This is a genomic window from Sphaerotilus sulfidivorans, from assembly GCF_013426975.1.
GTDB lineage: Bacteria > Pseudomonadota > Gammaproteobacteria > Burkholderiales > Burkholderiaceae_C > Sphaerotilus > Sphaerotilus sulfidivorans.
The window spans coordinates 55,574-166,073 of sequence record NZ_JACCPY010000003.1 but is presented as its reverse complement, the minus strand read 5'-3'; the positions used below and the strand labels follow the sequence as shown (position 1 = coordinate 166,073).

Annotated in this window: 99 protein-coding genes, 11 tRNA genes and 1 other RNA gene (1 of these 111 only partly in view); 66 read left to right on the top strand and 45 right to left on the bottom strand. The window is 69.5% G+C overall.

Going from position 1 to position 110,500, the window contains the following annotated elements; genetic code table 11:
• The 6 genes in view from HZU84_RS02995 to HZU84_RS02970 are tightly spaced (at most 45 nt apart) and all read left to right on the top strand, a layout consistent with a single transcriptional unit that may run on beyond the window.
• Positions 1-442 carry the 3' portion of a 4Fe-4S dicluster domain-containing protein gene (locus HZU84_RS02995; RefSeq protein ID WP_037479503.1) on the top strand. 32 nt of this gene lie to the left of the window's left edge, so only the last 442 of its 474 coding nucleotides appear in the window; the start codon falls outside the window, past its left edge; the stop codon is at positions 440-442.
• 45 nt (positions 443-487) lie between these two features.
• Positions 488-2,335 (top strand): aldehyde ferredoxin oxidoreductase family protein, encoded by a 1,848-nt coding sequence (locus HZU84_RS02990; RefSeq protein WP_149503034.1) that lies wholly within the window; start codon positions 488-490, stop codon positions 2,333-2,335.
• A gap of 19 nt (positions 2,336-2,354) precedes the next feature.
• Positions 2,355-3,683: an NAD(P)/FAD-dependent oxidoreductase gene (locus HZU84_RS02985; protein ID WP_149503035.1), complete on the top strand. Its 1,329-nt coding sequence runs from the start codon at positions 2,355-2,357 to the stop codon at positions 3,681-3,683.
• Positions 3,684-3,702: 19 nt separating this feature from the next.
• Positions 3,703-3,957: a sulfur carrier protein ThiS gene (thiS, locus tag HZU84_RS02980; RefSeq protein WP_149503036.1), complete on the top strand. Its 255-nt coding sequence runs from the start codon at positions 3,703-3,705 to the stop codon at positions 3,955-3,957.
• Positions 3,958-3,985: 28 nt separating this feature from the next.
• Positions 3,986-4,288, top strand: a complete 303-nt coding sequence (locus HZU84_RS02975) for a hypothetical protein (protein WP_149503037.1) — start codon at positions 3,986-3,988, stop codon at positions 4,286-4,288.
• Positions 4,289-4,328: 40 nt separating this feature from the next.
• Positions 4,329-5,438, top strand: coding sequence for a substrate-binding domain-containing protein (locus tag HZU84_RS02970; RefSeq protein ID WP_149503038.1), 1,110 nt, complete (start codon positions 4,329-4,331; stop codon positions 5,436-5,438).
• On the opposite strand, the gene HZU84_RS02965 is transcribed toward HZU84_RS02970, so the two are convergent.
• From HZU84_RS02965 to HZU84_RS02955, 3 genes are read right to left on the bottom strand one after another with little or no spacing between them, the layout of a single operon-like run.
• Complete coding sequence (locus HZU84_RS02965; RefSeq protein WP_149503039.1) at positions 5,417-6,466, bottom strand: quinoprotein relay system zinc metallohydrolase 1; 1,050 nt, start codon at positions 6,464-6,466, stop codon at positions 5,417-5,419. The two genes, HZU84_RS02970 and HZU84_RS02965, sit on opposite strands and share 22 nt — an antisense overlap.
• Before the next feature lie 10 nt (positions 6,467-6,476).
• Complete coding sequence (locus HZU84_RS02960; protein WP_149503040.1) at positions 6,477-7,298, bottom strand: quinoprotein dehydrogenase-associated SoxYZ-like carrier; 822 nt, start codon at positions 7,296-7,298, stop codon at positions 6,477-6,479.
• A 39-nt stretch (positions 7,299-7,337) separates the two neighbouring features.
• The gene (locus HZU84_RS02955) at positions 7,338-9,527 is read right to left on the bottom strand and encodes a TonB-dependent receptor family protein (RefSeq protein WP_244954440.1); all 2,190 of its coding nucleotides are present in this window, start codon (positions 9,525-9,527) and stop codon (positions 7,338-7,340) included.
• A gap of 259 nt (positions 9,528-9,786) precedes the next feature.
• On the opposite strand from HZU84_RS02955, the gene HZU84_RS02950 reads away from it, so the two are divergent.
• Genes HZU84_RS02950 through HZU84_RS02940 form a run of 3 tightly spaced genes read left to right on the top strand, consistent with a single transcriptional unit; the run spans position 9,787 to position 14,506 of the window.
• Entirely contained in the window at positions 9,787-11,877 is a 2,091-nt protein-coding gene (locus tag HZU84_RS02950) for a TonB-dependent receptor plug domain-containing protein (RefSeq protein ID WP_149503041.1), read from the top strand.
• A 29-nt stretch (positions 11,878-11,906) separates the two neighbouring features.
• Entirely contained in the window at positions 11,907-12,458 is a 552-nt protein-coding gene (locus HZU84_RS02945) for a YfiR family protein (RefSeq protein ID WP_180692768.1), read from the top strand.
• A complete protein-coding gene (locus HZU84_RS02940) occupies positions 12,455-14,506 on the top strand; it encodes a putative bifunctional diguanylate cyclase/phosphodiesterase (RefSeq protein ID WP_149503043.1) in 2,052 nt (683 codons plus the stop codon). The genes HZU84_RS02945 and HZU84_RS02940 overlap by 4 nt, the downstream gene beginning before the upstream one ends.
• Here the strand turns inward: HZU84_RS02940 and HZU84_RS02935 are convergent.
• The 3 genes from HZU84_RS02935 to folE all read right to left on the bottom strand — a co-directional run bounded on the left by HZU84_RS02935 (position 14,479) and on the right by folE (position 16,551).
• The gene (locus HZU84_RS02935; protein WP_149503044.1) at positions 14,479-15,348 is read right to left on the bottom strand and encodes a DUF429 domain-containing protein; all 870 of its coding nucleotides are present in this window, start codon (positions 15,346-15,348) and stop codon (positions 14,479-14,481) included. The genes HZU84_RS02940 and HZU84_RS02935 overlap by 28 nt on opposite strands.
• On the bottom strand, positions 15,335-15,763 hold the full coding sequence (locus HZU84_RS02930; RefSeq protein WP_149503045.1) for a BLUF domain-containing protein: 429 nt from the start codon (positions 15,761-15,763) through the stop codon (positions 15,335-15,337). Before HZU84_RS02930 ends, HZU84_RS02935 begins: the two co-directional genes overlap by 14 nt.
• A 65-nt stretch (positions 15,764-15,828) precedes the next feature.
• Entirely contained in the window at positions 15,829-16,551 is a 723-nt protein-coding gene (gene folE / locus HZU84_RS02925) for a GTP cyclohydrolase I (RefSeq protein WP_149503046.1), read from the bottom strand.
• Between the two features lie 175 nt (positions 16,552-16,726).
• Between folE and HZU84_RS02920 the strand changes: the two genes are divergently transcribed.
• On the top strand, positions 16,727-17,524 hold the full coding sequence (locus HZU84_RS02920; RefSeq protein WP_149503047.1) for a gamma-glutamyl-gamma-aminobutyrate hydrolase family protein: 798 nt from the start codon (positions 16,727-16,729) through the stop codon (positions 17,522-17,524).
• On the opposite strand, the gene HZU84_RS02915 is transcribed toward HZU84_RS02920, so the two are convergent.
• Both HZU84_RS02915 and HZU84_RS02910 read right to left on the bottom strand, forming a co-directional pair.
• Positions 17,508-20,048 (bottom strand): two-component system response regulator, encoded by a 2,541-nt coding sequence (locus HZU84_RS02915; RefSeq protein ID WP_149503048.1) that lies wholly within the window; start codon positions 20,046-20,048, stop codon positions 17,508-17,510. The genes HZU84_RS02920 and HZU84_RS02915 overlap by 17 nt on opposite strands.
• Positions 20,045-21,988, bottom strand: coding sequence for a PAS domain-containing sensor histidine kinase (locus HZU84_RS02910; RefSeq protein WP_149503049.1), 1,944 nt, complete (start codon positions 21,986-21,988; stop codon positions 20,045-20,047). The genes HZU84_RS02915 and HZU84_RS02910 overlap by 4 nt, the downstream gene beginning before the upstream one ends.
• A 427-nt stretch (positions 21,989-22,415) precedes the next feature.
• Here HZU84_RS02910 and HZU84_RS02905 point away from each other — a divergent pair, with 427 nt between their 5' ends.
• Entirely contained in the window at positions 22,416-23,132 is a 717-nt protein-coding gene (locus HZU84_RS02905; protein WP_149503050.1) for a hypothetical protein, read from the top strand.
• 38 nt (positions 23,133-23,170) lie between these two features.
• Positions 23,171-24,916, top strand: a complete 1,746-nt coding sequence (locus HZU84_RS02900; RefSeq protein WP_244954441.1) for an MFS transporter — start codon at positions 23,171-23,173, stop codon at positions 24,914-24,916.
• A gap of 26 nt (positions 24,917-24,942) precedes the next feature.
• Here HZU84_RS02900 and HZU84_RS02895 read toward each other — a convergent pair whose 3' ends face one another.
• Both HZU84_RS02895 and ffs read right to left on the bottom strand, forming a co-directional pair.
• Entirely contained in the window at positions 24,943-25,434 is a 492-nt protein-coding gene (locus HZU84_RS02895; protein WP_180692767.1) for a universal stress protein, read from the bottom strand.
• Between the two features lie 132 nt (positions 25,435-25,566).
• An RNA gene (gene ffs / locus HZU84_RS02890) (signal recognition particle sRNA small type) lies at positions 25,567-25,665 on the bottom strand.
• Positions 25,666-25,769: 104 nt separating this feature from the next.
• Here ffs and HZU84_RS02885 point away from each other — a divergent pair.
• Positions 25,770-26,081, top strand: coding sequence for an H-NS family nucleoid-associated regulatory protein (locus HZU84_RS02885; RefSeq protein ID WP_149503052.1), 312 nt, complete (start codon positions 25,770-25,772; stop codon positions 26,079-26,081).
• A gap of 159 nt (positions 26,082-26,240) precedes the next feature.
• On the opposite strand, the gene HZU84_RS02880 is transcribed toward HZU84_RS02885, so the two are convergent.
• From HZU84_RS02880 to HZU84_RS02815, 14 genes are all read right to left on the bottom strand, one after another.
• Positions 26,241-26,316 (bottom strand) — tRNA-Asn (locus HZU84_RS02880).
• 35 nt (positions 26,317-26,351) lie between these two features.
• A tRNA-Asn gene (locus HZU84_RS02875) sits at positions 26,352-26,427 on the bottom strand.
• Between the two features lie 67 nt (positions 26,428-26,494).
• Positions 26,495-28,672, bottom strand: a complete 2,178-nt coding sequence (locus HZU84_RS02870) for an ATP-binding protein (protein WP_149503053.1) — start codon at positions 28,670-28,672, stop codon at positions 26,495-26,497.
• On the bottom strand, positions 28,669-29,478 hold the full coding sequence (locus HZU84_RS02865; protein ID WP_149503054.1) for an ABC transporter substrate-binding protein: 810 nt from the start codon (positions 29,476-29,478) through the stop codon (positions 28,669-28,671). Before HZU84_RS02865 ends, HZU84_RS02870 begins: the two co-directional genes overlap by 4 nt.
• Before the next feature lie 205 nt (positions 29,479-29,683).
• Positions 29,684-30,724, bottom strand: a complete 1,041-nt coding sequence (locus HZU84_RS02860) for an NAD(P)/FAD-dependent oxidoreductase (RefSeq protein WP_310734031.1) — start codon at positions 30,722-30,724, stop codon at positions 29,684-29,686.
• A gap of 17 nt (positions 30,725-30,741) precedes the next feature.
• Positions 30,742-31,065, bottom strand: coding sequence for a ferredoxin FdxA (gene fdxA, locus HZU84_RS02855; protein WP_149503056.1), 324 nt, complete (start codon positions 31,063-31,065; stop codon positions 30,742-30,744).
• 45 nt (positions 31,066-31,110) lie between these two features.
• On the bottom strand, positions 31,111-31,875 hold the full coding sequence (cobA, locus tag HZU84_RS02850) for a uroporphyrinogen-III C-methyltransferase (RefSeq protein ID WP_149503057.1): 765 nt from the start codon (positions 31,873-31,875) through the stop codon (positions 31,111-31,113).
• Between the two features lie 17 nt (positions 31,876-31,892).
• Positions 31,893-33,194 (bottom strand): sulfate adenylyltransferase subunit 1, encoded by a 1,302-nt coding sequence (locus HZU84_RS02845; RefSeq protein ID WP_149503058.1) that lies wholly within the window; start codon positions 33,192-33,194, stop codon positions 31,893-31,895.
• The gene (cysD, locus tag HZU84_RS02840) at positions 33,194-34,147 is read right to left on the bottom strand and encodes a sulfate adenylyltransferase subunit CysD (RefSeq protein ID WP_149503059.1); all 954 of its coding nucleotides are present in this window, start codon (positions 34,145-34,147) and stop codon (positions 33,194-33,196) included. The genes HZU84_RS02845 and cysD overlap by 1 nt, the downstream gene beginning before the upstream one ends.
• A 57-nt stretch (positions 34,148-34,204) precedes the next feature.
• The gene (locus HZU84_RS02835) at positions 34,205-34,930 is read right to left on the bottom strand and encodes a phosphoadenylyl-sulfate reductase (RefSeq protein ID WP_149503060.1); all 726 of its coding nucleotides are present in this window, start codon (positions 34,928-34,930) and stop codon (positions 34,205-34,207) included.
• Complete coding sequence (locus HZU84_RS02830; protein WP_149503061.1) at positions 34,927-35,454, bottom strand: DUF934 domain-containing protein; 528 nt, start codon at positions 35,452-35,454, stop codon at positions 34,927-34,929. Before HZU84_RS02830 ends, HZU84_RS02835 begins: the two co-directional genes overlap by 4 nt.
• 35 nt (positions 35,455-35,489) lie before the next feature.
• A complete protein-coding gene (locus tag HZU84_RS02825) occupies positions 35,490-37,178 on the bottom strand; it encodes a nitrite/sulfite reductase (protein ID WP_149503062.1) in 1,689 nt (562 codons plus the stop codon).
• A 35-nt stretch (positions 37,179-37,213) separates the two neighbouring features.
• The gene (locus tag HZU84_RS02820) at positions 37,214-38,002 is read right to left on the bottom strand and encodes a sulfite exporter TauE/SafE family protein (RefSeq protein ID WP_149503063.1); all 789 of its coding nucleotides are present in this window, start codon (positions 38,000-38,002) and stop codon (positions 37,214-37,216) included.
• Positions 38,003-38,125: 123 nt separating this feature from the next.
• The gene (locus tag HZU84_RS02815; RefSeq protein WP_149503064.1) at positions 38,126-38,569 is read right to left on the bottom strand and encodes a DUF192 domain-containing protein; all 444 of its coding nucleotides are present in this window, start codon (positions 38,567-38,569) and stop codon (positions 38,126-38,128) included.
• A gap of 304 nt (positions 38,570-38,873) precedes the next feature.
• Here HZU84_RS02815 and HZU84_RS02810 point away from each other — a divergent pair, with 304 nt between their 5' ends.
• The 9 genes from HZU84_RS02810 to HZU84_RS20405 are packed head-to-tail and all read left to right on the top strand — an operon-like array spanning position 38,874 to position 46,827.
• On the top strand, positions 38,874-41,216 hold the full coding sequence (locus HZU84_RS02810) for a heavy metal translocating P-type ATPase (protein ID WP_310734030.1): 2,343 nt from the start codon (positions 38,874-38,876) through the stop codon (positions 41,214-41,216).
• A gap of 3 nt (positions 41,217-41,219) precedes the next feature.
• On the top strand, positions 41,220-41,390 hold the full coding sequence (gene ccoS / locus HZU84_RS02805) for a cbb3-type cytochrome oxidase assembly protein CcoS (RefSeq protein WP_149503066.1): 171 nt from the start codon (positions 41,220-41,222) through the stop codon (positions 41,388-41,390).
• A gap of 54 nt (positions 41,391-41,444) precedes the next feature.
• Positions 41,445-42,887, top strand: coding sequence for a cytochrome-c oxidase, cbb3-type subunit I (ccoN, locus tag HZU84_RS02800; RefSeq protein WP_149503067.1), 1,443 nt, complete (start codon positions 41,445-41,447; stop codon positions 42,885-42,887).
• 25 nt (positions 42,888-42,912) lie between these two features.
• Positions 42,913-43,569: a cytochrome-c oxidase, cbb3-type subunit II gene (gene ccoO, locus HZU84_RS02795; RefSeq protein ID WP_149503068.1), complete on the top strand. Its 657-nt coding sequence runs from the start codon at positions 42,913-42,915 to the stop codon at positions 43,567-43,569.
• Between the two features lie 16 nt (positions 43,570-43,585).
• Positions 43,586-43,774: a cbb3-type cytochrome oxidase subunit 3 gene (locus HZU84_RS02790; RefSeq protein ID WP_149503069.1), complete on the top strand. Its 189-nt coding sequence runs from the start codon at positions 43,586-43,588 to the stop codon at positions 43,772-43,774.
• The gene (ccoP, locus tag HZU84_RS02785) at positions 43,767-44,711 is read left to right on the top strand and encodes a cytochrome-c oxidase, cbb3-type subunit III (RefSeq protein WP_149503070.1); all 945 of its coding nucleotides are present in this window, start codon (positions 43,767-43,769) and stop codon (positions 44,709-44,711) included. The genes HZU84_RS02790 and ccoP overlap by 8 nt, the downstream gene beginning before the upstream one ends.
• 32 nt (positions 44,712-44,743) lie before the next feature.
• Positions 44,744-46,234 carry a cytochrome c oxidase accessory protein CcoG gene (gene ccoG / locus HZU84_RS02780; protein WP_149503071.1) on the top strand — a complete coding sequence of 497 codons (1,491 nt, stop codon included), beginning with the start codon at positions 44,744-44,746 and terminating at the stop codon, positions 46,232-46,234.
• A gap of 12 nt (positions 46,235-46,246) precedes the next feature.
• Positions 46,247-46,498, top strand: a complete 252-nt coding sequence (locus HZU84_RS02775) for a hypothetical protein (RefSeq protein ID WP_149503072.1) — start codon at positions 46,247-46,249, stop codon at positions 46,496-46,498.
• A complete protein-coding gene (locus HZU84_RS20405) occupies positions 46,495-46,827 on the top strand; it encodes a hypothetical protein (protein ID WP_244954443.1) in 333 nt (110 codons plus the stop codon). The genes HZU84_RS02775 and HZU84_RS20405 overlap by 4 nt, the downstream gene beginning before the upstream one ends.
• 43 nt (positions 46,828-46,870) lie before the next feature.
• On the opposite strand, the gene fnr is transcribed toward HZU84_RS20405, so the two are convergent.
• Positions 46,871-47,608 carry a fumarate/nitrate reduction transcriptional regulator Fnr gene (gene fnr, locus HZU84_RS02765; RefSeq protein WP_149503073.1) on the bottom strand — a complete coding sequence of 246 codons (738 nt, stop codon included), beginning with the start codon at positions 47,606-47,608 and terminating at the stop codon, positions 46,871-46,873.
• A gap of 163 nt (positions 47,609-47,771) precedes the next feature.
• Here fnr and hemN point away from each other — a divergent pair, with 163 nt between their 5' ends.
• From hemN to icd, 3 genes are all read left to right on the top strand, one after another.
• Complete coding sequence (gene hemN, locus HZU84_RS02760; protein WP_149503074.1) at positions 47,772-49,208, top strand: oxygen-independent coproporphyrinogen III oxidase; 1,437 nt, start codon at positions 47,772-47,774, stop codon at positions 49,206-49,208.
• Positions 49,209-49,946 (top strand): urease accessory protein UreH domain-containing protein, encoded by a 738-nt coding sequence (locus HZU84_RS02755; RefSeq protein ID WP_149503075.1) that lies wholly within the window; start codon positions 49,209-49,211, stop codon positions 49,944-49,946.
• A 123-nt stretch (positions 49,947-50,069) separates the two neighbouring features.
• Entirely contained in the window at positions 50,070-51,326 is a 1,257-nt protein-coding gene (gene icd, locus HZU84_RS02750) for an NADP-dependent isocitrate dehydrogenase (RefSeq protein ID WP_149503076.1), read from the top strand.
• A gap of 76 nt (positions 51,327-51,402) precedes the next feature.
• Here the strand turns inward: icd and HZU84_RS02745 are convergent, their stop codons facing one another.
• Entirely contained in the window at positions 51,403-51,681 is a 279-nt protein-coding gene (locus HZU84_RS02745; protein WP_149503077.1) for a cold-shock protein, read from the bottom strand.
• A 264-nt stretch (positions 51,682-51,945) separates the two neighbouring features.
• On the opposite strand from HZU84_RS02745, the gene clpS reads away from it, so the two are divergent.
• Positions 51,946-52,308: an ATP-dependent Clp protease adapter ClpS gene (gene clpS / locus HZU84_RS02740; protein WP_180692766.1), complete on the top strand. Its 363-nt coding sequence runs from the start codon at positions 51,946-51,948 to the stop codon at positions 52,306-52,308.
• Complete coding sequence (gene clpA / locus HZU84_RS02735; RefSeq protein WP_149503079.1) at positions 52,305-54,620, top strand: ATP-dependent Clp protease ATP-binding subunit ClpA; 2,316 nt, start codon at positions 52,305-52,307, stop codon at positions 54,618-54,620. Before clpS ends, clpA begins: the two co-directional genes overlap by 4 nt.
• An 84-nt stretch (positions 54,621-54,704) precedes the next feature.
• Here clpA and HZU84_RS02730 read toward each other — a convergent pair whose 3' ends face one another.
• The 6 genes from HZU84_RS02730 to HZU84_RS02705 all read right to left on the bottom strand — a co-directional run bounded on the left by HZU84_RS02730 (position 54,705) and on the right by HZU84_RS02705 (position 59,624).
• Complete coding sequence (locus HZU84_RS02730; RefSeq protein ID WP_149503080.1) at positions 54,705-54,887, bottom strand: rubredoxin; 183 nt, start codon at positions 54,885-54,887, stop codon at positions 54,705-54,707.
• A gap of 143 nt (positions 54,888-55,030) precedes the next feature.
• On the bottom strand, positions 55,031-55,840 hold the full coding sequence (locus HZU84_RS02725) for a M90 family metallopeptidase (protein WP_149503081.1): 810 nt from the start codon (positions 55,838-55,840) through the stop codon (positions 55,031-55,033).
• Positions 55,834-56,661 carry a UDP-2,3-diacylglucosamine diphosphatase gene (locus HZU84_RS02720; protein ID WP_244954444.1) on the bottom strand — a complete coding sequence of 276 codons (828 nt, stop codon included), beginning with the start codon at positions 56,659-56,661 and terminating at the stop codon, positions 55,834-55,836. Before HZU84_RS02720 ends, HZU84_RS02725 begins: the two co-directional genes overlap by 7 nt.
• Positions 56,658-57,164: a peptidylprolyl isomerase gene (locus HZU84_RS02715; protein ID WP_037484231.1), complete on the bottom strand. Its 507-nt coding sequence runs from the start codon at positions 57,162-57,164 to the stop codon at positions 56,658-56,660. Before HZU84_RS02715 ends, HZU84_RS02720 begins: the two co-directional genes overlap by 4 nt.
• A 5-nt stretch (positions 57,165-57,169) precedes the next feature.
• Complete coding sequence (locus HZU84_RS02710) at positions 57,170-57,739, bottom strand: peptidylprolyl isomerase (protein ID WP_037484178.1); 570 nt, start codon at positions 57,737-57,739, stop codon at positions 57,170-57,172.
• Between the two features lie 13 nt (positions 57,740-57,752).
• A complete protein-coding gene (locus HZU84_RS02705; protein WP_180692765.1) occupies positions 57,753-59,624 on the bottom strand; it encodes a tetratricopeptide repeat protein in 1,872 nt (623 codons plus the stop codon).
• Positions 59,625-59,789: 165 nt separating this feature from the next.
• Between HZU84_RS02705 and cysS the strand changes: the two genes are divergently transcribed.
• The 35 genes from cysS (at position 59,790) to HZU84_RS02530 (ending at position 92,652) form a co-directional block, all read left to right on the top strand.
• Positions 59,790-61,178: a cysteine--tRNA ligase gene (gene cysS, locus HZU84_RS02700; RefSeq protein ID WP_149503083.1), complete on the top strand. Its 1,389-nt coding sequence runs from the start codon at positions 59,790-59,792 to the stop codon at positions 61,176-61,178.
• Between the two features lie 32 nt (positions 61,179-61,210).
• The gene (locus HZU84_RS02695) at positions 61,211-61,888 is read left to right on the top strand and encodes a DNA-3-methyladenine glycosylase family protein (RefSeq protein WP_244954445.1); all 678 of its coding nucleotides are present in this window, start codon (positions 61,211-61,213) and stop codon (positions 61,886-61,888) included.
• A gap of 84 nt (positions 61,889-61,972) precedes the next feature.
• Positions 61,973-62,941: an acetyl-CoA carboxylase carboxyltransferase subunit alpha gene (locus tag HZU84_RS02690; RefSeq protein ID WP_037484171.1), complete on the top strand. Its 969-nt coding sequence runs from the start codon at positions 61,973-61,975 to the stop codon at positions 62,939-62,941.
• Between the two features lie 80 nt (positions 62,942-63,021).
• Positions 63,022-64,326 carry a tRNA lysidine(34) synthetase TilS gene (tilS, locus tag HZU84_RS02685; RefSeq protein ID WP_149503084.1) on the top strand — a complete coding sequence of 435 codons (1,305 nt, stop codon included), beginning with the start codon at positions 63,022-63,024 and terminating at the stop codon, positions 64,324-64,326.
• A 154-nt stretch (positions 64,327-64,480) separates the two neighbouring features.
• A complete protein-coding gene (locus HZU84_RS02680; protein WP_149503085.1) occupies positions 64,481-65,743 on the top strand; it encodes an aspartate kinase in 1,263 nt (420 codons plus the stop codon).
• Between the two features lie 85 nt (positions 65,744-65,828).
• Positions 65,829-65,919: transfer RNA gene (locus HZU84_RS02675), tRNA-Ser, on the top strand.
• A gap of 196 nt (positions 65,920-66,115) precedes the next feature.
• Positions 66,116-67,237, top strand: coding sequence for an acyltransferase family protein (locus tag HZU84_RS02670; protein ID WP_180692764.1), 1,122 nt, complete (start codon positions 66,116-66,118; stop codon positions 67,235-67,237).
• A gap of 63 nt (positions 67,238-67,300) precedes the next feature.
• Entirely contained in the window at positions 67,301-68,266 is a 966-nt protein-coding gene (locus HZU84_RS02665; protein ID WP_149503087.1) for a LysR family transcriptional regulator, read from the top strand.
• Complete coding sequence (leuC, locus tag HZU84_RS02660; protein ID WP_149503088.1) at positions 68,263-69,687, top strand: 3-isopropylmalate dehydratase large subunit; 1,425 nt, start codon at positions 68,263-68,265, stop codon at positions 69,685-69,687. Before HZU84_RS02665 ends, leuC begins: the two co-directional genes overlap by 4 nt.
• A gap of 28 nt (positions 69,688-69,715) precedes the next feature.
• The gene (leuD, locus tag HZU84_RS02655; RefSeq protein WP_149503089.1) at positions 69,716-70,369 is read left to right on the top strand and encodes a 3-isopropylmalate dehydratase small subunit; all 654 of its coding nucleotides are present in this window, start codon (positions 69,716-69,718) and stop codon (positions 70,367-70,369) included.
• Positions 70,370-70,423: 54 nt separating this feature from the next.
• The gene (gene leuB / locus HZU84_RS02650; protein ID WP_149503090.1) at positions 70,424-71,521 is read left to right on the top strand and encodes a 3-isopropylmalate dehydrogenase; all 1,098 of its coding nucleotides are present in this window, start codon (positions 70,424-70,426) and stop codon (positions 71,519-71,521) included.
• A gap of 114 nt (positions 71,522-71,635) precedes the next feature.
• Positions 71,636-72,763, top strand: coding sequence for an aspartate-semialdehyde dehydrogenase (gene asd / locus HZU84_RS02645; protein ID WP_149503091.1), 1,128 nt, complete (start codon positions 71,636-71,638; stop codon positions 72,761-72,763).
• A gap of 306 nt (positions 72,764-73,069) precedes the next feature.
• The gene (locus tag HZU84_RS02640) at positions 73,070-75,733 is read left to right on the top strand and encodes a FimV/HubP family polar landmark protein (RefSeq protein ID WP_149503092.1); all 2,664 of its coding nucleotides are present in this window, start codon (positions 73,070-73,072) and stop codon (positions 75,731-75,733) included.
• A 46-nt stretch (positions 75,734-75,779) separates the two neighbouring features.
• Entirely contained in the window at positions 75,780-76,592 is an 813-nt protein-coding gene (gene truA, locus HZU84_RS02635; protein ID WP_149503093.1) for a tRNA pseudouridine(38-40) synthase TruA, read from the top strand.
• Positions 76,593-76,675: 83 nt separating this feature from the next.
• Positions 76,676-77,356 carry a phosphoribosylanthranilate isomerase gene (locus HZU84_RS02630; RefSeq protein WP_149503094.1) on the top strand — a complete coding sequence of 227 codons (681 nt, stop codon included), beginning with the start codon at positions 76,676-76,678 and terminating at the stop codon, positions 77,354-77,356.
• Between the two features lie 46 nt (positions 77,357-77,402).
• Positions 77,403-78,683 carry a tryptophan synthase subunit beta gene (gene trpB, locus HZU84_RS02625; protein WP_149503095.1) on the top strand — a complete coding sequence of 427 codons (1,281 nt, stop codon included), beginning with the start codon at positions 77,403-77,405 and terminating at the stop codon, positions 78,681-78,683.
• Positions 78,680-79,513 (top strand): tryptophan synthase subunit alpha, encoded by an 834-nt coding sequence (trpA, locus tag HZU84_RS02620; protein WP_149503096.1) that lies wholly within the window; start codon positions 78,680-78,682, stop codon positions 79,511-79,513. Before trpB ends, trpA begins: the two co-directional genes overlap by 4 nt.
• Positions 79,510-80,382 (top strand): acetyl-CoA carboxylase, carboxyltransferase subunit beta, encoded by an 873-nt coding sequence (gene accD / locus HZU84_RS02615; protein WP_149503097.1) that lies wholly within the window; start codon positions 79,510-79,512, stop codon positions 80,380-80,382. The genes trpA and accD overlap by 4 nt, the downstream gene beginning before the upstream one ends.
• A 97-nt stretch (positions 80,383-80,479) precedes the next feature.
• Entirely contained in the window at positions 80,480-81,826 is a 1,347-nt protein-coding gene (gene folC / locus HZU84_RS02610; protein ID WP_149503098.1) for a bifunctional tetrahydrofolate synthase/dihydrofolate synthase, read from the top strand.
• Positions 81,827-81,838: 12 nt separating this feature from the next.
• On the top strand, positions 81,839-82,843 hold the full coding sequence (locus HZU84_RS02605) for an SPOR domain-containing protein (protein ID WP_149503099.1): 1,005 nt from the start codon (positions 81,839-81,841) through the stop codon (positions 82,841-82,843).
• Between the two features lie 28 nt (positions 82,844-82,871).
• Positions 82,872-83,408, top strand: coding sequence for a CvpA family protein (locus tag HZU84_RS02600; RefSeq protein ID WP_180692763.1), 537 nt, complete (start codon positions 82,872-82,874; stop codon positions 83,406-83,408).
• A gap of 86 nt (positions 83,409-83,494) precedes the next feature.
• On the top strand, positions 83,495-85,012 hold the full coding sequence (gene purF, locus HZU84_RS02595) for an amidophosphoribosyltransferase (RefSeq protein ID WP_149503101.1): 1,518 nt from the start codon (positions 83,495-83,497) through the stop codon (positions 85,010-85,012).
• A 32-nt stretch (positions 85,013-85,044) separates the two neighbouring features.
• Positions 85,045-86,274 (top strand): O-succinylhomoserine sulfhydrylase, encoded by a 1,230-nt coding sequence (locus HZU84_RS02590; RefSeq protein ID WP_149503102.1) that lies wholly within the window; start codon positions 85,045-85,047, stop codon positions 86,272-86,274.
• Between the two features lie 7 nt (positions 86,275-86,281).
• Positions 86,282-87,676, top strand: coding sequence for a glutamate--tRNA ligase (gene gltX, locus HZU84_RS02585; RefSeq protein WP_149503103.1), 1,395 nt, complete (start codon positions 86,282-86,284; stop codon positions 87,674-87,676).
• Positions 87,677-87,773: 97 nt separating this feature from the next.
• A tRNA-Ala gene (locus HZU84_RS02580) sits at positions 87,774-87,849 on the top strand.
• 38 nt (positions 87,850-87,887) lie between these two features.
• Positions 87,888-87,963, top strand: a tRNA-Glu gene (locus HZU84_RS02575).
• 50 nt (positions 87,964-88,013) lie between these two features.
• A tRNA-Asp gene (locus HZU84_RS02570) sits at positions 88,014-88,090 on the top strand.
• A 28-nt stretch (positions 88,091-88,118) separates the two neighbouring features.
• A tRNA-Glu gene (locus HZU84_RS02565) sits at positions 88,119-88,194 on the top strand.
• A 102-nt stretch (positions 88,195-88,296) separates the two neighbouring features.
• A tRNA-Asp gene (locus tag HZU84_RS02560) sits at positions 88,297-88,373 on the top strand.
• A gap of 6 nt (positions 88,374-88,379) precedes the next feature.
• Positions 88,380-88,455: transfer RNA gene (locus HZU84_RS02555), tRNA-Ala, on the top strand.
• A gap of 10 nt (positions 88,456-88,465) precedes the next feature.
• Positions 88,466-88,541 (top strand) — tRNA-Glu (locus HZU84_RS02550).
• 50 nt (positions 88,542-88,591) lie between these two features.
• Positions 88,592-88,668: transfer RNA gene (locus HZU84_RS02545), tRNA-Asp, on the top strand.
• 178 nt (positions 88,669-88,846) lie between these two features.
• Complete coding sequence (locus tag HZU84_RS02540; protein ID WP_149503104.1) at positions 88,847-90,241, top strand: phosphomannomutase/phosphoglucomutase; 1,395 nt, start codon at positions 88,847-88,849, stop codon at positions 90,239-90,241.
• A 36-nt stretch (positions 90,242-90,277) separates the two neighbouring features.
• The gene (gene waaC / locus HZU84_RS02535; RefSeq protein ID WP_149503105.1) at positions 90,278-91,285 is read left to right on the top strand and encodes a lipopolysaccharide heptosyltransferase I; all 1,008 of its coding nucleotides are present in this window, start codon (positions 90,278-90,280) and stop codon (positions 91,283-91,285) included.
• Entirely contained in the window at positions 91,282-92,652 is a 1,371-nt protein-coding gene (locus HZU84_RS02530) for a 3-deoxy-D-manno-octulosonic acid transferase (RefSeq protein WP_310734029.1), read from the top strand. Before waaC ends, HZU84_RS02530 begins: the two co-directional genes overlap by 4 nt.
• Here HZU84_RS02530 and HZU84_RS02525 read toward each other — a convergent pair.
• Genes HZU84_RS02525 through HZU84_RS02500 form a run of 6 tightly spaced genes read right to left on the bottom strand, consistent with a single transcriptional unit; the run spans position 92,624 to position 100,166 of the window.
• Positions 92,624-93,976, bottom strand: coding sequence for a TolC family outer membrane protein (locus HZU84_RS02525; RefSeq protein ID WP_149503106.1), 1,353 nt, complete (start codon positions 93,974-93,976; stop codon positions 92,624-92,626). The two genes, HZU84_RS02530 and HZU84_RS02525, sit on opposite strands and share 29 nt — an antisense overlap.
• 26 nt (positions 93,977-94,002) lie before the next feature.
• A complete protein-coding gene (locus tag HZU84_RS02520) occupies positions 94,003-94,344 on the bottom strand; it encodes a rhodanese-like domain-containing protein (RefSeq protein WP_149503107.1) in 342 nt (113 codons plus the stop codon).
• 40 nt (positions 94,345-94,384) lie between these two features.
• Positions 94,385-95,038 (bottom strand): protein-L-isoaspartate O-methyltransferase family protein, encoded by a 654-nt coding sequence (locus HZU84_RS02515; RefSeq protein WP_149503108.1) that lies wholly within the window; start codon positions 95,036-95,038, stop codon positions 94,385-94,387.
• A 46-nt stretch (positions 95,039-95,084) separates the two neighbouring features.
• Positions 95,085-98,318, bottom strand: a complete 3,234-nt coding sequence (locus tag HZU84_RS02510; RefSeq protein WP_149503109.1) for an efflux RND transporter permease subunit — start codon at positions 98,316-98,318, stop codon at positions 95,085-95,087.
• Positions 98,319-98,340: 22 nt separating this feature from the next.
• Complete coding sequence (locus HZU84_RS02505; protein WP_149503110.1) at positions 98,341-99,471, bottom strand: efflux RND transporter periplasmic adaptor subunit; 1,131 nt, start codon at positions 99,469-99,471, stop codon at positions 98,341-98,343.
• Between the two features lie 5 nt (positions 99,472-99,476).
• Positions 99,477-100,166: a TetR/AcrR family transcriptional regulator gene (locus HZU84_RS02500; RefSeq protein ID WP_244954446.1), complete on the bottom strand. Its 690-nt coding sequence runs from the start codon at positions 100,164-100,166 to the stop codon at positions 99,477-99,479.
• A gap of 139 nt (positions 100,167-100,305) precedes the next feature.
• On the opposite strand from HZU84_RS02500, the gene HZU84_RS02495 reads away from it, so the two are divergent.
• Together HZU84_RS02495 and HZU84_RS02490 are read left to right on the top strand one after the other, a co-directional pair.
• Positions 100,306-100,860 carry a YceB family lipoprotein gene (locus HZU84_RS02495; protein WP_180692762.1) on the top strand — a complete coding sequence of 185 codons (555 nt, stop codon included), beginning with the start codon at positions 100,306-100,308 and terminating at the stop codon, positions 100,858-100,860.
• A gap of 91 nt (positions 100,861-100,951) precedes the next feature.
• Positions 100,952-101,197, top strand: coding sequence for a hypothetical protein (locus tag HZU84_RS02490; RefSeq protein WP_149503113.1), 246 nt, complete (start codon positions 100,952-100,954; stop codon positions 101,195-101,197).
• A gap of 5 nt (positions 101,198-101,202) precedes the next feature.
• On the opposite strand, the gene HZU84_RS02485 is transcribed toward HZU84_RS02490, so the two are convergent.
• Complete coding sequence (locus HZU84_RS02485) at positions 101,203-102,798, bottom strand: DEAD/DEAH box helicase (RefSeq protein WP_149503114.1); 1,596 nt, start codon at positions 102,796-102,798, stop codon at positions 101,203-101,205.
• 463 nt (positions 102,799-103,261) lie between these two features.
• Between HZU84_RS02485 and HZU84_RS02480 the strand changes: the two genes are divergently transcribed.
• Positions 103,262-103,678, top strand: a complete 417-nt coding sequence (locus tag HZU84_RS02480; RefSeq protein ID WP_149503115.1) for a methylglyoxal synthase — start codon at positions 103,262-103,264, stop codon at positions 103,676-103,678.
• Here HZU84_RS02480 and HZU84_RS02475 read toward each other — a convergent pair whose 3' ends face one another.
• A complete protein-coding gene (locus tag HZU84_RS02475) occupies positions 103,679-104,485 on the bottom strand; it encodes a mechanosensitive ion channel family protein (RefSeq protein ID WP_149503116.1) in 807 nt (268 codons plus the stop codon).
• A gap of 78 nt (positions 104,486-104,563) precedes the next feature.
• Positions 104,564-105,073: a HugZ family pyridoxamine 5'-phosphate oxidase gene (locus HZU84_RS02470; protein ID WP_180692761.1), complete on the bottom strand. Its 510-nt coding sequence runs from the start codon at positions 105,071-105,073 to the stop codon at positions 104,564-104,566.
• A gap of 177 nt (positions 105,074-105,250) precedes the next feature.
• Between HZU84_RS02470 and HZU84_RS02465 the strand changes: the two genes are divergently transcribed.
• The gene (locus HZU84_RS02465) at positions 105,251-106,441 is read left to right on the top strand and encodes a GGDEF domain-containing protein (RefSeq protein WP_149503118.1); all 1,191 of its coding nucleotides are present in this window, start codon (positions 105,251-105,253) and stop codon (positions 106,439-106,441) included.
• A gap of 19 nt (positions 106,442-106,460) precedes the next feature.
• Here the strand turns inward: HZU84_RS02465 and HZU84_RS20890 are convergent, their stop codons facing one another.
• The 4 genes from HZU84_RS20890 to HZU84_RS02445 all read right to left on the bottom strand — a co-directional run bounded on the left by HZU84_RS20890 (position 106,461) and on the right by HZU84_RS02445 (position 110,482).
• A complete protein-coding gene (locus tag HZU84_RS20890) occupies positions 106,461-107,438 on the bottom strand; it encodes a Tim44 domain-containing protein (protein ID WP_149503119.1) in 978 nt (325 codons plus the stop codon).
• Positions 107,439-107,546: 108 nt separating this feature from the next.
• The gene (locus HZU84_RS02455) at positions 107,547-107,777 is read right to left on the bottom strand and encodes an RNA-binding S4 domain-containing protein (RefSeq protein WP_149503120.1); all 231 of its coding nucleotides are present in this window, start codon (positions 107,775-107,777) and stop codon (positions 107,547-107,549) included.
• Between the two features lie 35 nt (positions 107,778-107,812).
• Entirely contained in the window at positions 107,813-108,145 is a 333-nt protein-coding gene (locus HZU84_RS02450; RefSeq protein ID WP_149503121.1) for a YkvA family protein, read from the bottom strand.
• Between the two features lie 126 nt (positions 108,146-108,271).
• Entirely contained in the window at positions 108,272-110,482 is a 2,211-nt protein-coding gene (locus HZU84_RS02445; protein WP_149503122.1) for a polysaccharide deacetylase family protein, read from the bottom strand.
• Positions 110,483-110,500 lie beyond the last annotated feature (18 nt).

Sequence of the window (110,500 nt, the reverse complement as noted above, 5' to 3'; positions counted from 1 at the left end):
GTGCACAGGGTGCCTGCAGTGCGAGATGGCCTGCTCGTACGAGAACTACGGCGTGTTTGCGCCGGCGAAGTCCCGCATCAAGGTCTTCGACTTCCACGAGACCGGCCGCAAGGTGCCCTACACCTGCACCCAGTGCGACGAGGCCTGGTGCCTGCACGCCTGTCCGGTGGAGGCGATCACCATCGACAAGACCACCGGCGCGAAGGTCGTCGCCGAGACCACCTGCGTGGGCTGCAAGGTCTGCACGATTTCCTGCCCCTTCGGCACCATCAACTATGTCCAGGAAACCGGCAAGGTCCAGAAGTGCGACCTCTGCGGCGGCGAGCCCGCCTGCGCCGAGGCCTGCCCGACCGGTGCCATCACCTTCATCGACGCGAACTGGACCGGCATCGACAAGATGAAGGCCTGGGCCGACAAGCTCGGCAACCAGGCCTCCGCCTGATCCTGTCCAGAAACATCCGCCTCACCCGGCACTAGGAGCACACACATGTCTTGGGCAGGAAAGATCCTCCGCGTCAACCTCACGAACGGCACCGTCGCCAGCGAACCGCTGCGCATGGACTGGGCCAGGCAGTACCTGGGCTCGCGCGGCCTGGGCACCAAGTATCTGGTCGAGGAGATGGATGCCACCGTCGACCCGCTGTCGCCCGACAACAAGATGATCTGGTGCACCGGTCCGCTGACCGGCACCATGGCCTCCACCGGCGGGCGCTACACCGTCATCACCAAGGGCCCGCTGACCGGCGCCATCGCCTGCTCGAACTCGGGCGGCTACTGGGGCTCGGAGCTGAAGGCTGCCGGCTGGGACATGGTGATCGTCGAAGGCGCCTCGGCCAGGCCGGTCTACCTCTACATCAACGACGATGTCGCCGAGCTGCGCGATGCCTCCCACCTGTGGGGCAAGAGCGTCTGGGAGACCGAGGAGTCGCTGAAGAAGTCGCATCAGGATCCGCTGCTGCGCATCTCCACCATCGGTCTGGCCGGCGAGAACAAGGTGCTGTTCTCGGCCATCGTCAACGATCTGCACCGCGCGGCCGGCCGCTCGGGCGTGGGCGCGGTGATGGGCTCGAAGAACCTGAAGGCGGTCGCGGTGCGCGGCACCAAGGGCGTCGGCAACATCGCCAACCCCAAGGAGTTCATGAAGGTCACCTTCGAGAAGAAGAAGATCCTGCATGACAACGCCGTCACCGGCGCGGGCCTGCCGACCTACGGCACCCAGGTGCTGATGAGCGTCATCAACGAGATCGGCGCGCTGCCGACCCGCAACCACCGCGACGTGCAGTTCGAGGGCGCCAAGGACATCGGCGCCGAGGCGATGGCCACCCCGCGCGCGACCGACGGCAAGAAGCACCTGGTGACCAACCAGGCCTGCTTCGGCTGCACCATCGCGTGCGGCCGCATCTCCAAGATCGACAAGACCCACTTCACGGTCGAGAACAAGCCGAAGTACTGGGGCGCCTCGGGCGGCCTGGAGTACGAGGCGGCCTGGGCGCTGGGTGCGGCCAACGGCGTCAACGACCTGGAGGCGCTGCAGTACGCCAACGTGCTGTGCAACGAGCAGGGCATGGACCCGATCTCCTTCGGCGCGACCATCGGCGCGGTGATGGAGCTCTACGAGATGGGCGTGCTGACGAAGGAGCAGCTGGGCATCGACGCCAAGTTCGGCGATGCACGCGCGCTGGCCCACTTCGCCGAGATCACCGCCCGGGGCGAGGGCTTCGGCGTCGAGATCGGCCAGGGCTCGGCCCGCCTGTGCAGGAAGTACGGCCACCCGGAGCTGTCGATGAGCGTCAAGGGCCAGGAATTCCCGGCCTACGACTCGCGCGGCGTGCAGGGCATGGGCCTGACCTACGCGACCTCGAACCGCGGTGCCTGCCACCTGCGCTCCTACACCATCGCCTCCGAAGTGCTGGGCATTCCGGTCAAGACCGATCCGCTGACCGCCGACGGCAAGCCGGAACTGGTCATGGCCTTCCAGGACGCGACCGCCGCCTTCGACGCCGCCGGCATCTGCATCTTCACCAGCTTCGCCTGGACGCTGGCCGACGTGCAGCCGCAGGTGGCCGCCGCCTGCGGCGAGGAGTTCACGCTCGAGAACCTGAACCAGATCGGCGAGCGGATCTGGAACATGGAGCGCGACTTCAACAACCGCGCCGGCTTCACCGCCAAGGACGACACGCTGCCCAAGCGCCTGCTGGAAGAGCCTGCGCAGACCGGTCCGGCCAAGGGCCTGGTCAACAAGCTGCCGGAAATGCTGCCCAAGTACTACGAGATCCGTGGCTGGGACACCGAAGGCCGCCTGAAGCCCGAGACGCGCGAGCGCCTGGGTCTCTGAGCACAAGAGGCACAACACGATGAGGCACGTGATCCTGGGGGCCGGTCCGTCCGGCGTCATCGCGGCCGAGACGATCCGAAAGCACGCGCCGCATGACGAGGTCATCGTCATCGGCGACGAGCCGGAGGCGCCGTACTCGCGCATGGCGATTCCCTACCTGCTGATCGGCAAGGTCGGCGAGGAGGGCACGCACCTGCGCCACGGCGAGGGCCACTACGAGCGGCAGGGCATCTCGCTGCGTCGCGGTCGCGCCAAGCGCGTCGACGTGCAGGCGCGCAGCGTCGAGCTCGACGACGGCAGTACGCTGGCCTTCGACCGGCTGCTGATTGCCACCGGCTCGTCGCCGGCCTCGCCGCCGATTCCCGGCATTCACGGCCGCGGCGTGCATCCGTGCTGGACGCTGAAGGACGCCCGCGCGATCGCCGCGCTGGCGCGCCCGGGCGCCAAGGTCATCCAGATGGGCGCCGGCTTCATCGGCTGCATCATCATGGAGGCGCTGCAGCAGCGCGGCGTCGAGCTGACCGTGGTCGAGATGGGCGACCGGATGGTGCCGCGCATGATGGGGCCGACCGCCGGCACCATGATCCGCGAGTGGTGCGAGAAGAAGGGCGTGCGGGTGTTCACCAGCACCCGCGTCGAGGCGATCGAGCGCCGCGCGCCGGACCTGATGGACCGCCTGGCCGAGGCCGGCGGCATCGAGGACCATGTGCCGGCCACGCCGATGACGGTGCGCCTGTCGAGCGGCGAGCATCTGCCCGCCGACCTGGTCATCAGCGCCACCGGCGTGCGCCCGAACATCGGCTTTCTCGAGAACTCCGGCATCACCTGCCTGGTCGGCGTGCTGACCGACGAGCGGCTGCAGACCAATGTCGAGGGCATCTACGCCGCAGGCGACTGCGCCGAGGCCTTCGACAAGGTCAGCGGCCGGACCATCGTCAGCGCGATCCAGCCCAACGCGGCCGAGCAGGCGCGCGTGGCCGCGATGAACATGATCGGGCGCGACGCCACGCTCAAGGGCGTCACGCAGATCAACGTGCTCGACACGCTGGGCATGATCTCGGCGTCCTTCGGCAAGTGGGACGGCGTGCCCGGCGGCCAGCATGTGGAGCTGACCGACCGCGACGAAGGTCGGCACCTGAGCCTGCAGTTCGACGGTGACATCCTGGTCGGCTGCAACTCGATCGGCTGGACCGAGCATGTCGGCGTGATGCGCGGCCTGGTCGAGGGGCAGGTCCGTCTGGGCGACTGGAAGGACCGGCTGCTCGAGGATCCGACGCTGCTGATGGAGGCTTATCTGGCCTGTGCGCAGGCCCAGGGCGACTTCGGATGGGTTCGCGCCAAGGCGTGATGCAGGGCATGATGCTGGCATGAGGATCACCTTCAAGCTGTTCGCGATGCTGGCCGAGCACCTGCCGGCCGACCGCCCGCCGGGCAATGCCGTCGATCTGGAGGTGCCGGACGGCTCGACGGTGGCTGCGGTCATCGACCGCTTCCAGCTGCCGCCCGCGCTGGTGCATCTGGTGCTGGTCAACGGCAGCTATGTCGCGGCCGACCAGCGCGCCGCGCGCGTGCTGGCCGACGGCGACGCGCTGGCGATCTGGCCGCCGATCGCCGGTGGCTGACGCGGCCGATGCTGCAGCCCGGTCCCGGATGAACGACGTTCCCGCCACCTTCTCGCGCGAGCAGGGCTGCACCGAGGCCGAGTGGCTGGGCTGGCTGCCCGGCGCGGTCGACGGCCGCGCGCTGGCGCTGCAGTCCGGCCAGGCGCGCATCGAGCCCATCGGCTCGGGTGGTCTGACGATTCTCTGGCGTGCGCTCGAGCCACGCCGCATCGCGCTGATCAGCCTGCCCCGCCTGGCGGTGGACTTCCGCTTCGACGCGGACGTCGAGGCCTGCGAGCGCCAGCGCTTCATGCGTCGCTTCGATCTCTGGATGCAGCGCGGCGGCGGCTGAGACGCGGAGCGCGTCGCGCTTTCCGCTATCGTCGCGGCCCATGAAGACCCGCGGCATCCATCTCCAGTACACCTTCGGCCCGCCGGACCAGCGCGGCGCCGACATCGGCAATCCGCTGTTCGATCTGCTCAGCGCGGTGCACGAGTGCGGCTCGATCCAGCATGCGGCACGCTCGCTGGGCGCCTCCTACCGTCATGTCTGGGGCGCGCTGAAACAGTGGGAGGAGGCGCTGGGCGAGCCGCTGGTCACCTGGGCCCAGGGCCAGCCGGCGCGGCTGACGCCCTTCGCCGACCGACTGCTGTGGGCCGAGCGCCAGGCCCGCACCCGGCTGACCCCGCACATCGAGGCGCTGCGCGCCGAACTCGAGCATGTGCTGGCCGACGCCTTCGACGGCACCCAGCAGGTGCTGACCATTCATGCCAGCCACGACCTCGCGCTGGCGCGGCTGCGCGAGCTGGCCAGCCAGGACGAGCGGCTGCACATCGAGCTGAAGTTCTCCGGCAGCCTGGACGCGCTGCGCTCGCTGGCCGAGGGACGCTGCCAGGTCGCCGGCTTTCATGTGCCGGCGCTCGGTCAGGCGGTGCCGCTGTTCTCGCAGGCGCTCAAGCCGCTGCTCAAGCCCGGCCGTCACAAGCTGATCGGCTGCACGCGCCGGATGCAGGGCCTGATGGTCGCGCCCGGCAACCCGCGCGGCGTGCGCGAGCTGAGCGATCTGGCCGGCCGGGACCTGCGCTATGTGAACCGCCAGCCGGGATCGGCGACCCGGCTGCTGGCCGATCACCTGCTGGAGCGCGCCGGGCTGGATGCGGCCACGCTCGCCGGCTGGAACGAGGGCGCGGAGGACAGCCATCTGGCGGTGGCCGCCGCGGTGGCCTCGGGCCAGGGCGATGCGGGTCTCGGCATCGAGGCTGCGGCGCAGGCCTTCGGGCTGGACTTCGTGCCGCTGGTCGAGGAGGACTATTTTCTGGTCGGCCTGAAGGAAACGCTCGACCACCCGGCGGTGCAGCGCCTGGGCCAGGTGCTGCAGGGGCCGCGCTGGCGCGAGCAGCTCGAGCGTCTGCCCGGCTATCACGCGGCCGAGCGCATCGGCGAGGTGCTGTCGCTGACCCGCGCGCTGCCCTGGTGGCACTACCGCAGGCCGCGCGCCTGAGACCGGGCCTGATTCAGCACCTTCTGCTCGTAGATCGGGTAGAGGTGCGCGACATTGCGCACGTACTCGGTGCGGAAGGCGGCCCACTGGCGGAATTCCTCGGGCACCGGTGCACGCAGCACCTCGTTCATGTCCCAGCCCTGCGCCGCCCAGGCGCTGAAGCTGCGGTCGATCCACTGCAGGAAGCGCCGGGTCTGCGCGATGCCCTCGGCCGCGCGCTCGGGGCCGATCTGCACCGGGCCATGGCTGGGCACCAGCGTGCGCAGCCCCAGCGTCTGCAGCCGGTCCAGGCTCTGGAGCCAGCGCTCGACCCGGGCATGCGGCGTCGTCGGCACCCGCTGCACGAACACCAGCCCGCCGACGAAGGCCACGCCGCTGGCCCGGTCGATCAGCACCAGATCCGAGTCGGTGTGACCGCCCAGCTCGATCAGGTCGAAGGTGCGCCCACCGACCGTGAGCGCGCCGAGGCCGCCTGTCGGCACCGCCAGGTCGGCATCCGGCGCCAGGGTCTCGGTGCCGCGCATCCAGTCGCCGCACAGCCGGTACAGATTGGTCTCGTAGGCCGAGGCCTCGCGGGCGATGCCGGCGCGCGTGACCGGCGTGGCCAGGCGTGGCACGTCGGCGAAGGCCTGGTTGCCGAGAAAGTAGTCCGGATGCAGGTTCAGGTGAACGACCCGCGCGACGCGCTGGCCGGTGGTGCGCTCGGCCAGCGCGCGCAGCTGCTGGCCGTGCAGCCGGCTGGTGCCGGTGTTGACCACCACCGTGCCCTCGGCGGTGGCGATCAGGCCGAGATTGATGATGTTGCAGCCATTGGCGACCGAGAAGTCGTCGTTGGCGCCCTCGACCACCCAGACGCCGTCGGCCAGCGAGCGCGCCTGCAGGCCGTAGTCGAGCCGGGCGACATCGACACGAGGTGCGGGTGCCGGCGCCTGTGCCGCGACCGGCGGCGTGGCGGTGGTCAGCAGCGCCGCCACGCCCAGCAGGACCGGCCGCAGAGCAGGGCGCAGGGCAGAAAACAGCTCAGGCATCGCGCTCTCCTCACTCCAGCCGCGCATCGATGCGGTTGCCGTTGTTGTCGGTGCCGACGATGCGCAGCGTGCCGGCCGGCTTCGAGGGAAAGTCGAACGAGAACACCGGGTTCTCGCTGACCGGCTCGTAGGTCTGCAGGCGCAGCAGTTCGCGGTCGCCGCTGTCGCGCACGCTCAGCCGGTTGACATAGAAGGCCGGAATGCCGCCGACCAGGCCGGTGTCCATCGGGTGCATGATCTTCAGCCGCAGCCGGCTGCCGGTGGCGATCTCCTCGGTGCCGGGCACCGGCGTGGCCTCGAAGACCCGGCCGCTGACCAGGCCGAGCGTCTGCGACCAGCTGCCGTCCTTGCGGGTGCTGCCGGGTACGGTGCAGCCGCCGCCGGCCGAGTCGACCCAGGTGCCGCCGATGTGCCAGACGCCGTCGGCGGTGCGCACCGCGGCGCGCACCGGGCTGGCCTGCTCGAGCTTGAAGCGGAAGGACACGCTGGGCAGCGCGCTGACCGGCTGGTACTCGAGCACCTTGCGGATCGGGTTGCGGTCGACCAGCACGACGATGCGCTCGATGCCGGGCAGGTCGCGCACCGACACGGTGATCGGCACGTTCATCGGATCCTCGGCGAAGGCCGGGCCCTTGACCTGCACCCGCTCGTCGAAGACGGTGCGCGCATCGCGGCCAAGGAACTCGCGGCGCATGTCCGGCCAGGGATGCGACTGGTAGGGATCGCCCTCGAACAGGTCGGCCACGGTGGTGCCGGCCACCGCCGACAGCGCCGCCAGCGCGATGGCCAGCACCGCCGAGGCGAGCACAGGATGACGCGAGGAGAGGAACATCGAGGATCTCCGTTGCGGCTGACGAGGTGGCGAGGCGCCTCAGAACCGGCGCGAATAGCGCAGCGACACCAGCGCGCTGCGCCCGGCCGCCGGCTCGAAGTGGCGGCCGTTGGCGTCGTTGACGATCACGCTGCCGACGACGCGGCGGTCGGCCAGGTTGTCGATGCGCGCCAGCAGCTCCAGCGCACCCTCGGCATCCAGCGTCCAGCGGTGGCGGTAGCGCAGGCTGAACAGCGCATGTCCGGCGGCGAAGTCGCTGTTGAGGTCGTTCACCGCGGTGCGGCCGCGTGCCAGCGCCTCCAGGCCCCACTCGCCGTCGACGCTCCAGGGCGCGACGCCGGCCAGCTCGACGAAGCCCGAGGCCGGCTGGGTGCCGGCGATGCGATTGCCGGCCGCAACGGCAGCGGTGTTGGTGGCCGAACTCAGCGTGCAGGGCACGCCGGTGCAGGTGCGAAAGCCGTTCTGGTAGGACGCATGCAGCAGCGACAGCGCCATCTGCGCGCGCAGGCCCGGTTGCATCCGCCAGGCGCCGCCCAGCTCCAGGCCCCAGCGCCGGGTGGCGCCGACATTGCGGAAGGAGGAGCGGCCGCCCGCATTGGTCGCCACGCCGATCTCGTCGTCGGTGGCGATGTGGAACACGGTGGCGTCCAGCGAGAGCGCGCCCTCGCGCCACTTGGCGCCCAGCTCGATCTGGCGGCTGGTCTGCGCCTTCAGGTCGGTGTTGAAGCCGCTGGCCCCGTCGGGCCGGTAGGCCAGCTCGCCCAGCGTCGGCGATTCATGGCCGAGCGCGGCGGCCGCATGCAGCGTCCAGGCCGGGCTGGCCCGCCAGCGCAGGCCGGCCACCGGATTGGTGTAGCGGTAGCTCAGCTCGCCCGAATCGTCGCCATTGGCCAGGTAGCGGTCCGCCACCTGCATGCGCACCCGGCCGCTGCGCACGCCCGCGCTGGCCTGCCAGGCGTCGGCCAGGGCCCAGTCGGCCTGGGCATAGGCCTCGCGGGTGTCGGCGCGGTTGGTCTCGTCGCGGCGCAGCCGGCCCTGCACGCCCAGCACCTGGCTGGCACCGGTGCCGGTGTAGTTCTCGTGGCCCTGGCGATCGTCCTTCTGGCGCTCCAGGCTCAGGCCGGTGGTCAGGTCGACCCGGTCCCAGTGCCACAGCGCACGTGCATCGAGGCCGTCGTAATGGCGGTCGAAGTCGACCAGGCCGCCGCCGTGGCGGGCATTGGCCTGGGTGGCCGGCGCGATCGCCAGGAACTGGCTGACCCCGCGCGAGCCGGCATAGGCCGACACCCGGGTGCTCGAGAGCGCGCCGGCCGCGTCGAACTGGCGGGTCCAGCTCGCGCCGGCCTGGGTCTGGCGGATGGTCTTGCGGGTGTCGTACTGGGTGGCCACCGCGGCGGTCTGGTCCGGATCGGCCTCGAACTGGGCGCGGGTCAGGCCGAGCGGATCATCGGCGGTCTGGTTCTGGTCGCTGAGGGCCAGGGTGATGCGGTCGCGCTCGCCCTTCCAGTTCAGCCGCAGGTTGGCCAGACGGCGCTCGGCGCCGCTCTGCGGCCGGAAACCGTCGATCGACATGTCCGAGAGGTTGCCTGACAGGTCCAGACCCTCGCCCAGCGGCGCGGCGAAGCCGACCCGGCCCTGGCGCAGGCCGGCGCTGCCGGCATCCAGCCCGATCTCGAGCTGGCGCTCGCGCACCGGCTTGGAGAACAGCGCGATCACGCCGCCGGAGGCATTGCCGTACAGCGCCGAGAACGGCCCGCGCAGCACCTCGACGCGCTCGGCGCCGGCGAGGTCGAAATGCGCCACCTGGCCCTGGCCGTCGGGCATGGTGGCCGGAATGCCGTCGGCATACAGGCGCAGGCCGCGCACGCCGAAGCCGGCACGGGCGCCGAAGCCGCGGCTGCTGATCTGCAGATCCTGGGCGTGGTTGTGGCGATTGGCCACCACCAGGCCGGGCACGCGCGCCATCGACTCCGACAGGTTGATCATCGGGCCGCTGTCGCGCAGCGCGCCTTCGCCGACCGCGCTGATCGCATAGGGCAGCTCGGCGAGGCGGCGCTCGCGGGTCGTGCCGGTGACGACCACCGGCTCCAGGTCGGCGGCGGCCGTGGTCGGGACGGTGGCGGCCGGCTGGGCGGCGACCGTGCAGGGCAGGGCGCCCAGCAGGGCCAGCATCAGCGGGGACAGCCGCGCCGGCGAGGCGAGGCGGCGAAGGGGGCTCGGGCGGATCATGAGGCGGGACAGGTCATTCTGGAATCCAGGGCATGGTCCGGATCCGTGACCCGCGCGGCCAGTCGGCATTTACCCGGTGCCGTGTCGTCGCCTCCGATCTGTGCCGCGCGGGTGCGCCAGAAAGTGACAGTCGTGTTCATGGGCGTGTTCATGGGCGTGTTCACGGGCGTGTTCACGGGCGGAAGGGTCAAGACCACCGGAGGGTCTCCGATATCGACAGCACTGCCTGCACCGGACGCTGCCCTGCGCTCTTGCCACCATGAAGCCTGCTCTCCAAGACCGACTCTGCCTGCGCCCTGCTGCCCGGTCGCTGCCGAGGCCCCGGCTGCCGCTGGCGATGCTGGCGCTGCTGCTGGGGGGCGGTCTGCCGCTGCAGGCGGGTGCGCAGTCCGGCACCGGAGTCAAGGCGCTGGCCGAGCTCTCGCTCGAGGACCTGATGCGTGTCGAGGTGGTCAGCGCCGGGCGCGAGGCCGAGCGCCTGGCCGATGTGGCCGCACCGGTCTTTGTCATCACCCGCGACGACATCGCCCGCACCGGGGTGCGCTCGCTGCCGGAAATCCTGCGGCTGGCGCCCGGCGTGGATGTGGCGCGCCTGTCGGCCGGGCGCTGGGCGGTCGGGGTGCGGGGCGACACCGGCCGCTTCTCGAACAAGCTGCAGGTGCTGGTCGACGGGCGCAGCATCTATTCGCCCTTGTTCTCCGGCGTGCTGTGGGAGACGCATCAGGTGCCGCTGGGCGAGATCGAGCGCATCGAGATCATTCGCGGCCCGGCCGGTGCGGTCTGGGGGGCCAATGCGGTCAACGGCGTGATCAACATCATCACCCGGCCGGCGGACGGCGGCGGGCGTGCCGCCCGGATCGAGGCGGTCGATGACGGCTCGCTGCGGCTGGGCCTGCGTGCCGGCCAGAGGCTCGACGACGATGCCGGCGGATGGCGTGCCCATGCGCAGGTCGAGCGCCAGTCCGCCTCCGAGGCTCAGGCGGGCGGCCAGGCGCATGACGCCACCCGCGCCGCCACCGCCGGGCTGCGCCTGGAGCGCCGCATCGATGCGCGCACCCGGCTGGACCTGCAGGCCCAGGTCGAGCAGTCCCGGGTCGAGGACACCCGGCTGCGCCAGATCGTGCGTCCGCCCTACCGGCAGGAGGTCCCGACCCATCAGGACTATGACCGCGCCTACCTGAGCGGTGCGCTGGAGCACCGGCTGAACGGCGGCTCCTCGCTGAAGCTGACCGGGCTGCTGATGGCCGAGCAGGGCGGCGAGGCCGGCTTCGTGCAGATGCGCAGCCGCACCGCCGACCTGGAGGTCGAGCAGTCCTGGCGGCCCGAGGGCTCCGGCCACCAGCTCACCTGGGGCGGCGGGCTGCGACATCACCGCGACCACAACGAATCCCTGGGCGATGGCAGCTTCACGCCGGCGCGGCGCGAGATGAACGACTGGCGCCTGTTCGCGCAGGATCGCTGGACCTCCGACAGCGGGCGGCTGGTGGCGGTGGGCGGACTGCGCATCGACCACACCTTCTTCGGCGGCACCCGCACGCAGCCGAGCCTGGCGCTGTCCTGGCGGCCGAGCGACGAGAACCTGACGCTCTGGTCCTCGGTGTCGCGTGCGGTGCGGGTGCCCTCGCGCGGCGAGAACGATGCGAATGTGGCGGTGGCGGTGATTCCGCCCGGACAGATGGGCAATCCGCTGCCGGTGCGGGTGCTGGCCAGCAGCGCCAGCGGTCAGGTGGTGGAGTCGGTGCGTGCCTTGCAGCTCGGGGTACGGCGCCGCTGGGGCGAGCAGCTTGCGCTCGATGCGGTGCTTTTCCGCCACGACTACGATCCGCTGAGCTTCAACGCGGCCGGACTGACCGGGGCCGAGCTGTCGATGTTCCCGCAGCCGCACCTCGACGCCTCGCTGCGGCGGGTGCCTGGCCGGGCCCGGGTCAGCGGCCTGGAGCTGTCGCTCGACTGGCATCCGCTGCCCTCGCTGCGCCAGCAGTTCAGCGGCGCCTGGAGCCGTGGCGAGGAGTTCCCGGCTGCTGCCGGCGACAGCGCGCGGCTGCGCGAGCGTCTGCCCGCGCGCCTGCTGTCCTGGCGCACCTCGATCGATCTCACGCCGCATCTCGGCCTGGATGTCTGGGTGCGTCACACCGCCGCACGCGGCAGCGCCAGCACCGGCACCCGGGTGGATGCGCGCACCGTGCTCGACCTCAGCACCCGATGGGCGGTCAGCCGCGATGTCACGCTGAGCCTGCGGGCCTGGAACCTGGGCACCGCGAAAGCGGTGGAAATCCATCCGGATCTGGGTTACTCGCAGGCCGTCATCAGCCGTCCGGGCGTCGGCCTGCGCGCCGAGATGATCTTCTGAGCCGGGGCCGCTGCATCACGCGCACCGCGATGAGAGCTGTCCTGTTCCCGCTCGTGACCGCGCTGGCCGTCGCGGTGCTGGCGCCGCTGCGCAGCGCACAGGCCGGCTCGGACGAGGCGATGGTGCAGGCGGCCTTCGTCGCCAATTTCGCGCGCTTCACCCAGTGGCCTGCGGCCGTCTTGCCCCAGCGCCAGGGCGTGATGCAGCTGTGCCAGTACGGTCAGCGCGAGGATCTGGAGCAGGCGCTGCGTGCGCTGCAGGGCCGGCCGCTGCAGGGCGCGAGCGTGCAGTGGCGCCAGATCCAGCGGGCCGAGGAGGCGCGCGGCTGCCATCTGCTGTTCGTCTCCGAGCCCGGTCTGGCGCTGGTGGCGCTGACCGGCCAGCCGGTGCTGACCGTCAGCGACCAGCCCGGCTTCGTGCAGCGCGGCGGCATGATCGGGCTGCTGCGCCACGGCGGCCGGCTGCGCTTCGAGATCCATCTGGGTGCGGCCAGCCAGGCGGGGCTGAAGCTGTCCTCCGATCTGCTGTCGCTGGCGGTCGGCGTGATCGAGGCGCCGCTGCGGCGCGAGGGCGCGCCATGATCGGCACGCTGCCGTTCCGCATCCGCCGCCGCTTCGCGCTGCTGCCGCTGCGCAGCAAGCTCGGCCTGCTGGTGGTCGGCTCGACGCTGCTGGCCTCGCTGCTGCTGTTCGTGGTCGTCACGGTGATGGAGTACCAGACTTCGCGCCAGCGGGTCGAGGAGCGCGGCCAGGCGCTGGCCCAGGTGCTGGCGCAGAACACCCGTGCGGCGCTGGCCTTTGCCGACGCGGCCGCCGCGCAGCGGGTGCTCGAGGCGCTCGGCCAGGTGGCCGAGGTGCGCTGGGCGGTGCTGGGCGATGCGCGCGGCATCGTGGTCGCGCACTACCTGGCGCCGGGCGAGCAGATGCCGGACGCCGCCCACATGCTGGCGCTGCAGGCGGGCATCACCGACGCGGCTCGTGCCCATGCGGTGGCGTCGATCGAGCTCGACGGCGCGCCGCTGGGCCGGCTGCTGCTGTGCATCGATGCGACGCCGACCTTCAGCGCCACCGCGTTGCGCGCGCTGCTGGTGCTGCTGGGCGCGACGCTGATCGGCGGGCTGGCCGCGGCCGCGGCGATCGCCGGCCAGGACGGTGTGGTGCGGCCGATCGTGGCCCTGGCCGACGTGATGCGCACCGTCTCCCACACCCATGCCTACGCCACCCGGGTCAGCACCGACCGTGACGACGAGGTCGGTCAGCTCTACGCCGGCTTCAACCGCCTGCTCGAGGAGCTGGAGGTGCGCGAGGCGATGCTGAAGAAGCAGCAGCAGCGCCTGTTCACGCTGGCGCATGTCGATGCGGTCACCGGGCTGAGCAATCGGCACCATTTCCGGCTGCTGCTCGACGAGGCGCTGGCGGCGGTCGATGCCCGCGGGTTTGCGGTGCTGTGCCTGGACCTGGACCGCTTCAAGATGGTCAACGATGCACTGGGCCATGATGTCGGCGACCGGCTGCTGAGCTGCGTGGGCGAGCGCCTGCGCGCCCTGGCCCGCGCGGGCGACCCGGTGGCGCGGCTCGGCGGCGACGAGTTCGCGGTGGTGCTGCGCGATGTGCGCTCGCCCGAGGAGGCGGCCGGCTTCGCCGCGCGGGTGCTGGCCGCGCTGTGCCAGCCGGTCGACATCGACGGGCTCACGGTGCCGATGGGCGTGAGCGTGGGCATCGCGCTGGCGCCGGCCGACGGCCGCCTGCCCGATCAGCTGCTGAAGAACGCCGACCTGGCGCTCTATGCCTCGAAGGCCGGCGGGCGCGGGCGTGCCAGCTTCTACTCGCCCCACATGAGCACCGGCGTGGTCCGTCGCCTGCAGCTCGAGCGGGCGCTGCGCAATGCCATCGCGCTGCGCCAGCTCTCGGTGGTGTTCCAGCCGCAGCTCGATCTGGACGGGGACCGGGTGGTCGGCTTCGAGGCGCTGGTGCGCTGGCGCCATCCCGATCTGGGCCAGGTCTCGCCGGCCGAATTCATCGCGGTGGCCGAGGATGCCGGCCTGATCAACGAGATCGGCGAGTGGGTGCTGCTGCAGTCCTGCCGCATCGCCGCGCAGTGGTCACGGCCGCTGTCGGTGGCGGTCAATCTCTCGGCGGTGCAGGTGATGACCCAGGATCTGCCGGCGCTGGTGGAGCGGGCGCTGCGCCAGTCGGGCCTGCCGGCGGCGCGGCTGGAGGTCGAGATCACCGAGTCGGTGCTGCTCAACGAGACCGAGGCGACGCTGGCGCAGCTGCACGGCCTGAACCGGCTGGGCGTGCGCATCGCGCTCGACGACTTCGGCACCGGCTACTCGTCGATGGCCTATCTGCGCCGCTTCCCCTTCGACAAGCTGAAGATCGACCGCTGCTTCGTCCAGGCGCTGACCCGCGATCCTCAGGCCCGGGTGATCGTGCGCGCGATCATCGACATGGCCACCGGCCTGCGCATGGCCACCCTGGCCGAGGGCGTGGAGACGCCCGACGAGCTCGAGGCGCTGCGTGCCGAGGGCTGCACGCTGGTGCAGGGCTATCTGGTGGCGCCGCCGCTGCCGGTCGAGCAGGTCGAGCCCTTCCTGGCGCGTCACGCGGCCTCGGGCCTGGCGGTCTGAAGGTCGGGGCCGGTCGTGGCCACGCCGGTGATCCAGCCCTCGAGCGGATCGACCGCCGCCGGCAGGCCGAAGCCGGGCGCCTGGCTGGCCTGCGCGGCCTGCAGCAGGCACAGCACCGCATCCAGCCGGTCGCCACGGGCGTCCTCGAGCAGCGCGGTGCGCTGCTCGGCATCGATCTGCAGGCCTTCGTCCTGCTCCAGCGCCTGCACCAGCGTCTGGCGCGCCTGGCGCCGGCCCTCGTCCTGGCGGGCCGGGTCGTCGCTCTTGTAGCTGCGTCGGCCCAGCACCGCGCGGGCGCTGCGCCCGGGATAGCCCTCCAGCGCGATGCGGCTGCGGTCGCCCTCATGCAGGCCGGGCAGATGGCAGCCGGCATCGAGCAGGGCCGGCGCGCCCGCATGCAGCATGAAGGCCACCGGCGGGTTGACCCATTTCATCGACGGCGAGGCGCCGGCCGGCCGGTCGCAGGCCCGGTGCGCGAACTTCGCGCCCGCCGGCCGGGCGGCGCAGAAGGCGGCAAAGGCGGCGCGGATCTCCTGGCGTGACAGGCGCCGGTAATGGTCGATCAGCGCCGCCCAGCTGCCGCTTGGCCAGCCCAGCGTCTCGACCAGTTCGCGCGGCAGGCCGAAGGGCAGGTCGAAGGCGCCCAGCCAGGGGCCGGGCTCGGTCAGCAGGCAGGAGAAGTCGGCCGGATCGGACAGCTCGCGCAGCCGGTCCAGACGCAGCCGGCCCGACGCATCGCACCGGTGGCCCTCGGCCACGACGATCGGCTTGCGCCGGTCGGGCCGGCTGCTGAAGTCGACGCCCAGCAGGCGCAGGCGCGGCGAAGGCTCAGCCGCCGGCACGCCCGACGATCGAGGCGGTGGCGATCAGCTCCTCGAGCATCGCCATCGAGGCCCGGCCCGGCACGGTGAAGGGATCGAGCACCGGGCGGGCGCTGTACTTCAGCACGATCGACGGATTGACCCGCGTCAGATTGACCACGCCCATCGTCCAGCCGGAGAAGCGCCGCTCGGCGATCTCCTCGAAATGCAGCAGCGTCACGTCATGGTGGCGGCTGTCGCGCACGATCGAGCCATAGAGCCGGTTGACCGCGTCGCGCCCGCCCTCGAGCACCTGCATGAAGACATCGCCGCCGTGGCACAGGATGCCGGTGATGCCCTGCGTCGGATTGCGGGTGCGCGACTGCGCCAGGATCGCGTCGATCGTCTCGGGGCTGACCGCGGTGGCGCGGCTGGCATACAGAAGACGGACCATCATCGGGAATTCCTCTTCGCCCGGGAAGGGCAGTGGCAGGCGGTTGGGGGGCTGCGGTGCGGCCGGGCTCAGCCCTTGCGCTGGCCCAGCAGCGACAGGAACTCGCGGCGCAGGTTCGGATCCTTCAGGAAGGCGCCGCGCATCACGCTGTTGATCATCTTCGAGTCCAGATCGCGCACGCCGCGCCAGCCCATGCAGAAATGGTCGGCCTCCATGACCAGCGCCAGGCCGTCGGGCTGCATCTTGTCGGCCAGCAGGTCGGCGACCTGGATGATCGCCTCTTCCTGGATCTGCGGGCGGCTCATCACCCATTCGGCCAGGCGGGCGTACTTCGACAGGCCGATCAGCGCCGAGTGCTCGTTGGGCAGGATGCCGATCCACAGCTTGCCGATGATCGGGCACAGGTGGTGCGAGCAGGCGCTGCGCACGGTGATGGGCCCGACGATCATCAGCTCGCCCAGACGCTCGGCGTTGGGGAACTCGGTGACCGGCGGCTGCGGCTCGTAGCGGCCGCGGAAGACCTCCTTCAGGTACATCTTGGCGACGCGGCGCGCGGTGTCCTGGGTGTTGTGATCGCTCTCGGTGTCGATCACCAGGCTGCGCAGCACGCCCGACATCTGGCCCGCGACCTCGTCGAGCAGCGCATCGAGTTCGCCCGGGCGGATGAAGTCGGCGATGTTGTCGTTGGCGTGGAAGCGTCGGCCGGAGGCGCGGATGCGCTCGCGGATCACCGTCGAGATCGGCCGGCCCTCGTCATCCGGTCGGTCCTGCGGCGGGGTCGGAAGGCTCATGGCGCGGCGGGAGTCGTCGTTGTCTTGCACGTCTGTCTTTCAGGTCTCGGTCGCCATGCTAGCAGCGAGGTCATCCCCCCGCATGGCGAGCGGTCGGTCGAACACAAAACCACACTTCGGTGCGGGCAAGAGACTCCGGGTTTGCGAGAATCGACCCGCAAAGGATGTCCTGCCCATGTCTCGTCCGCCGCTGATCGGCATTTCCGCCCGCATCTATTTTCCGGCCGCGCCGGTGGCCGACATCGGCGGCGTCTTCACCCGCACGCTGCACTATCTGGAGCAGTCGGTGGCGCACTGGATCCTGGGCGGGCGGGCGCTGGCGGTGATGATTCCCGCCATCGAGAGCCAGGGCATGCTCGCGCGCAGCGAGATGAGCCTGGCCGAATACGCCAGCCAGCTCGACGGCCTGGTGCTGCAGGGCGGCAACGACATCGCGCCCGAGAGCTATGGCGAGACGCCGCTGCGCCCGGAGTGGAGCGGCGACCGGGTGCGCGACCGCTACGAGATCGACCTGTTCGACGCCTTCGTCAGCGCGGGCAAGCCGGTGGTGGGCATCTGCCGCGGCTGCCAGCTGATCAATGTGGCGCTGGGCGGCACGCTCTACCAGGACATCCCGAGCCAGCGGCCCTCCGAGGTGCAGCACCTGCATGTGCAGCAGTACGACCGCCAGTTCCATGATGCCGAGATCCTGCCCGGCTCCGGGCTGGCGCGGCTCTATCCGGGTGTGCAGCGCACGACGATCAACTCGATCCACCATCAGGCGGTGAAGGACCTGGGGCGCGATCTGGTGGTCGAGGCACGCTCGGTGCCCGACGGACTGGTCGAGGCGATCCGCTGGCGCGGCCCCAGCCTGGTCTTCGGCATGCAATGGCATCCGGAGTTCATGGCCCAGGACCAGCATCACCCGTCGCAGCTCGACGGCCGGCCGATCCTCGAGGAGTTCCTGGCCGCCTGCCTCAGGCGCCGAGGCTGAGGCCGACTCCGGCGCTGGCGCCTGCACTGGCACGGCCGCGCACCAGCAGCGCCTCCAGCTCGGTGGCGGCCATCGGCCGGCCGAGCAGATAGCCCTGCATCTCGTCGCAGCCCAGGCGGGTCAGCATCTCGTGCTGCGCGCCGGTCTCGACGCCCTCGGCGACGATGCGCAGGTTCATCTTGCGTGCCATCGCGACGATGGCCTCGACGATGGCGATGTCGTCGCTGTCGTCCGGGATGCCGTCGACGAAGGAGCGGTCGATCTTGAGCCGCTGCAGCGGGAAGCGCTTCAGGTAGGCCAGGCTGGAGTAGCCGGTGCCGAAGTCGTCGACCGAGAGCTGCACGCCGATGCCGCGCAGCGCATGCAGCAGCGTCATCGTGCCGGCCGGATCCTCCATCATGCTGGACTCGGTGATCTCCAGCTCGAGGTACGCGGCCTCCAGGCCGCTGCGGCGCAGCTCCGAGCGCACCGTCTGGTCCAGACCCCGGCGCTGCAGCTGGCGCACCGACAGGTTGACCGCCACCCGCATCTCCGGATGGCCCTGCCGCTGCCACTGCCGCACCTGCCGGCAGGCCTCGCCGAGCACCCAGTCGCCCAGCGGGTGGATCAGGCCGCTTTCCTCTGCGATCGGGATGAACTCGGCCGGGCTGATCATGCCGCGCTGCGGATGGGGCCAGCGCAGCAGCGCCTCGACGCCGACGAGCCGGCCGCAGGCATCGAACTGCGGCTGGTAGTGCAGGCACAGCTCGTTGCGGTCGATCGCATGGCGCAGGTCGTTCTCCAGGCGCAGCCGGGCATGCGCCTGCCGGTCCATTTCCGGGCTGAAGAAGCAGTAGGTGCTGCGGCCGGCCGCCTTGGCGCGGTAGAGCGCGGTGTCGGCGTACTTCAGCAGCAGATGCTCGTCATTGCCGTCGCGCGGATACAGGCTCACGCCGAGACTGGCGCTCACATGCAGATCGTGGCCATCGATCAGGAAGGCCTCTTCGAACGCGCGGACCAGTTCCTCGGCGGTCTGCGCGACCTGGGCTGCCTCGGTCAGATCCTCGATCAGCACCAGGAACTCGTCGCCGCCGAGTCGCGCCAGCGTGACCTCCGGCGGCAGCTGCTGGCGCAGCCGCAGTGCCACCTGGCACAGCAGCTCGTCGCCGACCAGATGGCCGAGCGTGTCGTTGATGTTCTTGAAGCGGTCCAGGTCGATGAAGATCACCGCGAGCATGCGGCCGCGGTGGCGCGCCATGCGCAGCCCCTGCTCGAGCCGGTCGAGCACCAGCGAGCGGTTGGGCAGGCCGGTCAGCGCATCGTGATAGGCCATGTGCTGGATGCGCAGCTCCTGCAGATGCTGCTCGGTCACGTCCTGCGCGATGCCGGCGCGGCGCACGGTGCGGCTGCGCTCGTCCTGCACCGCGAAGCTGCGCAGATGCACATAGCGCACCTCGCCGGAGGGCTTGATGACTCGGAAGCGGGTGTCGTAGTTGTCCCGGTCGGCGGCGCCGGCGCGGATCTCGCGCAGCACGCGCTCGCGGTCCTCGGGATGAATGTGCGCGGTCCATGCATGCCAGTCGTCCAGCAGGCCGGCTGCGGGCAGACCCCAGATCCGCTCGATCGCCGGGCTGATGTAAAGCAGCCGCCCCGCGACCGGGTCGCTGAGCCAGACCACATCGTCGATGGCGTCGGCCAGCTCGCGCAGCCGGCGCTCGCTTTCGGCCAGCGCGCGGCGCTCGCGCTCGAGCTGGACCTGCAGGCAGGCGGACTCCAGCGCGATGTGCAGGCGCGGCATCGCCAGGTCGCGCTTGACCAGGTAGTCGTGCGCACCGAGGCGGATGGCCTGCGCGGCGGCCTCCTCGTCGCCCTGGCCGGTGATGACGACGATCGGCAGGTCCAGGCCGCGCACCTCGCGGATCTCGCGGATCAGCTCGAGCGCGTTCATGCCCGGCAGCAGATAGTCGAGCAGCAGCGCGTCGACCGGGCCGAGCCCGTCGGGGCTGCCGTGCTCGAGCGCGGCCAGCACCGCCTCGCCGCTGCCGACCACATCGAGCAGGATGTGCGGCGCCTGCTGGCGCAGGCGGCGGCGCAGCAGGTCGACATCGCTGGCGGTGCGCTCGGCATAGAGCACATGCAGCACCTGGGCCGGCGCATGGTCGGGCCGCTCGAGCCGGCGCTGGCGGGCCGCGGCGATGGTCTGGGTCAGCGTGTCGAGATAGCGGGTGTCCTTGACGATGTAGTCGTCGGCGCCGCTGCGCAGCGCGCGCACCGCTGCCTCCTCGTCGCCGCAGCCAGTCAGCAGCAGCACCGTGGTGCCGGGCCGACTGTGACGGACCTGCGCCACCAGCTCGATGCCGTTGCCATCGGGCAGGTTCATGTCGATCAGCAGCACGTCGCAGGGGCGGGCGGCATCGGCCAGCAGCGCGCGCGCCTGCTCGAGCGTGCCGGCCAGCCGCAGCTGCATCTGCGGGGCCTGCTGCGCCAGCATCCGGCGGGTCAGGTCGGCATCGAGCGGGTTGTCCTCGACGTAGATCAGGTTCATGGGTCTTGGCCGCCGATGCTGCCGGCGGCAGGGGGAAATTCGAGCACGAAGGTGGCGCCGCGTCCGGGTTCGGCGCGGGCGTGAATGCGGCCGTTCATGCGCTCCATCGCCTTGCGCACGATCGCCAGGCCGATGCCGGTGCCGGGATAGTCCTCGACCCGATGCAGGCGCTGGAAGATCTCGAAGATGCGGTCGTGATAGCGCATGTCGAAGCCGATGCCGTTGTCGGCGATCGTCAGCTCGGTGCCGCCGCCAGGCGCCTCGAGCGGTCGCGCGGTGATCGTGATCTGGCAGGGCCGGTCCGGGCGTCGGAACTTGATCGCGTTGTCGAGCAGGTTGCGCAGCACCAGCAGCAGGCCGCGCCGCTCGCCGCGCACCGACAGCGTGCCGGTGTCGATGCGGATCTCGGACGCCTGGCGGCGCAGGTTGTCGTCCAGCTCCGCCAGCGCCTCGTCGATCAGGCCGCGCAGCGGCAGCGCCACCAGGGTCGGACGCAGCCGCTCGACACGCGAGTAGGCCAGCAGATCCTCGATCAGCTGGCTCATCTGGCGGGCCGCCTGGCGGATGTTGTCGACGAAGAGCCGGCCCTCGTCGTCGAGCTGGTCGCGCTTCTCGGCCAGCAGGAGCCGGCTGTAGCCGTCGAGCCCGCGCAGCGGCGCCTTCAGGTCATGCGAGACCGAATAGGTGAAGCGCTCCATCTCGCGGTGCTTGGCCTCGAGTTCCTCGGTGCGCTCGCGAACCCGCTGCTCCAGGCCGGCATGCATCGCCTCGAGCTGCTGTTCCGCCCGCTTGCGCGCGCTGATGTCCAGCAGATAGCCGTAGGCGCCGGGCCGCCCGGTCGCGTCGATCTCCACCGTGGCCCGGGCTTCATGCCAGACCGGGCCCCGCAAGGGGTGCAGCAGGCGGAACTCGTGATGGAAGTCGGTCAGATGAAGTGCGGCCTCGCGCATCGCCTGCGCCATGGCATCGCGATCCTGAGCGTGCACATGCGGCAGCACCCGGAAGTCCGGCGCGGCCAGCTCGTGCTCGTCGCGGCCGAAGGCCCGGCACAGGCCGGGCGAGATGATGGTGAAGCGCAGCCGCGCCGGTGCGCCGTCGAGCTCCAGCGCGAACGGCGCGCCCGGCGACAGCTGCATGAAGCGCGCCAGCAGCTGGTCGGCCTGCTGGCGCTGGCGCTCTGCGCGAACCCGCTCGCTGATGTCGACGATGGCGCAGACATGACTGGTCGTCGGCAATCCCGGCAGCAGCGCCACCGAGGTGGCCGACAGATCGAGCCAGCGCTCGAGACGGCCGTCCTGTGCTGGCAGGCAGAGTTGTCGGCTGCCTCGTGGCTGGCCTGGGGCGGGCTCGGCCGCCAGCATTTCGTGCAGCATGCCGGCGTCGAAGGCGCGCGGATGCCCGTGATCGTCGAGATGGATCCAGCCGAGCTGGTCGATGCGCCTGCCCCGCAGCGCCTGGGGGTCGAGTCCGAACAGCTCCAGCGCTGCGGCATTGCCTGCCAGCACCCGTGCCTCGTGGTCGACCACCAGCATCGCATGCGGCATCGCGTCGAAGATGCGCAGGTGCAGTGGATCGTGGCGCTCCGGGCGGCCGAGCTCCTCGAACTGCCACAGGCGCAGGCCGGCGTGGCGCAGGCCGACGCGCAGCATCGCCCGAGGCGACAGGCCGGCAGGCGCACCGGTCTCCAGGCGCAGCGGCAGCCGTCGCGTCACCGTCTGCGTCTGCTCATCCGCAGGCGGTTCGGCCAGCAGGGCCTGAAGCGCCTTCCGATGTTCCGGGCCGATCAGCGTGCACATCGCCCGCCCCGGCTGCAGCCCGGGGCCGAACAGCCGTGCCGCCGCGGTGTTGAAGCCGCGCACCAGGCCGTCGCCGTCGTCCACCAGGACGGCGGCATCGGGCACGAGCGCAGCCAGCAGGTCAGGGGGCACGGTGGCGGACATGAAAACCGGAATCGAGTCGAAAAGATGAAAGATGTCGCAGAACGCGAGTCTGGCGGCAGTCTCGCATGGATGCCCGGTGATCTTTCGCGGATTGCCCGGGGTCAGGCATGAAAAACCTTCCGGTACCTCTGTCAACACCGGGTCAGGCCGGAACGCTGCAATCGCCGAAGTGTGATCTGATCAGGGCTGGCTGATGGTTTCTTGACCATTGGCCTTGACTTCCGACTCCAAGAACAGGGTTTGCCCGCATGACGGCTGCCCACGATCCCCATGAAATCTGTTCCCCTTTTCTGCCTCGGCAGGTGCGTCGAGGTCCGTGATGCCCTCTGATCCGCGTTCTCTGCGTCGCCGCGCCGCGGCATTGGTGCTTCAGCCGCTGCTCCATGAGGCGGCCCTGCATGAAGCACTGTGGCTCCAGCACGACACCATGCGGGCCGATCAGGTCTCCGACATCATCGCCTTCGTCGATCGCCTGGCGGCGCAGCATCTCTTCGATGCGGCCACCGTCAAGCGGCTCTACAGCGACTTCTACAAGGCCCTGCGCGAACGCGAGGACCGGCTGCCGGCCGATCCCTGGCCGCAGATGCAGGCGGCCCGCGCCGCAGCCCAGCCGCCGGCGCCGGTCATGCCGCCTGCGCCGGTGGCTGCACCCATCGCGCCGGCTGCACCGGTCATCAATCCGGTCGAGCGCGCCTTGCAGGCTGCGCGCGACGAGGGCCGGGTGCCGCCGGCCCCTGCGGCCACGCCGCCCCGGGCGCCGGAGAGCGAGCCGGCCGCGGTGCTGTTCGGCGTGCTGGTCGGCTCGGTGGTGGCCGAGGTGCAGCGCTTCCATGTCGAGGCGCTCGACGAGGTGCGTCGCGACGTGCTGCGCCGTGCCGACACCGCCGCGGCGTCGCCTTCGCTGCGCCTGGCCTTCCGCGCCGCCTGGAGCCGGCCGCTCGACAGCGACTGGCGCCTGCCCGGCGCGGCTGGCGATCTGGCCGATCTGGTGCGGGTGCTGCATGTGGCGCTGGTCGATGCCTTCGGCCGCAATGGTGCCGAGCAGATCCTTGGCCGTGCGCTGCGCACCGCCGAGGCGCATCCCGAGGCGGCGCACTTCGCGCCGCGCCAGCTGCTCGAGACGATCGCGGGGCTGCGCCTGTGATGTCCGCTGTCCTGTCTTCCGTCCTGGAGTGATGATCGATGTCCCGCCTGCCGGATTCCCCTGACCTGTCCGACGAGATCGAACGCGACGAACGCCTGCCGATGACGACGCAGGAGCGTCGCCTGGTGCTGACCTCCTCGATCGGCACGATCTTCCAGTGGTACGACTTCTTCCTGTATGGCGCGATGGCCTCGGTCATCGCCCGGCAGTTCTTCACCTCGCTCGAGCCGGGTGCGGCCTTCATCCTGACACTGCTGGCCTTTGCGGCCGGCTTCGTGGTGCGTCCGATCGGCGCGGTGATCTTCGGCCATCTCGGCGACCGCATCGGCCGCAAGCAGACCTTCCTGGCCACCGTGCTGCTGATGGGCATCTCGACGGTGCTGGTGGCGCTGCTGCCGACCTACAGCACCGCCGGCGTGTTCGCGCCGATCGCGCTGGTGGCGCTGCGCATGCTGCAGGGCCTGGCGCTGGGCGGCGAGTACGGCGGCGCGGTGATCTATGTCGCCGAGCACGCGCCGCAGCACCAGCGCGGCGCCTACACCGGCTGGATCCAGACCACCGCCACCATCGGCCTGCTGCTGTCGCTGCTGGTGGTGCTGGGCGTGCGCACGCTGCTGGGCGAGGCCGCCTTCGCCGACTGGGGCTGGCGGGTGCCGTTCGGCCTGTCGGCGCTGATGCTGTCGCTGTCGCTGTGGCTGCGCCTGTCGCTGACCGAGTCGCCGGCCTTCCGGCGCATGCAGCAGGAGGGGCGTGGCTCGAAGGCGCCGCTGGCCGAGTGCTTCGGCCAGTGGAAGAACCTGCGGGTGATCGTGCTGGCGCTGTTCGGCCTGGTCGCCGGACAGGCGGTGATCTGGTACACCGGCCAGTTCTACGCGCTGTTCTTCCTGACCGGCGTGCTGAAGGTGGAGGCGAGCACCGCGACCTGGCTGATGACGGTGGCGCTGCTGATCACGCTGCCGCTGTTCGTCGGCTTCGGGATGCTGTCGGACCGCATCGGCCGCAAGCCGGTCATCATGACCGGGCTGCTGCTGGCCTGCCTGGGACTGCAGCCGCTCTACCATGCGCTGACCCACTTCGCCAATCCGGCGCTGGCCGAGGCGCAGCAGAAGGTGCGCATCGTGGTGCGCGCCGACCCGGCGACCTGCTCCTTCCAGGCCAATCCGCTGGCGACCGATCTCAGCTTCTCGTCGGCCTGCGACATCGCCAAGCGCACGCTGGCCCAGCTGTCGGCCAGCTATCACAACGAGGCGGTGGCGCCGGGCACGCCCACCGAGGTGCGCATCGGCGAGACGGTGCTGCAGCCGCCCGAGGGCGTGCTGACCGACGACGGCAGCCGCTTCGACCAGGACAGCCTGCTGGAGGTCTCGCACTTCCGCAAGGAGGTGCTGCCGGATGCGCTGGCCGCGGCCGGCTATCCGGTCAAGGCGGATCCGGACCGGATGAACCGGGTCGGCGTGGTGCTGGTGCTGGCGGCGCTGATGGTGCTGGTCGCGATGGTCTACGGCCCGCTGGGCGCGGCCTTGGTCGAGATGTTCCCGACCCGCATCCGCTACACCGCGATGTCGCTGCCCTACCACCTGGGCAATGGCTGGTTCGGCGGTCTGCTGCCGTCGATCGCCTTCGGCATGTCGGCTCAGGACGGCAGCATGTACCACGGTCTGTGGTTCCCGATCGCGGTGGCCGGTCTGACCTTCGCGGTCGGCCTGGCCTTCATCCGGGAGACCAAGGACGTCGACATCTACGCCAAGTTCCTGTATTGGCACCCGAACCGGCTGGGGCGCTGAGGCCCCCGGCGCGGGTGCGGGGGCGGTCAGGAGGTGCCGTCGTCCTCGGCACCCAGCGCGGCGAGGTCGTCGGCCTCGACCTCGCGCAGCGGCGGCGGCACCAGCGTGACCGGCACCCGGGCACGGCGCACCACCTCGTGCGAGACGGCGTCCTGCAGCCGCCCGAGCAGTGCGCCGTGGCTCAGCGTGGTCATGACGATCTGATCGCAGCCCAGCAGCAGCGCCTGCTCGGCGATCTCATGGGCGGCGTCGCCGGTGACGACCGCCGTCTCGAACGCGAGGTCCGCGGTCTGCAGCAGCGCCGCGGCCGGGGCGAGCACATGCTCTCCGGCCTCATGGCTGGCACTGTCGATCAGGTCGGCATCGGGCGCGAGAACCACCTCGTAAAGGTGCGGCGGATCCTGCACGTTCAGCAGCACCGCCTCGATCTCGAGGCCCGCCTGCCTCATCCCGATCACGTGACGCACGGCGTCGAGCGCATGTTCGCTTCCATCAAAGGGCAGCAGGATGCGGATCATCAGAGGTTCTCCTTGGGGACGATGGACAGGGCTCATCGTAGTCCCGCTCGCCTGCGCATGCAGGTCGAATGGCACAAGGAATCTCGAGAAAGACGGTAGGGAGGAGTGGAGAGATCGCGCGGAGCGGGGGAGGGTGACGAGCCTTGACCCTGGCACTGAGTGCTAACGGTTAGGGCTGCTTCGTTCCCGACCTGACCCGGTTGGCCGCGCCCCCATGCAGGGAGGCCCGTCAACCAAGATTGTAGCTGATATTTTCCACACGCTTCCCGCCCTGCCGCGTCATGCGGCCTGTGCCACCATGCGCATGATCCCCACGCACCCGAGACAATCGACGGATGAAGAAGAACATCGAATCGCGGTCTGACACGGATGGCGCCGCAGAGGGCGCGAATGAAGGTCAGGCAGAACGGCAGATCGCCCTGCGCAAGATCCACCGCCTGATGGCGTTCTGGCGCATCGAGCCCCATGAGCTGCGCGGACCGCTCACGCGTGCCGCACCGGCGGCGCCGGCCGAGGTGCGCTATCGCCATCCGGTGTCCGGTGCCACCTGGGACGGCCTGGGTCCTCAGCCTGCCTGGCTGCGCGAGGCCCTGATCCGCGAGGGCTACACCGTCGACGAGCTGCGCCGCGCGGTCGGGGAGGGATGATCGGCGCCTGAAATGCAAAGCGCCGCAGGCCTGCGGACCGTGCGGCGCGATGGAAAGCGCGGAGCTGACGGACAGACGGACAAAAGCGTCAACGCGGCAGCCGACAAGGAAAAACGCCCCAGCGCTTGCGGCGCGAGGGCGTTGATCTGATTGAATTTTTGGCTCCCCGACCTGGACTCGAACCAGGGACCTGCGGATTAACAGTCCGTCGCTCTACCGACTGAGCTATCAGGGAACAGTCTGGCTGATGATGCGGATGAATCTGATGCTTGGCTCCCCGACCTGGACTCGAACCAGGGACCTGCGGATTAACAGTCCGTCGCTCTACCGACTGAGCTATCAGGGATCAGATTTGTCTGCGTCAGCTGACAAGAATTGAATTCTATTGTGAAACTTTGATGGTCTGCAAGAGGTCAGGCCGCTTTTTTTTGCGATGCCTCGAATGGACGTGGATCCGAGCGTTCCGGGGTGGTGTGCGGCAGCCAGAAGTCGAAGACCCCGCCGCCTTGCGGGTGCGGCTGGTAGATCAGGTCACCGCCGAGCTCTCGCATGATCTGGCGGCAGATGGCCAGCTCGAGGCCGCTGCCCTGGCTGGCATTCGGGGCGGCGCCGTTGCGGCGGGACTGGAAGAAGGCGTCGAACACCGTCTCGTGCTCGTTGTCGGGCAGCGCTGCACCGGTCTCGCGAACGCGCCAGTGCAGCCGCTCCTGCAAGTCGATCTCGGCGCTGAGCGTGACCGGCTCGGAGGTGGGCGTCAGCGCCAGCGCACGCTCGACCAGCAGCCGCACCACCTGCTGGAAGCGCAGCGGATCGACGCAGGCCCAGGCGGCAAGATCGCTGGCGTGCTCGATCCGGATCGAGCGGCCCAGGCCCGCGGGGGCCTCGCGCGCATGTCCGACCACCTCGCGCACCAGCGCCAGGGTGTCGTTGGGCGTGCAGTGCAGCGTGCCGGCCGAGCTCTTGAGCCGCGACAGATCCAGCAGGTCATCGACCACGCCGAGCATGCGCAGACCGGCCTGATGCACATGGCCGAACAGTTCCTGCAGCGCCGCATCGCGCCGGGTGCGCAGTCGGCCCAGCTCGGAGAAGCCGATGATCGACTGCAGCGGCGTGCGCAGCGCATGGCTGAGGTTGCCGATGAATTCCGACTCGGCTCGGTAGGCAGCCTCGATGGTCTGGCGGGCCTCGGCCGCGCGCTGCTCGGCCTCGTGGAAGCTGGTGACGTCGGTCAGGCTGCCGATGATGCCGCCGGCGCGCTCGCCCGGGCGGCGCAGCGTGACCTTGGTGACCAGCATCTGCCGGCGCTCGCCGCCCTGGAGCACGAACTCCTCGACATAGTGGCTGCGCCCGCTGCCGCTGCTGCTCCAGAGGGCATGGTCGAGCGCCTGGTGGTAGGCGAGCTGGCGCAGCCGCTCATGGCTTTCACCGCGCTGGCCCAGCAGCTGCTCGCGGCGCACGTCGAGCAGATCCTCGAAGGCCTGGTTGACCATCGCGTAGCGTCCGAGCGGATCGAGCACGAACATCGCGGCCGGCGCGGCCTCGATCAGGGTGCGCAGATGGCCCTCGCTGTCGACGAGCTGGCTGCGGGTCTGCTGCAGCGTGAGCATCAGCTGCTCCTGCGTTCTCAGGGCCCGCCAGGCCAGCAGCGTGCCCAGGCCGATCAGTCCCATCGAGGCGCACATCATCATCACCGACCACAGCAGCTTGTCGCGCACGATGGTCTCGACCGCGTCGACCGGCTGCTCCAGCAGCGTGAACACCGGCCAGCGCCCGCTGGCATCGAAGCTGCTGAGCGTCTGCGTGCCGTCGATGCCAGGGCTGTCGTAGTGGCCGTGCTCGCGCTCCGGCAGGAAGTCCTGCAGCGCGGGCAGGGTCGGGCGGGATTCTCCCGGACTGGCGACGAGCTGATCGGTGCCGCCGAGAATCTGGCCCTGGAAGTCCAGCAGCGCGGCCGACAGCGTGCCGTGTCCCAGCAGGCGCTGCTGCTGCGAGGCCAGCGCGTCGGGGTTGAGGGTGGCGATCAGATGGCGCACGGGTGGGCGTGCCGGACCGGCCTCAGCCGCCGCGATCCGGGTCGACAGGGTCATCACGCCCACGCCAGCGGGCGGCACGCCGCTCTGGCGCAGATCTCGACCGGGCAGCCAGCCGCCCAGCCGGATCTCCCCGGCCTCGCTGGCCAGCGTCAGCCGGCCGGTGTCGAGCGGGCGCAAATCCTGCGGCGCGTGGGTGGCCGCCAGGATCCGGCCTTCGGTGTCGATCAGCCACAGGCTGCGCATCTGCGGTGCGATGCGCAGGGTCGCGAGCATGCTCTCGCGCAACGCGTCGGTCTCGCCCGCAGGCTGACGGTCGATCCGGCTGGCCAGGGTCTGCAGCATCAGCGCGCTGGTGTCGAGCAGGCGCTGCGTCTCGCCCTGCAGCACCCGCACCAGCGTGTCCATGCGCCGTGTCTCGTCGGCGATGACCGTCTGGCGCTGCCGTGCGGCATAGGCGGCGGTCAGCAGCGCCACCCCGACCAGCAGAGTCATGCCGAGCCAGAGCAGCCGGCTGCTGTCGATCAGCGTGCGGGCTTGCGGGGCCTCGGCCGGCTTCATGGCTTGTTCCCGGTGCGCTGGACGATCTCGGACAGGCCGTGCCGGCGCGCGGCGGCCGCGAGCCGGCCGTCCTGGCGGATGTGCGCGACGAACTGGTCCACCCGGGCCAGCCAGGCCGCGTCGCCCTGCCGCAGCGCATAGGCGTAGGGCAGCACATGCAGCGGCTGCGGCGGGCTCAGCAGCCGCGCCCAGTCGGCGCTGTCGAGCAGGCGACGGCTGTAGGGATAGTCGGTCATGAAGACATCGATGCGACCGGACTCGAGCTCCTGTTCGCGGGTGTCGGGCGCCTTGACCACCACCAGCGTGGCATGGCGCAGCTCGTCGCGCATGACGGTCGCCATGAAGGTGCCGGCCTGCACGCCGACCAGCACGCCCGGCCGGTCGATGTCCTCCCAGCGGCGCACCACCCGGTTGCTGCGGGTGGTGATCGCATGAATGCCGCTGCTCAGGTAGGGCTGGCTGAAGGCCAGGTGCTGGCGGCGCTGCGGCAGTGCGGCGACCGCGAACATCGCGATGTCGCAGCGGACCTCGCGCAGGTCATCGATCAGGGTCGCGAACGAGGAGTCGACATGCTGCAGCCGCACGCCCAGCTCGCGCGCCAGCTCGGCCGACAGGTCGATGTCGAGCCCGCTGAGCTGGCGGGTCTTGGGATTGCGGTAGCTGATGCCGTAGTAGTCCGGCCAGATGCACACCCGCAGCTCGCCCCGGCGCTGGATCTGCTTGAGCGTGTCGGCACCAGTGCCAGCGGCCTGCGCCGTCGGCAGCAGCAGCAGGGCGCCGGACAGGCAGAGCAGCAGCGGCCTCATCATCCGCAGCAGGCGCGTGCTTAGAACCTTCTTCTTCATCCTGTTCGAGGTGTCCGCCACCGATGCGACGAATCAGAAGTGTGACGGCAGGGGTCCGGGTTCGGACAAGAGAGGGATGCGCTGCGGAGCTTTTGCCGATATTGCGCGTGCCGGATTTTACGGAAATAAGCAGCGCGAGCGCGAGGCGATGTCTCGCGCTCAAGCCTCATCCGTGTCGGCCGAGGCGCTGCTGCAGCAGCGTGCTGCTGCTGGTGTAGAGCAGCGGGCCGCGCTCGTGCGGGCGCAGGCGCTCGTGCGCGGCATGTGCGGCCAGCGTGGCCTCATGGAAGCCGCACAGGATCAGCTTCTTCTTGCCGGGATAGCTGACGATGTCGCCGGCGGCATGAATGCCGGGCGCGCTGGTCTCGAAGGTGGCCGGGTCCGCCACCAGCAGCTTGCGGTCCATCGCCAGGCCCCAGTCGGCGATCGGGCCCAGGCGCGGGCTCAGGCCCTGGCAGACGATCAGCGTGTCGAGATCCAGCGTGCGCAGGCCGCCGTCGGACAGCGTGATGTCGACCTGCAGCAGCCGGCCGGCCTCGTCCTGGCGTGCTGAGGCGAGCTGCGCCGCATGGAAGACAAGGTGCCCGGCCTGGCGCAGCGCGTCGATGCGCGTCAGCAGGGTCGCGTCGGCCTGCAGCACGTCGCGGCGGTGCATCAGCTGCACGGGCGGCTGACCGGGCCGCTCGGCCAGCGCGGCGGCGCGGACCAGCGCCGCCTCGTCGCCGCCGATGACCAGCACGCGCTGGCCTGCAAAGCAGTCCAGCGCGGCCGGATCGGTCGCGGGGTGGTAGTGGAGATGGCGGCCCTCGAGACCTTCCAGGCCCGGCGCCTTGAGGCGACGCGGCTGGAAGGCGCCGACGCCGGCGCAGATGAAGACGGCACCGGCGTCGAAGGCGGTGCCATCGGCGCAGGCCGCATCGAAGCGGCCATCGTCACGGCGGGCCAGCCGCGTGACTTCATGGCCGAGGTGCCAGCCTGGCGCCAGGGGTGCGAGCTGCGCCAGCAGACGCTCGGTCAGCTCGCGGCCGCTGCACTCCAGGATGCCGGGAATGTCGAGGATCGGCTTGTCGGCATAGAGCTCGATGCATTGACCGCCGGCCTGCGGCAGCGCGTCGACGATCTGCACCGACAGGCCGAGCAGGCCGAGCTGGAAGGCCTGGAACAGGCCGACCGGGCCCGCGCCGATCACCAGCGCATCGGTCTGCACGATCGGTGCGGCCGGGATCAGCGGATCAGCTGGTCGAGCTTGCCGGTCACGTCCTTCCAGTCGGCGTGATCGGGCAGCGGGTCCTTGCGCTTGGTGATGCTGGGCCATTTCGGCGACAGCTCGGCGTTGAGCTTGATGTAGACCTGCTGGTCGGCCGGCACGTCCTCCTCGGGGAGGATGGCGCTGACCGGGCACTCGGGAATGCAGACCGCGCAGTCGATGCATTCGTCCGGATCGATCACCAGGAAGTTCGGGCCTTCGCGGAAGCAGTCGACGGGGCAGACATCGACGCAGTCGGTGTACTTGCAGCGGATGCAGGCTTCGGTGACGACGTGGGTCATGACGGGGGAATTCGGTTCAGGGTTGAAGGGCGGGATTCTACGGGCTCAGGCCACGGAGGCCGGGGCAGGGGCTTGATCGGGGTCATGCGCGCCGTGCGCATCGTCCGGCAGCACCGGACGGGCGCCGGCGCCGACGGTGACCAGGGTCGGGCGGCCGTGATGCAGCGCGTCGGCCTCGGCCAGCGTCGCCACCGTGTGGCGGCTGAAGCGCTCGTCGGGCCAGCCAGCGCGCGAGATCGCCACCACCGGCGTGTCCGCCGGCCAGCCGACCTCGGCCAGGCGCTCGGCCAGCGAGGGCAGCTGGCGCCCGGCCATGTAGAAGACCTCGGTGTCGGCGCTGCGCCGGGCCTCGAGGTCGCCGGTGCGGGTCATCGCGGTGCTGAAGGCGACGCTGCGGCCGATGCCGCGACGCGTCAGCGGCTGCTGCGTGGCGGCGGCCGCGGCCAGCGCCGAGGTGATGCCGGGCACCACCTCGCTGGCGATGCCGGCCTGGCCGAGCGCGTGCAGCTCCTCCTCGAGGCGGCCGAACATGCTCGGGTCGCCGCCTTTCAGGCGCACCACCCGCGCCGAGCGGCGTGCCGACTCGACCAGCAGCAGGTTGATGCGTGCCTGGCCGGTGCTCTCGGCGCTGAAGCCGCGCTTGCCGACGTCGATCCACTCGGCGTCGGGCGCTTCCTGGCGCAGTGCCGGGTCGGTCAGCGCGTCGGCCAGCACGATCTCGGCCTGACGCAGGCGCTGCAGCCCGCGCAGCGTGATCAGGTCGGCCGAGCCGGGGCCGGCGCCGACGAAGACGACACGCACCTCGCTCATGGCTCGGCCGTCCTGGCTCAGGCGCCGACCAGCAGCGCGCCGCTGGTGCGGTTGGTGGTCGGATCGACCACGATCAGCGCGCCGCCGACGCGGTTGTCGGCATAGGCCTCGACGGGGAGCGCCTGCTGGGTCTGGATCTGCACGCGGCCGATCTCGTTGACCGAGAGCTGCTCGGCCTCGACCTGCTCCAGCGTGTTGATGTCCAGGCGGTGCTCGATGGCGGTGATGCGCGCCTGCACCCAGCGGTTGCCGTGACGCACCCAGTACTTGCGGCCCAGCACCGCCGGCTCGGTGTCGAGCCAGGCCAGCGTGCCGCCGAAGTTCTGCTGCACCGGCGCGCTGCCGGGCGTGAAGATCCAGTCGCCGCGCGAGACGTCGACCTGGCGGTCCAGCACGATGCCGGCGGACTGGCCGGCCTCGCAGCCGTCGACCACCAGACCGGCGTGGCGCACCTCGGCCACCACCGCGGTCTCGCCGCTGGGGTAGATCTGCACCGTGTCGCCGGCCTTCACGCCGCCGTGGGCGATGCGGCCCCACATCACGCGGTGCTGGTGGCCGGTGCCCTGGCCCTCGTCGCGGGCCACGTACTGCACCGGCACCAGCAGGTGGCCGTCATGCGCCTCGTCGGTGACCGGCAGCGTCTCGAGCAGCTGCAGCAGCGTCGGGCCGGTGTACCAGTCCCAGTTCGCCGACGGGGTGGCGACGTTGTCGCCGCGCAGCGCGGAGACCGGCACGATGCCGCGCACGGCGATGCCGGCTTCTTCGGCGAACTTGGTCAGCGCCTTGGCCACGGCGTCAAAGGCGGCTTGCGTGCCGACCTCGATCGCGTCGAGCTTGTTGATCGCGAAGACGATGCTGGGCACGCGCAGCAGACGCGCCAGCAGGCTGTGGCGGCGGGTCTGCGGCAGCAGCACCACCTCAGGCACCGAGGTGTCGAGCTTGGTGATGTCCACCAGCACCACCGCGGCATCGCTGCCGGCGGCGGCCGTCACCATGTTGCGGGTGTACTGCTCGTGGCCGGGCGCGTCGGCGATGATGAACTTGCGGCTCTTGGTCGCGAAGTACTGGTAGGCGACGTCGATGGTGATGCCCTGCTCGCGCTCGGCCTCCAGGCCGTCGGTCAGCAGCGACAGGTCGATCGGGGCGCCGGCGGCGCGCTTCTCCAGCGCGTCGAGCTTGTCGGCCAGGATGCCGCGGCTGTCGAACAGCAGGCGGCCGATCAGGGTGCTCTTGCCGTCATCCACGCTGCCCGCGGTCAGGAAGCGCAGGGCCTTGTGCGCCAGTTCCTCGCCGGCGTCGATGTGTTCCACGGTGCTCATCAGAAATAGCCTTCCTTCTTGCGGCGCTCCATCGAGGCCTCGGAGGTGCGGTCGTCCATGCGGGTGGCACCGCGCTCGGAGACGGTCACCTGCAGCGTCTCGGCGACGATGTCGGCGGTGGTGGCGGCGTCCGACTCCACCGGGCAGGTGCAGGTCATGTCGCCGACGGTGCGGAAGCGCACGTCGACCGTCTCGACGGTGTCCTCAGCCGAGGGTGGCGTCACGTCGGTCACCGGCACCAGCAGGCCCTTGCGGCGGTAGATCTCGCGCTTGTGCGTGTAGTAGATGCTCGGCAGCGGGATGTTCTCGCGGGCGATGTAGAGCCAGACGTCGAGTTCGGTCCAGTTGCTGATCGGGAAGGCGCGGAAGTGCTCGCCCGGCTTGATGCGGGTGTTGAACAGGTTCCACAGCTCCGGACGCTGCTCCTTGGGCTGCCACTGGCCGAAGGCGTCGCGGTGGCTGAAGATGCGCTCCTTGGCGCGCGCCTTCTCTTCATCCCGGCGGGCGCCGCCGATCATGCAGTCGAAGCGGTGCTCCTCGATGGTCTCGAGCAGCGTCACCGTCTGGTGGCCGTTGCGCGACTCCAGCGGGTGGGCCAGACGGATCGTGCCCTTCTTCATCGAGTCTTCCAGATGCCCGACGATCAGGCGCTCGCCCATCTCCTTGATGCGCTCATCGCGGAACTGGATGACTTCGGGGAAGTTGTGGCCGGTGTCGACATGCACCAGCGGGAAGGGCAGGCGGCCGCTGAAGGTCGGGCGCTCGCCGGGCCGGGAGGTCTTCTGCTTGAAGGCCTTCTCGGCGAGGTGCAGCACCACGCAGGAATCCTTGCCGCTGGAGAACAGCAGGCCGGGACGCTCGAAGGCGCCGGCGACCTCGCGCAGGATGAAGATCGCCTCTTCCTCCAGCGCGTCGAGGTGGCGGTGGTCCACGTCGGGAAGCGTTTGGGTCATGGTCTCGGGGACAGTCGTCGTGTGTTCGGGGGGGGCAGGGCGGCGCGACTCTCGCGCTCAGGCCGCCGGCTTCTGGGAGACGTGCAGGCCGCATTCCTTGGCCGATTCGTCTTCCCACCACCAGCGACCGGCGCGGAATTCCTGACCCACCGCGATCGCGCGGGTGCAGGGAGCGCAGCCGATGCTCGGCATGAACTGGTCGTGCAGCGGGTTGTAGGGCACCTCGTTGGCGGCGATGTAGTGCCACACGTCGTTCCAGGACCAGTCCACCAGAGGATTGATTTTCGCACGACCCTGGTCGTCGGCCTCGACGGTGCGGACCTCGCCGCGTGCGTTGGACTGCTCGCGGCGCAGGCCGGTGACCCAGGCGGTGCGCCCGGCCAGCATGCGCGAGAGCGGCTCCATCTTGCGCACGCCGCAGCAGGCCTTGCGCAGCGCGATGCTCTCGTACATCGCCTTCTCGCCGTTCTTCTGCACGAACTCGATCACGGCCTCCTGCACCGGGCGGTAGACCTCGACCTTCAGGCCGTAGTGCGCCTCGATCCGCGGGATCAGCGCGACCGTCTCGGCATGCAGCGCGCCGGTCTCCAGCGTCGCCAGCGTGATCGGCAGCTGATGGCGCGCGATCAGGTCGGTGACGACCATGTCCTCGGCGCCGAGGCTGGTCGACTGGATGATGCTGCCGGGGTGGGCGGCGGCGGCATCCTTCAGCGCCTGCAGGGCCGCTTCCAGGCGGTCCTCGAAGCCCGGCTTCCTGCGGCCGTACAGGGCGATCGCGCTCATATCGCGGCTCCGGCGTTGAGGAAGTCGGCGCCGCCGGTCGCGGCCGGACGGGCGAAGACCGGGCGGGCCTCGCCGACCGCGCCCTGGTAGTGGCCGGCGAAGAAGCCCAGCGCGCGCTCGGCGGCCTCGCGCGACTGGTCGCGGCGCAGCGCCACCGCGTCGAAGCCGGTGCGCTGCATCAGCGGCAGCATGTCGACCAGCGCCTCGCCGGTGGCGCGGATCTGGCCCTGGAACTGGTAGCGCACCCGCAGCAGCCGGGCCTGGGTGTAGGCACGGCCGTCCACCCACTTCGGGAACTGCAGCGCGACGAGCGACAGGCGCGGCAGGTCGGCGGCCAGCGTCTCGACGTCGACGCTGTTGGGCAGGATCACCCCGACGGCCAGGCCGGCCGGCCAGGTCTCGCGCACCGCGTGCCACTGCTCCAGCGTCAGCAGCAGATGGTCCTTGGGCTGCGGGTGCGGGATCGGGCCGTCCTCGCCGCCGACGGTGTGCCACGGGTCATGGGCGATGTCGATGAACTTCATGGTGTGTCGTGTTCCGGATGTCGGTCGGCCGCGGCTCAGGCGCGGGCGGTGGCGGTGCGCTGGGCGTTGGCGGCGGCCTTGAACGGGTCCAGGCCGATGCGGTGCAGCGCGTCGATGAACTTCTCGTCGGGCTGGCGCAGCTCGCGGTAGGTGTCGAGAATGGCCTCGACCGCGTCGGTGATCTCGCTGGCGGCGAACGACGGACCGATGACCTTGCCCGGCACGGCCAGCGGCGCATGGGCCGAGCCGTCCGAGCCGCCCAGCGTCACCTGGTACCACTCGCTGCCGTCCTTGTCGACGCCGAGAATGCCGATGTGGCCGCTGTGGTGGTGACCGCAGGAGTTGATGCAGCCGCTGATGTGCAGGTCGATCTCGCCCAGGTCGAACACCTCGTCCAGATCGGCGAAGCGCTCGGTCAGCTCGGCGGCCACCGGGATGGAGCGCGCGTTGGCCAGATCGCAGAAGTCGCCGCCCGGGCAGGCGATCATGTCGGTGACCAGGCCGATGTTGGGCGTGGCGTAGCCGGCGGCCTTGGCGGCGGCGTGGACCTCGGGCAGGTCGCTGGCCTTGACCCAGGGCAGCAGCAGGTTCTGGTCGTGCGTGACGCGCAGCTCGCCGAGCGAGAAGCGGTCGGCCAGGTCGGCCGCGGCGTCGAGCTGGGCGTCGGTGGCGTCGCCCGGCGCCTGGCCGGCACGCTTGACCGACAGCGTCACCGCGCGCCAGCCCGGCACCTGGTGCGCGTGCACATTGCGCTGCAGCCAGCGCTGGTAGGCCAGCGGCGCGTCGGCGTCCGCGGCCGGCTCGGCCAGCGGCTCGACGCCGGCCGGGCGGGTGAAGCAGGCCGCGACGCGGTCGAGCTCGGCCTGCGGGATCAGGTGCAGCGCGCCGTCCGGGTCGTTCTCGAGAATCTGGCGGAACTCGGCCTCGACCTGGTCGAAGTACTTCTGGCCCTCGGCCTTGACCAGGATCTTGATGCGTGCCTTGTAGGCGTTGTCGCGGCGGCCGTAGCGGTTGTAGACCCGCACCACGGCTTCCAGGTAGACCAGGATCTGGTTCCAGGGCAGGAATTCGCGGATCACCGAGCCGATGATCGGCGTGCGGCCCATGCCGCCGCCGACCAGCACCTTGAAGCCGATCTCGCCGGCGTCGTTCCTCACCAGCTGCAGGCCCACGTCATGCCAGCCGATCGCGGCACGGTCTTCCGCGGCGCCGGAGATGGCGATCTTGAACTTGCGCGGCAGGAAGGCGAACTCGGGATGCAGCGTGCTCCACTGGCGCAGCACCTCGGCGTAGGGGCGCGGATCGACCAGCTCGTCGGCGGCCACGCCGGCCAGGCCGTCGGTGGTGATGTTGCGGATGCAGTTGCCGCTGGTCTGGATGCCGTGCATGTCGACCGCCGCCAGCTTGTCCATCACGTCGGCGGCCTGCTTGAGCGGGATCCAGTTGTACTGGACGTTCTGGCGGGTGGTGAAGTGCACATAGCCGCGGTCATGCACCCGCGCGATCTCGGCCAGCGCGCGGATCTGGCCGCTGCCGATCGCGCCGTAGGGCACCGCCACGCGCAGCATCGGCGCATGGCGCTGGATGTACCAGCCGTTCTGCAGGCGCAGTGCCTTGAAGTCGTCGCCGTCGAGCTGGCCGGCGAAGTGGCGGTCGAGCTGGTCGCGGAACTGGGCCGCCCGGGCGCGGACGAACTGGCGGTCGAAGTCGGTGTACTTGTACATGGAGGGTTTCGGGTCGTTCGTTCAGGCTCTCGCACTCAGGCGGTCATCAGGATCTTGCGGGCAGCCAGCAGCAGCGAGGCACACAGCGCCAGGCGCGTCCAGACATCGGGCAGCATCTTCGTCAGGCGCGCGCCGATCCAGATGGCCGGCACCGAGCCCACGAGCAGCTCGAGCAGCAGCATCCATTCGACATTGCCCAGCGTCGCATGGCCGATGCCTGCCACAAGCGTCAGCGGCACGGCGTGGGCGATGTCGGTGCCGACCAGCCGCGTCGTCGGCAGGCGAGGGTACAGCAGCAGGATCATCGTCGCGCCCAGTGCGCCGGCGCCGATGGAGCTCAGCGACACCAACACGCCCAGGATCAGTCCGCACAGCAGTGTCAGGCCGGTCTGGCGCTGCGGCGTGATGAACTGCTCCAGCCACAGGCCGACGCGGTGCCACACGGGACGGAAGATGATCGTCACCGCTGTCAGCACCAGCGCGATGCCCAGCGCGTAGCTCAGCATGCTGTCGGCCTGCTTGGTGATGCCCACCGTGTGCATCCACGCGGTCGTCCCGATCGAGGCTGGAATGCTGCCGGCCAGCAGCCAGGCGGTGATGCGGTAGTCGACATGGCCGTGGCGGTGGTGCGCGATCGAACCGGACACTTTCGTCAGGCCGGCAAACCAGAGGTCGGTGCCGATGGCCACCGCCTTCTCCAGGTTGAACACCGAGATCAGCAGTGGCGTCATCAGCGAACCGCCGCCAACGCCGGTGACGCCGACGATCAGGCCGATGCCAAAGCCGGCGGCGATCGCGATCCAGTCAATGGAGAGTCCGAGCATGAGGCAGAGGTTCAGGGTCGTGCAGGGTGAGGTGCGCGACTGTAATGAGCCTGGTCATGCGTGAAAACTACATTTTCATGAGATGCTTATATCTGTAGGTGAATAAATGGTGGGTGCAGTGCATCAGCGCGGTCGGGCGAACGGCTCGCCGCCGATGCGGCTGCCGGCCGACAGGCCCTTCTTCGCGAACCAGCCCTGGTTCATCTCGAGCACGAAGCGCACCGGCTTCTTCGAGCAGTGCGAGTCCTCGGTCTGCGGCTTCATGTCCTCGATGTTGACGATGCGGCCCTCGTCGTCGAGGAAGGCGGCCGACAGCGGGATCAGCGTGTTGCGCATCCAGAAGCACTGCACGCCGGGCTGCTCGAAGATGAACAGCATGCCCTCGCCGGCGGGCATCGCGCTGCGGTGCATCAGCCCGATCTGGCGCTGCAGGTCGGTGCGCGCCACCTCGGCACGGATCTGGTGCATGCCGGCCGTCAGCGTGATCGCCGGCAGCTTCTGCGGTCCCTCCTGGGCGAAAGCGGCACCCGGCAGCAGCAGGCTCAGCGCCAGACCCAGCGTCGACATCAGCGCCGCCCGGGGCCGCCTGGCCGGCCTCTGGCGCCGGAGCCGATCAGGATGCCGATCTTTCGTGGTGGAATCCCCACAGCGGTGCAGGTGGGTGAGGCGCGTCAACACGGCACATCCGGGTTGAACCGGATCGAACTTGATGTGGATCATGTTTTGAGGGGGGCTGCCCCCAAAGAATAGCGCATGCGTGGCGGTCGCTCGGCCGTCCCATGCCCCCATGCCCGCCACAACCCCACCCTCCGCCCGTGTCGATGCTCCATTGACGCCGTCTTCGGCCGCGTCCGGACCTGTCACGCCCGTGGTGCCGGGCCAGTTCAGCGGCGATCCTGCGCTGACCGCCACCCAGGCCGCCGCGGTCGACGATCGCGCCCAGCAGCAGGCCTTCACCCAGTGGATCGACGATGGCCAGGGCGGCGAGCTGGGCCAGTCGCGCCTGCTGATCGGCGGCATGTACTGCGCGGCCTGCGCCGGCCAGATCGAGGAGGCGCTGCTGAAGGTCGACGGGGTGAGCCGGGCCGAGGTCAGCGGTGCCGCGCAGCGTGCGGTGGTGGTCTGGGATCCGCGGCGCACCCGGGTCTCCGCGATGATCGAGGCGGTGCGCTCGATCGGCTACGGGGCGTTTCCCGACACCGGGGCGCAGGCCGTCGCACTGGCCACGAAGGAGTCTCGCCAGTCGCTGTGGCGGCTCTTCGTCGCCTCCTTCTGCATGATGCAGGTGATGATGTACGCCACGCCCACCTATGTGGCGGCGCCTGGCGACATCACGCCCGACATGCTCGGCCTGCTGAGCTGGGCCAGCTGGGTGCTGAGCATTCCGGTGATCATCTTCGCGGCCGGTCCCTTCTTCCGCGGCGCCTGGAACGGTCTGCGCGAACGCCGCGTCTCGATGGACCTGCCGATCGCGCTGGGCATCGCGGTCACCTTCGTCGCCAGCTCGGTGGCGACCTTCGATCCGGCCGGGCCATTCGGCTCGGAGGTCTACTTCGACTCGCTGACGATGTTCGTCAGCTTCCTGTTCGCGGCGCGCACGCTCGAGGCGCGGGCACGCCAGCGTGCGGCGCAGTCGCTCGATGCGGTGATGCGCCGGCTGCCCGATGCGGTCGAGCGCCTGGATGCGGCCGACCGTGGCGAGCTGGTGCCGTCGTCGGCGCTGGCCGTCGGCGACCGGGTGCGGGTGCATGCCGGCCAGGCCTTCGCCGCCGATGGCCGACTGCTCGAGGGCCGCACCCAGGTCGACGAGGCGATGCTGACCGGCGAGTCGCGTCCGGTCGACCGGGCCGTCGGCGACGAGGTCTCCGCCGGCTGCCTGAACCTGGGCGCGCCGGTGGTGATGGAGGTGCTGCAGCTCGGCGTGCAGACCCGCTACCAGCGCATCGTCTCGCTGGTCGAGCGTGCGCTGACCGAGCGCCCCGCCTTCATCCTGGCCACCGACCGGCTGGCCGGCCCCTTCCTGATCGCGGTGCTGGTGCTGGCGGCGCTGGCCTGGGGCGCGTGGATGTTCATCGATCCGTCGCGGGCGCTGTGGGTGGCGGTCGCGGTGCTGGTGGTGACCTGCCCGTGCGCGCTGTCGCTGGGCGCACCGGTGGCGCTGCTGGCCACCGCCGGCGAGCTGGCACGCCGCGGCATCGTCGTGCAGCGCCTGGATGCGCTGGAAGTCCTGACCCGGGTGGGCGACGTGGTCTTCGACAAGACCGGCACCGTCACCGAGGACCGGCTGGCGCTGGCCGCCACCGTCGAGATGCAGCCGACCGCGCCGGTCTGCGCCGGATTGCCGGCCGGGCTGCTGCGGGATGTGGCCCGCCAGCTGGCCGAGCGCTCCTCGCATCCGCTGTCGCGTGCGCTGGTGCAGGCGCTGCCGCCGGCCGACTGGTCGGCCGAGCCGACCGATCTGCTCGAGCAGGCCGGGCAGGGCGTGCAGGCGAGCGTGCGCATCGCGGCCTGCAGCCTCGAGGTCCGTCTGGGCTCCGGCGCCTGGTGCGGTGCAGCCGAGGCGGCGGCTGCGGTGCAGCGTCCCCAGGTCTGGCTGGCGCTGCGCGATCGTCAGGCCGATGCCGCCTCGCTCTGGCAGCCGGTGCTGCGCTTCGAGTTCGACGAGGTGCTGCGCGCCGATGCGGTCAGCGGCACCGCCCGCCTGGCTGCGGATGGCCTGGCGCTGCACCTGCTGTCGGGCGACCAGCCCGGCAGCGTCGCGGCGATGGCCGCGCGGCTGGGCATCGCCGACGCGCGTTCGCGCTGCACGCCCCAGGACAAGCTCGAAGCGGTCGAGGCCCTGCAGCGTCAAGGCCGTGTCGTCGCGATGGTCGGCGACGGGATCAATGATGCGCCTGTGCTGGCCCGTGCCGACGTGTCGATCGCGATGGGCACCGCGGCGGCGCTGGCCCAGGCCCGTGCCGACGTGATCGTGCTGTCCGACCGCATCGAGGATCTGCCGGTGGTGTTCACGACCGCGCGCCGCACGCTGGCGGTGGTGCGGCAGAACCTGCGCTGGGCGCTGATCTACAACGCGGTGTCGGTGCCGCTGGCGCTGGCGGGCTGGATGCCGCCCTGGCTGGCAGGCGTCGGCATGGCGGCCAGCTCGCTGCTGGTGGTGGTCAACGCGCTGCGTCTGACGACCTGGCGGCTGCGTCTGCCGGGAAAGGGCTGAGCGATGGACATCCTTTTCCTGCTGATTCCGCTGTCCATCGTGCTGGTCTTCCTGATCATCGTGATCTTCGCCTGGGCCCTGAAGGCCGGCCAGTTCGACGACATCGAGCGAGAGGGCGAGCGCATGCTGCGCGCAGACCCGGACGAGCTTGATTCGAGTCAACCTCGTCACTGACGGGGTGCCAAAGAATTCCCGTCCGGGATCGAGAGAGTTTCCAAGGAGCAACCAATGGCAATCAACACACAGACGGCTGGCCCCGTCTACAGCGATGCGGTGGTACGGCAGTTTGCCGTGGCCGCCGTGCTGTGGGGCATCGTGGGGATGTTCGTCGGGGTCGTGATCGCGGCCCAGCTGGCATTTCCCGAACTGACCAACGGCATTTCCTGGCTGAGCTACGGCCGGCTGCGACCGCTGCACACCAATGCGGTCATCTTCGCCTTCGGCGGCTGCGCGCTGTTCGCGACCAGCTACCACGTGGTGCAGCGCACCTGCCAGACCCGGCTGTTCGCGCCCGGGCTGGCCCAGTTCACCTTCTGGGGCTGGCAGCTGGTGATCCTGGCCGCAGCCGTGTCGCTGCCGCTGGGCTTCACTCAAGGCAAGGAATATGCCGAGCTGGAGTGGCCGATCGACATCCTGATCGCCGTCGTCTGGGTCAGCTATGCCATCGTGTTCTTCGGCACCGTGGGCATCCGCAAGGTCAGCCACATCTATGTGGGCAACTGGTTCTTCGGCGCCTTCATCCTGGCCGTCGCGCTGCTGCACATCGTCAACTCGGCCGCGATTCCGGTCGGTCTGACGAAGTCCTACTCGGCCTATGCCGGCGTGCAGGACGCGATGGTGCAATGGTGGTACGGCCACAATGCGGTGGGCTTCTTCCTGACCGCCGGCTTCCTGGGCATGATGTACTACTACATTCCCAAGCAGGCCAACCGTCCGGTCTATTCTTACCGCCTGTCGATCGTGCACTTCTGGGCGCTGATCTTCACCTACATGTGGGCGGGTCCGCACCATCTGCACTACACCGCGCTGCCGGACTGGACGCAGTCGGTGGGCATGATCTTCTCGCTGGTGCTGCTGGCACCGAGCTGGGGCGGCATGATCAACGGCATCATGACCCTGTCGGGCGCGTGGAACAAGCTGCGTGACGACCCGATCCTGAAGTTCCTGATCGTCTCGCTGTCGTTCTACGGCATGTCGACCTTCGAAGGTCCGATGATGTCGATCAAGACCGTCAACGCGCTGAGCCACTACACCGACTGGACCGTCGGCCATGTGCACTCCGGCGCGCTGGGCTGGGTCGGCATGGTGTCGATCGGCTCGCTGTACCACCTGATCCCGCGCATGTTCGGCCGCAAGCAGATGTTCAGCGTGCGTGCCATCGAGCTGCACTTCTGGCTGGCCACCATCGGCATCGTGCTCTACATCGCCGCGCTGTGGATCGCCGGCGTCATGCAGGGCCTGATGTGGCGTGCCACCAACCCCGACGGCACGCTGGTCTACAGCTTCGTCGAGAGCGTCAAGGCGTCCTACCCGTTCTATGTCATCCGCCTGGGCGGCGGTCTGATGTACCTGACCGGCATGCTGCTGATGGCCTGGAACACCGTCATGACCATCCGCGCCGGCAAGGCCGAGCCGGTGGCCATCCCGCCGGTGGCCGCGGCCCACGCCTGACCCCGACCCACGGAGCAACATCACCATGGCAAACAAGAATGCACCGGTGACTGGTCACGAGAAGATCGAGACCAGCAACTTCCTGATGATCGTCCTGACGCTGGTCACCATCCTCTTCGGTGGCCTGACGGAGATCGTCCCGCTGTTCTTCCAGACCTCGACCACCCAGCCGGTGGAGGGCCTCAAGCCCTACACCGCGCTGCAGCTCGCCGGCCGTGACGTCTACCTGCGCGAAGGCTGCTACAACTGCCACTCGCAGATGATCCGTCCCTTCCGCGCCGAGACGCTGCGCTACGGCGAGATCTCCAAGGCGGGCGAGTTCGTCTACGACCATCCGTTCCAGTGGGGCTCGAAGCGCACCGGTCCTGACCTGCACCGCGTGGGCGGCAAGTACAGCGACCAGTGGCACTACGTGCACCTGATGAACCCGCGCGACGTGGTGCCCGAGTCGAACATGCCGGCCTATCCCTGGCTCGACACCGCGCCGGCCAATGTCGACATCGGCAAGAACATGGCGGCGCTGCGCAAGGTCGGCGTGCCCTACAGCGACGACGAGATCGCTAAGGCGGCCGACGAGGTCAAGGGCAAGACGGAAATGCAGGCGCTGATCGCTTATCTGCAGGTGATGGGCACCGCAGGTGGCAAGGCGACCCCGGCCGCGACCACCGCGGCTGCGCAGTGACCGGAGGAGGAGCGTCATGGACATCGTCAACGACCTCCGCAGTCTCGTCACCGTCTTCTTCCTGATCCTGTTCCTGGGCATCGTCGCCTGGGCCTATTCCAGCCGCAACCGCTCGGCCTTCGACGAGGCCGCGTCGCTCGCGCTCGACGGTGACGAGCCGGCTGATCTCAAGACAAGCACAAGCAACGGAGGCACCCGTGAGTGACTTCATTTCGAGTTTCTGGTCGTGGTACGTCATCGCGATCGTGGTGGGCGGACTGGTGTTCTGCGTGTTCGTGCTGGCGGTGGCCAGCAAGCGCACCGTCATGGCGGACGACAATTCGACCGGCCATGTGTGGGACGAGGATCTGCGCGAGATGAACAACCCGCTGCCGCGCTGGTGGATGGGCCTGTTCATCATCACGGTGGTGTTCGCCGCGATCTACCTGACGCTCTATCCGGGCCTGGGTGGCAGCAAGGGCGTTCTGAACTGGTCTTCCAAAGGCCAGCTCGAGGCCGAGCATGCCAAGGCCCGCGAGGCGATGGCGCCGATCTACGCCGGCTTCATGACGATGACGCCGGAAGCGCTGGCGGCCGACTCGAAGGCCATGGGCATCGGCGAGCGGCTGTTCGTCAACAACTGCGCCACCTGCCACGGCTCGGATGCCCGCGGCAGCAAGAGCTTCCCGAACCTGACGGACAACGACTGGCTGGGCGGCACGGGCGTCGAGTACATCGCCAAGACCATCGCCGAGGGTCGCCAGGGCATGATGCCCCCGATGGCTGCGGCGGTCGGCTCGGCCGAGGACGTCAAGAACGTCGCCAACTATGTGCTGAGCCTGTCGGGCAGCGCGCATGACTCGATCCGCGCGCAGCTGGGCAAGAGCAAGTTCGGCGCCTGCGCCGCCTGCCACGGTGCCGATGGCAAGGGCATGCAGGCCATGGGCGCGCCGAACCTGACCGACAAGGTCTGGCTGCACGGCTGGGGCGAGGCTGCCGTGATCGCGATGATCAACAACGGCAAGACCAACGTCATGCCGCAGCACGCCAGCCGCCTGTCGCCGGAACAGATCAAGGTGCTCGCCGCCTATGTCTGGAGCCTGTCGCACAAGGGTGACAAGCAGACCGCGCTCGCTCCCGCAGGGGATGCGAAAGCGCAATAACCTTAAGTTCATCCTGGGTTAAAACCGAGGCCATGGATACCAGCAAGACGGGCGCTTCGCCCATTTCCTCGCCCTCCGTGGCCTCTGCCTCCGCCGGTCCTGCGCCGGCTGCCGAGCCGGCAGCCGCCAGGACCGTCTCGCTTTACCAGAAGTCGAAGAAGATCTATCCGCGCGCCGTCAGCGGCTATTTCGCGAAGTGGCGCTGGGCCCTGGTGTGGCTCACCCAGATCGTCTTCTACGGCCTGCCCTGGCTGATGTGGAACGACCGCCAGGCGGTGCTGTTCGATCTGGTCAGCCGGCGCTTCTACCTGTTCGGTCTGGTGCTGTATCCGCAGGACCTGATCTACCTGACCGGACTGCTGATCATCTCCGCCTACGGGCTGTTCCTGTTCACCGCGGTGGGTGGGCGACTGTGGTGCGGCTACGCCTGCCCGCAGACGGTCTACACCGAGATCTTTCTGTGGTTCGAGCACCGCTTCGAGGGCGATCGCGCCCAGCGGATGAAGCTCGACGCCGGCCCGTGGACGGCCGAGAAGATCCGCCGCAAGGGCGCCAAGCATCTGGTGTGGGTGCTGTTCGCGCTGTGGACCGGCTTCACCTTCGTCGGCTACTTCACCCCCATCCACACGCTGGCGGCCGAGGCGATGACGCTCGGCTTCGGCCCGTGGGAATGGTTCTGGGTGCTGTTCTACGCCTTCGCGACCTGGGGCAATGCCGGCTTCATGCGCGAACAGGTCTGCAAGTACATGTGCCCGTACGCGCGTTTCCAGAGCGCGATGTTCGACAAGGACACGCTGATCATCAGCTACGACGCCGAGCGGGGTGACCCGCGCGGCTCGCGCGGCAAGAAGGTCGACCCGAAGAGCAAGGGCCTGGGCGACTGCGTCGACTGTGGCGTGTGCGTGCAGGTCTGTCCGACCGGCATCGACATCCGCAACGGCCTGCAGTACGAGTGCATCGGCTGCGCCGCCTGCATCGATGCCTGCGACGGCATCATGGACAAGATGAACTACCCGCGCGGCCTGATCCGCTACGCGACCCAGAACGGCCTGAAGGAGCATTTCACCCGTGCGCAGATGTGGCGCCGGGTGCTGCGTCCTCGGGTGCTGATCTACACCGTGATCCTGGTGCTGATCGTGGCGGCGGTCGGCGCGAGCATCTGGATGCGCACGCCGTTCCGTGTCGACGTGATCCGGGATCGTGCCTCGCTGGCGCGCATCGTCGACGAAGGTCAGATCGAGAACGTCTATCGCTTGCAGGTGATGAATGCCGGCGAGCAGCCGCATCGCTACCGCCTGGGCGTGAGCGGCCTGAATGGCATCACGGTCGATCCGGCCACGGAGATCGAGGTCGGTGCGGCCGAGGCCCGTTGGGTGACGGTATCCGTCCGGGTTCAACCGGAGGCGGCAGCCGAAGCCGGACCGGGCTCGCACGAAATACACTTCGACATCGCGCGTGTCGATGGTCAGGATCCGGCGCCTCTGGTCGTGCGCGAGAAGTCGACCTTCATCATTCCGCGCTGAGGAGATCTCCGCATGAGCCGAACCCCTGCGAATTCCGTTTCCGCCCCGGCTGACGATCCGCGGCCGTGGTGGCGCTTCAAGATGATGTGGCTGGTGGTCGGCGGGCCGCTGGTCGTCGTCGCAGCCAGCTTCGTGACGCTGACCCTGGCGCTGAAGAACCCCGATCCGGTCATCCAGACGGCCGAGCATGTGTCGGCCGATCAGGCGGCCAACGCGCCGGCCATGCAGGGCCGCAACCATGCGGCCACCGGGGGCGTCAAATGAAGACCGACCCGTTCGAGCATGACGGTTCACCTGTGTTCGATGGCGGGGCGGAGGTCCAGCCCGCGGCCTCGGCGCGCGAGCGCCGCTGGCCGGCGGTGCTGTGGCCGTCCTTCCTGATGGCCGGCGTCGTCGAGATGCTGGTGTTCTCGATGGTCGATCCGGCCGACCTGCGCTGGATGGGCAGCCCGGTGGCCGAGGCCGACGCGATGACGATCTACTCGGTCGCCTTCCTGCTGTTCTGGGTGCTGATCGCGCTGGCCAGCGCGATGACGCAGCTGGTGATGGGCGATGAGGGTGGCCCGTCCGCCGGACGGCATCCATCAGCCTGATCCTGCTGCCGGATCGGCTCCGGCGAGACCCGGAGCCCGGCGCTCAGCAGTTGGCCGCGTTGACCACCCGCTGCAGCGCGTTCTGGTCGAGGATGCGGATGTCGCGCTGCTTGACCTCCAGGATGCCTTCCTCCTGGAACTTCGAGAAGGTGCGACTGACCGTCTCCAGCTTCAGGCCCAGGTAGCTGCCGATCTCCTCGCGGGTCATGCGCAGCACCAGCGCCGAGGCCGAGAAGCCGCGCGCCTGCAGCCGCTGGGTCAGGTTCAGCAGGAAAGCCGCCAGACGTTCCTCGGCGCGCATCGATCCCAGCAGCAGCATCACGCCATGGTCGCGCACGATCTCGCGGCTCATGATCTTGTGGAACTGGTGCTGCAGCAGCGTGACCTCGCGCGACAGCGTCTCGAGCTGGCTGTAGGGAATCATGCAGACCTGCGAGTCCTCCAGCGCGATCGCGTCGCAGGAGTGGTGGTCGGTGCTGATGCCGTCGAGGCCGATCAGCTCACCGGCCATCTGGAAGCCGGTGACCTGCTCGCGGCCATCCGCTGCCGACACGACGGTCTTGAAGAAGCCGGTGCGCACCGCGTAGAGCGCGGTGAAGGTCTCGCCGGCATGGAACAGGCTCTCGCCGCGGCGCACGGTCCGGCGGGTGCCGATGATGTCGTCGATCGAGGACAGCTCTTCGTCCGACAGGCCGACCGGCAGGCACAGCTCGCGCAGATTGCAGGCGGAGCAGGCGACCTTGAGCGCGTCAAGGCGGGGGGACGTCGTGGTGTCGTGCATGGCGAAAAAGGCGTTGGTGTTTCGATGCGGATCCGCTCGAGCCCCATTCTGAGGCCGAAGACTCTCGATCCGATCAATCGCGGTCGATTCTTGGGGATGTGTCCTGCATCGTGCTTGAGCTGCGTCAAGGTACGCCGGGCATCCGTCGGCACAGTGTGCGTCCATGGACCAACCGACTCTCCAACCGACCCGCGGCAGCGGCCTGCAGGCCGAGCCCGTTCTGACCGACGAACTGCTGCACCGGATGGATCGGCCCGGACCGCGCTACACCTCCTATCCGACCGCCGACCGCTTTGTCGAGGCCTTCACCGCCGAGCATTTCCTGCAGGCGCTGGCCCAGCGCCATGACATGGGCGGGGTCGGCGGGGCGGGCGCGCCGCTGTCGCTCTACATCCATGTGCCGTTCTGCGAGTCGGTCTGCTACTACTGCGCCTGCAACAAGATCGTCACCCGCGACCACGGCCGTGCCGCGGCCTACCTGGATGCGCTCGAGCACGAGATGGCGCTGGCGGCCGACGCGCTGGGCGAGCGGGTGCAGGTCTCGCAGCTGCATTTCGGCGGCGGCACGCCGACCTTCCTGAGCGACGAGGAGCTGTCGCGGCTGATGGCGGCGATCCGCACGCGCTTCGAGCTGCTGCCCAAGGGCGAGTTCTCGATCGAGATCGACCCGCGCACCGTCACCCGCCAGCGTCTGGCGCATCTGCGCGCGCTCGGGCTGAACCGCGTCTCCTTCGGCGTGCAGGACTTCGACGCCCAGGTCCAGCAGGCGGTGCACCGCATCCAGCCCTTCGAGCAGGTCGAGGCGCTGATGCGCGATGCGCGCGAGCTGGGCTTCGAGTCGATCAATGTCGATCTGATCTACGGCCTGCCGCGCCAGACGCCCGAGAGCTTCGAGCGCACGGTGCGCCAGGTGGCCGGCCTGCGGCCGGATCGCATCGCGATGTACGGCTATGCGCACCTGCCGACCCGCTTCAAGCCGCAGCGCCGCATCGAGCCGGCCGAGCTGCCCAGTGGTGGCCAGCGGGTGGGCATGCTGGCGCAGGCGCTGGCCGGCTTCGTCAGCCATGGCTACCAGTACATCGGCATGGACCACTTCGCGCTGCCTGACGATCCGCTGGCGCAGGCCAAGCGCCAGGGGCGGCTGCACCGCAACTTCCAGGGCTACAGCACGCAGCCCGACTGCGACCTGATCGGCCTGGGCGTGTCGGCGATCTCCCGGGTGGGGGCTTGCTACAGCCAGAACGCCAAGACGCTCGACGAGTATTACGATGCGCTGCGTTCCAACCAGCTTCCGGTGGTGCGCGGCCTGGCGCTGACGCGCGACGACCTGGTGCGGCGCGCGGTGATCATGTCGATCATGTGCCATGGCCGGCTCAGCTACGAGTCGGTCGCGCTGGCCCATCTGATCGACGTGCGCTCGTATTTCGCCGCCGAGATCGAGGCGCTCGAGGATCTGGCCCGCGACGGCCTGGTCACGCTGAGCGAGGACGGGCTGGAGGTCACGCCGCTGGGCTGGTACTTCGTCCGCTCGGTCGCGATGGTCTTCGACCGTCACCTGCGGGCCGACCGCAACCGGGAGCGCTTCTCCAAGGTGATCTGAATGACAGGTGCGCTGCTGCTGACGGCGGCACTGATGGGCCTGGCCGGCACGCCGCACTGCGCGGCGATGTGCGCGGCCGGATGTGCGGCGGTGGCGCGGCGCTGCACGCCGCAGGCGCCGACGCGCGGCGCGCTGGGGCTGCTGGCCGGGCGGCTGCTGGCCTATGCGCTGGCGGGTGCGACGGCGGCCTCGATCGTCGGCGGGCTGCGCTGGCTGGCCGAGGTGGCGGGCTGGCTGCGCCCGCTCTGGACCGGGCTGCAGCTGTTCATGGTGATGATCGGCCTGTGGCTGCTGCTGCGCGGACGCTTGCCCGCCGCGCTGGAGGCCTGGATCGAGCAGCGGACAAGGGCCCGGCCCGAACTGCCCGACGGCACGCGGCGCGTCGCGATGCCGGGCGAGCTCAAGGCCGCCGGTGTCGGCCTGCTGTGGCCGGCATTGCCCTGCGGTCTGCTGCATGCGGCGCTGCTGCTGGCGGCGGTGGCGTCCTCGCCGCTGGAGGGCGCGGCGGTCATGGCCGTCTTCGCGCTGGCCAGCAGCGCGGCGCTGCTGCTGGGGCCGGCGCTGTGGCTGCGGCTGCTGCCGGCCGCGCTGCGGCGCTCCGGCGTGGCAAGCGGGCCGGGCGATCTGCGCGCGACCTTGCCGCTGCGCCTGTCCGGGCTGGCGGTCATGCTGCTGTCGGGCTGGTCGCTGTTCGGCCACGGCCCCTGGGCCGAGGCGCTGATCGCCTGGTGCAGCTGAGCATTGCCGCGGATGCGGCGCCGGTCCGGCATGCCTAGAATCACCGGGCGCACCGAGACCCGAAAATCTCACGCTCTCCGCCCCCATTTCCTGTTTGAAACAAGCCACGAGACCGGACCCACCATGTACCAGCACATCCAGGTGCCTGCCGAGGGACAGAAGATCAGCGTCAACGAGGATTGCACGCTGAATGTCCCGAACCATCCGATCATCCCGTTCATCGAGGGCGACGGCGTCGGCGTCGATGTCACGCCGGTGATGATCAAGGTGATCGATGCCGCGGTGGCACGCTCCTACGGCGGCGAGCGCCGCATCCACTGGATGGAGATCTTCGCCGGCGAGAAGGCGACCCGCGTCTACGGCCCCGATGTCTGGCTGCCCGACGAGACGCTCGAGGTGGTGCGCGACTATCTGGTGTCGATCAAGGGCCCGCTGACCACGCCGGTGGGCGGCGGCATCCGCTCGCTCAACGTCGCGCTGCGCCAGGAACTCGACCTCTACGTCTGCCTGCGCCCGGTGCGCTACTTCAAGGGCGTGCCCTCGCCGCTGAAGGAGCCCGAGAAGACGGACATGGTCATCTTCCGCGAGAACTCCGAGGACATCTACGCCGGCATCGAGTACCCGGCCGGCAGCGAGAAGGCGAAGCAGCTCATCCGCTTCCTGCAGGAAGAGATGGGCGTCACGAAGATCCGCTTCCCCGAGACCTCGGGCCTGGGCGTGAAGCCGGTGTCGATCGAGGGCACCGAGCGCCTGGTGCGCAAGGCCATCCAGTACGCGATCGACCATGACAAGCCCAGCGTGACCCTGGTCCACAAGGGCAACATCATGAAGTTCACGGAAGGGGGCTTCCGCGACTGGGGCTACGCGCTGGCGCAGAAGGAGTTCGGCGCCGAGCTGATCGACGGCGGCCCGTGGATGCGTCTGAAGAATCCGAAGACCGGTCGCGACATCCTCATCAAGGACGCGATCACCGATGCCTTCCTGCAGCAGGTGCTGCTGCGTCCGGCCGAGTATTCGGTGATCGCGACGCTGAACCTCAACGGCGACTACATCTCCGACGCGGTGGCGGCGCAGGTCGGCGGCATCGGCATCGCGCCGGGCGCCAACCTGTCGAACTCGGTGGCGATGTTCGAGGCCACCCACGGCACCGCGCCGCGCTATGCCGGCAAGGACTATGTGAATCCGGGTTCGCTGATCCTGTCGGCCGAGATGATGCTGCGCCACATCGGCTGGGCCGAGGCCGCCGATCTGGTGATCGAGTCGATGGAACGCGCCATCCAGACTGGCCGGGTCACCTATGATTTCGCCCGCCTGATGGAGGAGGCGACCCAGGTTTCCTGCTCCGGTTTCGGCCAGGTGATGATCGAGCAGATGTCCTGATGACGCGGCGCGACCTGAGCGCGCTGCACCGAAAAAGAAGGCCCGCAGTCGCGGGCCTTTTGTCTTGTCTGGTGGCTCAGGCGGCTGCGGTGTTTTCCGCCGCGGCCGGCTCTTCGGTGCGCATGCCCGCCTGGCCCCGGCCGGGTGGCGGGTCGATCTGGCAGATGTTTTGCGCCAGGCGGCCCTTGGGGCCATCGACCAGATCGAAGCTGACCTGCGCGCCCTGCTTCAGGGTGCGGAAGCCCTCCATCTGGATGGCGGAAAAGTGCGCGAAGACATCTTCGCCACCTTCGGCGGGCTGGATGAAGCCGAAGCCCTTGACGTCATTGAACCACTTGACGAGTCCGGTAGCCACTGATTTTTCTCCTCTTTCCCAACAAAAAACCCAATAGTTTCAGTCGGATTCTGTAGATAGAGTCTTTATGTGTCAAGAATCTGTCAGCTCTGCCAGATCCGGCTTCTGGTGCGAAGCGTGAACCAATGGCGGTTTTCCCCAGGGGCGATGCCTGCCTGCGCCGGCCGAGCGATGGCGGCGGCGGGCCGCAAATCCTGACTCGGTCCGGCAGTGCGAAGATCGGGTTGTCCGGGTCTTCAGCGCACATCCCCGCCGATCTATAGAATGTTTTCCATGGCCAGCAACACGCCTGACGGATCGAATCCACTTCCCCCCGGCCCGCCCGATGACGGTCAGGGCTCAGTTGTCGAGGAACGCCTGCTCCAGCGCGTGGAGCCGCCACGTTCCTATCAAGTCGTCATGCTGAACGACGATTACACCCCGATGGAATTCGTGGTGATGGTCCTGCAGCAGCATTTCCACCATGACATCGATGCCGCCACCCAGATCATGCTGAAGATCCATCATGAGGGGCGGGCGGTCTGCGGGGTGTATACCCGCGATGTCGCCGCGACGAAGGTCGAATTGGTTCTGGCAGCGGCACGGAGGGCGGGGCACCCGCTCCAGTGCATTTTGGAGGTCGCATGATCGCGCAAGAGTTGGAAGTCAGTCTGCACATGGCGTTCGTCGAGGCGCGGCAGCAGCGGCACGAGTTCATCACGGTCGAGCATCTGCTGCTCGCCTTGCTGGACAACCCCTCGGCATCCGAGGTGCTGCGCGCCTGCGCGGCCAATCTCGATGACCTGCGCAAGAGCCTGACGCAGTTCATCAAGGAGAACACCCCCACCGTCGGCGGCACCGACGAGGTCGACACGCAGCCCACGCTGGGCTTCCAGCGCGTGATCCAGCGCGCGATCATGCATGTGCAGTCGACCGGCAACGGCAAGAAGGAAGTCACCGGCGCGAACGTGCTGGTGGCCATCTTCGGCGAGAAGGACTCGCACGCGGTCTACTACCTGCACCAGCAGGGCGTGACCCGGCTCGATGTCGTGAACTTCATCGCCCACGGCATCAAGAAGTCCGATCCGCCGGAGCCGACCCGCTCGTCGGGTGAGTCCTCGTCTTCGTCGTCCTCCTCGTCCGAGGGCGAGAAGGAGGAGGGTGATGGCAAGGGCTCGCCGCTCGACCAGTACACCCAGAACCTGAACCAGCAGGCCCGCGAAGGCCGCATCGATCCGCTGATCGGCCGCGAGCATGAGGTCGAGCGGGTGATCCAGGTGCTGTGCCGCCGGCGCAAGAACAATCCGCTGCTGGTCGGCGAGGCCGGCGTCGGCAAGACCGCGATCGCCGAGGGTCTGGCCTGGCGCATCACCCAGGGCGACGTGCCCGAGGTGCTGTCCGAGGCCACCGTCTACTCGCTCGACATGGGCGCGCTGCTGGCGGGCACCAAGTACCGCGGCGACTTCGAGCAGCGCCTGAAGGCGGTGCTCAAGCAGCTCAAGGAGCAGCCGCATGCGGTGCTGTTCATCGACGAGATCCACACGCTGATCGGGGCCGGCGCGGCGTCGGGCGGCACGCTCGATGCCAGCAACCTGCTCAAGCCGGCGCTGAGCTCGGGTCAGATGAAGTGCATCGGCGCGACCACCTTCACCGAGTACCGCGGCATCTTCGAGAAGGATGCAGCGCTCTCCCGGCGCTTCCAGAAGGTCGACGTGGTCGAGCCGACCGTCGAGCAGACGATCGAGATCCTCAAGGGCCTGAAGTCGCGCTTCGAGGAGCACCACGGCGTCAAGTACGACGTCGGCGCGCTGCAGGCCGCGGCCGAGCTGTCGGCCAAGTACATCAACGATCGCCATCTGCCCGACAAGGCGATCGACGTGATCGACGAGGCCGGCGCGGCCCAGCGGGTGCTGCCGAAGAACAAGCAGCGCAAGAAGATCACCCGCGGCGAGGTCGAGGACATCGTCGCCAAGATCGCGCGCATTCCGCCGGCGAGCGTCTCCAGCGACGACCGCAGCAAGCTCAAGAGCCTGGACCGCGATCTCAAGAGCGTGGTCTTCGGTCAGGATGCGGCGATCGACGCGCTCTCAGGCGCCATCAAGATGGCCCGCTCCGGCCTGGGCAAGCCGGACAAGCCGATCGGCGCCTTCCTGTTCTCCGGCCCGACCGGCGTCGGCAAGACCGAGGTGGCCAAGCAACTCGCCTACATCCTGGGCATCGACCTGATCCGCTTCGACATGTCGGAGTACATGGAGCGCCATGCGGTCAGCCGCCTGATCGGCGCGCCTCCGGGCTATGTCGGCTTCGACCAGGGCGGCCTGCTGACCGAGGCGGTCACGAAGAAGCCGCACTGCGTGCTGCTGCTCGACGAGATCGAGAAGGCGCACCCGGATGTCTTCAACGTGCTGCTGCAGGTGATGGACCACGGCACGCTGACCGACAACAACGGGCGCAAGGCCGACTTCCGCAACGCCATCATCGTGATGACGACCAACGCCGGTGCGGAGACGATGCAGAAGGCGACGATCGGCTTCACCACGCAGCGCGAGAGCGGCGACGAGATGGGCGATCTCAAGCGCATGTTCACGCCCGAGTTCCGCAACCGCCTCGACTCGATCGTGTCCTTCCGTGCGCTCGACGAGGAGATCATCCTGCGGGTGGTCGACAAGTTCCTGCTGCAGCTCGAGGGCCAGCTCGGCGAGAAGAAGGTCGAGGTCACCTTCACCGATGCGCTGCGCAAGCATCTGGCCAAGCGCGGCTTCGACCCGCTGATGGGCGCGCGGCCGATGCAGCGCCTGATCCAGGACACGATCCGGCGCGCGCTGGCCGACGAGCTGCTGTTCGGCCGCCTGGTCGACGGCGGGCGCCTGACGGTCGATGTCAACGAGGCCGGCGAGGTCAGCCTGGACATCGAGCCGCGCAAGAGCGACAAGCCCAAGGCCGAACCCGCCACCGCCTGATCCGGACCGGACATGAAGAAGGGCGCCCTCGGGCGCCCTTTGCGCTTTCCGGTTCTCCCGCTGGACGCTGGAGGGCGCGGGGGGTCAGGCGTCGGTGCGGCGGAAGTCGTCCTTGCCGGCGCCGCACTCCGGGCAGCACCAGTCCTCGGGCACCGCGGCCCAGGGCGTGCCCGGCTCGATGCCGTCTTCGGGACGGCCGGCTTCCTCGTCATAGACGAAGTGGCACAGCGTGCAGAGATGGGTCGCGGTGGCGAGTGGGGTGTTCATCGGGATCTCCGGGCAGGCAGGTCGACAGTGGGCGACAGTGGACGGGTGGACTGGACAGATCAGCGCGCGATTGTCGGCAGCGTGTCGCCGTGCCGGCTTGACCCATCGCAGTCCGAGGTCGCGGCCGCGGGCTGCGGCCCGGGTCAGCGCGCGTGAAGCCGCGGATCCTGGTGAAAGAAGTCACGCATCAGCGCATAGACCTCGGGAAATTCCAGCGCCAGGCCGTGCGGCGCGACGAAGAAGGCTTCGGCTGCGACCGGGAAGAACTCTTCCGGCCCTTGGGCCGCATACGGATCGAGCCAGGTCGGCCGGTCGGCATCGACCTCGGCGGCATGGCGCGCGAAGGCCTCGCCCATGACCGCCTGCCAGCGCTCGCGCTGCACGCGTGTCGGCAGGGCCGGCATGCCGTCGACCTGGCCGTCGCGCATGTCGATGACATGGACAAACTCGTGAATGACGACGTTGTAGGCCGGGTCCTGATCCGTCTCCAGCCTGCCGTCGCGGCCGCCGAGCCGCACGTCCTGCCAGGACAGCATCAGCGGACCGCCTTCGATCGCCTCGCCGGCCAGGACCTCGTCGCCGCTGTGCACCACGCCGTCCTCGTCATGCCACTGGCGCGGCACCACCACCTCGGACGGATGCAGCACGATGCCGACGAAGCCGTCGTACCAGTCGAGCTCGCCCGGCAGGTGCAGCACCGGCACGCAGGCCTGCGCGGCCACCGCGACCGCCATCGCGTCGTCGAGCACCAGGCCGCCGGCGGTGCTGAACTCCTTGCGGTCGAGCAGCAGCGAGGTCAGCTCGCGCAGTCGCAGCAGGTCCTCGAGCGACCGGTGGCGCAGGAAGGGCCAGCCGCGCAGCGTCTCCAGCCACAGCTCGTCGGGGATCGCGCGGGCCTCCAGCACGCGGCGGCGGCGCCAGTCGCGCCAGGCCTGCTGCCAGCGCCTCAGCATGGCCGCGAGGCGAGGCGGGAGGGCGGTCGGCGGTGCAGGCCGCGGGCGTCCAGCCGCAGCACCTCGGCGCGGGCCGGGCCGTGCTGGCCGTCGAGATCCCAGTCCGACAGCACATGGCGGCTCAGGCCGGGCCCCAGCCGCTCGTCGCCGGGGCGGTGGGTGTGGCCGTGGATCAGGCGGTCGGCGCCGGCGGCGGCCAGCAGCGACAGCATCTCGGCGCGGTCCAGATCGGCATAGCCGGCCAGGCCCTGCTCGCGCTTGCGCTGCTCGCTGCCGTCGCGCAGCGAGCGCGCCACCGCCATGCGCTCGGCCAGCGGCCGTGCCAGGAAGGCCTCGCGCCAGCCGGGCGTGCGCACCTGGGCGCGGAAGCGCTGGTAGTCGCGGTCGTCCAGGCATTCGGCGTCGCCGTGCACCAGCACCTGGCGGTGGCCGAAGGCCTGCAGCACGCAGCGGTCGGGCAGCACCGTCCAGCCCAGGCGGCGCGCCGCCTCGGGCCCGAGCAGGAAGTCGCGGTTGCCGGTGAGCATCGCCACCGGCCGGCGGCGTGCGGCCTCGGCCAGCGCCTGCAGCGCCTGCGCCATCGGGCTGGCCGGGTCGGCCGGGGCGTCGAGCTGCTCGTCGCCGATCCAGACCTCGAACAGGTCGCCCAGCAGCACGATCAGGTCGGCATCGCTGGCCGCCAGATGTTCGGCCAGCGCGTGGGCGGTGGCAGGTGCCTGCTCGCCCAGGTGCAGGTCGGACAGCAGCTCGATGCCGCGCCAGTGCGGCGCGGCATGGATCTCGCTGGCGGCCCCGAGCGGGCCGTCCAGCAGCGTGATCACTCGACGATCACCGCGCGGGTGATGACGACGTCCTCGACCGGCACGTCGTCGTGGAAGCCGCGCGAGCCGGTGCGCACCTTCTCGATCTGGTCGACGATCGCGGTGCCGTCGACCACGCGGCCGAAGACGGCGTAGCCCCAGCCCTGGGCCGATTCCGAACGGAAGTTCAGGAAGTCGTTGTTGGCGGTGTTGATGAAGAACTGCGCGGTGGCCGAGTGAGGCGCGTTGGTGCGCGCCATCGCCAGCGTGTACTTGTCGTTCTTCAGGCCGTTGTTGGCCTCGTTCTTGATCTCGCCCTTCGTGGGCTTCTGCTTCAGGCCCGGCTCCATGCCGCCGCCCTGGACCATGAAGCCCTTGATGACGCGGTGGAAGACGGTGCCGTCGTAGTGGCCGCTGCGCACGTAGTTCAGGAAGTTCTCGGCCGACAGCGGAGCGCGCTCGGCGTCGAGCTCAATGCGGATGGTGCCGAGGTTGGTCTGCAGTTCGACTTGCGGGGATGCCATGGTGTTCATTTCTCCAGGGAGGCTTTCTTGATCAGGACAGGTTCGGCCGGCACGTCGCGGTGCATGCCCGCCGAGCCGGTGCGCACGGCGCGGATCTTGTCGACCACGTCCATGCCTTCGACGACGCGGCCGAAGACCGCATAGCCGTTGCCGTCCGGCGAGTTCGGCTGGTCCAGGAAGGGATTGTCCTTCACGTTGATGAAGAACTGGGACGTTGCGGAATCCGGCACGGATGTGCGGGCCATCGCCAGCGTGCCGCGGGTGTTGCTCAGGCCGTTGCGGCTCTCCAGCGGGATCGGCGCGCGGGTGGGCTTTTCCTTCATCGAGGGCTCCATGCCGCCGCCCTGGATCATGAAGTTGCCGATCACGCGGTGGAAGATGGTGCCGTCGTAGTGGCCCGCCTTCACGTACTCGACGAAGTTGGCGACGGTCCTGGGCGCCTTGGCGGCGTCCAGGTCGACGACGATGTCGCCCATCGACGTGGCCAGGCGCACCTTCTCGGCCTGGGCCGCGCCGGACAGCGCCAGGCCCAGGGCCAGCGCGGTCGCGATGCGGGCGAACGGGAATGCGGTCATCGGCTTCACTCCTTCAGTCCTTCGAAACGGTTTCGGAAAAGATCTTCCATTGTCCGTGCTCGCGCGCCCAGTACTGGCGGCGCAGCGGCCCCGGCGCATGTCCGCGCAGCACTTCGCGGAAGCTCGCCAGCAGCACCTCCTCGCGGTCCTGCCAGACGAACAGGCTCAAGTCTGCCAGCTGGCGATCGCGCCCGCCGCTGGCGGCCAATTCCCCGGCCAGCCGGGGGGCAGGATCGTGTTCGCCGTCGCCGGTCGCGAAGCGGGCCGAGTACAGCGCCCGCAGGGCTTCCAGATCGCCGCGCGCGCGGGCCAGGCGCCAGACCTCGACCAGATTGCGGGTGCGCAGCCGCGCCTGGGCCAGGCTGCGCGGCGCCACCCATTCGAGCCGCTCGGCCACCAGCACCGGGGTGCGCCGCGGCACCAGCTCGAACATCAGCCGCTGCAGGTCCGCGTCGGCCAGCACCAGGTGGCAGGAGGGCGGCGGCATCACGCCCGGCGGCCGTGGCGAGGGGCCGTGCAGCCAGAAGGGCTGGGCCGGGCGTCCGAGTCTTCGGTCATGCTCGTTCGGATGGTCGAGCACCAGCGCGCCGGCGCCATGCTCCTCGCCGATCTGGCGTGGCGACAGGCGCGACTCGATCCGGTACAGGCCCAGCGGCGTGCCGGGCCGCAGCGGATCGCGCTCGTCGGCGCGCGGACCGACCCGCACCGGGCATGTCGTCGCCACCCGCAGCTGTCCGGCACGCTGCTCGAGCACGAACAGCCGCGAGGTCGCGCATTCGATCGCCACCATCTGGCGCACCGAATCGGCCAGATGCACCACCTGCCGCGGCAGATGCTCGGGCGGCGGGGGGGTCTGCCAGGACTGCAGCCGCAGCACGCTGGCCTGGCGCCAGCGCGCCAGCCGCTGCGCGTCCAGCCCGGCCGGCGTGGGCTGCAGTCTGCCGGTCAGCACCAGCTGCAGGTCGGCGCAGGCCAGTCGGGCCAGCGGGTAGCGCGGTGTCTGGCGCAGCAGCGCCTCGACCTGGCGCAGCGCCTCTTCGAGCCGGCCTTCGCCGATCAGCCGGTAGACCGCCAGCAGCTGCTCCTCGGCGCCGGGCAGGCGATGGGCCGGCGCACCGGCCAGCCGTGCCGTCTGGCGTGTTGCCGGTGGTGTCGCTGGTGGTGTCGCTTGTGGCGCTGGCACGGTGGTCGCGAAGGCCGGCGGTGCATCGACCAGGCTGACGAAGCTCTCTCGCGGTGTCAGCGTGAGGCTGGACGCCTGTGTGTCCGGCATGTCCGGTGTTTCCGGATCAAGCCGACTCGGCCGCGGTGGATGCGCAGGCGAGGGCACTGCTGCCGGGCGCCGATGCCGCATCCACAGCAGGGTGCCGGCCGCGCCGCCCAGCAGCGTCAGCATCAGCAGTGCTGCCCGTGCCGGCGAAGACGGCGCTCGCGCCGGTGGCTCGGGCGTGCCGGGCTCCGCCCAGGCCAGTTCGTCCGCCGTGGCCCGGGCCTGCAGCCGAACCAGATTGTCATGCGCCAGCGCATGGGGGCGGCTGGTGCGCAGCGCCTGCTCGAAGGCGGCACGGGCCTCGTCGACGCGGCCGTGGCGTGCCAGCAGCACGCCGAGATTGACCAGCGGTTCGGGCCGCCCGGGCTGCTCGCGCACCAGCTGCTCGAACAGGCGCATCGCCTCGCCGTCCTGGCGGCGCTGCGCCAGCTCCAGCGCCTGCATGAAGCGCTGCTGCTCCGGCGTCGACGCCGGCGCTGCGGCGGCTGCCGGCCCGCCCGCCAGGCCGGCAGCCAATGCCAGCATGAGCAGGCCGTGGGCCGGCCGGCGAGGGGCATCGAAGGCGGTCGGTGGAATTCCGCGGCGTGGCGCGGCTTCCTCGGCAGGCTGGATCATGAGCGGATTGTGCATAGTCCGGCGCGATCGCTCCCCGCCGGCAGGGGTGCCGGTACCGGGCGAATGCCCGGCCGGCGGGGCTATACTGGCCGCCCGGTCGACATCCCGAGGTCCGTTCGCGACCCTCCTGCCGACCGCTTCCCGCCACCGAATTTCCGCCGATCGATGACTCTCCGCATCCACAACAGCCTCACTCGCACGCTCGAAGACTTCCAGTCCATCGAACCCGGCCAGGTGCGGATGTATGTGTGCGGCATGACGATCTACGACCTGTGCCACATCGGCCACGCGCGGATGATGATGTCCTTCGACGTGGTGCAGCGCTGGCTGCGTGCCAGCGGCTATGCGGTCACCTATGTGCGCAACATCACCGACATCGACGACAAGATCATCCGCCGCGCGGTCGAGCGCGGCATCACCATCCGCCAGCTCACCGACGAGATGACGGCTGCCATGCACGCCGACATCGGCGCGCTGGGCATCGAGCGCCCGACCCACGAGCCGCGCGCCACCGAGTACGTGCCGCAGATGCTGTCGATGATCGGTCGGCTGCAGGAGAAGGGCCTGGCCTACCAGTCAGGCAACGGCGACGTGAACTACGCGGTGCGCCGCTTCCCTGGCTACGGCAAGCTCTCGGGCAAGTCGCTCGACGACCTGCGCGCTGGCGAGCGGGTCGCCGTGGCCGATGGCAAGGACGATCCGCTCGACTTCGTGCTGTGGAAATCCGCCAAGCCCGAGGAGCCCGAGGACGCCAAGTACGCCTCGGCCTACGGTCCGGGCCGCCCGGGCTGGCACATCGAGTGCTCGGCGATGAGCTGCGCGCTGCTGGGCGAGACCTTCGACATCCACGGCGGCGGGCTGGACCTGCAGTTCCCGCACCACGAGAACGAGATCGCCCAGAGCGAGGGTGCCACCGGCCAGCCCTTCGTGCGGATCTGGATGCACAACGGCTTCCTGAACGTCGACAACGAGAAGATGTCCAAGTCGCTGGGCAACTTCTTCACCATCCGCGACGTGCTGAAGTCCTACGACGGCGAGACGCTGCGCTTCTTCATGCTGCGCGTGCACTACCGCAGCCCGTTCAACTTCAGCGACGCCGGCCTCGACGATGCCCGCAGCGCGCTGCGCCGGCTCTACACCGCGCTGGACGCGGTCGAGGCCGCGCCGGTCGAGATCGACTGGGCGCATCCGGCCGCCGCCCGCTTCAAGGCGGCGATGGACGACGACTTCAACACGCCGATCGCGGTGGCGGTGCTCTTCGAGCTGGCCGGCGAGGTCAACCGCACCCGCTCGGCCGAGGTGGCCGGCCTGCTGAAGGCGCTGGCTGGCGTGCTCGGCCTGCTGCAGCAGGCGCCGCGGGCCTGGCTGCAGGGAGCGACCGGCTCGGACGACACCGGTCTGGCCGAAGCCGAGATCCTCGCGCGCATCGAGGCACGCACTGCGGCCAAGAAGGCACGCGACTTCGCCGAGGCCGACCGCATCCGCCAGGAACTGCAGGCTGCCGGCATCGTCCTGAAGGACGGCCCGCAGGGCACCACCTGGGTGCGCGCCTGAGCCCCGCTGCCGAGCGTCTGACGCCTGACACGATGAGCGACGCTGCTGCAGCGATGGACGCCGGTGCGCCGGTCGCGCTGGTCACGCCGGACTACTGGGACGAGGCCTGCCGCTACCTGGCGCGCCGCGACCGGGTGATGAACAAGCTGATCCCGCGCTTCGGCACCGCGCGGCTGCGCAGTCGCGGCGACGCCTTCACCACGCTGGCGCGCTCGATCGTCGGTCAGCAGGTCTCGGTCAAGGCGGCGCAGTCGGTCTGGGAGAAGGTCGTCGGCCTGGGGCTGGGCCAGCGCCATCACATCGACCCGGTCGCGCTGTCGAGCCTCTCGGTCGAGTCGATGCGCGCGGCCGGCCTGTCGGTGCGCAAGGTCGAGTACCTGCGCGATCTGGCGCGCCATTTCGTCGAGGGCTGCGTGCACGAGACCGACTGGGGCTCGATGGGCGACGAGGCGATCATCGAGGAGCTGGTGGCGATCCGCGGCATCGGCCGCTGGACCGCCGAGATGTTCCTGATCTTCTACCTGATGCGTCCGAACGTGCTGCCTCTGGACGACGCCGGGCTGATCCGCGGCATCAGCCTGAACTATTTCAGCGGCGAGCCGGTCTCACGTGCCGAGGCACGCGAGGTCGGTGACGCCTGGGCGCCCTACCGGTCGGTCGCGACCTGGTATCTGTGGCGCAGTCTCGACCCGCAGCCGGCGGGCGGCTAAACTAAAGTACAGTCCGTGATCAATTCCCGGCCCCAATCCGTCCGGCGGACGCGGGGCCCCGGGAGCCAACCAGGATCGATGCCCATGAGCAAGAAACACTTCCTCGACTTCGAACAGCCGATCGCCGAGCTCGAGACCAAGATCGAGGAACTGCGCTACGTGCAGAACGAGTCGGCGGTGGACATCTCGGAAGAGATCGAGCGCCTGTCGAAGAAGAGCCAGCAGCTTGCCAAGGACATCTACTCGAGCCTGTCGCCCTGGCAGGTCACGCAGATCGCCCGCCATCCGCAGCGCCCCTACACGCTGGACTATGTCGGCGAGATCTTCACCGACTTCCAGGAACTGCACGGCGACCGCGCCTTTGCCGACGACCTGTCGATCGTGGGCGGTCTGGCGCGCTTCAACGGCCGCGCCTGCATGGTCATCGGCCACCAGAAGGGCCGCGACACCAAGGAGCGCGCCGCGCGCAACTTCGGCATGGCCCGACCCGAGGGCTACCGCAAGGCGCTGCGCCTGATGAAGCTGGCCGAGAAGTTCGGCCTGCCGGTCTTCACCTTCGTCGACACCCCCGGCGCCTATCCCGGCATCGGCGCCGAGGAGCGCGGCCAGTCCGAGGCCATCGGCCGCAACATCTTCGAGATGGCGCAGCTCGAGGTGCCGATCATCACCACGATCATCGGCGAGGGCGGCTCCGGCGGCGCGCTGGCGATCTCGGTGGCCGACCAGGTGCTGATGCTGCAGTTCTCGGTCTACTCGGTCATCTCGCCGGAAGGCTGCGCCTCCATCCTGTGGAAGACCGCCGAGCGCGCCAGCGATGCCGCCGAGGCCCTGGGCATCACCGCGCACCGCCTGAAGGCGCTGGGCCTGGTCGACAAGATCGTCAGCGAGCCGGTCGGCGGCGCGCACCGCGACACCCGCCAGATGTGCGCCAACCTCAAGCGCGCGCTCAACGACGCGCTGCGCCAGGTCGGCGACCTCAAGGCCAAGGAGCTGCTGGACCAGCGCTACGAGCGCCTGCGCGCCTACGGCCGCTTCACCGACACCAAGGCCTGATCCGCCCCCTGCGATCCGCCTTCTTCGATTCCCTCGAGCCCGGTCCGGTCGCGGTCGCCTGCAGTGGCGGGCGCGACTCGATGGCGCTGCTGCACGCCACCTGGCGGGCTGCGCGTGATCTGGCCGGGCAGGGCGAACCGGCCTTGCCGGTGCATGCGCTGCATGTGCACCACGGCCTGAGCCGCTTCGCCGACGACTGGCGCGACCACTGCGCGCGCCAGTGCGAGCGCTGGCGTGCCGAGGGCGCCGATCTGCATTTCCATGTCCGCCATCTCGGCCTGCGGCCGCAGGCCGGCGAGAGCTTGGAGGCGCTGGCGCGCGAGGGCCGCTACCGCGCGCTGGCCGACATGGCGCGCGAGGCCGGCTGCCGTGTCGTGCTGCTGGCCCATCACCGCGACGACCAGGCCGAGACCTTCCTGCTTCAGGCGCTGCGCGGTGCCGGTGCGGCCGGCCTGGCGGCGATGCCGCGCGCGATCGAGCGTGACGGCCTGCGCTGGCTGCGGCCCTGGCTGGCGCGGCCGCGCGCCGAGATCGAGGCCTATGTCGCCGCGCACCGCATCGCGCATGTCGACGACGACAGCAATGCCGATCCGCGTCACGCCCGCAACCGGCTGCGGCTGCAGGTGATGCCTGCCCTGCGCGAGGCCTTCCCGCAGGCGCCGCTGGTGCTGGCCGATGCGGCCGCGCGGGCGCAGGATGCGGCCGAGTGCCTGGATGCGCTGGCGGAACTCGATCTCGATGCGGTGCGCGACCCGGACGGCCTGGCGCTGCAGGCTGCTGCGCTGGCGGCCCTGTCGCCCGCGCGCCGGCGCAATCTGCTGCGGTGCTGGCTGGCGGGCCAGGGTCTGGCGGTGCGCGCATCCTGGCTCGAGCGTCTGGCCGTGGAACTGCCTCAGGCGGACTCGGGTGCGGTCTGGCCGCTGGATGCCGCCCGCATGCTGCGGCTGCACCGTGGTCGGCTGGCGCTGGACGCGCGAGGTGAGCCGAGCGCGAATGTCCGCTCGGACACGCTGCCGGACGAGATCGCGCTGGCGCCGCTGCTGCCGCCCGGGCTGTCTGCAGGACAGGCGCTGACGCTGGCGCTGCCGGGCTGGTCCGGTTGCCTGCATCTCGAGCCGGTGGCGCAGGGTGGCCTGGTGTGGGCCGATCTGGCTGCGCTGGTGGCGCGGCCGCGCCGGGGCGGCGAGCAGTTCCAGAGCCATGCGGCCGGCGTGCCGCGTGCGCTGAAGAAGCAGTTCCAGGCCGCTGGCGTGCCGGCCTGGCTGCGTGATGCGCCGCTGCTGTGGCGCGGCGAGCGGCTGGTCTGCGTGCCGGCGCTGGGGGTCGATGCCCGCGAGCAGGCGCCGCCGGGCGCGCCCCAGTGGCGTCCGCGCTGGGCCGGATGACGCTTCGATGTCACGCTTTCGGGAAATCCCCGTCGGAAAGTCGTTAAAATCGACGGTTTTCCGCTCCAGGCGGCCTGTCATCAAGTCAGGAAACCCGGAGCGGCTGTCCTGCCACTCCACTGCGACTCGCCGTTTCCGCGCGAGCCACACACTCATGGCTTTGATCGTTCACAAGTACGGCGGCACGTCGATGGGCTCGACCGAGCGCATCCGCAACGTCGCCAAGCGCGTGGCCAAGTGGGCCCGCGCCGGCCACCAGATGGTGGTCGTTCCGTCGGCGATGAGCGGCGAGACCAATCGCCTGCTCGGCCTGGCCAAGGATGTCTCGCCTGCGGTCCAGACGCCGGCCGTCACCCGCGAGCTCGACATGATCGCCTGCACCGGCGAGCAGGTCTCGGTGGGTCTGCTGTCGCTGGCGCTGCAGGCCGAAGGCATGGAGGCCGTCAGCTATTCCGGCTGGCAGGTGCCGATCCGCACCGATTCGTCCTACACCAAGGCCCGCATCCAGAGCATCGACGACGCCCGCGTGCGTGCCGACCTGGCCGCCGGCCGCGTGGTCGTCATCACCGGCTTCCAGGGTGTCGACGAGGACATGAACATCACGACCCTGGGTCGTGGCGGTTCGGACACCTCGGCCGTCGCGGTCGCTGCGGCGATGAAGGCCGACGAGTGCCTGATCTACACCGACGTCGACGGCGTCTACACCACCGACCCGCGCGTCGTGCCGGAGGCCAAGCGCCTGAAGACCGTCTCCTTCGAGGAGATGCTGGAGATGGCGTCGCTGGGCTCCAAGGTGCTGCAGATCCGGTCGGTCGAGTTCGCCGGCAAGTACCGCGTGCCGCTGCGCGTGCTCTCGAGCTTCACTCCGTGGGACATCGCCATCGAGGAAGAAGCCAAGTCGGGCACGCTGATCACTTTCGAGGAAGACGAGAAGATGGAACAAGCCGTTGTGTCGGGCATCGCGTTCAACCGCGACGAAGCCAAGCTGACCGTGATGGGCGTGCCGGACAAGCCGGGCATCGCCTATGGCATCCTGGGCAAGGTCGCCGAGGCCAACATCGATGTGGACGTGATCCTGCAGAACGTCTCGCATGACGGCAAGACCGACTTCTCGTTCACCGTCCACCGCAACGACTACCAGCGCACGCTGGACCTGCTGAAGTCGCAGGTCGTGCCGGCCATGGGCGCCGAGGCGGTCATCGGCGACACCAAGATCTGCAAGGTGTCGATCGTCGGCATCGGCATGCGCTCGCACGCCGGCGTGGCCTCGACGATGTTCCGCGCGCTCAGCGACGAGGGCATCAACATCCAGATGATCACCACCAGCGAGATCAAGACCTCGGTGGTCATCGACGAGAAGTACATGGAGCTGGCGGTGCGCGCGCTGCACAAGGCCTTCGGCCTGGACGCGGCCTGATTCGCCTGCCGGATGGAAATGCGCATTCCGGCCTGAAAGGGGTTTACAGATCAGGCTGGATCGCGCTATAGTCCAATTCTTCGCCGGAAACGTGACCGAGTGGCCGAAGGTGCTCCCCTGCTAAGGGAGTATGCGCCAAAAGCGCATCGAGGGTTCGAATCCCTCCGTTTCCGCCAGAAAGCAGACGCCCTGCAGTCGCAAGACTGCAGGGCGTTACTGCTTGGGCAAACCGGTTCATCTCTGCGGATTTCATGCCTGCGGTTCATCCGAGGCTAAGACCTCGGCCATCGACAGTCGATAGCCTCTGGATCCCACTGAACTGGCGCGTCCTGTCGCTCGCTGACGCGAACCGACGGGTGGCCGGCCTCCATGATGAATCAGACCCCTTCCGCCGAAAGAACCCACGAGATCGACCTGCTGCGCGGGTTGGCCTGCCTGGCCGTGGTCATGTTCCATTTCCTCTACCGCGGACAGCTCGATGGCTGGGTGAGCGGCGAGGTGCCGGCCTGGCTGGCCTGGGTGTCGGCACATGGCTATCTGGGCGTGCACCTGTTCTTCATGATCAGCGGCTATGTCATCTTCATGTCGGCGCAGGGCGCGACGCCACGGGCCTTCGTGGCTTCCCGGGTCGCGCGCCTGTATCCGGCCTACTGGGTGGCGGCGCTGCTGACCGCCGGCACGGCCTGGCTGCTGGCATCCCCGACTTTCTCGGTCAGCTGGCAGACCCTGCTGGGCAATCTCACGATGTTCACCCACCTGATCTGGGTCGGGCAGGAGCCGCCCTATGTCGACGGCGCCTACTGGTCGCTGGCGATCGAGTTCCAGTTCTACCTGATCATGCTGGGCCTGATCGTGGCGAACCGTCTCGCCCGCATCGAGCGCTTCATGGCCGGCTGGCTGCTGCTGTCCTCGCTCGACTTCGTCCGACCGGTCTATCTGGCGGAACTGCTGCTGGTGCTGGAGTGGGCGCCGCTGTTCTGTGCCGGCATGCTGTTCTACCGCATCCGCGAGCGCGGCCTGGAGCGGCAGACCTACATGATGCTGTGGTGGTGCCATTTCCTGGTGGTCGCGCGTGCCACCGCGCCCCAGGCCTTGCGGGCCGGGGAGGGCGCGCCGGGCGAGTGGAGCGTCGCGCTGCTGCTGACCGCCTTCTTCGTGATCTTCTGGCTGGTGGCTTCGCGGCGCTGGACGATGCGCGCGTCCGCGCTGACCGCCTGGGCGGGCCTGCTGACCTATCCGGTCTATCTGCTGCACCAGAACATCGGCTACATGCTGCTCGAGTGGCTGCGGCCGCTGGAGTCCTCGCTGCTGCTGCGCCTGCTGCCGGTCATGGCGCTGATCGTCGTGGCGTCGATCCTGCTGAACCGCGGCGTCGAGCGTCCGTGCGGTCGCTGGCTCCGTCGACGGCTGGCGCCTCCCCAGCAGGCGCCGGCACCGATGCCCAGGCCTCAGGCTGTGGCGTCTCCGCATCGTCATCTTGAGCCTTCGCGCTGAACGAAGGCTGCATCGTCGATTGCCGACCGTGAGCGGGGTCGGCCTGGGGCAAGATCACGCCCCATGCGCTTCGATCTGGTCACGCTCAATCTGGTGCTTGCCATCGCGGAGACGCGCAGCATCACGCGCGGGGCCGAGCGCGAGCATCTGGCGCTGGCGGCCGCGAGCAAGCGGCTGAGCGATCTGGAGACGCGTCTGGGCGTGCAGCTGTTCGAGCGGCGCGCGCGCGGCGTCGAGCCGACCGCCGCCGGGCTGGCGCTGATCCGCCACATCCGCAGCCTGCATGCCTCGCTGCACGCGATGGAGGAGGAGGTCGCCGAGTTCTCGCGCGGCATCCGCGGCCATCTGCGCATCGTCGCCAACGCCTCGGCGATCGCCGAATGCCTGCCGCCGGACCTGGCGGCCTTCTCGCGCGCGCATCCCGAGATCCGCATCAGCCTGGAGGACCAGACCAGCGCGGAGCTGCAGCGCTCGGTCGCGGAAGGCGCCGCCGATGTCGGCATCTTCGTGCCGCCGCTGCTGGAGCCGGCGCGGCTGCAGACCTGGCCCTACCGCGACGGCACGCTGGTGCTGATCACGCCGGCCGGCCATGCGCTGGGCCGGCAGGCCGCGGTGCGCTTCGCCGATCTGCTCGAGCATGACTTCATCGGCCAGCACACGGGTGCGGCGCTGCAGCAGATGCTGCTGGCGCAGGCCACCGAGCTGGGTCGCCCCTTGCGCGCGCGCATGCAGGTGCGCGGCTTCGACGCGATCGCGCAGCTGGTCGAGGCCGGGCTGGGCATCGCGCTGATGCCCTCGGCGGTCGCGCAGCGCCTGGCGCGGCTGTTCCGGCTCGAGATCGTCGCGCTGGACGAGCCCTGGGCGCGGCGCGACTACCGGGTCGGCGTGCGCGCGCAGGAGGTGCTGCCGGCGGTCGTGCGCCGCTTCGTCGAGTTCCTCTGTCCGGCGGCCTTCGTGTCGGCGGACGAGCCGTCCCTGTCCCTCTTGCCCCCCTCATTTCCCTCATCCCCCACCGAGAACCCGTCATGACCGGACGCACCCTCTACGACAAGCTCTGGGACGAACATGTCGTCCACACCGAGGAAGACGGCACCGCCATCCTCTACATCGACCGCCATCTGGTGCACGAGGTGACCAGCCCGCAGGCCTTCGAGGGCCTGCGCCTGGCCGGGCGCAAGCTCTGGCGCGTCAGCTCGGTGGTCGCCACCGCCGACCACAACACCCCGACCGACGGCTGGGAGCTGGGCTACGACGGCATCAAGGACCCGATCTCGCGCCAGCAGATCGTCACGCTGGATGCCAACATCAAGGAATTCGGCTCGGCTGCCTATTTCCCCTTCATGGACAGCCGCCAGGGCATCGTGCATGTGATGGGCCCGGAGCAGGGCGCCACGCTGCCGGGCATGACGGTGGTCTGCGGCGACAGCCACACCTCGACGCACGGCGCCTTCGGTGCGCTGGCGCACGGCATCGGCACCTCCGAGGTCGAGCATGTCATGGCCACCCAGACGCTGCTGGCCAAGAAGGCGAAGAACATGCTGGTGAAGGTCGACGGTCAGGTCGCGCCCGGCATCACCGCCAAGGACATCGTGCTGGCCATCATCGGCCGCATCGGCACCGCCGGCGGCACCGGCTACACCATCGAGTTCGGCGGCGCGGCGATCCGCGCGCTGAGCATCGAGGGCCGCATGACGGTCTGCAACATGGCGATCGAGGCGGGCGCGCGCGCCGGCCTGGTCGCGGTCGACGACAAGACCATCGAGTACGTCAAGGGCCGCCCCTTCGCGCCGACCGGGCCGGAATGGGATCTGGCCGTGTCGCACTGGCGCACGCTGCATTCGGACGCCGATGCGGTGTTCGATGCGGTGGTCGAGCTGGATGCCGCGCAGATCGTGCCGCAGGTCACCTGGGGCACCAGCCCGGAAATGGTCACCGGCGTCGATGCGCGCGTGCCCGATCCCGAGAAGGAGCGCGATCCGGTCAAGCGCGACGCGATGGAGCGCGCGCTGAAGTACATGGCGCTCGAGCCCAACAAGGCGATGTCGGACATCCATGTCGACCAGGTCTTCATCGGCTCGTGCACCAACAGCCGCATCGAGGACATGCGGGAAGCCGCGGCGGTCGTGCGCCGTCTGGGCAAGCGGGTGGCGGCCAACGTCAGGCGCGCGCTGGTGGTGCCGGGCTCGGGTCTGGTGAAGGCGCAGGCCGAGGCCGAAGGGCTGGACCAGGTCTTCAAGGCCGCCGGCTTCGAGTGGCGCGAGCCGGGCTGCTCGATGTGCCTGGCGATGAACGCCGACCGCCTGGAGCCGGGCGAGCGCTGCGCCTCGACCAGCAACCGCAACTTCGAGGGCCGTCAGGGCGCCGGTGGCCGCACCCACCTGGTCAGCCCGGCGATGGCCGCCGCGGCCGCGCTGGAAGGCCGCTTCGTCGACATCCGCTCGATCGCCTGAGCAAAAGACGCCTGAGAACACACGCACCATGCAAGCCTTCACCGTTCACCAGGGCCTGGTGGCCCCGATGGATCGCGACAACGTCGACACCGACGCGATCATCCCCAAGCAGTTCCTGAAATCGATCCAGCGCAGCGGCTTCGGCCCGAACCTGTTCGACGAGTGGCGCTACCTCGACCAGCCGGGCCAGCCCGGCGTGCCGGAGTCGGCCCGCCAGCCCAACCCCGACTTCGTGCTGAACCAGCCGCGCTACAAGGGCGCCTCGGTGCTGCTGGCGCGCAAGAACTTCGGCTGCGGCTCCAGCCGCGAGCACGCGCCGTGGGCGCTTGAGCAGTTCGGATTCCGCGCCATCATCGCGCCGAGCTTCGCCGACATCTTCTTCAGCAACTGTTTCAAGAACGGCCTGCTGCCGATCGCGCTGCCGGAGTCGGTGGTCGCGCAGCTCTTCGACGAGGTCTTCGCCTTTCCCGGCTACCAGCTGACCGTCGATCTGCCGCGCCAGGTCATCGTCAAGCCGGACGGCACCGAGATCGCCTTCGACGTGCAGCCCTTCCGCAAGTACTGCCTGGTCAACGGCTTCGACGACATCGGCCTGACGCTGCGCCAGAAGGACAAGATCCAGGCCTTCGAGGCCGAGCGTCTGGCCCGCATGCCCTGGCTGGCGCACCGCCAGGTCGGCTGAGCCGCCGTCCCCGTTCCTGTCTTTCGCGTCCTTCCCGTCTTTCCGAGATTCACCATGACCCACAAGATTGCAGTCCTGCCCGGTGACGGCATCGGCACCGAGATCGTCGCCGAGGCCGTCAAGGTCCTGAACGTGCTCGAGCTGCCGCTCGAGATGGAGACCGCACCGGTCGGCGGCGCCGCCTATGAAGTCGCCGGCCATCCGCTGCCCGAGTCGACGCTGAAGCTGGCCCAGGATTCCGACGCCATCCTGTTCGGCGCCGTCGGCGACTGGAAGTACGACACGCTCGAGCGCCGCCTGCGCCCCGAGCAGGCCATCCTGGGCCTGCGCAAGGCGCTGGGCCTGTTTGCCAACTTCCGCCCGGCCATCTGCTACGAGCAGCTCGTCGGCGCCTCGAGCCTGAAGCCCGAGCTGATCGCCGGCCTGGACATCCTGATCATCCGCGAGCTCACCGGCGACATCTACTTCGGCCAGCCGCGCGGTCGCCGCGTCGCCACCGACGGCCACTTCCCCGGCGCCGAGGAAGCCTTCGACACGATGCGCTACAGCCGCCCGGAGATCGAGCGCATCGCGCACGTCGCCTTCCAGGCCGCGCGCAAGCGCTCGAAGAAGGTCACCTCGGTCGACAAGGCCAATGTGCTGGAGACCTTCCAGTTCTGGAAGGACGTGGTCACCGAGGTGCATCAGCAGTATCCGGATGTCGAGCTCGAGCACATGTATGTCGACAACGCCGCGATGCAGCTGGTCAAGGCGCCGAAGAAGTTCGACGTGCTCTTCACCGGCAACATGTTCGGCGACATCCTGTCGGACGAGGCGGCGATGCTGACCGGCTCGATCGGCATGCTGCCCTCGGCGTCGCTCAATGCCAACGGTCAGGGCCTGTACGAGCCCAGCCATGGCAGCGCGCCCGACATCGCCGGCAAGGGCGTGGCCAATCCTCTGGCTACAATCCTGTCCGCTGCCATGATGCTTCGTTTCTCCCTCAACCAGCCTGAAGCGGCCGACCGGATCGAGTCGGCTGTTCGCGCTGTGCTGGCCGCCGGCCTGCGCACGCCGGACATCTGGTCGGAGGGAACGACGCGGGTGGGCACGCGCGAGATGGGTGACGCCGTGGTCGCGGCGATCACCGGCAAAGGCATTACCAAGAGCTGACCGCTCCGCCTCGTCTCGCCTGTTCCTCCCTCAACCCCGGCGAAGCGAGCCGGGGAGGGTCGGGACACCACTCGTCAAACGGCGCCAGGAAAGCGCCACGGAAAGGGCAAGAAAATGAAACTCGTCGGATTGGTCGGATGGCGCGGCATGGTCGGCTCCGTCCTGATGGATCGCATGCAGGCCGAGGGCGACTTCGGCCTGATCGAGCCGCTGTTCTTCTCGACCTCGAACGCCGGCGGTGCCGCGCCGTCGATGGCCAGGAACGAGACCAAGCTGCAGGACGCCTACGACATCGAGGCCCTGAAGCGCTGCGAGATCATCATCACCGCGCAGGGCGGCGACTACACCACCGAGGTGTTTCCGAAGCTGCGCGCGGCCGGCTGGAACGGCCACTGGATCGACGCGGCCTCCACGCTGCGCATGAAGGATGACGCGGTCATCATTCTCGACCCGGTCAACATGCCGGTGATCAAGGACGCACTGGCCAAGGGCGGCAGGAACTGGGTCGGCGGCAACTGCACCGTCAGCTGCATGCTGATGGGCGTGGGCGCGCTCTACAAGGCCGGTCTGGTCGAGTGGATGTCGACGCAGACCTACCAGGCCGCCTCGGGCGGCGGCGCGCAGCACATGCGCGAGCTGCTGACGCAGTACGGCACGCTGAACGCCGAGGTCAAGTCGCTGCTCGACGATCCGAAGAGCGCCATTCTCGAGATCGACCGCCAGATCATCGCCAAGCAGCGCGCGCTGACCCCGGCCGAGACCGCCAACTTCGGCGTGCCGCTGGGCGGCTCGCTGATCCCGTGGATCGACAAGGATCTGGGCAACGGTCAGTCCAAGGAAGAGTGGAAGGGCATGGCCGAGACCAACAAGATCCTGGGTCTGGGTGAAGGCTTCGGCTCGGCGCCGATTCCGGTGGACGGCTTCTGCGTGCGCATCGGCGCGATGCGCTGCCACTCGCAGGCCCTGACCTTCAAGCTGAAGAAGGACGTGCCGACCGCGGACATCGAGGCGATGATCGCCGCCGACAACGAGTGGGTGAAGGTGGTGCCGAACACCCGCGAGGCCACCATCCGTGACCTGACCCCGGTGGCCACGACCGGCACGCTGACCATTCCGGTCGGCCGCATCCGCAAGCTGGCGATGGGTCCCGAGTACGTCGGCGCCTTCACCATCGGCGACCAGCTGCTGTGGGGTGCGGCCGAGCCGCTGCGCCGCATGCTGCGCATCCTGCTCGACGCCTGATCCGTTATCCTGCTCCCCGATCCGCAAAATGTGCGGATGTCCGTTGCCCTCGGGCAACGGGCCTGCGCAGGGTCAATTGCACGCCAAGCGATCGTGCGAGAAGCTCCGAATGTCAGGCAGAGCATGAGCTTGTCTTTGTATCTGCTTGATGTTATTGTATTTTCGGATATTTGAGCGGGCAAAGCCCGTATTGACTGGTGCGAAAGACGGAGAGGATCCGGGGTTCGCAGCTTGGGAGACGCCTTGAAAACCGAGACGAAGCGCACCGGGCGTTTGGCTCTGAAACAGATCGCGGCCGCTGCCGCCATGATGGCGATCATCGGCACGATGACGCCGGCCTCGGCGCTCAGCCTCGGACGGCTCAGCGTCCAGTCGGCATTGGGCGAGACCCTGAAGGCCGACATCGATGTCACCAGCCTGACGCCTGACGAGGCCGCCAACCTGCGGGTGAAGGTCGCGCCGCCGGATGCCTATCGCATCGCCGGCGTCGACTACAACCCGGTGCTGCCGTCGACCTCGGTCACGCTGCAGCGTCGCGCCGATGGCACGCCCTTCCTGCGCATCACCAGCGATCGTCCGGTCCAGGAGCCGTTCGTCGACGTGATTCTCGAGCTGTCGTGGTCGAGCGGCCGCCTGCTGCGCGAATACACGCTGCTGTTCGATCCGCCGTCGACCGCCAAGGTGCCGGCCCCGACCACGCCGGCGGCGATCGCCGCTGCGCCGGCGCCTGCACGTGCTTCGCGCGCCGAGCCGGCCCAGGCCCCTGCGACGGCTGCCGCAGACGCTGCATCGCGTGCGGAAGCGCGTCGTGCTGCGGCGGCCTCCGCTGCTGCGGACGCCGCCTCCAAGGCCGCCGCCCGTCGTGCCGCAGCGCCTGCGCCCACGCCTTCACCGGCTCCTTCGAGCGATTCCGCCCAGACGGCCGAGGGCAGTCAGTACACCGTGCGTGCGGGTGACACCCTGTCGGGCATCGCGACCAAGCTGCAGGTGTCCGGCGTCTCGCTCGACCAGATGCTGGTCGGCCTGTACCAGGGCAACAGCCAGGCCTTTGCCGGCAACAACATGAACCGCCTGCGTGCTGGTGCGGTGCTGAACGTGCCGAGCCAGGACAAGCTGGCCAGCATCGACGAACGCCAGGCCCGCCGCACGATCCTGGCCCAGAGCGCCAACTTCAACGCCTACCGTCAGCGCCTGGCCTCGGCCGTGCCTGAGCAGACCCGCGCGCCTGAGTCCTCGCGCAAGGCCAGCGGCGATGTCAAGGCCGGCGTCGAAGTCCGTACCGGCACTGAAAATCAGCCGAAGGATGCGCTGAAGATCGTTCCCGGCGCTCCTGCCAAGTCGGCTGCCGCAGCGGCCGACGAGAAGGTGATCAAGGATCGGGCCAACCAAGATCTTGCAGGCCGCCGTGCCGAAGCCGAGCGTAACCGCGCCGACCTTGAAAAGGTGCTGGCAGCTTCCGGTGTGAAGCCGGGTGCCAGTGCGCCGGGCGCCGTGCTGCCGGCACCGGTCGTCAGCGCGGCCTCCGCGCCGGCCGTCAAGGCTTCCGAGGCGATCGCCGCGGTCACCGCACCGCCGCAGGTGGCCTCCGAGCCTCTGATCGCGCCGCCGCCGGCTTCCGCACCTGCCGTGGCCGCCAGCATGCCCGAGGCACCGCCGGTCGCCGCCTCGCGTCCGCCGCTGCCGATGGATCCGGTCACCGCGGAAGAGCCTTCGCTGCTCGATTCGCTGTCCGAGAACCCGCTGCTGCTGCCGGGCGCCGGCCTGATCCTGGCGATCCTGGCCGGCCTGGGCTACTACCGCCTGCGTGGCCGCGGCAAGGACGAGGCGGGTGTCACCTCCTTCCTCGAGAGCCGGATGCAGCCGGACTCCTTCTTCGGCGCCAGCGGTGGCCAGCGAGTCGACACCCGTGATGCGGCAGCCTCCGGCTCGCCGTCGTCGATGAGCTACTCGCTGAGCCAGATCGACGCGATCGGCGATGTCGATCCGGTTGCCGAGGCCGATGTCTACCTGGCCTACGGCCGCGACCTGCAGGCCGAGGAAATCCTGAAGGAGGCGATGCGCGCCAATCCGGAGCGCCTGGCCATCCGCACCAAGCTGCTCGAGGTCTACGCCAAGCGTCGTGACACCAAGGGCTACGAGATGCTCGCCGGCGAGCTCTACGGCCTGACCGGCGGTCAGGGCGAGGACTGGCTGCGTGCCCAGGAGCTCGGTCGCTCGATCGATCCCGAGAATCCGCTGTACGAGCCGGGCGGTCAGCCGGGCGCCGATCTGGCCGGCAACCTGCCGCGCGAGCCGCTCGGTGCCAGCACGATGCCGCAGTCGGTGGTGCCGTCGCCGTCGCGCTTCGGCACGGCAGTGGGGTTGGGTGCTGCCGGCGTGGCGGGTGCTGCCGCTGCGGCTTCGGTGCCGGACCTGGATCTGGATGCGATCGTCGACACGCCGGCGCCGTCCTTCGCCGCGCCCCGGGTGGCTGCACCGGCCGTCGACGAGGTCGATCTGGACATCTCGCTGCCGGCGCCGATGGATAATCTGCCCTCGGTGGCGGGGGGTTATGTCAGCGCCGCGGACGCCAGCTTCGTCGACAGCCGCCAGCCTGATGCCGGCCCGGACTCGGGCAGCGGCATGATCGACTTCGAGCTGCACGACCTGCCCGACATCTCCGAGCCGACCCTGTCGGCGGCGGCCGCGACCAGCGCCTCGAAGGTCGACTTCGACGGCCTGTCGCTCGACTTCGACCTGAACCCGACGCAGTCGCCTGCGCCGGACTCGATCGTCGACGAGTATCCGGTGCTGCTCGATGGCAGCGAGGACGACGGCGATCCGCTCGCCCGCAAGGTCGATCTCGCCAAGGAGTTCCTCGACTTCGGCGACAAGGAGTCGGCCCGCGACATGCTGCAGGACGTCATCGAGAAGACCGACAGTGCCGAGCTGAAGGCCCGCGCGCAGTCGATGCTCGACGGTCTGGCGTGATCGCCCGGTTCCAGTCCGCCTCCTTTCCCGTGCAGGGAACGACGCCTTGCGCATCGCGCTAGGCGTCACCTACCGTGGCAGCGCCTATCACGGCTGGCAGAGCCAGCCCGGCGGCGCCACGGTCCAGGATCATCTGGAATCGGCGCTGTCGCAGTTCGCGGCCGCGCCGATCCACACCGTCTGTGCCGGTCGCACCGACACCGGGGTGCATGGCCTGAATCAGGTCGTGCATTTCGACACCGACCGGGTGCGCGAACCTTTCTCCTGGCTGCGCGGCACCAACCGCTACCTGCCCGCCGACATCGCGGTGCAGTGGTGCCGCACCGTGCCGGACGACTTCCATGCCCGCAACCATGCGCGCGGGCGGCGCTATGCCTACATCCTGCTCGAGTCGCCGATGCGGCCGTCGATCGACGCCGGCTCGGTGGGCTGGTCCTTCCGCCGGCTCGACGGCGAGGCGATGTGCGAGGCCGCGGCGCACCTGATCGGCGAGCACGACTTCTCGGCCTTCCGCTCCTCGGAATGCCAGGCGGCCTCGCCGGTCAAGCTGATGCGCGAGATCGGCGTGCGACGCTGCGGTGCCTACTGGCGCTTCGACTTCGAGGCGGTGGCCTTCCTGCACCACATGATCCGCAACATCATGGGCTGCATGGTCGCCGTCGGCAGCGGCAACCGGCCCAGCGGCTGGATGGCCGAGGTGCTGGCCTCGCGCGACCGTGACTGCGCCGCGCCGACCTTCTCCCCGGACGGGCTGTATTTCCTCGGTCCCCGCTACGATGCGCACCTCGGGCTGCCGATGCGCACCGCGGGCTTCGACGTGCTGCCCGGCGCAGCCGACGACGGCCTGCCTGCGGCCTGAGTCCGAAGCCGGCCGCCTGCGCGGTCGGTCTGCAGCCTGTCCTGTTCCCGTTCCTGAGTCTTCCCGAATCTGCCGAGCCTTCGATGCCAGCCTTTCTGTCCCGCGCCGCGCGCACGCGCATCAAGATCTGCGGCCTGACCCGCGAAGCCGATGTCGATGCCGCGGTCGAGGCCGGTGCGGACGCGGTCGGCTTCGTGCTCTGGTCGGGCAGCGCCCGTCATGTGACGCTGGCCCGCGCGGCCGAACTGGCGCGGCGCCTGCCGCCCTTCGTGATGCCGGTCGGGCTGTTCGTCAATGCCACGCCGCCGGAGATCGATGCGGCCTGCACCGCCATTCCGAACCTGCTGCTGCAGTTTCACGGAGATGAAACTCCTGCGCAGTGCGACGCCGCCAGCACCGGCCGGCGCCCCTACATGCGGGCGGCGCGGATGAAGCCCGGCTTCGATTTGTTAGACTTTGCACAGTCTTATCCCAATGCCCAGGCCATCCTGCTCGACGCGCATGTCGAAGGCTATGGCGGAGGCGGAAAGGTCTTCGATTGGTCTCTCGTTCCGTCCGGCGTGCTCCGTCCGGTCGTTTTGTCTGGTGGGTTGAGTCCTGCCAACGTGATCGATGGCGTGCTTCGCGTGCGGCCCTGGGCCGTTGACGTGAGTTCCGGCGTCGAGGTCGGCAAGGGTCTGAAAGATGCCGAGCTGATGCGCCGGTTCTGCGAAGCCGTCCGCGAGGCCGACGCACGCCGTGCCGACGCCGACCGCGGCGAGTGATTCCCGAGATTTCCGAGATCTTCCTGTCTTCACCGGATTCCCGACCATGTTCCAGTACGACCAGCCCGATGCCCGCGGGCATTTCGGCATCTACGGCGGCAGCTTCGTTGCCGAGACGCTGAGCCACGCCCTCGACGAGCTGCGCCAGGCCTACGACCGCTACCGCGACGACGCCGAGTTCCTCGCCGAGTTCCGCCGCGAGCTCAAGCACTTCGTCGGCCGCCCGAGCCCCGTCTACCACGCCGCGCGCATGAGCCGCGAGATGGGCGGCGCGCAGATCTTCCTCAAGCGCGAGGACCTCAATCACACCGGCGCGCACAAGATCAACAACGTCATCGGCCAGGCGCTGCTGGCCCGGCGCATGGGCAAGCCGCGCGTGATCGCCGAGACCGGCGCCGGCCAGCACGGCGTGGCCACCGCGACGATCTGCGCCCGCTACGGCCTGGAGTGCGTCGTCTACATGGGCGCCGAGGATGTGAAGCGCCAGAGCCCGAACGTCTATCGCATGCACCTGCTCGGCGCCAAGGTGGTGCCGGTCGAGTCGGGCAGCAAGACGCTCAAGGACGCGCTGAACGAGGCGATGCGCGACTGGGTCACCAACGTCGAGAACACCTTCTACATCATCGGCACGGTCGCGGGTCCGCACCCGTACCCGGCGATGGTGCGCGACTTCCAGAGCATCATCGGCCAGGAATGCCTGGCGCAGATGCCCGAGATGATCGCCGAGCTGGGCGGCGGCGCCGAGCGCCAGCCCGACGCGGTGGTCGCCTGCGTGGGCGGCGGCTCGAACGCCATGGGCATCTTCTATCCCTACATCCCGCATGAGGCCACGCGCCTGATCGGCGTCGAGGCGGCGGGCGAGGGCATGGACACGAACAGGCATTCCGCCTCGCTGCAGCTGGGCAAGCCGGGCGTGCTGCATGGCAACCGCACCTACATCCTGCAGGACGCCAACGGCCAGATCACCGAGACGCACTCCGTCTCCGCCGGTCTGGACTATCCCGGCGTCGGCCCGGAGCATGCCTACCTGAAGGACATCGGCCGCGCCGAGTACGTCGGCATCACCGACCGGGAAGCGCTCGAGGCCTTCCACTACCTCTGCCGCACCGAGGGCATCATCCCGGCGCTGGAATCCAGCCATGCGGTCGCCTACGCGATGAAGCTGGCCAGGACGATGCGCCCGGACCAGCACATCCTCGTCAACCTCTCGGGGCGTGGCGACAAGGACATCGGCACGGTCGCCGACCTGTCGGGCGCCGAGTTCTACTGCCGCCCGTCGTGCCGCGGCCTGTCCGTCAAGGGCCAGATCAACGGAGGCGCCCAGTGAGCCGCATCCAGACCACCTTCGCCCGCCTGGCCGCCGAAGGCCGCAAGGCCCTGATTCCCTACGTCACCGCGGGTGATCCGTACGCCGACGTCACGGTCGAGCTGATGCACGCGATGGTCGCCGCCGGCGCCGACGTCATCGAGCTGGGCGTGCCCTTCTCCGATCCGATGGCCGACGGCCCGGTGATCCAGCGCGCCAGCGAGCGTGCGCTGCTCAAGGGCATCTCGACCGCCGACGTGCTGGCGATGGTGCGCACCTTCCGCCAGGACGACGCCAGCACGCCGGTCGTGCTGATGGGCTACGCCAATCCGGTCGAGTGCTTCGGGCCCGACCGCTTCGTCGACGAGGCAAAGGCGGCCGGCGTCGACGGCGTGCTGATCGTCGACTACCCGCCGCAGGAGTGCGAGGCCTTCGCCGCCCGCCTGCGTGCGGCCGACATGGACGCGATCTTCCTGCTGGCGCCGACCTCGACGGACGCGCGCATGCAGGAGGTCGGCCGCATCGCGACCGGCTATGTCTACTACGTGTCGCTCAAGGGCGTGACCGGTGCCGGTCACCTCGACACCGCGGCGGTGGCGGCGATGGTGCCGCGCATCCGTGCCGCGGTGAACGTGCCGGTCGGCGTCGGCTTCGGCATCCGCGATGCCGCCACGGCGGTGGCGGTCGCGCAGGTGTCCGATGCGGTCGTCATCGGCTCCCGTATCATCCAGCTGATCGAGAACGAGCCGCGCGAGCGGGTGCCGGGCGTTGCCGCCGGCTTCCTGCGCGAGATCCGCGCGGCCCTCGACACGCTGCAACTGCAAGCTTCATCCGCAGGAGAATCCGCATGAGTTGGCTCGACAAGCTGCTGCCCCCGAAGATCCAGCAGTCCCGGCCCAGCGAGCGCCGGGCCATGCCCGAAGGCCTCTGGGTCAAGTGCGACGCCTGCGAGACGGTCCTGTACAAGACCGATCTCGACGGCAATGTGAATGTCTGCCCGAAGTGCGGTCATCACCACCGCATCGGCGCGCGCGAGCGCCTGAACGCCTTTCTCGACGACGAAGGTCGCTACGAGGTGGCGCAGGAGGTGGTGCCGGTCGACGCGCTGAAGTTCAAGGACAGCAAGAAGTATCCGGACCGCATCAAGGAAGCGATGGAGGCCACCGGCGAGACCGATGCGCTGGTCGTGATGGGCGGCTCGGTGATGAGCATGCCGGTCGTGGCCGCGTGCTTCGAGTTCGACTTCATGGGTGGCTCGATGGGCTCGGTGGTCGGCGAGCGCTTCGCGCGCGGCGTCGAGACCGCGCTCGAGCAGAAGGTGCCCTTCATCTGCTTCACCGCCACCGGCGGCGCGCGCATGCAGGAAGGCCTGCTGTCGCTGATGCAGATGGCCAAGACCAACGCGGCGCTGACCCGCCTGGCCCGCGCCAGGCTGCCCTACATCAGCGTGCTGACCGACCCGACGATGGGCGGCGTGTCGGCTTCCTTCGCCTTCGTCGGCGATGTGGTCATCGCCGAGCCGAAGGCGCTGATCGGCTTTGCCGGCCCGCGCGTGATCGAGAACACCGTGCGCGAGAAGCTGCCCGAGGGCTTCCAGCGCTCCGAGTTCCTGCTGCAGAAGGGCGCGCTCGACATGATCGTCGACCGCCGCGAGCTGCGTCCGACCGTGGCCAAGCTGCTGGCGATGCTGCAGCGCCAGAGCGCCGACGCGGTGTCCTGATCGCCGCCGTCATGGCCTGTCGTCCGGGGGCGTCCGCGAGGCGCCCTCGGTCTTTTCCGAGTCTGCCTTCGAGACCTCCTCCGAGATCTCCTTCGAGATGATGACCCTTTCCGACTGGCTCGCCCACTGCGAGCGGCTGCATCCGTCGACGATCGAGCTGGGCCTGGAGCGTGTGCAGCGCGTGCGCGAGCAGCTTGGCCTGCGCTTCGAGGTGCCGGTGTTCACGGTGGCCGGGACCAACGGCAAGGGCTCGACCTGCGCGATGCTCGAATCCATCCTGATGCAGGCCGGCTACCGCACTGCGGTCTACGGCTCGCCGCATCTGGTGCGCTTCGAGGAGCGCATGCGCCTGAACGGCGAGGTGGTGGCCGCTGAGCTGCTGCTGCCGCATTTCGAGGCGGTCGAGGCGGCGCGCCTGGCCACCGGGCAGTCGCTGACCTATTTCGAGTTCACCACGCTGGCCATCCTGCGCGCGATGAGCGTGCAGTCGCTGGATGCGGTGATCCTGGAGGTGGGCCTGGGCGGGCGGCTCGACGCGGTCAACATCATCGACACCGACTGCGCGGTCATCACCAGCATCGATCTCGACCACATGGACTGGCTGGGGCCGGACCGCGAGGCGATCGGCCGCGAGAAGGCCGGCATCATGCGCCCGGGCCGTCCGGTGGTGGTCTCCGACCCGGTGCCGCCGCAGAGCGTGGTCGATCACGCCGAGGCGCTCGGCGCCGACCTCTGGCGCTTCGGCCGCGACTTCAACTATGCCGGCGACCGCCAGCAGTGGGGCTGGAGCGGGCGCGGGCGGCGCTGGAACGCGCTGGGCTATCCGGCGCTGCGCGGCGCCAACCAGCTGATCAATGCCGCGGGCGTGCTGGCAGCGCTGGAGGCGATGCGCTCGCGCCTGCCGGTGCCGGCGCAGGCCATCCGCAACGGCCTGGCGCTGGTGGAGCTGCCCGGGCGCTTCCAGGTGGTGCCGGGCCAGCCGACGCTGGTGCTCGACGTGGCCCACAACCCGCATGCGGCGGCGGTGCTGGCGCAGAACCTCGATCAGATGGGCTACTTCCCGCGCACCCACGCGGTGCTGGGCGCGATGGCCGACAAGGATCTGGCCGGGCTGGTCGCGCCGCTGCTGCCGCTGGTCGACACCTGGCATCTGTGCGCGCTCGACATCGGCCGTGCCGCCTCGCCCGAGCAGCTGCGCGCCGCGATCGAGACGGCGGTCGCGGCCCGGCCGGCGGATGCCGCACCGCTGCCGCCGCAGCGCATCGTGCTGCACGCCGATCCGGTCGCCGCCCTGGGACAATCCCTGAAGTCGGCCGACCCCACTGATAGAATCGTCGTCTTCGGATCGTTCCACACCGTCGGTGGAGTGCTGCAGAAGGGACTGCCGAGACTGGGTGCGGCCCATGTCGGGCCGGCTGCGGGTGCCCCGACCAAAGCGGCCTGACGGCTGAACCAGATGGGTCTTCTCTCCTCTCTCAAGCGCAAGTCGTCCGAGCCCGCTGCGCGCCGCCTGCCGCCGCAGGATCCGGCGCAGGTGGAGCTTCTGCGCACCCGGGCTCGCCGGCGCCTGATCGGCGTGGCGGTGCTGGTCGGGCTGGCGGTGGTGGCCCTGCCTTATGTCTTCGATGCGACGCCGCGTCCGGCCCGGCCGGAGCTGACGGTGCGCATGCCCGGCGAGCCCGCCGAGATCGTGATGCGCGAAGGCACGGCCGCCGGCCTGTCGCCGAGCGCCGAGGCGGCCAGTGCCGCGGCGCTGCAGTCGGCGGTTGCGGGATCGGCTGCCGCAGTCGCGGCCTCCCAGTCGCCAGGTCTGAGCGCGACGCAGATGGCAATGGCCGGCGCCGGCGTGGCCGCGGTCGGAGCCGCTGCCGGCATGGCGGTGGCCAAGGCGCCCAAGGACGACATCATCACCGAGCCGCGCGACGCGCAGGCCGAGGCCCGCGAACGCGAGCGCCAGAAGGCGGCTGCCGACAAGGCCGCAGCCGAAAAGGCGGAGCGGGCCGAGAAGGCGCGCCAGGAGCGCCTGCGGCTCGAGCGGGCCCGTGAAAAGGCGGAGAAGGAAAAGGCCGAAAAGGCCGAAAAGGCGGAAAAGGCCGAACGCGCAGAACGTGCTGAGCGGGCCGAGAAGGAGCGCCTGCGCCGTGAACGGGCCGAGAAGGCAGCGGCCGCAGAAAAGGCCGCCGCTGCCGAGAAGGCCCGCCGCGAGCGCGAGAAGGAAAAAGAGCGCGACGAGCGGCGCTATGTCGTCCAGGTCGGCTCCTTCTCGGAGGCTCGCACGGTGCGCGAGACGCGCCAGCGCGTCGAGGGCCTGGGCCTGAAGTCCTTCGAGCAGCATGTCGAGACCTCGTCCGGTCGGCGTACCCGTGTGCGCCTGGGGCCGTTCTCGACCAAGGAGGAGGCCGCGCGCGCCGCCTCGAAGCTCAAGGCTGCCGGCGTCAGTGCCGCGGTGCTGCCGCTCTGAGCGCGCCGCTGGACCGGGCCGCGCGGGCATGATGCTGCTGGAGGATCTGGGATGGATCGACCTGTCGATGCTGGCGGTGCTGCTGATGTCGGTCGTGGCCGGCGTGCTGCGCGGCCTGGTCAGCGAGCTGATGTCGCTGGCGGGCTGGTTCGTCGCCTGGCTGCTGTCCCAGGCCTGGGGCAGCGATGTGGCGCGGATGCTGCAGCCTCAGGCGGCCGACAGTCCGCTGGCACGACTGACCGGACTGGTGTTCTGCTTCATCGTCACGCTGCTGGCCTGGCGCCTGCTGTCCTGGCTGCTGCAGCAGCTGATCCAGGCCTCGCCGCTGGCGCCGCTGGACCGGCTGCTGGGCGCCGGCTTCGGGCTGCTGCGCGGCGTGCTGGTGCTGTGGGCGCTGGCGATGATGCTGTCGCTGACGCCGCTGGCGCGCCAGGACGCCTGGCAGGTCTCCAGCGGCATCGGCTGGATCGCGAAGGTCCACGGCTGGCTGGCGCCGTGGCTGCCGGGCGACTGGGGGCCGGCGGGCGTCTCGCCGCCGGCTGAGCCCGCCGCGCCGGTGTCCTGAAGCCCGGCGCCTGCAAGAATTCCCTCGGGAAGGGCGGTCCTGATCGCCCTTCCCGGACCTGTTTGTTGCTGAAGATGGAGTGAACGATGTGTGGCATCGTCGGGGTGATTTCCAAGTCGCCCGTCAACCAGTTGATCTATGACGCGCTGCTGCTGCTGCAGCACCGGGGCCAGGACGCGGCCGGCATCGTGACCGCGATGGGCACGAAGTTCTTCATGCACAAGGCCCGCGGCATGGTGCGCGACGTCTTCCGCACCCGCAACATGCGCGCGCTGCCGGGCACGCTCGGCCTGGGCCAGGTCCGCTATCCGACCGCGGGCAACGCCTACAGCGAGGAAGAGGCGCAGCCCTTCTACGTCAACGCGCCCTTCGGCGTGGTGCTGGTGCACAACGGCAACATCACCAACGCGCATGCGCTGAAGAAGGAGCTGTTCGACATCGACCGCCGCCACATCAACACCGAGAGCGACACCGAGGTGCTGATCAACGTGCTGGCGCATGAGCTCGAGCAGGCCGCGCGCGACCTGCCGCTGACGCACGAGGAGATCTTCAAGGCGGTCGCGGCGGTGCACCGCCGCGTCAAGGGCTCGTATGCGGTGATCGCGCTGATCGCCGGCTACGGCCTGCTGGCCTTCCGCGATCCGTTCGGCATCCGGCCGCTGTGCCTGGGCGCGTCCGAGACCGCCGAGGGCACCGACTGGATGGTCGCCAGCGAGTCGGTCACGCTGGAAGGCACCGGCCACCGCCTGGTGCGCGATGTCGAGCCCGGCGAGGCGGTCTTCATCTCGCTCGACGGCCAGCTGCACAGTCGCCAGTGCGCCGAGCGCCCGGTGCTCAACCCCTGCGTGTTCGAGTTCGTCTACCTGGCGCGCCCGGATTCGGTCATCGACGGCATCTCGGTCTACCACGCCCGCCTGAACATGGGCGAGACGCTGGCGCAGCGCGTCATCAACATGATGCCGCCCAGCGAGATCGACGTGGTCATCCCGATCCCCGAGTCCAGCCGTCCGGCGGCGATGCAGCTGGCGCAGAAGCTCGGCAAGCCCTACCGCGAGGGCTTCGTGAAGAACCGCTATGTCGGCCGCACCTTCATCATGCCGGGGCAGGGCGTGCGCAAGAAGAGCGTGCGCCAGAAGCTCAATGCCATCGGCATGGAGTTCAAGGGCCGCAACGTGCTGCTGGTCGACGACTCGATCGTGCGCGGCACCACCAGCCGCGAGATCGTGCAGATGGCCCGCGAGGCCGGCGCCAGCAAGGTCTTCATGGCCTCGGCCGCGCCGCCGGTGCGCTTCCCCAACGTCTACGGCATCGACATGCCGACCAAGACCGAGCTGATCGCGCACGGCCGCACGATGGACGAGATCCGCGACTACATCGGCTGCGACGCGCTGATCTACCAGGATGTCGACGCGATGAAGCGTGCGGTGCACGCGCTGCGCCCGGACCTGAAGGGCGTGGAGGCCTCGTGCTTCGACGGCCACTACATCACCGGCGACGTCTCGGCCGAGGACTTCGACGCCATCCAGACCCAGCGCGCCAGCCAGCCGCAGGACGAGGAGGGCGCCGAGCGCACCCGCCTGTCGCTGCAGAGCCCGTCGCAGTGAACCTGTCCGTCGCCTGATCCGGAGAGAACCGCATGACCGAGCCCAAGCGCCTGCCGCGCCTCGAGTTCGCCGACGATGTCCGGCTGGAGACGCTGGCCGTGCGCCAGGGCCTGCCGGCCACGCCGTGGGGCGAGAACTCGGAGGCGCTGTTCCTGACCAGCAGCTTCGTCCATCCTGACGCGGCCACCGCCGCGGCGCGCTTCGCGCAGGAGGAGGAGGCCTTCGTCTACAGCCGCTTCACCAACCCGACGACGATGATGATGGAGCGCCGCCTGGCGGCGCTGGAAGGCACCGAGGCCTGCATCGCCACCTCCAGCGGCATGGCGGCGATCATGCTGCTGGTCATGGGGCTGCTGAAGGCGGGCGACCATGTCATCTGCTCGCGCAGCGTGTTCGGCTCGACCATCAAGCTGCTGCAGGGCGAGTTCGGCAAGTTCGGTGTGCAGACCACCTTCGTGTCGCAGACCGATCCCGAGGCGTGGCGCGCGGCGCTGCGCCCCGAGACGAAGCTGCTGTTCGCCGAGACGCCGAGCAATCCGCTCACCGAGGTCTGCGACATCCGCGCGCTGGCCGACATCGCGCACGGCGCAGGCGCGCTGCTGGCGGTCGACAACTGCTTCTGCTCGCCGGCGCTGCAGCAGCCGGCCAGGCTGGGTGCCGACCTGATCATCCATTCGGGCACCAAGTACCTGGACGGCCAGGGCCGCGTCGTCGCCGGCGCGATCTGCGGGCCGGCGGCGCTGATCGACGGCCCCTTCATGAGCGTGATGCGCTCGGCTGGCATGTGCCTGTCGCCGTTCAATGCCTGGGTGGTGCTCAAGGGTCTGGAGACGCTCTCGATCCGCATGGAGGCGCAGGGCGCGCGCGCGCTGGCGCTGGCCGAGTGGCTGGAGGCGCAGCCGCAGGTCGCCCGCGTCTACTATCCCGGCCTGAAGTCGCACCCGCAGCATGCGCTGGCCATGGCGCAGCAGGGCGGCAACGGCGGCTCGGTGGTCAGCTTCGTCGCCCGCGGCGACACGCCCGAGGCCGCGCGCGCCAACGCCTTCGCGGTCATCGACGCGACCAGGATCTGCTCGATCACCTCGAACCTGGGCGACACCAAGACCACCATCACCCATCCGTCGAGCACCTCGCACGGCCGCCTGACCGAGGCGCAGCGCCTGGCCGCCGGCATCACGCAGGGCATGATCCGCGTGGCCGTCGGCCTCGAGCATGTCGACGACCTGAAGGCCGACCTCGCGCGCGGCCTGGCCCTGATCTGAGTTCCCCATGACCCAAGTCCGCACCCGTTTCGCACCGTCCCCGACCGGCTTCATCCACCTCGGCAACATCCGCTCGGCCCTCTATCCCTGGGCCTGGGCGCGTTCCCAGAAGGGCAGCCTGGTGCTGCGCATCGAGGACACCGATGTCGAGCGCTCGTCGCAGGAAGCCGTCGACGTGATCATCGAGAGCATGAAGTGGCTCGGCCTCGACCACGACGAGGGCCCGTTCTACCAGATGCAGCGCATGGACCGCTACAAGGCGGTCCTGGCTCAGCTGGTCGAGCAGGGCTGGGTCTATCCCTGCTACATGAGCACCACCGAGCTCGACGCGCTGCGCGAGCGCCAGATGGCCAGCAAGGAAAAGCCCCGCTACGACGGAACCTGGCGCCCGGAAGAGGGCAAGGTGCTCCCGCCGGTGCCCGAAGGCGTGAAGCCCGTGCTGCGCTTCAGGACGCCCCAGGGCGGCTCGGTGGTCTGGGAAGACAAGGTCAAGGGCCGCATCGAGATCAGCAACGACGAGCTCGACGATCTGGTCATCGCGCGCCCCGACGGCACGCCGACCTACAACTTCTGCGTCGTGGTCGACGACATCGACATGGACATCACCCATGTGATCCGCGGCGACGACCATGTCAACAACACGCCGCGCCAGATCCATGTCTTCCGCGCGCTTGGCAAGGAGCCGCCGGTCTACGCGCATCTGCCCACCGTGCTGAACGAGCAGGGCGAGAAGATGAGCAAGCGCCGCGGTGCCAAGCCGGTGACGCAGTACCGCGACGAGGGCTATCTGGCCGAGGCGGTCGTCAACTACCTGGCGCGTCTGGGCTGGAGCCACGGCGACGACGAGATCTTCAGCCGCGAGCAGCTGGTCGAGTGGTTCAACCTCGACCACCTCGGCCGCAGCGCCAGCCAGTTCGACGAGACCAAGATGCGCTGGGTGAACGCCCAGCACATGAAGCTGTGCGACAACGCGGTGCTGGCCGGCCTGGTGGCCGAGCAGCTCGGCCGGCGCGGCATCACGGCAGTGGCCGACGAGCGTCTGGCGGCGATGTGCGCGCTGTTCAAGGACCGCTGCAGCACCACGGTCGAGCTGGCCGACTGGCTGTCGATCTACTTCGTCGACGTGCAGCCTTCCGAGGCGGATCTGGCCCAGCACCTCAATGAAGTGTCGCGCCCGGCGCTGGTCCAGCTGCGCGACCGGCTGGCCGCGCTCGAGACCTGGGACGCCGCGGCGATCAACGCCGCCATCAAGGCCGTCATCGGCGAGCTGAAGATCAAGATGCCGCAGCTGGCCATCCCGCTGCGTGTCCTGGTGTGCGGCCGCGCCCAGACGCCGTCGGTCGATGCGGTCCTCGCGCTGTTCGAAAAAAATATTGTGCTGAAACGCTTGCAAAGCGTTTGAGTTCATCACATAATCTCATTCTCGCTTGAACGACGAGACGCCTGACGAAAGACAGCAAGCAATTGAAGTCCGGAGTCGACCAGTGATGGTCCTGAATGGGGGTATAGCTCAGCTGGGAGAGCGCTTGCATGGCATGCAAGAGGTCAGCGGTTCGATCCCGCTTACCTCCACCACAGCAAAGCGTTTCGAGATTCAAGTCGCGAAGGACACAGACCCCTTCGTCTAGAGGCCTAGGACACGACCCTTTCACGGTTGTAACAGGGGTTCGAATCCCCTAGGGGTCGCCAAGTTTGACGATACTTGGCCTGATCAATCAGGCGCTAAACGTCACCGACGCGGAGTGGTAGTTCAGTCGGTTAGAATACCGGCCTGTCACGCCGGGGGTCGCGGGTTCGAGTCCCGTCCACTCCGCCAAGAATTTCGTGATATCGATCTGTCCGATGACCCCTTCGTCTAGAGGCCTAGGACACGACCCTTTCACGGTTGTAACAGGGGTTCGAATCCCCTAGGGGTCGCCACTCATGATCCAGCTTCATGAGCGGCGATGCCGGCAGATCGATGCGATGCAGTACAAGTTTCCATGACGCTTGGGGCGCAAGCCTGAAGTCACGGACCGACGCGGAGTGGTAGTTCAGTCGGTTAGAATACCGGCCTGTCACGCCGGGGGTCGCGGGTTCGAGTCCCGTCCACTCCGCCAAAATTTGGGGGTATAGCTCAGCTGGGAGAGCGCTTGCATGGCATGCAAGAGGTCAGCGGTTCGATCCCGCTTACCTCCACCAAATTCTCTTTGACCCCTTCGTCTAGAGGCCTAGGACACGACCCTTTCACGGTTGTAACAGGGGTTCGAATCCCCTAGGGGTCGCCAAGTTTGACGATACTTGGCCTGAGCAATCAGGCGCTAAACGTCACCGACGCGGAGTGGTAGTTCAGTCGGTTAGAATACCGGCCTGTCACGCCGGGGGTCGCGGGTTCGAGTCCCGTCCACTCCGCCAAAATTCAGAAGCCTGTTCATGCAAGTGAACAGGCTTTTTCTTTTTACATTTTTCCATTGGCGCGTGATGCCTTCCGGCTTCTTCAGGGAAAACCAGGGACTCGGGGGTGGTGAGGAGCGTGGTGCTGCCTACAATGCCTGAGCTTTCTATCAACTCCGGGCCTGGCCCCGCTATCTCCATGCAAGTCACCGCTTCCGCCTTCAAGGCCTATGACATCCGCGGCATCGTCGGACAGGCGCTCGATGAGCAGTTCGCCGAGCATCTCGGCCGTGCCTTCGGCAGCGAGGCCGTCGCGCTCGGCGAGAAGGTGGTCGCGGTCGGCCGCGATGGTCGGGTGTCGGGTCCGTCGCTGAGCGCGGCGCTGATGCGCGGCCTGGCCGCCACCGGTCTGGACGTGATCGACCTCGGCGCGGTCACCACGCCGATGCTGTACTACGTCGCGGCCACCCGCGGCGAGATCGGCTGCCGCAGCGGCATCCAGGTCACCGGCAGCCACAACCCGAAGGACTACAACGGCTTCAAGATGGTGCTCGGTGGCGTGGCGATCCATGGCGAGTCGATCCAGCGCCTGCGTCAGCGCATGGAAGCCGAGAACTACTCGCTGGCCGCACAGCCGGGCACGATCGCGGCGCTGGACATCCTGCCTGAATACACCGCCCGCATCCTGGGTGACTGCAGGATCAGCCGGCCGCTGAAGATCGTCGTCGATTCGGGCAACGGCATTCCGGGCGCCTCGGCACCGGGCATCCTGAAGGCGATGGGCTGCGAGGTCATCGACCTGTACAGCCGCGTCGACGGCGACTTCCCCAACCACCATCCCGATCCGTCCAAGCCGGAGAACCTGGCCGACCTGATCAAGGTGGTCCGCGCGACCGAGGCCGACCTCGGTCTGGCCTTCGACGGCGACGGCGACCGCCTGGGCCTGATCACTGCCGACGGCCAGAACATCTTCCCGGACCGCCAGATCATGCTCTACGCGCAGGACATCCTGTCGCGCAACCCCGGCGCCACCATCATCTATGACGTGAAGTGCTCGCAGCGTCTGCCGCAGGCGATCCGCGAGGCGGGCGGCGTGCCGATGATGTGGAAGACCGGCCACTCGCTGGTCAAGGCCAAGCTGAAGGAGACGGGCGCGCCGATCGCCGGCGAGATGAGCGGCCACATCTTCTTCGGCGAGCGCTGGTACGGCTTCGACGACGCGATGTACACCGCCGCGCGCCTGCTGGAGATCCTGTCGCGCCATGCGGATCCGAGCGCGGTGCTCAACGCGCTGCCGACCAGCTACTCCACGCCGGAGCTCAATGTGCCGGTGCCGGCGGGCAACCAGCATGAGGTCGTGGCGCAACTGGTGGCGCAGGCCGACTTTCCCGGCGCCGAAATCGGTACCATCGACGGTCTGCGCGGCGACTATCCGGACGGCTTCGGCCTGATCCGCGCCTCGAACACCACGCCGGTGCTGGTGCTGCGGTTCGAGGGACACACGCCCGAAGCGCTGGAGCGCATCCAGCATGACTTCATGGCGGCGCTGCGCAAGGTGATGCCCGAGGCGGAGGTGCAGGCCGCGGCGCATTGATGCGTCCCTGCCTGCGCCGCCGAAAGACTGTCGTTGATGGCCCTGCTGCCTGCCGAACCTCGCATCCTGATCGTCAAGCTGTCGTCCCTGGGCGACGTGATCCACGCGATGCCGGTGGTGGCGGACCTGCGTGCGCGTCACCCCGGCGCGCACATCGACTGGGTGGTCGAGCCCGGTTTTGCGCCGCTGGTGCGCCGGGTGGCGGGCATCGGCGAGGTCATCGAGTGCGCGCAGCGGCGCTGGCGCAAGCGCTGGTGGGGCGCCGAGGTCCGCCGCGAGAAGCAGCAGTTCCGCGAGCGGCTGCGTGCGCAGGCCTATGACGCGGTGGTCGACCTGCAGGGGCTGACCAAGTCGGCGCTGGTCGTGCTGTCGACGCGAATGGCGCCGGGCGGCCTGCGCTACGCGCTGGGCAACCGCACCGACGGCTCCGGCTGGGAGGCGCCGACCCGCTGGGTGGCCGACCGGCCGATCGAGATCGCGCCGCGCATCCATGTGGTCGACCGCTCGCGCCGTCTCTGCGCCGAGGCCTTCGGCACCGCGATCGACACGCCGCCGCGTTTCGGGCTGCAGGCCGCGACCCGGCCCGATCCGGCGCGGCCGCTGATGGTGCTGGTGCACGGCACCTCGCGCGACGACAAGCTCTGGCCCGAGTCGCACTGGATCGACTTCGGCCGGCGCCGGGTCGGGGAGGGCTGGCATCTGGCGCTGCCCCAGGCCGACGCGGTCGAGGCCGCACGGGCCGCGCGCATCGCCGCGGCCCTCGGTGACGCGCACTGCACGCTGTGGCCGAAGATGAGCCTGGACGCGATCGTCGACCGCTTCGGCGCCGCGCAGGCGGTGGTCGGCGTCGACAGCGGGCTGTCGCATCTGGCGGTGGCGCTCGACCGGGTGCATCTGCAGCTCTACAACTTCCCGACCTCCTGGCGCACCGGGCCGCAGCCCGAGCACGGCCATCGCCACCAGCTCAGCGTCGAGGGCGCGACCGCCGGCGAGCCGCCGACGCTGGAGCAGGTCGAGCAGGCCTGGCGGCAGGTGGCGCCGTGAACGCGCCGCGACCGCATCCGGGTCTGTCGCTGCGCGAGCGTCTGGCGCTGACGGGCTATGGCCAGCTGATGCGCCTGCTGCTGCCGCTGCTGATCGGGCGACTGCTGTGGCGCGCGCGCCAGGAGCCGCTCTACCGCGCAGCGCTGCCCGAGCGTGTCGGCCTGGGCGAGCCGGTGCGGCCGGGCGCGCTGTGGCTGCATGCGGTCTCGCTGGGCGAGACCCGTGCGGCCGAGCCGCTGATCCAGGCCCTGCGCCAGGTCTGTCCGGACTTGCGCCTGCTGCTGACCCACGGCACCGCCACCGGCCGCGAGGCTGGCACCGCGCTGCTGCGCGAGGGCGATGCCCTGCGCTGGCTGCCGCTCGACACGCCTGGCGCGACCCGCCGTTTCCTGCAGCGCCATCGTCCGGCGCTGGGTGTGCTGATGGAGACCGAGGTCTGGCCGGCGCTGCTGCATGCGGCGCGGCAATCCGGCGTGCCGGTCGTGCTGGCCAATGCGCGGCTGTCGGAGAAAAGCCTGCGCCAGTCCTTGCGCTTCGATGCCTTGCTCCGACCGGCGGCGCGCGCCTTCACCGCCGTGCTGGCCCAGACGGTGGACGATGCCGCTCGGCTGCGCCGGGCGGGTGCGCCGGAGGCGGCGATCGAGATCTGCGGCAATCTGAAATACGACCTGCAGCCATCGCCGGCGCTCCTGGCCACCGGGCTGAGCTGGCGTGCCGGTCTGGCGCGGCCGGTGGTGCTGGCTGCGAGCTGGCGCGAAGGCGAGGACGAGCCGCTGCTGGCGGCCTGGCGTGCGGTGCTGGCGCAGCGTGCGCCCTCGCAGCCTCGGCCGCTGCTGCTGCTGGTGCCGCGTCATCCGCAGCGCTTCGACGAGGTCGGCGCCAGCGTGATCTCCAGCGGCCTGACGCTGGTGCGGCGCAGCAGCTGGGCCGGCACCGGGCCGGGCGCTCTGGCCCGGGATGCCGATGTCTGGCTGGGCGACTCGATGCGCGAGATGCCGGCCTATTACGCCTGCGCGGATGTGGCGCTGCTGGGGGGCAGCTTCGCGCCGCTGGGCGGGCAGAACCTGATCGAGGCGGCCGCCTGCGGCTGCCCGGTGCTGGCCGGTCCGCATGTCTTCAACTTTGCCCAGCCGGTGGCGCGGGCGCTGGCGGCGGGTGCGGCCTTCCAGGTCCCGGACCTGGACCAGGCGGTGCAGCAGGCCCTGTCGCTGGCAGACGACGCCGAAGCTCAGGCGGCGGCGCGGCAGGCCGCGCTGGGCTCGGTGGCGGCCGACCAGGGGGCGGCGGCCCGCATGGCCGCGCGCCTGGTGGCGCTGCTGGACCCGAAGCCGGCCGAACTCAGCGGCTCGTGCCGAGCAGGGCGCTGACCGCGTCGATGTCGGCCGGATTCAGCGTGCCGGCGGCCTGGCGCAGCCGCAGGCTGTTGAGCAGCACCTCGTAGCGTGCCCGGGCCAGATCGCGCTGGGTCGAGTAGAGCTGGGTCTGCGCATTGAGCACGTCCAGATTGACCCGCACGCCGACCTTGTAGCCCAGCTTGGTCGCGTCGAGCGCCAGTCGCGACGAGGTTTCCGCCGCCTCCAGCGCCTTCACCTGGGCGGCACCCGACTGCACGCCGAGAAAGAGCTGCCGCGTGGCCTGGGCCACGCCGCGGCGGGCAGCTTCCAGGTCGTTGCGTGCCTTCTCTTCCAGCGCCAGCGCCTCGCGGACCTGGTTCTGGATCGCGTCGCCGGTGTAGAGCGGCATCCTGACGGTGACCCCGATCGAGTTGCTGGTGGTGGTGCCGGCGCCACCGGCCGACAGCGCACCCGAGCCGCGGTTGTTGGTGCTGGCCAGCTGGCCCTGCAGGTCGACCGTCGGCAGGTGACCGGCCTGGGTGCGGCGGGTTTCCAGCTTCGCGATCTCATGGGCCAGACGGGCCTTGCGCACGCTCGGGCTCTGTTCGGTCTTTTCGACCCAGGACTCGATGCCCTCGCCGGGCAGCGGCAGCGCGGTGGCCGGCTTCAGTCCCAGCGGCTTCAGATCGGCACGGCCGACCAGCTGCTCGAGCGCCAGGCGTCGGGTGCGCAGCTCGTTGTCGGCGGCGATCTCCTGGGCGGTGGCCAGATCGAAGCGGGCCTGGGCCTCGCGGGTGTCGGTGATCGTCGCGGTGCCGACCTCGAAGTTGCGCTTGGCCGAGGCCAGCTGCTCGCCGATGGCGGTCTTGGAGGCGCGGGCGGTCGAGAGCGCGTCCTGCGCGATCAGCACATCGAAATAGGCCTGTGCCACCCGCAGCGTCAGGTCCTGCTCGGCGCTGTTCAGGTCGGCCTCGGCCAGGTCGAGCGCACGCCGGGCCTTGTCGATGGTCAGCGTGTTCTGCCGATTGAACAGCGTCTGCGTGGCCGACAGGCCGACGGTGGCGGCGGTGTTGCTGCGCGAGTCGTACAGCGGCGTGTCCGAGCTGGAGCGGGTATAGCTGCCCTGCAGTCCGACATTGGGGCGCTGCAGGGCCTCGGCCTGGGCGCTGCGGTGACGCGCGGACTCGGCGCCGGCCCGTGCGGCCAGGAAGGCCGCGTCATGGCCGCGCGCGAGCTCGTGCAGCTCCTTCAGGCTCTGCGCACCTGCAAGCGGCGTGGCTAGCGTGGCGGCCAGTGCGGTCAGCAGCAGCGGCAGACGCAGGGTCTTGAACAGGGCGGGGGGCGTCGGCAGGCTCATGGTTTCCTCGCAGGGAGTCGGCAATCTCAGTACAGCGGCACGGTCGGATCGACCTGGCGTGACCAGGCGTCGATCCCTCCCGTGATGTTATACGTACAGGGGTATCCTTGCCGCTCGAGGAACAGCGCGACCTGCAGGCTGCGCATGCCGTGATGGCACAGCGCGAGCACCGGACGCTGCGGATCGATCTCCGCCAGGCGGCCCGGGATCTGCTGCATCGGGATGTCCAGCCGCTGCGCGCCCGGCAGCGACAGCGAGGCGGTCGCGATCTCCCAGGGCTCGCGCACGTCGAGCAGCAGCGGCGCGCGCCCTTCGGCGACGAGGGCCTGCACCTGTTCGGCCAGGCGGGTCACGGCAAGCTGCTGCATCGTGCGGACTCCAGAGGAGAGATCGGGAAGGGCGGCAGGATCAGAAGGCGAAGGTGCTCGGGCTGGCGAAGCCTTCCAGGCGCGGCGCGACGGTGTCGAACAGCACCTCGGTGCGGAACTCGCGCTCGCTGACACGGCGGATGCGCAGCGCGCGCATCACCGGCTCCGCGCCGACGATGGCCACCAGGCGGCCGCCGACCTTGAGCTGCTGCAGCAGCGCCTCGGGCACTTCGGCCACCGAGCCCGACAGCACGATCGCGTCCCAGGGGCCGCGGCCGGCGTCGCCGTTCGAGCCGTCGCCCTGGCGGACCTCGACATTCATGATCGCGGCATGGCGCAGGTTCTCGCGCGCCAGCGAGGCCAGCTCGGCGCGCTTCTCGTAGGTGACGACCGTCTGCGCCTTGTGCGCCATCAGCGCGGCCATGAAGCCCGAGCCGGTGCCGACTTCCAGCACCTTCTCGTGGCGCAGCAGGCCCAGCTCCTGCAGCAGGCGGGCCTCGACGCGCGGGGCGAGCATGACCTGGCCGCCGGGCAGCGGCACTTCCAGGTCCATGAAGGCGACGGCGCGGTGCGCGGCCGGAACGAAGTCCTCGCGCTTGACGACGGCCAGCAGCGACAGCACGGACGGGTCGAGCACGTCCCACGGACGGATCTGCTGCTCGATCATGTTGAAACGGGCCTGTTCGACGTTCATCTTGGATTCCTCGCGAGAAAGAGCATGCGCAACAAAACCCGACATTCTAGGAGGCCGATCCGGTGCCCGATGTGGCATCGGGCCGACGATCCGGGCCGAAGCGTCGCCTCGTCCACATGCTCAGGTCGTCGATCCAGCAATAGATCACCGGCACCACCACCAGCGTCAGCAGCGAGGAGGTGATGACGCCGCCGATCACCGCCTGGCCCATCGGCGCGCGCTGCTCCGCGCCTTCCGAGAGCGCGAAGGCCAGCGGCACCATGCCGAAGACCATCGCCAGCGTGGTCATCAGGATCGGTCGCAGCCGCACCCGAGCGGCCAGCAGCAGCGCCTCCTCGCGCCCGAGCCGCCGGCCGGGCTGGCCGCCGTCATCGTCCAGATGCACCTCGCCGGCGCGGGCGCGGATCGCGAAGTCGATCAGCAGGATCGCGTTCTTCGTCACCAGCCCCATCAGCATCACCACGCCGATGATCGAGAACAGGTTCATCGTCGAGCCGAACATCAGCAGCGCGCCCACCACCCCGATCAGCGTCAGCGGCAGCGAGCTCATCAGCGCCACCGGCTGCATGAAGCTGCGGAACTGCGAGGCCAGGATCATGTAGATGAAGATCACGCCCATCGCCAGCGCCGAGACGGCGTGTCCGAAGCTCTCGGCCATGTCCTTGGTCGAGCCGCCGAAGCGCCAGCGCAGGCCCGGCGGCAGCGGCTCGCTCTCGAGCACGCGGTGGATGTCGGCCGAGACCTCGCCGAGCGAGCGGCCCTGCACGTTGGCGGTGATCTCGACCTCGCGCGCGAGGTCGCGGCGGTTGATCTGCTGGGGCGTGCGGTCCTCGCCCAGCTCGGCGATCTGGTCGAGCCGCACCAGCCGGGCGCTGCCGTCGGCGTTCTGGCCGGCCGGCATCATCAGCCGCGCGATGTCGGCCGTGCTGTCGCGGGCCTGCGGCGCCAGCTCGACCTTGACCTCGACATTGAGCTCGTCGCTGGCGCGCCAGTTGCCCACCGTCTGCCCGGCCACCAGCGCGCGCAGCGTGCCGGTCACGCCGGCCACGCCCAGGCCGAGGTCGGCTGCGGCATCGCGGCGCAGCGTGACCGCCAGCGTCGGCTGGTCCGCGCGGGCGCTGCTGTCCAGATCGACCAGGCCGGGAATCCTGCGCAGCCGCTCGAGCAGCCGCTCGGTCTGTCGCTGCAGCTCGCCCAGGTCGCTGCCCTGCAGCGACAGCATCAGCGGCTTGTTGCCGCCGACCGCATCCAGCAGGCCGACATGGGTCACGGTGATGCCGGGCACCTGCAGCAGCTCCTGGCGCAGCGGCGCGGCGAGCTGGTCCTGGCTGAGCTGGCGGTCCTTGCGGTCGACCAGCCGGATGTAGATCTGCGCGAAGATGCGGCCCTGGGCCTGGCCGGCGTTGATCGTCGCCAGGGTGTATTTCACCTCGGGGCGGCGGCGGATCAGCGCCTCGACCTCGCGCACCCGCGCCTCGGTCACCTCCAGCGAGGAGCCGACCGGGGTGTGGAAGCTGACAAAGGTCTCGGAATAGTCGGCCTTGGGCACGAACTCGGTGCCGAGCGAGCGGGTCAGCGCCAGCGCCGCCACCAGCGTGCCCAGCGCCAGCACCACCGTCAGCAGCCGGTGGCGCAGCGACCAGCCCAGCAGCGCCTGATAGCCCTCGCCCAGCCGGTGCGAGCCGCGGTCGACCGCATGGGTGATCCGCCCCAGCGTGCGCTCGTAGAGCGTGACCGGCCGGAAGGGCTGCCCCTCGGCCTGCACCGCCGGGTCATGCCAGACCGCGCTGAGCATCGGGTCGAGCGTGAAGCTGACGAACATCGAGATCAGCACCGCCGCGACGATGGTGATGCCGAACTCGTGGAAGAACTGGCCGATGATGCCGCCCATGAAGCCGATCGGCAGGAAGACGGCGACGATCGACAGCGTGGTGGCCAGCACCGCCAGGCCGATCTCGGCGGTGCCGTCGAGCGCGGCGCGCCGGGCGTCCTTGCCCATCTGCACATGGCGCACGATGTTCTCGCGCACGACGATGGCGTCGTCGATCAGCAGGCCCACGCACAGGCTCAGCGCCATCAGCGTGATCATGTTGACCGAGAAGCCGAACCACTGCATGAACAGGAAGGTGCCGATCAGCGCGATCGGCAGCGTCAGGCCGGTGATGACGGTCGAGCGCCAGGAGTTCAGGAACAGGAAGACGATCGCGACCGTCAGCAGCGCGCCCTCGATCAGGGTCTGGCGCACATTGGCCACCGAGACCCGGATCGGGCGCGAGCTGTCGCGCACCCGGTCCAGCCGCAGGTCGGCGGGCAGCGCGCCGGCGGCCTGCAGCGCCGTCAGCTCGCGCTCCAGGCCGTCGACCACCTCGATGGTGTTCTGGCCCTGGGCCTTCTGCACCTCGAGCACCAGGCTGCGCTGGCCGTCGAGCAGGGCCAGCGAGTCGGTCTCCTGCGGGCCGTCGACCACCTGCGCGACCTCGCCCAGGCGCACCAGCGTGGCGCCGCGGCGCGCGACCACCAGCCGGGCGAAGTCCTCCGGCCGCTCGATGCGGCCGCGGATCTGCACCACGCGTTCCTGCTCGGCCGAGCGCAGCAGGCCGGCGGGCAGGTCCTGGTTCTCGCCGCGCACCGCGGCGATCACCTGCTCGGCGCTGATGCCGGCGGCCTCCATCCGCACCGGATCGAGCTGGATCTGGATCTCGCGCCGCACCGCGCCGACCAGCGTGACCGAGCCGACGCCGCGCACATTCTCCAGCCGCTTCTTCAGCACCTGCTCGGCCCAGAGCGTGCGCCGCATCGCGCCGGCCGCATCGGCCGCGTCGGGCGGCGCATCGGCGTTGCCAGACGCCCGCACCGCCACGCTCCAGATCGGCCGGCTTGCCGGATCGAAGCGCTGCACCTTGGGCTCGCCGATCTCCTCGCGCAGCTGCGGCTTGAGGATGGCGAGCTTCTCGCGCACATCGTCGGCGGCGCGCCGGCCGTCCATCGTCAGGTCGAACTGGATGATGACCACCGAGGTGCCGGCATAGCTGCGCGAGGACAGCTGGCTGATGCCGGCGATCGCGTTGACGCTTTCCTCGATCTTGCGGGTCAGCTCGGTCTCGACGATCTCGGCGGCGGCACCGGGATATTCGGTGCTGACCACCACCGTCGGAAACTCGATGTCGGGAAACTGGTCGACCTTCAGGCGCTGGAAGGAGAACAGCCCCAGCACCACCAGCGCCAGCATCACCATGGTGGCCAGGACCGGATTGGCGATCGAGACGCGGGTGAACCACATGATGGGTGTGACGGCGTGGGGTTCAGCGCAGCACGGCCGGCGTGCCGTCGCGCACCGGGCCGAGCCGGCCGGCCAGCACCCGCGCGCCCTCGGTCAGGCCGTCGAGGATCTCGATCGACGCGGTGCCGTCGACCTCGCCACGCGCCCCGGTGCGAACCGCGCGCTGGCGCAGCAGGCCCGCGCCGGTGTCCAGCTCGATCACATGCGGCTGCGGCTGGTCGACGCGCACCGCCGACAGCGGCAGCACCAGCGTGCTGCGCCGGCCCTGCTCGATCCGACCGCGCGCGAACAGGCCGGCACGCAGCCCCGGTGCCGGCTCGATGGCCAGATGCACTGGCACCGACCGGGTGCCGGCCTGCGCGGCCGGGCTGATGCGCAGCACCCGGGTCCGCACCGGCGTGTCCACGCCCTCGACCTGCAGCACCGCGCCTGCGCCGATGCGGGTGCGGGCCAGTTCGGCCGCCGGCACGGTCGCCTCCAGCTCGAGCCGGTCGAGATCGATGATCTCCAGGAGGCGCGCCTCCAGCGCGACCCGTTCGCCCGGCTGGGCCAGGCGCTGCGCGACCTGGCCGCTGATCGGTGCCTTCAGCACCGTGTCGTCGAGCGCGCGCCGGGCCAGATCGGTGCTGGCGCGGGCCGACTGCAGTGCCGCCTGGGCGGCGCGGTGGTTCGAGACCGAGGTCTCCAGCGCAGTGGGCGAGATGAAGCCCTGCTCGACCAGCGCGCGGTTGTTGTCCAGCGTCCGCCCGGTGATGTCGAGCTGGGCCTGCGCCGACTCGATCTGCTGCTCGGCCTGGCGCAGCCGCAGCTGCGCATCGGCCGGATCGATGCGCCCGACGATCTGTCCGGCGCGCACCGTGTCGCCCTCGCGCGGGCCCAGCTCCAGCAGCTCGCCGGCGCTGCGTGCCTTGACCAGCGCGCTGACCGCCGCCTTCAGGCTGCCGGTCAGCGCCACCGCATCGACCAGCTCGGCCCGGCGCAGCGTCACCAGATCGCTGTCCTGGAGCTGCAGCGCGGCCTGGGCCGGCAGCGGCGTGGCGCTGGCCGAGGCCGGTGCGGCGGCGCCTGCCGTGCGGCTCGACAGCTTCCAGCCGGCCAGACCCAGCAGGCCCAGCGCGAGAGCGCCGGCGGCAAGAGCGGTCGATCGCTTCATCGGCGTCAGGGTTCCGGATGGGTGGAGATGCCGCGCAGCACCAGATCGATGTGGGCGCGGATGAAGGTCTGCGGATCCAGGCCCATGCCCGGGCATTCGCAGGCGCCGAGCGAGTGCCGGTGCACGCACAGCATCACCAGCGGCATGACGATCGAATAGACCACCGAGAGCACGTCGACCTGCCGGAACTCGCCCGAGTCGATGCCGCGCTGCACCATGCCGCCGATCAGCTGCGAGCCGGGCTGCGAGATCTCGTTGAACCACAGCTCGGCGATCTCCGGGAAGTTGCGCACCTCGCTGACCACCAGCTTGAACACGCCGGAGGCATCGCTCTCGAGCGTCTGCATCCACCAGTCGACCAGCAGCGTGCGCATCAGCTCGGTGGCACTGCCCTGATGGGCGGCCGCCCGGGCCATTCCCTCGGCGATGCGGGTCGACACCCGCTGCGAGATCACCTCCCGGAGCAGGTCTTCCTTGCTGGTGTAATACAGGTAGAGCGTGCCCTTGGAGACACCGGCCAGCCGGGCGATGTCCTCGGTCTTGGTCGCGGCGAAGCCCTTCTCGACGAAGAGCTGCAGCGCGGCGTCGAGCAGCTCGCTGGGCCGCTCGGCCTTGCGGCGCTGGTGCGAGGCCGGCGGCGCTGGCGTGCCAGCCGGTTCGGGCAGGTCGGAGCGTTCGGACGGTTCGGCGGACAAGGCGGGTTTCCGGGGCATGATAATGACTAACCGGTCAGTAATGTAGTGGAGCAATGAAGTGAGTGCAATGACAGGGGCAGCATCTGCACAGGGCGGTCGGCCGGCAGGCGGTCGTCGCGGGCTGCTGAGGATCGGCGCGATGGTGCTGGTCGGCGGGCTGTGGGGCTGTGCCTCGGTGGTGCCCAGGGAGTTCACCACCAGCGAACGCGAGATGCAGGCGGCGCTGTCCTCGCGCTTCCCGCTGCAGCAGAAGGTGCTGGAGGTGTTCGAGGTGCGCATCAGCTCGCCGCGGGTGCTGCTGCAGCCGGGGGCGGGCCGCATGATGCTGGGCTTCGACATGGGTCTGCGCGAGACAGTGCTGAGCCGGCGCGATCTTCGCGGCAACATCATGTTCAGCAGTGCGCTGCGCTATGAGCCGTCCGACGGCACGATCCGGCTGGACCGGGTGCGGCGCGAGAACATCGCCATCGACGGATTGCCGCCGCTGCTGGCCACCGGCCTGAACCGCTGGGGCGGCTGGCTGGCCGAGTCGATGCTGGAAGGTCTGGAGATCCACCGCATCGACCGGCTGGCGCTGGAGCTGGCGGCCAAGGCCGGACTGCAGCCCGGGCCGATCGAGGTGCGCCCGGGGGGCATCACGCTGCGGCTGGTGCCCTTGCCGGTGAGCGGCAATATGGCGCCTGTCCGATCCTGAGGCCGGGCTGAAGGCCGGTCGGCCGGTTTGCATGCTGGCGCGTTGAGCTGCTGTTGCAACTCATTTCGGCCTTCATGGCCGTGTCATGACGATGAAGAAGTCGACATGGCGGCGCTCAGGCGCCGCGCTGCTGATGCTGGGCGGGCTGAGCGTGCTGTCTGGCTGCGTGGTGGTCCCGGTGCCGGGCCACGGTCACCACCGGGGTCACGGGCGTGATGTGGTGGTGGTGCCGGCGCCGCAACCGGCGCCGCGGGTCATCGTCGTGCCGGAAGACCGACGCGGGCACGGAGGCCGTGGTCATCACGACCGCCGGGGCGGCCGCTGGCAGGACGACTGAACGGATCAGCGCGGGCCGTGGCCACGGCCGCGCGGGGCCGGACGGCCGCCGCCGAAGCCGCCACGCGGGCCGCTGCGCTCATCGAAGCGGCGTTCGCCGTCGAAGCGCGGAGCGCCTTCCTGACGACGCGGGCCCTGACCGCGCGGGCCGTCATGGCGGGGCTCGCCGCGGAACTCCGGGCGGCCTTCGTGACGCGGAGCCTCGAAGCGGGGCGCATCGAAGCGCGGTGCCGAATCGAAGCGTGGGCCATCGAAGCCGCCGCGACGCGGTGCGCCGTCCATCGGACGCGCGAAGCCGTAGCCGCCACGGTCGCCGCCACGGTTGTCCGGACGACCGCCATAGCCGCCGGGGCCGCCATGGCCGCGGTGCGGCGGACGGCCGCCGTCACGACGCGGAGCACGGCTGAACATCTCCGGCGCCGGGCGCTTCGGCTCCAGGCCGGCCAGCGTGCCCACCGGGATCGACTGGGTGGTGAACTGCTGGATGCGGCGGATCATGCCGACATCGCGGCGCTCGGCCAGCGTGATCGCGCGGCCCGAGCGGCCGGCGCGGCCGGTGCGGCCGATGCGGTGCACATAGTCCTCGGCCTTCATCGGCAGGCCGAAGTTGATGACATGGCTGATGGTCGGCACGTCGATGCCGCGCGCGGCGACGTCGGTGGCCACCAGGATGCGCAGCTCGCCGCGGCGCAGTGCCATCAGCGTGCGGTTGCGACGGCCCTGCGGCATGCCGCCGTGCAGCGGCGCGACCGCATGGCCCATCTCGTACAGATGGGCGGCCAGCTCGTCGGCGTCGCGCTGGGTGCTGGTGAAGATCACCGCCTGCTGCATCTCGGTGCTGGTCAGCAGGTTCTCGAGCAGCGCCGACTTGTGGTCCAGGTCATCGGCCCACAGCAGCTGCTGCTCGATGTTGGCGTGGCTGTCGGTGTGGTTGGCGACCTCGATGCGCTGGGCATCGTCCTTCAGGATCTGGTCGGCCAGGCGACCGACCTGACCGGCGAAGGTCGCGCTGACCATCACGGTCTGGCGGCCGGCCGGCAGGGATTCGGCGATGCGCTCGATGTCCTCGATGAAGCCCATGTCCAGCATGCGGTCGGCTTCGTCCAGGATCAGCATCTCGACCTGGCCCAGGATGGCCTTGCCGCTGTCGAGGTGGTCGATCAGGCGGCCCGGGGTGGCGATCAGCAGATCGATCGGGCCACGCAGCGCGGCCAGCTGGGCGCCGTAGGGCACGCCGCCGACGACGGTGGCGACCTTCAGGTGCGGGATGTGGCTGCCGTAGGTCACCGCGGCCTTGGAGACCTGGATGGCCAGCTCGCGGGTCGGGGCCAGCACCAGCACGCGCGGACCTTGCGGCGGCTGACCGCGCAGCGGGCGGCGGCTCGCGGCCGGATTGGCCTCGCGGGCGGCCAGCACGCGCTCGAGTGCCGGCAGCACGAAGGCGGCGGTCTTGCCGCTGCCGGTGTTGGAGCACACGCGCAGATCCGCACCGGTCATCGCGGCGGGAATGGTCTGCGCCTGCACGTCGGTCGGGTTCTCGTAGCCGGCAGCGGTGACGGCTTGCAGGATGGCCTCGTTCAGGCCCAGGGTCGAAAAGCTCATGTGAATACTCTCATCCGGCGCCACTCGGGCGCCATTCGGCAGGGGTTTCCGGCTCGCCGCGGGCGAGGTGGAAACACGGGATGGCAGGCCGGCGAAGGCAAAGGCGCGTCATCCGCATGGCGCCTGGCTCGCGGTCGGTACAGGGGATTGGAATCAAGCCTGCCGGGGTCGAATAGCATCGCCGCCGACCGCGCCTGCAGCCCCGCAGTCGCCGATTCCTGAAAAGGATGCGGTCTGCCGGAGGATGAGGGAAAGAGGAAGGTCAGAGGGGATGTGCGAAAGGCTGAACGGTGCTGCCCGTGAAAGCGGCATCAACAGCAGACTCAGATTCTAGCGCATTCCCTGATGGACTGCACGTCTGTCGTCTGATCTCGAGCTGATCCCGAAGCGGAAGAATCCGGCCTGTAACCGCGCACCGCTAGGATCGTCCGGACGAAAAATCCGCACAGCAAAGGATGAATGGATGACGGAATCGAATCCTGCCGGCGCGTCCCGGCCGCTGCGCCTGGCCCTGATCGCCCATGACGGCCGCAAGGACCGCATGATCGCGCTGGCCCGGGAGTTTGCCCCGCGACTGCGGGGCTGCACGCTGTGCGCGACCGGCACGACCGGCGGGCGGCTGGCCACCGAGCTGGGTCTGGAGGTGGAGCGGCTGCTCAGCGGCCCGCTCGGTGGCGATCTTCAGATCGGCGCGCGGCTGGCGGTCGGCGAGATCGACGCGGTGGTCTTTCTTCGCGATCCAATGACGCCGCAGCCGCATGAGCCCGACATCCATGCGCTGGTGCGCGCCTGCGATGTGCATGACGTGCCGTGCGCGACCAACGCCAGCACCGCGCGGCTGCTGCTCGATCAGCTGCTGCCGCGCGCAGCCTCGGCCTGATCAGGCCTGGACCACCTTGTGGTGGGCGGCCGGCACCGGCCAGCCGGCTTCCTGGCCGACGCGCGCGATCGCCTCGTTGGTGTCGAAATAGACCTGCCAGTAATGGTCGGTGTGGGTGTAGGGCCGCACCGCGATCACCGCTCCCTCGAGCTTGAAGTCGAGCAGGTTGATCTCCGGCGCCGGGCTCTGCGCGACATTGGGGATCTGCGCGATGGCCGCCTTCAGGCGCGTGATCGCGTCCAGCGGATCGACGCCCTGCGCCAGCTGCGCGGTGCGCTCGACGCGGCGCACCGGCAGCGCCGAGTAGTTCTGCACCGTGTCGCCGAAGACCTTGCCGTTGCCGACGATGGTCATCACATTGTCCGGCGTGATGATCGTGGTGCCGAACAGGCCGAGCTCGTGCACCGTGCCGGTCACGCCGCCGATCGAGACGAAGTCGCCGACCTTGAACGGCCGCAGCACCAGCATGAAGGCGCCGGCGGCGAAGTTGCCCAGCATGCCGCTCCAGGCCGCGCCGATGGCCACGCCCGCGCCGGCCAGCATCGCCGCGAACGAGGTGGTCTGGATGCCGAAGTAGCCCAGGATGCCCAGCACCAGGGTGATGTTCAGCGCGATGGTGATGATCGAGCCGAGGTACTTGGTCAGCGTCGGGTCGATCGAGTTGCGGTTCATGCCCGCCTGGATCAGGTGCACCACCTTGGAGATCAGCCAGCGGCCGACGATCCAGAAGATCAGCGCGGCGCCGATCTTCATCAGCAGGTCGATCGCAGTGGTGCCCAGGAAGGTCTGGATCGTGTCGATGTTCATCAGAAATCCTCCTCGAATGTGCAATATTGCACATATCGAATGTGACGGATTTCCGGTTGCGGCGCCACCTTCCTTGGGCTAGGCCGTCGAGTTGTCGCTTTCGCGCAGCAGCTCGCGCAGGCGTGCGGCACTGACATCGCGCGCCGCACCGAAGCCGGCAATCTGGCGCGCCGCCTGCACCCGCAGCCGCACCACGCTGAAGTCCGGCAGGCTGGCCAGCATCTCTCCGGCCGGATGGCGCGCGATGTAGATCGCCAGCGCCGCGCGGGCATCGTCGCTGCCCGACTTGGGGTGCAGCGCCTCGACCTGCAGCGTGGCGCGCGGCAGCGCGTGCACGCTGTCGGCGGCCTCCTCGCCGGCGCAGATCAAGATGCTGGCGTGCGGATGAAGCATCAGCTGCCGGGTGTGCGCGGCCAGGGCGCTGATCAGGATGATCAGGTCGGGCCCTGCCGGATCGAGCGCCCACGGCGCCATCGAGACGGCCGGGCCGCCGGCCTCGTCGATTGTGCCCAGCGCCAGGGTGCGCCGGGTGCGCAGCAGCTCCACCAGCAGCCGGTCCATGCGGCTGGGTGCAAGTGCCGGTTTCATGCCATCAGGGGTATTGCTCATCGTGAAATCTCTGGCAAACAGCAGCGCCTGGGAACGGTTTCTTGCACTTTTCGGGCGTGTCGCATGGGTGCGGCGCCATACTTCGGTCCAGGTTCACGATGAAGCGACAGACCGCAGCACGGGAAGGCCCGAAGCGGCACGCAGGGAGTGCGGACCATGACCAAGGATATTGCCACGCTGCTGCTGGCGCTGCTGCTGTGCCATGCGCTGCTTCTGGTTCACCTGCTGACGGTGCGGGGTACCGTGCTGGGCCGACGGCCGGAGATCCGGCTGCTGCTGCTGGCCATGCTGGCGATCTGTGTCGGCGATCTGCTGCTGATGTGGCGCCAGCAGCTGTCCGGCCCGCTCTGGCTGCTGCTGTCCAACACCAGCATCGCTCTCGGTGCGGTGCTGCTGAGTGCCGCCGCACGCTGTCTGCTGACCGGCCGGAGCTTCAGCCGCTGCGATCTGCTGCTGCTGCTGGGCGGTGCGATCGGTCTCGCGCTGCTGCTGATGCAAGGCGCGGCCTATGCCTGGATCGTTTCGTGGGTCAATCTGTGGCTGGCTGTGCTGCTGCTGCCGATCCTGTGGCGGGTGATGCGCCATGGCCGCGAGCGTGCGCTGCGCATGGTGCTGGTGGGTGGGCTGGTGGGCGGGCTGAGTGCGATGGCACGTGCTGCAGATCCCCATCTGGCCACGCAGGCGCCGGTCTCGCTGCTGCAGCCGACCAGTCCGCTGAGTGCCTGGCTGTTCCTGACGATGAGCTTCGGCGCCTTCTCGATCATGTTCGGCCTGCTGATGGCGAGCTTCGAGCGCAGCGCGGCGCAGCTCGAACAGATGGCCACCACCGATGGTCTGACCGGCTGCCTGAACCGTGGTGCCACCCGCACGCTGGTCGGCCACGAGATCGAGCGCAGCCGGCGCGAGCGGCGTCCGCTGGCGCTGGTGCTGCTGGATCTGGATCATTTCAAGCGCATCAACGACAGCCACGGCCATGCGGCGGGCGATGCGGTGCTGCAAGGCTTCGCGCAGGCGGTGCGCTCACGGCTGCGTCATTCGGACATCTTCGGCCGCATGGGCGGCGAGGAGTTCTGCGTGGTGCTGCCGTCGACCGACCGGTCCGGCGCGCATGAGGTGGTCGATGCGCTGCGCCGCGAGGTCGAGTGGCTGGTGGTCGAGCAGCCGGGCGCGGTGCGGCTGAAGGTGACGGTGTCGGCCGGCACGGTGGTCTTCGACCCGCTGGCCGAGCGGATGACGCCCTCGGCCGACCAGCTCTTCGCGCGGGCCGACATGCTGCTCTACCGTGCCAAGCATGCCGGCCGCAACCAGGTTCAGACCAGCGGCTGGGTCAGTCTGAACCCGCTCTGAGCCGAGCGCTGTCTGCCGCTCAGTGGCTCTGCTGGATGCCGGCGATCAGCCAGTTGCCGTCGCTGCGTGCATGCTCGCGCACCAGATGCCAGATCTCGTCGAAGGCGGTGGCGTCACGGCCGGCCTCCTCGCGGATCAGGCCGCTGTAGCGCACGCTGACGATGTCGCGGTCGCTCTCGCGGGCGAAGTCGATCGCCTCGGCGCGCACTTCGACCACGTCGGTCTGCTGCGCCGCACCCTGGCGGTCCTGCAGGTCGACGCGGACCGCGGCGAACATTTCCGGCGTGGTGAAGCGGCGCAGATCCTCGAGGTCGGCGCGGTCGTTGGCTGCCTGCATGCGGATGAAGATCATCCGGGCCGCGCGCTCGAAGCCGGCACGGTCGAAGTCGGCCGGCAGCGACGGGGCGAAGGCGGCTGCAGCCGGTGCGGCACCGAAGCTGGCTGCCGCGCTGCCGGGCATGGCCACCGACGGACCGTTGCCCTGTTGCGGGGCCGCGGGGCTCGGCCAGCTGGCCTCATGGCTGCCACGCTGCATCGGCTGGCCGCCGAAGCCGGCGCCTGCACCGGCGGGGGCCAGCGTCGGTGCGGTCTTGCGATTGCGGTTCATCAGCCAGCGAATGGCGAAGACCGCCACCAGCGCCAGCAGCGCGATCATCATCATGTCGGCGAAGGCTTCGCCCAGACCGAAGTGGCTCAGCAGCGCCGCCAGGCCGATGCCGGCAGCCAGACCCGCCAGCGGGCCCATCCAGGAACGCTTGCCTGCGGCGGCCGCTGCGCCGGTGGCCGCCGTGGCCGCGCCCGGCACGGCCTGCTGCACCGGTGCCTGGTTGGGCGCCTGGGCGGGCGTTCCCGGCTGCTGTGCGGGTTTCGGGGCCGGTGCGCTGCGCTGCATTCCGGAGGAGCCGCCGCCGCCCAGGCGCTTGGCTTCGGCCAGCGTCGGAGCCAGGGCGGTGGACAGGGCCAGCACGCACACGGCAGTGCGCAGGAAGGTTTTCATCGCGGTCTCGTCGAGAGTGAGGTTGAACACGCCAGATGAGACCGGTTTCGCGGTTCGCAAGTTCCCCGGGATAACCCTGATCTTGGCAGGGCCGGCATCCGGGCGGGTTCAGAGCGGGGGCGCATGCACCCGGATGCGCACATGGGCCGCCTCGACCACCACCTCCTGGCCTGCGCGGATCTTGCAGGTCTTGCGGGATTCGGGCTGGCCGTCCACCTGGACCTGGCCATCGGCCACCAGGGTCTTGGCCGCGCCGCCGCTGTGCGCGACGGCGGTGGCCTTCAGCAGGGCATCGAGCGGGATGAAGTCGCCGCGCAGTTCGAAGTCGATCAGGTTCATCCGCCCGATGGTAGCCGGTGCGCGGTGCGCCGGTCTCAGTCGACCCGCTTGACCAGCGGCGCCCGGCCCGGATGGCGAGCATCACCCGCCGGCTGGCCGGCGGCCCGCCGCCGTGCTTCCTGCAGCACCTCGGCCGGCAGCCGCGACAGCAGCCAGTGCAGCGCCAGCGGCACCAGCACCAGATCGTCGGCCAGGCCGAGCAGCGGCAGGATGTCCGGAATCAGATCGACCGGCGAGAACAGATAGAGCCCCAGGCCGATCACGCCGGCACGGAACCAGCCCGGCGCATGCGGGTGCCTGAAGGCATGCCAGGCCACCTTGGCATCACCTCGCACCAGCGACCAGATCAGGGTCAGACGCTTCCACATCACGCAACCTCCATGACGGCAGGATGAAGAGACGGCCGCGATTCTGCGACAGATCGTCTTCATCCTGCCTGAACCCTGAGGGTGCTGCCACGCGCCGTCAGGTCATCGGGCCGGTGGCGGCAGCGCTCAGCGCTGGGCGGCGACGAACTTCAGCGCGGTGCCGCCATTGGCGGTGATGATCCAGTTCGTGCTGTCGTAGCCGACCTGGCCATAGCCGCTGGTCACGACCGGCAGCATGTACTTGTCGCGCGGCAGCAGCCAGGTCATGTCCTTGAGCGAGCTGGCGTGGCGTGCGGTGAAGGTCGCGAAGCCGTTGCTGGTGCTGGCGTTCCACTGCACGTCCAGACGGCGGTTGCCGAACTGGGCCATCTCGGTCATGGTGTACCACTTGAACTTGCCCATGGCCTGCAGCCAGTCTGCCCGCTGCAGCATCGGCGCCAGGGCCGGCAGGTGGCCGCGTGCGCCCGGCGGATGGTTGTAGAACATCCGGTTGGTGCGCTGGTTGACCACGAAGCTCTGCAGGTCGAGCAGCCACTGGCCCGACTGCTGGTCGCTGATGCCGAACTCCTCGAACTCCTCGAAGGTGGCGTACTTGCCCAGCGGCACGATCGGGAAGCTCCACATCGACCGGGTCAGCCGGTTGCCGGCGCGCCAGGAGCGCACGCCGGCCGCGCCGGTGTCGCCGACGAAGTACATGCCGACCACGCCGCGGTTCTCCAGCCAGTTCACCGCCCAGGTCGGGTTGTTGCCCTGCGGGGCCGAGTATTCGGTGGCGCGCTTGCCGTTCAGGCGGTCGACGGCGGCATGGTTGAGCTCCAGCCACGGCAGATAGGTGGCGGCGTTGTCCTCGCTGGCGCCCAGGCCGTAGAGGTCATGGTTCCAGCCGCCGTGCGAGCCGATCTGATGGCCGACCGGCAGGTCGCGGATGCGCTTGAACTGCGTCTGTGCGGCGGCATTGGTGTCCAGGCTCATGCCGTTGCCGTCGCCGAGCGAGACCACGTCCGGGCCGGCGGTGAAGTGGATCGAGAACGGGCCGCGCTTCAGCACCGAGGTGCTGTCGAGCAGGTACTTGGCGTCGGCGGTCAGATCGTCGCCGTCGTCGATGTGCCAGTTGTAGATCAGGCCGCCCTTGCCGCGCGGCTGGACCGACATGGTCGGCAGCTTCACCACATCGCGGGCGAAGGCGTCGAGGAAGCCGTGCAGCGGCGCCGAGTCGGTGCCGACGGCCTTGAAATAGCCCAGCGGCATGTTGACGAACAGCACCTGGCCGCTGCCGACATTGCGCGTGCCGGCCACCAGGCCGTGATCGGGCGAGGACAGCCAGACATTGCCGCCGAAGCTGCCGGTGGTGACATAGCTGAAGTAGTCGGCGTAGCCGTAGCCGTAGGTGCTGATCGCCTGCGGGGTGCTGTCGGCGGTGCTGGTGGTGCCGCTCTGGTCGACATAGCTGCCGCCCGACAGCAGTGCGCGCAGGAAGTCGGTGGTGATCTGCACCGAGCTGAGCGACAGCAGCGGCAGCGTCGAGGTGGCTGCGCTCACCTTGGTCGACAGACTGACGCTGGGCACCGGCAGCGCGTTCAGGCCGAGCAGGTTGCGCACCGCCAGCGTCTGGCGCTTGCGCACGTTCAGCGAGCTGGCGTCGATGCGCTTCATCGCGCGCGCCATGATGGCCGACTGCATGTGGCGGGTGCCGCCCGGATCGCTGGCGCTGGCCGGCACGAAGGTGGTGGTGCTGCTGGTGCCGGCCGTGCTGCTGGCCGACACGTAGGGCAGGTACTTGCCCGGCGGCAGCGAGAGCTTCTCCAGCCGCGCCTTGGTACCCACGACCGGGCCGAAGCCGACGACGCGGTCGCGCAGGCTGTCGTACAGGGTGTAGTCGACGCCGACCAGATCGGAGAAGCGCGACTTGGTCGGTGCGTAGAAGCCGGCGTCGGTCAGCGCGCCGGCGTCATAGACCAGCATCAGCTTGCCGCCGAGGTTGGTGTACTGCTTGACCGCAGCCACCACCGCATCGCTGGCCTTGACATGGGCGCTGTCGGGCATGATCAGGCCGGAGATCTTCGCGGCCGAGCTGCTGCCCAGCGCGAGGAACTGCGAGCTGGTCATGGTCTGCAGCTTCACGCCTTCCTCGGCGGCGGAGTCGGTCCACACCTTGACCGGCCAGCTGCTGGCCACCGCGTCGTCGGGCACCAGCAGCACCAGCGTGTCGCGCGACTGGGCGGCGGCCGGCAGGCTGGCCAGCGTGGCCAGCACCAGCGGCGCGAGCCGCGCGGCCGGGCGGCGCCAGAGCCGGCTCACCAGCGCGGCCAGGGAAGGGGGACTGAACTTCGATGTCATGATCGTCTGCTCTCTCTC

What these genes read in the sequence shown, in the direction of transcription:
- HZU84_RS02990 (WP_149503034.1), top strand. Translation starts at nt 488, where the DNA reads ATGTCTTGGGCAGGAAAGATCCTCCGCGTCAACCTCACGAACGGCACC.
- HZU84_RS02985 (WP_149503035.1), top strand. Translation starts at nt 2,355, where the DNA reads ATGAGGCACGTGATCCTGGGGGCCGGTCCGTCCGGCGTCATCGCGGCC.
- thiS (WP_149503036.1), top strand. Translation starts at nt 3,703, where the DNA reads ATGAGGATCACCTTCAAGCTGTTCGCGATGCTGGCCGAGCACCTGCCG.
- HZU84_RS02975 (WP_149503037.1), top strand. Translation starts at nt 3,986, where the DNA reads ATGAACGACGTTCCCGCCACCTTCTCGCGCGAGCAGGGCTGCACCGAG.
- HZU84_RS02970 (WP_149503038.1), top strand. Translation starts at nt 4,329, where the DNA reads ATGAAGACCCGCGGCATCCATCTCCAGTACACCTTCGGCCCGCCGGAC.
- HZU84_RS02965 (WP_149503039.1), bottom strand. Translation starts at nt 6,466, where the DNA reads ATGCCTGAGCTGTTTTCTGCCCTGCGCCCTGCTCTGCGGCCGGTCCTG.
- HZU84_RS02960 (WP_149503040.1), bottom strand. Translation starts at nt 7,298, where the DNA reads ATGTTCCTCTCCTCGCGTCATCCTGTGCTCGCCTCGGCGGTGCTGGCC.
- HZU84_RS02955 (WP_244954440.1), bottom strand. Translation starts at nt 9,527, where the DNA reads ATGATCCGCCCGAGCCCCCTTCGCCGCCTCGCCTCGCCGGCGCGGCTG.
- HZU84_RS02950 (WP_149503041.1), top strand. Translation starts at nt 9,787, where the DNA reads ATGAAGCCTGCTCTCCAAGACCGACTCTGCCTGCGCCCTGCTGCCCGG.
- HZU84_RS02945 (WP_180692768.1), top strand. Translation starts at nt 11,907, where the DNA reads ATGAGAGCTGTCCTGTTCCCGCTCGTGACCGCGCTGGCCGTCGCGGTG.
- HZU84_RS02940 (WP_149503043.1), top strand. Translation starts at nt 12,455, where the DNA reads ATGATCGGCACGCTGCCGTTCCGCATCCGCCGCCGCTTCGCGCTGCTG.
- HZU84_RS02930 (WP_149503045.1), bottom strand. Translation starts at nt 15,763, where the DNA reads ATGATGGTCCGTCTTCTGTATGCCAGCCGCGCCACCGCGGTCAGCCCC.
- folE (WP_149503046.1), bottom strand. Translation starts at nt 16,551, where the DNA reads ATGAGCCTTCCGACCCCGCCGCAGGACCGACCGGATGACGAGGGCCGG.
- HZU84_RS02920 (WP_149503047.1), top strand. Translation starts at nt 16,727, where the DNA reads ATGTCTCGTCCGCCGCTGATCGGCATTTCCGCCCGCATCTATTTTCCG.
- HZU84_RS02915 (WP_149503048.1), bottom strand. Translation starts at nt 20,048, where the DNA reads ATGAACCTGATCTACGTCGAGGACAACCCGCTCGATGCCGACCTGACC.
- HZU84_RS02910 (WP_149503049.1), bottom strand. Translation starts at nt 21,988, where the DNA reads ATGTCCGCCACCGTGCCCCCTGACCTGCTGGCTGCGCTCGTGCCCGAT.
- HZU84_RS02905 (WP_149503050.1), top strand. Translation starts at nt 22,416, where the DNA reads ATGCGGGCCGATCAGGTCTCCGACATCATCGCCTTCGTCGATCGCCTG.
- HZU84_RS02900 (WP_244954441.1), top strand. Translation starts at nt 23,171, where the DNA reads ATGTCCCGCCTGCCGGATTCCCCTGACCTGTCCGACGAGATCGAACGC.
- HZU84_RS02895 (WP_180692767.1), bottom strand. Translation starts at nt 25,434, where the DNA reads ATGATCCGCATCCTGCTGCCCTTTGATGGAAGCGAACATGCGCTCGAC.
- HZU84_RS02885 (WP_149503052.1), top strand. Translation starts at nt 25,770, where the DNA reads ATGAAGAAGAACATCGAATCGCGGTCTGACACGGATGGCGCCGCAGAG.
- HZU84_RS02870 (WP_149503053.1), bottom strand. Translation starts at nt 28,672, where the DNA reads ATGAAGCCGGCCGAGGCCCCGCAAGCCCGCACGCTGATCGACAGCAGC.
- HZU84_RS02865 (WP_149503054.1), bottom strand. Translation starts at nt 29,478, where the DNA reads ATGAGGCCGCTGCTGCTCTGCCTGTCCGGCGCCCTGCTGCTGCTGCCG.
- fdxA (WP_149503056.1), bottom strand. Translation starts at nt 31,065, where the DNA reads ATGACCCACGTCGTCACCGAAGCCTGCATCCGCTGCAAGTACACCGAC.
- cobA (WP_149503057.1), bottom strand. Translation starts at nt 31,875, where the DNA reads ATGAGCGAGGTGCGTGTCGTCTTCGTCGGCGCCGGCCCCGGCTCGGCC.
- HZU84_RS02845 (WP_149503058.1), bottom strand. Translation starts at nt 33,194, where the DNA reads ATGAGCACCGTGGAACACATCGACGCCGGCGAGGAACTGGCGCACAAG.
- cysD (WP_149503059.1), bottom strand. Translation starts at nt 34,147, where the DNA reads ATGACCCAAACGCTTCCCGACGTGGACCACCGCCACCTCGACGCGCTG.
- HZU84_RS02835 (WP_149503060.1), bottom strand. Translation starts at nt 34,930, where the DNA reads ATGAGCGCGATCGCCCTGTACGGCCGCAGGAAGCCGGGCTTCGAGGAC.
- HZU84_RS02830 (WP_149503061.1), bottom strand. Translation starts at nt 35,454, where the DNA reads ATGAAGTTCATCGACATCGCCCATGACCCGTGGCACACCGTCGGCGGC.
- HZU84_RS02825 (WP_149503062.1), bottom strand. Translation starts at nt 37,178, where the DNA reads ATGTACAAGTACACCGACTTCGACCGCCAGTTCGTCCGCGCCCGGGCG.
- HZU84_RS02820 (WP_149503063.1), bottom strand. Translation starts at nt 38,002, where the DNA reads ATGCTCGGACTCTCCATTGACTGGATCGCGATCGCCGCCGGCTTTGGC.
- HZU84_RS02815 (WP_149503064.1), bottom strand. Translation starts at nt 38,569, where the DNA reads ATGTCGACGCTGGGTCTGGCGCTGAGCCTGCTGCTGCCGGGTGCCGCT.
- ccoS (WP_149503066.1), top strand. Translation starts at nt 41,220, where the DNA reads ATGGACATCCTTTTCCTGCTGATTCCGCTGTCCATCGTGCTGGTCTTC.
- ccoN (WP_149503067.1), top strand. Translation starts at nt 41,445, where the DNA reads ATGGCAATCAACACACAGACGGCTGGCCCCGTCTACAGCGATGCGGTG.
- ccoO (WP_149503068.1), top strand. Translation starts at nt 42,913, where the DNA reads ATGGCAAACAAGAATGCACCGGTGACTGGTCACGAGAAGATCGAGACC.
- HZU84_RS02790 (WP_149503069.1), top strand. Translation starts at nt 43,586, where the DNA reads ATGGACATCGTCAACGACCTCCGCAGTCTCGTCACCGTCTTCTTCCTG.
- ccoG (WP_149503071.1), top strand. Translation starts at nt 44,744, where the DNA reads ATGGATACCAGCAAGACGGGCGCTTCGCCCATTTCCTCGCCCTCCGTG.
- HZU84_RS02775 (WP_149503072.1), top strand. Translation starts at nt 46,247, where the DNA reads ATGAGCCGAACCCCTGCGAATTCCGTTTCCGCCCCGGCTGACGATCCG.
- HZU84_RS20405 (WP_244954443.1), top strand. Translation starts at nt 46,495, where the DNA reads ATGAAGACCGACCCGTTCGAGCATGACGGTTCACCTGTGTTCGATGGC.
- fnr (WP_149503073.1), bottom strand. Translation starts at nt 47,608, where the DNA reads ATGCACGACACCACGACGTCCCCCCGCCTTGACGCGCTCAAGGTCGCC.
- hemN (WP_149503074.1), top strand. Translation starts at nt 47,772, where the DNA reads ATGGACCAACCGACTCTCCAACCGACCCGCGGCAGCGGCCTGCAGGCC.
- HZU84_RS02755 (WP_149503075.1), top strand. Translation starts at nt 49,209, where the DNA reads ATGACAGGTGCGCTGCTGCTGACGGCGGCACTGATGGGCCTGGCCGGC.
- icd (WP_149503076.1), top strand. Translation starts at nt 50,070, where the DNA reads ATGTACCAGCACATCCAGGTGCCTGCCGAGGGACAGAAGATCAGCGTC.
- clpS (WP_180692766.1), top strand. Translation starts at nt 51,946, where the DNA reads ATGTTTTCCATGGCCAGCAACACGCCTGACGGATCGAATCCACTTCCC.
- clpA (WP_149503079.1), top strand. Translation starts at nt 52,305, where the DNA reads ATGATCGCGCAAGAGTTGGAAGTCAGTCTGCACATGGCGTTCGTCGAG.
- HZU84_RS02730 (WP_149503080.1), bottom strand. Translation starts at nt 54,887, where the DNA reads ATGAACACCCCACTCGCCACCGCGACCCATCTCTGCACGCTGTGCCAC.
- HZU84_RS02725 (WP_149503081.1), bottom strand. Translation starts at nt 55,840, where the DNA reads ATGCTGAGGCGCTGGCAGCAGGCCTGGCGCGACTGGCGCCGCCGCCGC.
- HZU84_RS02715 (WP_037484231.1), bottom strand. Translation starts at nt 57,164, where the DNA reads ATGGCATCCCCGCAAGTCGAACTGCAGACCAACCTCGGCACCATCCGC.
- HZU84_RS02710 (WP_037484178.1), bottom strand. Translation starts at nt 57,739, where the DNA reads ATGACCGCATTCCCGTTCGCCCGCATCGCGACCGCGCTGGCCCTGGGC.
- HZU84_RS02705 (WP_180692765.1), bottom strand. Translation starts at nt 59,624, where the DNA reads ATGATCCAGCCTGCCGAGGAAGCCGCGCCACGCCGCGGAATTCCACCG.
- cysS (WP_149503083.1), top strand. Translation starts at nt 59,790, where the DNA reads ATGACTCTCCGCATCCACAACAGCCTCACTCGCACGCTCGAAGACTTC.
- HZU84_RS02695 (WP_244954445.1), top strand. Translation starts at nt 61,211, where the DNA reads ATGAGCGACGCTGCTGCAGCGATGGACGCCGGTGCGCCGGTCGCGCTG.
- HZU84_RS02690 (WP_037484171.1), top strand. Translation starts at nt 61,973, where the DNA reads ATGAGCAAGAAACACTTCCTCGACTTCGAACAGCCGATCGCCGAGCTC.
- tilS (WP_149503084.1), top strand. Translation starts at nt 63,022, where the DNA reads ATGGCGCTGCTGCACGCCACCTGGCGGGCTGCGCGTGATCTGGCCGGG.
- HZU84_RS02680 (WP_149503085.1), top strand. Translation starts at nt 64,481, where the DNA reads ATGGCTTTGATCGTTCACAAGTACGGCGGCACGTCGATGGGCTCGACC.
- HZU84_RS02670 (WP_180692764.1), top strand. Translation starts at nt 66,116, where the DNA reads ATGAATCAGACCCCTTCCGCCGAAAGAACCCACGAGATCGACCTGCTG.
- HZU84_RS02665 (WP_149503087.1), top strand. Translation starts at nt 67,301, where the DNA reads ATGCGCTTCGATCTGGTCACGCTCAATCTGGTGCTTGCCATCGCGGAG.
- leuC (WP_149503088.1), top strand. Translation starts at nt 68,263, where the DNA reads ATGACCGGACGCACCCTCTACGACAAGCTCTGGGACGAACATGTCGTC.
- leuD (WP_149503089.1), top strand. Translation starts at nt 69,716, where the DNA reads ATGCAAGCCTTCACCGTTCACCAGGGCCTGGTGGCCCCGATGGATCGC.
- leuB (WP_149503090.1), top strand. Translation starts at nt 70,424, where the DNA reads ATGACCCACAAGATTGCAGTCCTGCCCGGTGACGGCATCGGCACCGAG.
- asd (WP_149503091.1), top strand. Translation starts at nt 71,636, where the DNA reads ATGAAACTCGTCGGATTGGTCGGATGGCGCGGCATGGTCGGCTCCGTC.
- HZU84_RS02640 (WP_149503092.1), top strand. Translation starts at nt 73,070, where the DNA reads ATGATGGCGATCATCGGCACGATGACGCCGGCCTCGGCGCTCAGCCTC.
- HZU84_RS02630 (WP_149503094.1), top strand. Translation starts at nt 76,676, where the DNA reads ATGCCAGCCTTTCTGTCCCGCGCCGCGCGCACGCGCATCAAGATCTGC.
- trpB (WP_149503095.1), top strand. Translation starts at nt 77,403, where the DNA reads ATGTTCCAGTACGACCAGCCCGATGCCCGCGGGCATTTCGGCATCTAC.
- accD (WP_149503097.1), top strand. Translation starts at nt 79,510, where the DNA reads ATGAGTTGGCTCGACAAGCTGCTGCCCCCGAAGATCCAGCAGTCCCGG.
- folC (WP_149503098.1), top strand. Translation starts at nt 80,480, where the DNA reads ATGATGACCCTTTCCGACTGGCTCGCCCACTGCGAGCGGCTGCATCCG.
- HZU84_RS02605 (WP_149503099.1), top strand. Translation starts at nt 81,839, where the DNA reads ATGGGTCTTCTCTCCTCTCTCAAGCGCAAGTCGTCCGAGCCCGCTGCG.
- HZU84_RS02600 (WP_180692763.1), top strand. Translation starts at nt 82,872, where the DNA reads ATGATGCTGCTGGAGGATCTGGGATGGATCGACCTGTCGATGCTGGCG.
- purF (WP_149503101.1), top strand. Translation starts at nt 83,495, where the DNA reads ATGTGTGGCATCGTCGGGGTGATTTCCAAGTCGCCCGTCAACCAGTTG.
- HZU84_RS02590 (WP_149503102.1), top strand. Translation starts at nt 85,045, where the DNA reads ATGACCGAGCCCAAGCGCCTGCCGCGCCTCGAGTTCGCCGACGATGTC.
- gltX (WP_149503103.1), top strand. Translation starts at nt 86,282, where the DNA reads ATGACCCAAGTCCGCACCCGTTTCGCACCGTCCCCGACCGGCTTCATC.
- HZU84_RS02540 (WP_149503104.1), top strand. Translation starts at nt 88,847, where the DNA reads ATGCAAGTCACCGCTTCCGCCTTCAAGGCCTATGACATCCGCGGCATC.
- waaC (WP_149503105.1), top strand. Translation starts at nt 90,278, where the DNA reads ATGGCCCTGCTGCCTGCCGAACCTCGCATCCTGATCGTCAAGCTGTCG.
- HZU84_RS02525 (WP_149503106.1), bottom strand. Translation starts at nt 93,976, where the DNA reads ATGAGCCTGCCGACGCCCCCCGCCCTGTTCAAGACCCTGCGTCTGCCG.
- HZU84_RS02520 (WP_149503107.1), bottom strand. Translation starts at nt 94,344, where the DNA reads ATGCAGCAGCTTGCCGTGACCCGCCTGGCCGAACAGGTGCAGGCCCTC.
- HZU84_RS02515 (WP_149503108.1), bottom strand. Translation starts at nt 95,038, where the DNA reads ATGAACGTCGAACAGGCCCGTTTCAACATGATCGAGCAGCAGATCCGT.
- HZU84_RS02510 (WP_149503109.1), bottom strand. Translation starts at nt 98,318, where the DNA reads ATGTGGTTCACCCGCGTCTCGATCGCCAATCCGGTCCTGGCCACCATG.
- HZU84_RS02505 (WP_149503110.1), bottom strand. Translation starts at nt 99,471, where the DNA reads ATGAAGCGATCGACCGCTCTTGCCGCCGGCGCTCTCGCGCTGGGCCTG.
- HZU84_RS02495 (WP_180692762.1), top strand. Translation starts at nt 100,306, where the DNA reads ATGGTGCTGGTCGGCGGGCTGTGGGGCTGTGCCTCGGTGGTGCCCAGG.
- HZU84_RS02490 (WP_149503113.1), top strand. Translation starts at nt 100,952, where the DNA reads ATGAAGAAGTCGACATGGCGGCGCTCAGGCGCCGCGCTGCTGATGCTG.
- HZU84_RS02485 (WP_149503114.1), bottom strand. Translation starts at nt 102,798, where the DNA reads ATGAGCTTTTCGACCCTGGGCCTGAACGAGGCCATCCTGCAAGCCGTC.
- HZU84_RS02480 (WP_149503115.1), top strand. Translation starts at nt 103,262, where the DNA reads ATGACGGAATCGAATCCTGCCGGCGCGTCCCGGCCGCTGCGCCTGGCC.
- HZU84_RS02475 (WP_149503116.1), bottom strand. Translation starts at nt 104,485, where the DNA reads ATGAACATCGACACGATCCAGACCTTCCTGGGCACCACTGCGATCGAC.
- HZU84_RS02470 (WP_180692761.1), bottom strand. Translation starts at nt 105,073, where the DNA reads ATGAAACCGGCACTTGCACCCAGCCGCATGGACCGGCTGCTGGTGGAG.
- HZU84_RS02465 (WP_149503118.1), top strand. Translation starts at nt 105,251, where the DNA reads ATGACCAAGGATATTGCCACGCTGCTGCTGGCGCTGCTGCTGTGCCAT.
- HZU84_RS20890 (WP_149503119.1), bottom strand. Translation starts at nt 107,438, where the DNA reads ATGAAAACCTTCCTGCGCACTGCCGTGTGCGTGCTGGCCCTGTCCACC.
- HZU84_RS02455 (WP_149503120.1), bottom strand. Translation starts at nt 107,777, where the DNA reads ATGAACCTGATCGACTTCGAACTGCGCGGCGACTTCATCCCGCTCGAT.
- HZU84_RS02450 (WP_149503121.1), bottom strand. Translation starts at nt 108,145, where the DNA reads ATGTGGAAGCGTCTGACCCTGATCTGGTCGCTGGTGCGAGGTGATGCC.
- HZU84_RS02445 (WP_149503122.1), bottom strand. Translation starts at nt 110,482, where the DNA reads ATGACATCGAAGTTCAGTCCCCCTTCCCTGGCCGCGCTGGTGAGCCGG.